Below are 101,102 nucleotides of genomic sequence, written 5' to 3'. Positions count from 1 at the left end.
CAAGGGAATAGCAGTAAACCCGACCAGCCAATAAAGACAAATCTGTCGCGCTTGAGCCAGTCATCGACGAGGTCGAAGACTCCTCTTTGTTGTTGGGCGCGTCCTACTGCAATAGTCATTGTTTCAAATCCTCTTGCTTAATAATTTGTTGCAAGAATACTAAGTTTTACGTGCTTTTGTCTCTTTAGGATAACCTACCTGCACTAAAAATGTTAAGAAAGGCTCCGCAGAGACAGAAAAAAGTTAATGATGATTGCACCCCTTAGAAACTCCCCATGTCGGGACATTTCTCTAAAGATTGAGAAGGGGTTAACTTAACTTTTTTTAACAATAGCACAAGTTTTCCTCATTTTTCGAGGGGGATTGTGCAATGATGCGAAGCGACTTACTCTATTTCTACTGTCTCATGGACATTCTAGAATGGAACATGGTCATTAGAGAACAATTATCTTTAAGTCCCTTTTCCCGTCAATCCTGGAAAAGGCAAACGTTAAGAACTGAAGGAGATATTAGATGAGTGCATCTGCAACCGCTCAAGATAGCCAAGTCCTGAGGCAAGACATTACTGGTGCTCGCCGTCCTAGCAACTATTTCTGGGCTGTCATTGCCATGATTGGCGGGGTCGGTTTTCTTTTGGCAGGTCTATCGAGCTATTTACAAGTTAATTTACTGATTGTTAGTGACCCCACTGATTTACAATTCATTCCCCAGGGAATTGCTTTAACCTTCTACGGTGTTGCCGGTTCACTCGTATCCCTTTACCTCTGGCTCGTCATTCTCTGGGATGTAGGGGGCGGTTACAACGAGTTTAATAAAAACACAAATCAAGTTAAGATTTTCCGTTGGGGTTATCCCGGTAAAAACCGCCGGATTGAATTAGAGCATAATCTTAATGAAATTGAGGCGGTCAAAGCAGAGATTAAAGAAGGCTTGAACCCCAAGCGCTCCCTCTATTTACGGATTAAAGGACGGAGAAATATTCCTCTCACGCGTGTGGGAGAACCCCTTTCCCTAAGTGAATTAGAGAATCGGGGTGCAGAGTTAGCTCGTTTTTTAGGTGTCCCTCTTGAAGGAATTTAAAGGCATATGTCAATGAATCAATCTTTCCAACGGTGGCTCGGTAGAGTTGTATCAGTGATGGTTGTCATCACTGTTTTTCTCAGCGGGTGCAGTGCAACCTCCAACCCCAGCCCAGATAACCAACAAAGTAATTCCCAAACCACCCCAGAGAGTGTAACGATGAGTAATTTACCGCAATTAAATGGCACAGCAACTGTTGAGTTAACCGTGAAAGGGTCTCCCATTACCCTGATCATTAAGGGGGATAAAGCTCCTGTAACGGCTGGTAATTTTGTGGATTTGGTCCAACGAAAATTTTATGATGGTTTAACCTTTCATCGGGTGGTCAAGGAACCGCAGCCCTTTGTTGTCCAGGGTGGTGATCCCAAAGGCAATGGCACCGGCGGCTTTGTGAATCCGGAAACCGGTCAACGACGCTCGATTCCTTTGGAAATTTTGCCGGAAGAGGCAGAGGAGCCGGTTTATGGTAAAACTTTACAGCAAGCTGGTTTTGAAAAAAACCCAGCTTTGAAACATGAGCGCGGCGTCTTATCGATGGCGCGATCGCAGATGCCCAATTCCGCTTCTTCCCAATTCTTTATTACCCTCGCAGAACTACCATTCTTAGATGGTGACTATGCTGTATTTGGCGAAGTTGACAGTGGGATGGATGTTGTCGATACGATTCAGCAAGGAGACCGTATCGAATCTGCAAAAGTTGTATCTGGACTGGATAATTTAATTAGAAATTAATCTGTTCATTGGTCAGTGGTCATTCGTTATTTAGTTACCTAGAGACCTTTCATTGAGTATCTGTCACTAATCACGAATGTAATCATGAGTATTGTCAAAGGACAAAGGACTAATGATAAAGGACAAAGAACAAACAATCGTTATTACTGGAATCGGTTGTTGGACAGGATTGGGCAATGTTAGTCAAAGTTGGCACCAATTACTCGCTCGCAATTCCAGCATTGTTTTACAGCAGCCGTTTCCAGAACTACCCCCTTATCCTTTGTCCTTGATTCAAGACCAACCGTTATCTCTGGCAGTTTTGACCCCATCAATCGTTAACGCTGCGCTAGCGGATGCAACTTTAAAACCTCCTTTACCCGATTGTGGGATCGTTGTGGGTTCCAGTCGGGGTTGCCAGGGAGACATCGAAAAAATTGCCAAACAAAAAGGAGAATTGGTTAACTGGCTGGAGATCTTGCCTCACCAAAGTGCGATCGCGACAGCGCAAATGGTGGGGAGTAACAGTATGGTTCTATCGCCAATGGCAGCGTGTAGCACAGGAATTTGCGCGATCGCGCAAGGCTATGAATTAATCCAAACTGGACAGTGTGAACAAGTGATGGCAGGTGCGGTTGAAACCCCCGTTACGCCTCTTACTTTGGCTGGTTTTGCCCAAATGGGGGCTTTAGCCAAAACCGGTTGTTATCCCTTCGATACAAAGCGCGAAGGGCTGGTTCTCGGAGAAGGGGGAGCCGTTTTTATGTTAGAATCTCTTGCCTCGGCGCAAAGCAGAAACGCTCATATCTATGGGGAAATCGCAGGCTTTGGGTTAACCTGCGATGCTTATCATGTCAGTGCGCCTGATCCCAATTATCGCTGCGCGAGTCTCGCGGTAAAAAAGAGTTTAGAAATGAGTGGGATTACTGCAAGTGAAATTAATTACATCCACGCCCATGGAACCAGTACGCAACTCAATGATGCCCGAGAAGCCCAGTTGATTCAATCTTTGTTTCCCCGTGACGTTGCAGTGAGTTCTACGAAAGGGGCAACAGGTCATACCTTAGGGGCTTCGGGCGCGATCGCGCTGGCTTTTACCTTAATGGCGTTGCAAACCCAGACTCTACCCCCCTGTGTAGGATTAAGAGAGTCTGAATTTGATTTAAACTTAGTTAAACACGCGATGCCAAGTGAGATTAACGCGGCTCTTATTTTAAGTTTCGGTTTTGGCGGACAAAACGGTGCAATTATCGTGAGGAGATAGACTAGTCATTAGTCATTAGTCATTAGTCATTAGTCATTAGTTTCTTGGTTATAAGCCCTCCTCCTCTCCCTTGTCTTCCTAATCCTCCTTGTCTTGCTTCTCTTGGTAACTAATCACTAATCACTGATTTACCAGCCCCACGTTCCGGGGGCACCTTTAAACGGACCCACAATATCACTGGTCACCCAACCGCCATAAAAATCTCCGGCTTGCGCTTGGACTTTCTCGCCATCGACATAACACGCTTCCATTTTTGCGGGATAAAAAGCGAAGTGGTCTACGATCTCAGGATAACGAGAACTGGGATTGGGATAATCCCAAACCGCATTTACTGCTTCTTGATCACCCACTTGCAACGTGTAATAACGGGCTTTCCCTTTCCATTCACAAAACGTTTGATGATTGGTTGGGGTGAGATACTCCGGTTTGACATCTGCAGCGGGAATATAATAAACCGGCGGATGACTCGTTTCTAACATTCGCAAGGGCTTTTTGGTATCTGCAACCACTTCACCGTTAAATACAACTTGGATGTGTTTTGTAGATTGTTCAAGACGGGGTGGACGGGGATAATCCCACACTGATTCTTGTCCGGGTTTCGGTTCGATGCGTTGACGGTTAAACATGATCCAGATTGCTATGATTGCTGTGTTCTCCTTGCTATTTTAAGAAAAGTTCCAATCGTAGTGGGTGCTGAGTTTGTCTGTAACCACAAGTCTCTTAATTTTTATCTTTTGCGCTGGCGCGATCGCGCTGCTAGGGACGCGCATGACCAAACTTTCTGATCGCCTCGCCGACAAAACCGGGATGGGAGAAGCGATGATTGGTGCGGTTTTTTTGGGGGGAAGCACATCTCTGTCGGGAATTGTTACCTCCGTGACCGCTGCAACCAACAATCATCCGAGTTTAGCGATTAGTAATGCGATTGGGGGGATTGCTGCGCAAACCGCCTTTCTCGCGATCGCGGATATCTTTTATCGCCGGGCTAATCTGGAACACGCTGCAGCATCCGTGGCTAACTTAATCCAAGGAACGTTACTAATTACCCTCCTTTCCCTCCCTTTACTCGCGATCGCAACACCAGAAATTAGCCTTTGGGGTTGGATTCATCCCGTATCTGGTGTGTTGATTCTCAGTTATCTTTTCGGACTGTTCCTCACTTCAGAAGTCCGCACCAGACCGATGTGGCGACCGCGCAAAACCGAACAAACCCGTTTCGATGAACCAGCGGAGATAACCGCCCATGACTCGCTATTCCGGCTGTGGGGTCAATTTATTATCTTAGCCGGATTGCTAGGAGAAGCGGGATATTTAATTGCTAAGAGTGGATTGGTGATTGCCGAGGAAACTGGGCTATCTGAGTCCGTCATGGGAGGCATTTTTACTGCTGTTGTCACCTCACTGCCAGAACTAGTAACAACGGTTGCTGCGGTGAGAGAGGGCGCATTAACTTTAGCAGTCGGAGGGGTGATGGGAGGCAATAGTTTTGATGTTTTGTTCTTAGCGATTTCTGATTTTGCCTATGATCAAGGATCGATTTATCAAGCCATTACCAGCAGTGAAATTTTCGCGATCGCGCTAACCCTCCTTATTACTAGTATTCTTCTGTTGGGACTGCTACGTCGAGAAAAATATGGCATTGCCAATATCGGATTTGAAAGTTTTTTAGTCCTCCTCTGCTATTTTGGCGGTTATTTATTCCTCTTCTTCAGAGGGTAAATCAGGATCGGGCGTCTCTGGTTTGTCTGCTGGAGGAGATGCTTTCCATTCGGATAAGGAACGTTCGACAGCATATTGAAAGTCGATGGGAAGAATAGAGATTGCTTGGGTTGCACTGTCTTCTGGATTGATTTGTGCATAAATCTGTTCTTCATCAAACGTCGGGTTGCCTAAAACCACTTGATGGTTTGTATTATCTTGCAACTCAATATTAATAGTTGCTAAGGGATTGTTTAAGCCGTAAGTTTCTAATTGATCTGCTTCTACTGTGAAGGTCTCACTACTGCTTTCTTTAACTAAGAGATCTAATAAAAAGACAATCGTTCCTTCTTCTGCCGGTGAATCTTCCGGTTGTTTCATTTGCCAAGAATTGGCGGTGTCTTCTAACCTTAGGAATTCTAAGGTTTCTCCACTGTTCTTTTCGATTTCCAACCGTTGTACGTCTGCTTCAGCAAAAGAAAATAAACTTTGCTGAGACGCTGTTTCTATTTCTTCTTGAGAGGGAAAGCGTATTTCAAAAAAATAAACATATCCCCCTAATCCTAGGGCAATGAGTATTAAAACAAGAGTTGTTTTCTGCATTGTTAACGCCGTCTCAACCAACTAATAATTGCTAGAATTAAACCAAACAGGGGAACAATCCCAATTGCGATTCGACTTAAAATTGCGGCTTGCTGCGGACTAAGATTAATCCGTCGGTTTGTTTCTTCTTTCGGACGCAAGGCTAAAGCGGCGGTATCCCGATTCGCTAGCCAGTCAACAGAATTTAAAAACATATCTCCATTCAGTTGCTGCATAAACAAACCATTCCTTGCAAAATCAGAATCGCCAAACACAACCACTCTTGAATCTGGACTCGGTTGCGGAGAAGCGATTTCTTCACTTGCTGTGTCTTCTGGGGTTTCCTCAATAGGATTGGTGGCTTCTCCTTCAGCATTAGCAGGCATTTCTTCCGTTTGTGGTTCAGCCTCAGGCATTTCCTGATCAGGCAGATCTGGAGATACTTCTGTTTCTTCCTCGGTTTGCATTTCGGAGGACGAGGCTTCCACGCGATCCAAAGCAAAACTGATCACTAAGGGTCCAGCGCGATCGCGTTCTGGGTTATATGCTAATTCTTCCTGGGTGGTATCACTTTCTGCCCAACTCTCTTCACTGGTATACGCTAAAGCCGTGGCAGCAATTCCTTCTTTTTCTACTGCATCAACCGGACGAGCTAGAGGATAAACGGAAATCCCATTGCCAAAGGGATTAGTAATCGGATGATCCCCGTAACGCGTGACAAGAGCAGTTGCCACATTAAACCCCAGCACTTGCCCTTGTCCAGAGGCATCGACAATGACCCGATCATCGAGTTGAATGCCCCAAGTATCTAAAATCGGGTCTAAGCCACTGTTACTATCGGGATCAAGCAGGAGTAAGAGGCTACCCCCTTCCGCTAAATAAAGGGCAATGGCATCCACTTCTGCGCCGAATAATTCTCGCTGTGGAGAGGCAATCAGCAATACACTATTAGCTAAGTTGGGCAGATTGGTTTCTTCGGCAAAATTAAACGGTTCGACTTTATACCCTTGTTGTTCCAAGCTTGCAACCGCTTGTGATAAGCCTCCTTGTACCGCATCTAATGGGGGTTCGCCATGTCCTTGCAAAACATAAACAAACGAAACGCGATCGCGCTGAATATTTTGAATGGCGCTGGTTAATTTAACTTCTGAAATGGGTTCAACTTCACTCACTTGTTGAACAAACTGCGTTTTGTCTTCATATTCAACATAAACTTCTCCATAAGATTCCACACCAAATTCTTCCACTTTCGCAATATTGGTCTGGGGATCAACAAATTCCACCTGAAAGTTCTCGCTTTGTTGTTGATAATTGTTTAATAACCGTTCGGTTTCCTGAGACGGCAGATTCTTAAAAACCCAAACCGTTAACGGTTGTTCTAAGTTTGACACTAATTGCTTGGATTGGGGGGCAATGGTATAAAGATTATTTTCCGTCAAATCAACGGTTTTTTCATAGCGGACGCTTAAAAAGTTCAACAAGCCAACAATTACAAACAGCGCGATCAGGGCAATTACAGCATTTAAATTCGCTTGCGTTGAACGTCGTTGCCAGAAGTGTCGGGTTAGGAAAACTAAACTAATAATTGCAATGACGCCACCGGCTACCATTAATCCCAACGGAATTGGTAACCACTCATTCGCCACATAACCCGCCGTCAGACCAACAATGACAATAATAATGCCAAATAAAAACAAATACTTAGCCATCAATTAGGATTCCATCCGTTTCATCACAGGGGTCATTATAGGAGAAAAGGTAACATTTCCGTTTTACTTTTCCCTTGTCCGAAGTTCCGCTTAACTGCTTACCATCCGTTACTGACCCGCTCCCTCGGATTCTGAGGCTTTGTCTGCCGCTTCGAGAACATCTTTGATCCAAGCTTCTTCAATCCAGATTTTGGCGATCAGCGCTAAAGGAATTGCCAGCAGGAGCCCGAGTGGCCCCAGAAAGAACGTGAAAAAGAGTTGAGCAATCAGCGTGGCTGCTGGCAACAGCGACACTTGCCGTTGGAGAATGAGTGGACTAAACAAATACGTCTCTATGTTCTGAATCACAACATAGAGAACAATCACGGCAAGGGATTGGAACCAGGAATTCAGCAACGCCACTGACAGCGGGAACACGGTACTTGCCAGTGGCCCGATATTGGGAATAAAGTTAAACAGACCGGCGATCACAGCATGGGTCAAGGCATAGTCAACTCCGATCACGAAAAGACCTAAAAAACTTAAGATGGCAACAAACAAGGACTTTAAGAAAACGGCACCCAGCCAGTCGAGCAAAGTCACTTCGCACTTTGAGAAAATCTCATCGGCTCGCTGCCGGTAAGCCGAGGGAAACAACCTCACCAGCAAGCGCCGATAGGCCAGCGGGTCGGCGAGCATCATTAGCATCAGGACAATCACCAGCAAGAGTTTGAGGAGAATTTCCAGGGAATCGGAAAAGAAATTGTAAAAGCCCTGAACGATCCGCTTTGCCTCCTCAATGAGATCGCCAAGATCAATCCGGTCGCCAAGGTTGGGCAGTTGGAAGTCCAGTTGCGGAACCCATTTCCGAAGCCAGGGGGGCGGATCGGCAATTAACTCATTGAGCCGGGGATACCAGTTTTCCAATTCCGCTGGCATTTGCTGAATCCGTTCAATAATTTGTTGGGATTGGCTAGCGACGAGGGGTCCCATCAGGAGGAGCAACACCGTGATGATAACCAACATTAAGCCCAAGGCAATCAAGACCGACCCCCCCCGGCCCACCCCAAAGGTTCTGATTAGTTTCCTCACCAAACCGTTCAGGGCAATGGCAAAGACGACGGCGGTAAACACCAGCAGGACAAAATCCCGAAACTGCCAGAGGATCGTCAGGGCAATCACCAGGCAGAGAAAATTAACCAGGTCGCTGAATTTCATCGCCGGTTACCGAATTGATGAATCTCGATTTGATTAGTTAGAAGGTTCGCTGACCAAGCCATTGCTTTGGAGCAGTTAAAAGAAAAAGGAATATTTGAAGTATGCCATCAAATTGAATGTCTTATTCAGGAACGACCTAATTTAGCAATATAGGCGAGAATCCTACGACCAAAATCTTTGATTTGGTCGCTAGATGAATCGCCATCAATCGAGGGGGTTCAATACCCCTGAGATTGATAACTTCCTGATTTGCTCTCTGATTACTTCATTTTGGCTTCTTTGCTTGTGTTTACAAAAAGAGAGAAGTTGTTGATGTTCTTCCTCAGTACATCTAATCGTTATCTTTTTCATTATTGCCGTCAAAATGACTTTTATAGATTATAATAAAGGGAGAATGGATTCACCAATTAAAGCAGTGCGAGTTTCCTATCAATATCGATTAAAACCTGACAAGGAACAAATAGCCAAGATAGAAAAATGGCTAGAAATGTTGCGCTGTCAATACAACTACTTGTTAGGTCAACGCTTTGATTGGTGGGAAACTCATAGAACGGCTGTCAATTCTTGTCCTTTAATCTGTCACCTCCCAGAGTTATCTGACCGTCCTACTTATTTCTCACAAAAGCAAAGTTTAACCCAACTCAAAAAAGACCGTCCTTGGTATAAGGAAGTCCAGTCACAAGTCTTACAAGATTGCGTTAAAAGAGTTGATTTGGCTTTTCAACGTTGGCTTAGAGGGGATAAGAATGGGAAGAAATCAGGCAAGCCAAGATTTAAGGGGAAAGGACGTTATCGAACAATTCTCTTTCCACAGGTCAAAGCTGATTGTGTCCAAGATTATCACATCAATTTACCTAAGTTCGGAAAAATTCGGTTGATTGAACATCGTCCAATTCCTGATGGTTTCCGAATTAAAACGGCTCAGATCACTAGAAAAGCTGATGGCTATTATTTGACGCTTTCTCTAGAAGATGCAAACGTACCAGAATCAACTATAGATATAACTCCCACCTCAGAAAATACGCTAGGTATTGATCTGGGATTGAAAGACTTTTTGGTAACTTCTGAAGGCGAAAAAGTAGAAATTCCACAGTTTTATCGAAAAGGACAAGAAAGACTTAAGAAGCTACAACAGAAGGTTTCTCGTCGTCAGAAAGGAAGTAACCGTTATTTGAAGGCAGTCAAACAACTTGGAAAACACCATCAGAAGGTGGCTAGACAGAGAAAAGATTTTCACTTTAATACCATTAAGTTAATCCTCAGCAAGGGAGATGTTATTGCCCGTGAAAAACTCAACATTAAGGGACTTGCTAAAACCAGACTCAGCAAATCGATCTATGATGCTGGTTGGGGAACATTTCTAAGTAGGTTAACCGTCAAAGCCGAAAATGCTGGGCAGTTAACAATAGAAGTCAACCCCAAAAATACATCACAGAATTGTTCAGGCTGTGGCAAGAAAGTCCCGAAGAAGCTATCAGAAAGAATCCATAATTGTCCTCATTGTGGGTTATCAATGGATCGGGATCAGAACGCGGCAGTAAATATAAAGAATTTGGCGGCAGGGATTTCCGTCATTAATAAAGCTCAGTCACGAACCGAAGCGCAAGCTGGTGCTGCTGAGAAGCCCCAACCACATCACGAAGTGATTGGTTGTGGGTAATTCACGTCTGGCTCACTGAAAATTTTGCCGTTCTCCCCTGAATTTTTGGGTTCTCCGTGATCGGTAACCTTGATTGGCTTCTCAGAAAGAGGAGCGACCTCGCACGGCGCTAGGGAACGCGCAACGATCTAACGCCTGGCTTTAAGAGCAAAAATTATCCTTTTAGCGTTAGTCCCCAACTTAAACCCGCACCCAAGAATAACCAACTCAGAAAACAGATTCGAGTTAAACTTAAGGCTTGCTTAATTTTTGCTTCTGTAATTGGCTGATCCGAATTGCCTAATAAGGGCTTTTCTTTAATGATGCCCTGATACGTATTCTTTCCTCCTAACTGTACCCCTAAGACAACTGCATAAGCACACTCACTCCAGCCAGCATTGGGACTCGGATCTTGTGTGGCATCTCGCAGACAAATTTGCCAGACTCTTAGGGGTTGACGACCGATTAATCCGATACTCACAACAGTTAGGCGACAGGGAAGCCAGGTTAGAAGATCTTCAAATTTGGCACTAAACCACCCAATATCGGTGAATGGTTCTCTTTGATAACCTACCATTGAATCCAGGGTACTGGCTGCTTTATACGCGATTGCTAAGGGAACACTGCCAACCCCAGGAATGAATAACCCAACAATTGCATAAAATAGGGGTGCAGTGACACCATCAGTTGTATTTTCGGCAACGGTTTCTAATACAGCGCGTGCAATTTCTGTTGAGGATAAATCTTCCGTATCTCGCCCCACATAATAACTGAGTTGAGTACGAGCAGTGGCAATGTCATTATTCTTTAAAGGCCTTAGTACCGCGATCGCTGCTTGACGTAAACTGCAACCCGCAAAACAACTAGCAAGCAAAACCACTTGTAAGCTGAAACTAAGCAGAAGAGAAACCTGTTTGCTAAGTGCAATTACTAGCCAAACCACCCCCCCACTCCCCAAAATTAAACCCATTCCAAGAACAACTCCAGCCAGACGACGGCAAGTCGAATTCTTAGTGAAATTGATAACAATTTTGGTCATGAAGGAAATGATACTGCCCATTATTTGAACAGGATGCGGAATCATTTGGGGATCACCGATTAGGTAATCGAGAAATGCAGCAATTAGTAATGGGGTTACACCGGAATCGATCATGTTTAAACTACAAAATTTGTTTCTTCTCCTTGTGCTGCTTGCCAACTCCGAGCATCATAATATAAGTCAGCGAGACTGATACTATATAACGCTTCTTTTAACTTTTGATAGAGTTGTCGCCAGAGACTATAAGTAACCCAATCTTCAGTCTGTTCAGCATCAGGAGTATGGCGAGGTAAAGGATCAATTGTCTCGCCAACCGCTTCTAAAATTTGTCCTAAAAAAATCTCTTGGGGCTCTCGGGCGAGTTGATAGCCTCCTTGTGCGCCGCGTACCGACTTGACTAAACCCGCTTGGCGTAAGGCAATCAATAATTTTTCTAAATAAGCTGGGGGTAATCCTTGGCGTTGCGCGATCTTTTTTACCGATGTCGGACTCAGACGCGATTGTAAACTTAAATCTAGTAATGCTTTAACGCTATAGTGTCCACGAGTCGTCAATTTCATTTTTGTCAAGTTAATAACAATGAGCGCGACTGAAGCCCTTAGCTTAAGCCGAAACAGTGTCTGATCTTAAGGTAAATACTATTACCATATCATTAATTGATGGCATTAGGAGAGGAAGCAATCTTGCTGTTCTTAAAGCTTGATCCCGACTTCCCCGATCTCCACTTCACTCATGAGCCCTCCTTTGTCGTCAGTCTTTTCCTGAACAAGAAACTGTTATCGATGTTACGGAGAAGATTTAGGGATCATTCAGCTCAAGATTTGAAAAATTTCCACACAGAAAATGCTGATGATTGATTTATTCAAACAAATGTAATATAGTCTTTAGAAGCTGCTGCACTAAGCGTTAATAATTTAATTGCGCTTGGATATAAAAAACAGCTAAAGTAGAAGTGTGAAAATTAATAAATTAAGAGTTCCAGTTGATGGCACAAAAACAAGGAAACCCCTTAACTGGTGAGGCTTTACTCCAAAAAGTTAAAGATTTGGGTAACCTCAGTAGGGAAGAAAAAGCCAAGGCTTGTGGTTACTACACCGAAACAAAAAACGGTGTCCAACGAGTCAATATGATGAAATTTCTTAATGCTCTAATGGATGCAGAGGGAATTCGGTTAGATAGTAATGGAAATGGGCGAGGACGCGGTGGGCGTTCAGCCAGTTATAAAATTAGTGTCCAATCCAATGGCAACTTATTAATTGGGGCTGCTTACACTAAAAAAATGGGCTTAAAACCTGGGGATGAATTTGAAATTACCTTGGGACGGAAACATATTCATCTTAAACAAGTGAGTGGGTTTAATGATGAAGACGACTCAGAAGATGAGGATAATTAATGATCATCTTTGCCGATTTCTCTCTTGTCAATTCCCCCCCATGACAAGCTATGATCGGACATAAAGTGGATTAAATTAATCCCTCAATCTCAAACTATTGCTGCAACGTTGGTGACTGCCAATATAGTTTTTTGATCTACAAGCAAGACCTATCAGGGAACCAACCCCTCTCGTGGCAGTAAACCGGGCTTGCACCCGGAAACTTAAAGCGAGACGTCGGTACCCACCTGTTTACAGGAGGTCATAAACTGAGGTAAAACGGCGTTGCGGTAACTCAGAAAAGCAACCCCTTAGTAAGAGGCTGAGGGGGCTTTTTGTTGGGCAAAAAAAGAAAACAAGGGGTAAATCCCCCTTGTTAAAATGAAGAATCATTGCCTTATCAACTGACGCCGAAACTTTAACTTTAACTTGCAGCAATATATTCTTGAATACCGGCTCGCCGCCTGCGCAGTTTAGCAAGTGCTTGATGTTCAAGTTGGCGTACTCGTTCCCGGCTCAAGTTTAATTTTTTCCCTACTTTGGCTAAGGATAGTTCATTGCCATCTTCTAAGCCAAAGCGTAAGGAAAGGACTTCTCGTTGCTGAGGTGTCAACTCCGAGAGCATGGAATCAATGTCTTGGCGCATTGACTCTTGTGTCAGATAAGTTTCAGGAGAGTTTTCGTCATCTTCGAGTAATTCTGACAGCTCAGTATCTTGATTGTCGCCAACTCGTACATCTAGAGAAATCGGCTGACGAGCAATACTCAGATACTCACGAATTTGCGAGGGTTCTAACCCTAACTCTTCTGCAATTTCAGTGGGAGTTGCATTCCGCCCCAGCTTTTGGGCGAGTTCCCGTTGGACTTTCTTGATTTTGTTGAGTTTTTCGGTAATATGAATCGGTAAGCGAATCGCACGGGCTTGTTGCGCGATCGCGCGGGTAATCGCTTGGCGAATCCACCAGTACGCATAGGTGGAGAACTTATAACCGCGGGTGGGGTCAAATTTTTCAACGCCCCGCTCTAGCCCTAAAGTTCCTTCTTGAATTAAATCCAAGAATTCCATGTTGCGCTTTTGGTATTTCTTTGCGATGGCGACGACCAAACGCAAGTTCGCCTCAATCATCTTCCGTTTGGCGCGATTGCCTTCTCGCATCGCTTTCTGTAGCTCGGCTTGGCTAATGCCAACTTTTTGCGTCCACTCTTCTTCGGTCGCTTCTCGCCCCAGCTCTTCTTCTAATTCTTCTTTTTGTTCGATCAGCTTCATCATCTTCTGCACTTGCTTGCCCAAGATGATCTCTTGTTCATGAGTGAGCAATGGGACACGACCAATCTCGTGGAGATAGGTTCGCACCATATCAGCAGAGAAGATTGGCTTATCGTTGTTTTGGTCTAATTTTGCAGTGGGCATCTGTAATTGTCAGTGACTCCGTTGATAAGCAGTTGTTTTCGGAAACTTGGATTGCTTTCACTGGGTTGGGAATTCATTCCTACCCTTAGCTTAGCTGCAACTAATCAAACATTGCATCCTGCTCTTGACAGATTATTGGCAATTTGTTTCGGGACTAATACTGAGCAGTCCTAAATTCAGATTGCCCGGTATAATTTTCCTTCCACTTGCTGCTTGATTATGAGAAGTAATTACCAGTTTACTTTAATAATGAACTATGTCCTCTGACGTTCTTCAAAGGAGGATAGTTTCCCTGACCTCATCATTCCCTAAATTCATCTTGAGTTGATCGTTAACTATTCACTTTTATCGCCGGAAGCACTAATTTACTCTAAACCTCTACTATAACACCTTAACTTTAAAAATCAAGTCTCTTGTACGAGTTTTAGAATAAAATTGAGAAACTAACCCAAGTCAGAAAAGTGGTCACAATCACCATAACAGGAACAATTAGCGCTGCTGAGGACTCCGAAAGATTAAGCAGTTGGGAACATCCGCCATAGAGCAAAAGAATCGTATGGGAAACCATAAAAATTGCAAGGATTAGGATAATTAGGGTTGGAATCAGGCTAAAAAAGGGACTGCAGAACGAAAAAGCAGCTAAAGGTAAAGTTGCACTACTTGCCAGAAATAAATTTCCTGTCCAATGGCGAGAAGACGGCTTGAAGGAATAAGTGATCCAGCTGATTAAAAACAAACTCAGCATAGGAATGAGCCCCAGGATTAAGGCTGGAAGCATCATCCCATCATTTTCTGGAAAGCGAGATAACAAGCCAACGACAAACCCCACTTCACTAAGGAGAATAAACCCACAAGAAACGAGGGCAACCCTTTTTGGTTCCAAGCTGCCGTAAGCTGATAAAACTCCGCCCACAGGATTTTTAAAAATTTGTAGTAAAGTAACTATGCTCGTTTGAATCGTCACTTGCATGAATCTGAGCGTATGACCCAAACTCTGTTGCAGTTGAACTGAAGATTGAGAAGAAGGCGGGTTCTTTTTTTGAGGGAACATCTGTGTGCCTAAACGCCACAAGTGCTCTAAAATTCGGTTACCCATTTTTATGGGAAACCAGTTGTACTGACTCAAGGCATTCATTCCGAGACGGTAGCCTTGTAGATTTCCTTGTTGTTTGCAAAGTTCTGCATATTCTCGCCAGTCAGCAATCGCTTGATTGCGATGGCGTAGTTCGTGGTTAGCAACACCGCGATAATAGTAAGAGGGAGCAAAGTTTTTATCTAATTGAATTGCGTGAGTATAGGCTTTGATTGCAGAATCAGCATAGCCAAGGCGTTGACGTGCCCTTCCTCGGTAGTAGTACGCGATCGCGTTGTCCGGTTGATATCTTAAAATCTGTTGGCAATCTTCTAAAGCTGCCCGTTCTTGTCCAATTGCAATATAAGCTTCACAGCGTTTCTGATAAGCTTCAACAAAGCGACCATTGAGCCGGATCGCCTCAGACAGGGCAACAATTGCGGCGCGATAATCCCTAACGAGAATCTTCTCCACTCCTCGCACATAATAGACTTGCGGGCTAGTTTGTTGCTGATTTCCAGATCCATTAGTACCACGACGACGATCATAACGACTCCGCCGCGCCGAATCACTCAATACTTCGTAGGCTTCTCGCAGCAAACGAAAACGTTCCGCTGCATTTTGATCATTGGGATGTAAATCGGGATGACAATCACGAGCCAGACGCCGGAAGGCACTTTTGATGTCTTCCAAAGTCGCATTTTCTGAGAGGTTGAGAATTCTATAGTAATCGTGATGTTCTTGCATCTATACTGGGAAACCAAGACTCGCTCTTGATTGTACCTCATTAAAATGTTTGAATAGCTCTCTATTCCTGTTTTGGCATTAAACTCATTTTTATCGTTGTGACGCAGCGATCGCTGCAACACCAATAACATTAATGCCTGCTTGCTGGAGGGTCATTTGAGCGATGTGCCCAGTAGTACCTGTTGTATAGATATCATCTAAGATGAGGACAGTTTGACCTGATTTCAGCCCTTTCCCAATGATGAAAGCTTGCGCTACGGTTTGTTCTCGTTCTTCTGGTGTCAGACCAAACAGAGCCTTTGTATTTTTAATCCGTTTTAAGCCTTGTGGTTTTAAGGGTAAACCAGTCACTGCACAAAAGGAACGCGCAATTAACTCAGCTTGGTTATACCCCCGTTGCTTTTGTTTTTCTGGATGCAGTGGAATTGGAACAACAATGGGCTTAAGAAAAGTAGAAGCAGGCGCAGAAACAGTTAACCAAGTTTTGCCAAGGTATGAGCCGAGAGGGCGAGCCAGTTGAGGATAGTTTTCGTACTTGAAAGCAGCGATCGCGCGTTTGAGTAATCCCCCATATTCTCCCCAAGCCACCACTGCAATCCCTCCCTTTCCTTCAAATTGCGGGGGAGATAATTGACACTGCTCGAGTTGACGCTGACAATTCTGGCAGAGTACCGTTTCTGCACTCCGGTTACACAAGGGACAATTAGGATGCAAGAACAAGGATAAAATATCCTGAGATATTTGATTCCAATTGGGCATTGTTCTAGGGATTAGAATTAAGCTTGGCGATTGCGTCGAACATCCAATAAACTGCGAGAAGCGCGATAACTACTGCGCACCCCATCGAGTAACAAATAAGGAATACGTAAATTTAGGGGAGCAAGAATAGGACGATAGAGCCAATAGTAAGCGGTTTTCAAATTATTCCACGCTGAACAAGATTCCAGTTTTAGAAAATCCGAGACATCGACAACATACCCTTTGCCATTCCACATCATGACATTTTTACCGTGAACATCATGGGGAAATAATCCTCGTTTTCGGGCGTAGTCTAGGGCAGCATCAATATCTTCGATCACTTGCTTCGGAATCTTTAATCCCCGATTGACGCTATCGTAAAGGGTCACGCCTTGCAGTCGTTTCAGGATTAAGCAATTATCTTCTGCGTAAAAGCATTGTGAATAAGCGGGATGCTTTCCTAAACGCTGATAAACTTCTCTTTCCTCCTCAAATCCTGGGCGATCCGGTGCGTAAATTTTTACGACGACCTCTGGATAAGCGGGATGAGAGAAAACGGCTGCGTAGTTTCCGGTTCCCACTTTTTCCCAAGGTTCGGGGAGATGATAAATCACAACTGGATTATGAGGATCAACGCTTTTGATCTGCAGTTGTGGGCGTAATTCCAGATTGGTTTTGTGGATTAATTCTTTTAGACACAGTTCGTCCATCATTCACCAACAATGATTGGGCAATTGTTCTTATATCTTAATACTTTGGGAGCATTATCTGAATCAACAAAGTCCTATTGTAAATCTCGTCTTTCTGCCATATAAAGTAAAAGCTAATCATAATCCTAATGAAAGCTTATCGTTTGGCTCTTGATTTTTAGTTAATTTTGCTGTGCACAAATTATGAAAATCCAAACCAGTCTCAGTTTACTCTGCATTTTTCTTGTGGTTGCTTGTGGAGAAGCAAACACCAATCAATCTCCTCATTTATCGACTCCCACTTCACTGAGTACCGCTAAAGGAGAAGCTTGGATGGTCAAACCAATTAACCAAGAATGGCAGACTGGAAATTGTGACAAGGAAGGTCAACCTTGCTTTGAAGTGATTGTTCATTATCCGCAATTCAAAGGTAATAATAATGCTATTACGACCCATATTAATCAAGTGATTAAACAACAGGTGATCAATTTACTCGGTGATTATCGATTTTCTGAAAATCCTAACCCTAAACTGCCAGATTTAGAGACGATTGTGCAAGAACTGTTTTTGGATTTTAACCAACAAATTGAACCTAATTCTGTCCTAGCGAATCATTGGATGATTGAAATTAACGGAAAACAAGCAAGCGCAACTCCAAGGACAATTACAATGAGCATATCCGAGTATTCTTATTTGGGTGGGGCTCATCCCAATTCCCGTCAGACTTATCTTAATTTCGATAAAAAGACTGGACAACTCATCCAAATCGAAGATTTTATTACCAATAAAGAATTACTTCTAAATCGTGCAGAACGACAATTTAGAGAAGCTTATAATTTGACCCCTACTCAAGATTTAAGTGCAGCAGGATTATTTGAAAATCAACTCGTATTACCGCAAAATTTTGCAATTACTCAAGAAGGATTATACTTATTTTATAATACTTATGAAATTGGCCCCTATGCCGCAGGGACTTATGAAGTCAACATTCCTTGGACAAGGTTAGAAGATATCTTAAAAGAAGACAGCCTTATTGATCCTGATTTCTCATGATAATTCAATGATATTTTTATTGTTCAATTTTCTGTGTTCTTCGACTGACTCAGGAACATTTTTGTACTTTTACGATTTGATTGATTGCTAAAACAGTGACTTAAACAGAGAAAAAAGTAAGGATAACTAAAAGTAGCGCGATCGCGTAAAAAACACCAACAACTTGGATTTCTGACCAACCACTGAGTTCAAAATGATGATGCAAAGGTGCCATTTTAAATAAACGTTTGCCTACCCCCTTTTCGTCTTTAGTCGCTTTATAATATCCGACTTGGGCGATGACAGAGAGCGATTCGGCAAAGAAAATTCCACTGATAATGAGTAAGGGAAATAATTGCTGCGTGCTGATGCCAACTGCAGCTAACCCTGCACCCAGGGCAAGAGAGCCCGTATCCCCCATAAACACTTTTGCCGGATTGCGGTTGTGAAAGACAAAACCGACACACGCCCCACTCATACAAGCACAAAATAGCGCCAGTGGCGGATCGGAAATGAGTAAAATGCTACCCAAGCCCAAAAACGCGATCGCGCAAGTGCCGCCCGCTAGACCATCCACACCATCGGTTAAGTTCGTCGCATTACTTTCCGCAGCGAAGACAAACACCGCTAAGGGCCAAAAGAGAAAACCCAGGGGCAGGAGAATACCAAAAGGCAAGGGAACCGTTGTCACTTCAGGGGGCGAAGTGATTCCTAACCAGAGACAAAACGCGATCGCAGCGAGAATTTGTAACCCTAATTTTGCGCGGGGGGAGATCCCTTTATTCGACTTTTTCACTAAAATTTGCCAATCATCCACTAAGCCAATTAGGGCATAACTCAGCGTCACCAATGAAACAGCGATCACCTCTGGCTGAAAACCTGACCAGAAAACCGCAATCAACAGCGCGATCGGAATAAAAAAGGCACCGCCCATGGTCGGGGTTCCTGCCTTTTTGAGATGGGTTTGGGGCCCATCCTCACGAATAAATTGTCCTGCTTTTAAGCGCTTTAAAATCGGGATGATTGCAGTGCCAACGCCAGCACTACCCAAAATAGAGACCAGCAAAGGCAGTGTGATGCCAGCCCCTAAGTTAATCCGATAATCTAAAGTTACACTAGCAGCAATGATTGTCATGATCAAAGCCACTAATAATCCTTTCCCAGAACCGGCGATTACGTCTCGCCATAACTTGGTTTGTACCACGTCTTCACACCCGCAACCGTTTTGTTTCAAGGATATCAGAGAATTGAGCGGTGATCATTGAACACTTATGGTTACTATCAAACAAGGCTTAAAAATAACCTGTTGTCTAGATCACAAAATATTTTCTAATTAATAAAGGCTTGCAAGCCCAACCAATAATCAATGATGAAGTGTCAATTTCAGTTATTTCAGCGTGATCCAAATCGAATGTTTCTAATTTTAGCGATTGGAGCCTTAATTACAATGACAGGGGGAGTGGTAACGCCGGTTTTGCCACAGGTGATTACCAATTTGGAATTTGATCGCGCTTTAGGCACTCATCTGGTGAGTGTTCATGCGTTAACAATCGCGTTATTTAGTCCGGTGTTGGGGTTTGTTGCAGATAAGGTTTCTCCGATTCGGGTGCTGGTTCCGGCTTTAGGGTTATACGGTATTTTTGGCATTATACCCGTTTTTGCCAGTAACTTTTGGTTATTACTTGCAAGTCGTGCTTTATTGGGCGCAACGACCGGTGGCATTGCTGCCGGTAGTCTTGGCCTGTTAGGAAAGTTATATGATCAAGAAACTCGGACCCAAGTGATTGCTTATGCGACAGCCGTTTTAACGGTGGGAGGAATTATTTTCCCTTTGGTTGGTGGGGGCTTAGGGTCTATTCATTGGCGCTATGCCTTTGGACTATACGCGATCGCGTTTCCGCTTGCTTTAATCGTTTATTGGGCCTTTCCAGAGACTCAATTGAGGGATCATCAGCCGGAAAAAAGGAGTGGTTTGTCCGCAGAATTAAAAAAGGTCTTACTAACTCCGGCAGTCATAGAATTACTTTTATTTGTCGCTTTAACCGCAGCCATCATGTATGCGGTGGTGATTTATGCCCCCTTATACCTCCAGGAAACTCTGGGGTTAGGGACAGTTTCTAATGGGATTTTACTGGCAACTCGGGCATTGGGAGCAACCTTTATTTCCGCATTTGGCTCGAAACAACTGGCACAGCGATGGTCATTTCGGAGCGCGATCGCGCTGGGCTTTGCTTTAATGGGAATTAGCCTTTTCAGTATTCCGCTCTTGAAACAGTTTCCCTTATTGTTGCTCTCAGCGATGATATTTGGGGTGGGGTTTGGGCTCGTGCTACCGAATCTTTACAGCGATTTATCGAATTTAGCGCCGAAAACTGTCCGCTCCAGTATTTTGGCGATCGCGATCGGCACCAGCTTCCTGGGACAATTTTTATCGCCGGTTCTCCTTAGCTCTATTTTGCAAATGACCGGATTAACTGGCGTGTTTAATACGGCTGCGGTTTTAGCTTGGGGATCAGGAATTTTTATCTTGCGACGTATGCCCCAGTAGGGGATGTTAGGATAACATTGAGATAGTAAGAAATTTCAGCATATCCCAAGGAATTTTAGAAAAATCTGGAGTTTAGACTCTCCAGAGGCTTCTTTAGATTTCAGGGTAGCATCTAGACAGCAAAGAGGATTGAAACGTGGTTGCAGTACCAGAAAAAACAGAACAAACGAGCCAAGCCAATATTAACAGCAGCGATCGCGTTGCCGTCTTATTAATGGGCTATGGTGAGGTGGAAAGTTATGACGACTTCGCCAATTACAATGAACAAGCCCTCAACTTACTCACAGCAAAGTTTGCTCCTGTTCCCACTTGGATGTATCCCCCCCTTGCGAAACTGCTGGCGATTTTTGATTTCCATGAATGGAGTCATCAACATGGCAATTTTATTTCCCCTCATAATAAAATTTTTGAAGCACAGCGGGAAGGCATTGAACAAGAGTTAAAGAAAACTTGGGGCGAACAAGTTTCTGTTTTTAAGGCGTTTAACTTCTGTAAGCCCTATCTCCCTAACCAAGTGTTAGCGCAAATTAAAGAACAGGGATATAACAAAATCTTGATCTATCCCTTACTCGTAGTTGACTCTATTTTTACCAGTGGCATTGCAGTAGAGCAAGTCAACGAAGCCCTGCGCGAACTCAATGCTGGAGAAGAACAATGGGTCACTGGAATGCGTTACATTCCCTCCTTCTATAACCAACCCGACTACATTGACTTGATGGCGCGGTTAGTGGAAGAAAAAATCCAAAGTGAACTTTCTGAGGCTTATCTTCCCTCTGAAATTGGCATTGTTTTAATGAATCATGGCTGTCCTCACAAAGCTAAAGGGTTTACCTCTGGCATTATGGAAAGTGAGGCTCTGTATGAAAGTGTACGGCAAAAATTAATCAATCAATACCCCTTGATCTCTGTGGGTTGGTTAAACCATGACACCCCCCTTATTGAATGGACACAGCCCAACGCTGATTTAGCTGCAAAAAACCTGATTGAACTGGGGGCAAAAGCGGTGGTCATGATGCCCATTGGCTTTGCCACGGAAAACCACGAAACCATCTTAGATGTGGACCACATTATTCACGATGTTAAGCGTCAATACAAAGATGTTCATTTCGTGCAAATGGCTTGTGTTAACGAGCATCCTGAGTTCTTAAAAATGGCAGCAAACTGGGCTGATGAGCAAATTGAAGCCTTACTGTCAGAAACGGCGGTGGTGGTTAATCCCCAACTAGCCAGTGAAAAAGCCACTCATTCTCACGATCATGATCATAATGGACATCATCACCATCACCATCATTAGACGCTAACTAAAATTCTCCCTGAGTGAAGGTGGAGAAGCCAGCAGCGTATACTTGTATCGCTGTCTGGAGCACGTCACAAAGAGAATATTTCGGAAAACTGTTACCCAATGTTTGACCCCCTAAATCCTTCTTGGGGGGAATTCTTTGGATTACTTTTAACGGAACTTCAGATAAGTTTCCCCCATGAAAAGGGCTGAAGCTCTTACTCGGTCAAGAGTTGTTTTTAGGGCAATCCAGTTGTTGGATTACGATCCCGGTAAAAACAAGAGTCCAATTCCTGAAAGTGCAATCAACACTCCTAAAATCGCGCGTACACTAATCGTTTCTTTGAGAAAAGCAGCAATAGGAAGGATAAAAAGGGGACTGGTTGAACTTAAGGTTTGAGCAATGCCAGTGGCGGCAAATTTGAGGGAAATTTGCTGTAGCCAAATTCCTAAGTAAGTGCTGGCAAAAGCGGTGATAAAAATAATCCCTACTAAACGCCATGACCATTGCAAAGAAGGGAGTTTGAGATGCTGGCGTCGGGAAAGCAGTAAAGGGATGAGCGCAAGGGTTCCTGCACTGAGGCGAATTAGTGTACTCCAGAGGGGATTGAGATCAAAATCAGTTAAGGCAGTCCGCGAGAGAACTGCCCCAATTGCTTGCGCGATCGCGCCCCCTAAGCCAAACCCAATGCCAATTTTGAAATTTGCTACGGAAAGGTCTTGGTTACTGGTGCGTTCACTAATGACTGTCGCCACGCCAAGTAAGGTTAAGACAATTCCAAGCCAAGCATAGAGAGAAAGGGTTTCTTGCAGAAAAATGAGGGCAATAATGGCAGCCAGAGGAGGGGCAAGGGTTTCAAAGAGTAAGGCCCGCCTGGCGCCAAGATACTTCAAACTGGAAAAAAAGACGGTATCGCCAAACCCAATGCCAATGATACCACTGGTGATTAAGAAAAGCACCGGAGTGAGGGGAAGGGTAGGAAAGATATTTTGGGTCGCGATCGCGGTGAAGGCAAGAAGCAACAGCGCGATCGCGCCCTTTAAAAAATTCAGCAATAAAGGAGAAATCTGCTGTCCAAGACGGCTATAAACCACCGACGCACTGGCCCATAAAAAAGCAGCCAATAACGCAGCGAATTCCCCTTTCAACTCCAACATAAACTAGCTAAAGCACCGTGTGGGTATGAGAGTGTTGTTTCACATTGTCCTCAGTGCGCACCATCCGTTCTGCATTGAGAACGCGCTTTCGTCTCGTGGAATGGTTGAGATCGCTTTTGAGGGTTCCTAACGGAAAAGAGGATTGGAGATGCTCATGATATTTATAGGTTCGTACGGCTGCAATCACCCGTTCTGTAAAATCGGTTCCAAAGTCAGCATCTTGGGGGAAGTCGTCAGGCTTAATCAGATGTTCTCCGTCAAACACCTCTTTCACGGGTTTGGCAGCCACCATCTGATACGATGTTTCCGCCCCACCTAAAACCGACTCTAAACTCGAAGAAGGAACCGGTTCAATCACATTCACTTGCTTGGTTTCTCCTTCTTCTCGAATAAAGCAAGTGGCAACCCCAAACACACAATAATCATCGGCGGAAATTTCTGGGGCATTACTAAAGAGAAGGGTGTCTGTGGTCATAATTTAAATTTTGGCAATCGAATTACAGTTTCTGCTTTTGGGATGATCTTGACAGACTTTCTCTCTGATATCCTGCTTAGGCAAATATTTGTTGCAATTGGGACGGTTGAGGTAACGTTTTATGAAAATTGGTTTACTAGGGACAGGGTTGATGGGACAAGCGATGGCGCCAACCCTTCTGGCGGCAGACTATTCGGTCATGGCGTACAATCGCACGCCGGAAAAGCTAGCACCCCTCAAAGAGAAAGGAATTGCCATTGCCGAGTCACCTGCAAGTTTAGTCGCTAACTGCCATTGTATTATTTTAATGTTGACGGATGCTACTGCAATTAAAGAAGTCGTACTGACCAGCGAGACAACCCAGCACCTATCCGGGAAGACCTTAATCCAAATGGGGACAATTGCACCGAAAGAAAGTCAACAACTGCACTCTGAGATTAGTCGTTATGGCGGAGATTATCTCGAAGCCCCGGTTCTAGGGAGTGTTCCTCAAGCTGAGTCAGGAACGTTACAGGTAATGGTGGGCGGAACGCAAGAACAGTTTGACCAGTGGCATTCGGTTTTATCGGCTTTAGGGAAACCCTTTTTAGTGGGCAGTGTCGGCAAAGCAGCGACACTCAAACTCGCTCTCAATCAGCTCATTGTCTCGTTAACGGGCGCGTTTTCCCTCAGCTTATCCTTTGTGCAGCAAGAAGGGTTAGCGGTGGAAACGTTTATGTCGGTTTTACGAGAAAGTGCGTTGTATGCTCCCACCTTTGATAAGAAACTGAAACGGATGGTCAGCCATAACTATAGTAATCCTAACTTTCCTACGAAACATCTCCTCAAGGATACCCGCTTGTTCTTAGAAGCCGCGAAAACAGAAGGGTTAACGGTTTCTTCATTACAAGGAATGGAAACAATTTTAGAAGCAGCATTAGAATTAGGGTTAGGAGATGAAGATTATTCTGCTTTGTATGAAGTCATTCAGTCGCAGAAGCACTAAAAGTGAGTAACGAATGAAAATAATGAGACTCAATGCGAGTTAACGTCAATGACTTTTATGATTTAGACAAGATTAGTCTCTCTCAGCGCCAGGCGGTGGGAGAGAAAGTAATCGCTTTGAGTCAGCTATCTCAAGCTGGATATCAGGTTCCATCTGGAGTTGTCGTTGGCAAGGAGACATTAAGTTCTCTGTTTAGTGCAGAAGATACTTTTGCTTCTTTAGTCGAACTCACCCTCGATCTCAATGATTATGAAACCTTACAACAAACGGCACAAACCCTTTGCCAAGTCATTAATGATGCTGAGTTAGATCCCGATTGGTGTGAAGAACTCTACCAAAAACTTGCTGCTTGGGAAGCGACCACACTGATTTTCCGTCCTTCTCTGGTGTTGCCATCGCTGCACCCTTCGGTTTCAGGTTTATTAACGTCTCACTGTGGTTTATGCGAGAGAAAGGAAATCGAGTTGGGATTAAAACGGGTGTGGCGCTCATTATTCTGCGCCCGTAATTTATTTTATTGGCAACAGCAAGGGATGGCTTGGGAAGAGTTAGGGTTAGCGGTTTTGATTCAACCGATTCAAAACGCGATCGCGTCAGGAATTTTAGAAGTAACCGATCAGCAATGGCACCTGCAAGCAGTCAGAGGTTTAGGACACAGTTTAATCCGCGGCGAAGTCTTACCTGAAACCTATGAAATTAATCCCACTACCGAACAAGTTACGCTCCATCAACTCGGTTATCAAACCCGTATTTATCAACTTAATCCTTTGCTGGAAGTTAGCATTGTGAAGAAAGAGGCTGAAAAAGCGATTTTAACTTCAGAACAGTTATCGCAGTTAATTAATCTTGCTCTCACCTTACAAGAAACCAATCAGCAAACCTTTCGTTGTGAATGGACTTTTTTGCCAGAATTTCACGCCAAAAACAGGCAAGACAATGGTTCTCAGTTATACTTAACTCAATTTTCGACTGAGGTTACTATGTCGGCACAAGCAGATTCTCCTGTCCTGGTTAAAGGAACAGGAGCAGCAACAGGGAAAGTAACGGGAAAAGTTTATGTGGTCGGAAAAGACGATGATCAAGACTTTCCTGCTCAGGGCATTTTAGTGATCAAAAGTGTTACCACGGAAAACTTACCTCTGATTAAGCGCGCTGGCGGATTGATTACAGAACAAGGCGGAATGACGTCTCATGGTTCGATTCTGGCTAGAGAGTTGAAGATTCCTGCTGTTGTCGGGGCTAAGGGAGCAATTGCAGCGATAGCAGGAGAAGAAACCGTAACGGTGGATGGAGATAAAGGAGAAGTATTACGCCCCTCTGAGCAGGAAGAAGAAGCAGTTGCGACAAGTGCTGTTGCAGAACCAACAAAGACGGAAAGAACGGTTTTAGCAACCCAGTTAATGGTCAATGTTTCTCAGCGCGATCGCGCGACGGAATTAGCTCAGTTACCGGTCGAGGGAGTGGGCTTAGTTCGGTCTGAATTAATGTTATTAGAGTTATTGGAAGAAAAGTCCCTCTCCACTTGGTTATCTTCCCCTTACCGTGAACAATTTATCGAGCAATTAGCAGGTTTGATTGGTCATTTGGCAGAAGCCTTCTTTCCTCGTCCGGTTTTCTATCGCTCGACCGATTGGCTGAGTTTGCAATCCGAACAGACCCCTCTTTTAGGAGAACGGGGAACTTATAGCTATTACAAAAATCCCGAATTTTTCTCAGCCCAAATGTTTGCCCTCCAACACTTACAGCGCCAAGGCTATCACAATATTAATTTAATTCTACCCTTTGTTCGCAGTGTTGAGGAAGTCCAATTTTGCAAAAATTTACTAACAGAAATAGGGATTGAAAACAGCTGTCAGCTATGGATGATGGCAGAAGTCCCTTCTGTGGTGTACTTGTTAAGCGACTATATCAAAGCCGGAATCGAAGGCATTGCCATTGGCACTAACGATCTAACCCAATTATTATTAGGCGTTGATCGAGAACAAGGGGAGTTTCGAGAGCACTATAATGAATGTCATCCCGCTTTACTGGCTGCTTTAAAGAGCTTAATTGAAACGGCAAGGGCAAATGGTATTTCCTGTTCGGTTTGTGGTCAAGGGGTGGTTTTATATCCCGAGTTAGTAGCCGATTTAGTCCGCTGGGGAATTACTGGCATTTCTGTGGAAGAATCAGCGATTGAGACCGTTTATCGCGCGATCGCGCGCTCAGAAAAACAACTCTTACTTGCAGCAGCCCGACAGCAATTAAAAAATGACTAATAACTATTGTCAGGACTAGCCAAGGGAACTTCCTCCACCTCAGCTAAACGCTCTAAAGCAAGGCGAGAGGAGGAGTTGCCTCCTGATAACCGTTTAAGCAATTTGGGGCGAGGATCATGCAGGATATAAAAAATCGCTTCTCCCGGTTGCCATTCTTGATCCGCTTTCACGACTTGTAAAGCATTACCGCGCTTAATCAATAGGGGTAATAATTCTCCTGCTCGGATTAAGGCTTGCAAATGGGCTTGTTGGAAAGAAAAGCCTTCTTCTCGCAACACCGTATGACCAAGCTTAATCTTACCTTCTTCCACATATTGATTCCAAATTTTGATCGGAATTTCGGACATAAAGGCTTGGTTGACTTTTGTTTTATTCGCAGGCGTCCGCGCTTGAGAATTTTTGGGAAATACTGCAAACACCCTAGGGGGTTGAAACTCCTCTAGAGCTCTTTGTGCTAAAACTAAATTAACTTCTCCATTATTCGTTGTTGCCAAGAAAGTTCCTAGAGACTCAATTCCTGCTTCTTCTAAGACCGTTTCATCTAAACCGCTACTTTGAATTACCGGCAAATTAGCCGCTTCTGCCAGTTCACACGCTTCAGAATCGGTATCAATCATCACCACTGATTCTCCCTCTTGTTGAAAGAGTTCTCCCACCAGACGACCTAAGGGGCTACAACCAATGATTAGGGCTCCTTTTGCTCCCTCAGACGTGAGATTTAGCCAGCGGGCAACCCAACGCGCACTGAGCCCTTGAATCACCACTGTCATCATAATGGTTAAAAAGACAATTGCTTTCAGGGAATCACCACCGGTAATTCCCCGTTGTGTCAGTAAAATCGCAAACAGAGAGGCGACTGAAGCAGAAACAATGCCTTTGGGACCCACCCAACTGACAAAGAGTTTTTGTTGCCAATTGAGGCTACTCCCTAGGGTACACACCCAAACACTGAGCGGGCGCACGATGAACATTAAACATAAAACCGTGAGCACGCTGCCCCAACCTAAGGCTAAAATACTGGCGAGGGAGAGGTCTGCTGCCAGGAGGATAAATAAGACGGAGACCCCCAGCATGGTTAACTGTCCTTTGAAGCGTCTCAGCATCCGTTCTTCGGGAACCGAGAGCGCGCGGACGACCATCCCGGCTAAAACCACTGCCATTAACCCAGACTCACTGCGAATCATTTGGGAAATTCCAAATAAGCCCCAAACACCGGCCAAAACAACCAGATTTTTCAAGTCTTCCGAGAGGAAATCGAGCCGTTTCTTTAAAAGCAACCCCATGGCAGCGCCGCCGGCTAAACCAATGGCAATACCAATGCCACCGCGCAAGAGCAGCCCATTTAAAACTTCCATGACCCCAGCGTCACTATTGAGAATGGTATCGAGGACAACGACCGCCAGAATTGCCCCAACCGGATCAATTAAAACCCCTTCTCCTTCTAAGAGGGTTGCGACTTGTCGATCCACTGCCACTTGTCTAAGTAGGGGGCCAATTACAGTGGGACCGGTTACGACAACTAAAGAAGCATAGAGAAATGCCAATTGCCAGGGAAATTCTCCTAGCCAGTGGGCTGCCATACTCCCGCCAAACAGGGTAATTCCAGTCCCAATGGTTACCAGGTTCCGCAAGCTACTAGATACCCGCCCCAAATCTCTTAATTCGAGGTTGAGTCCTCCCTCAAACAGAATAATCGCCACTAAGAGGGCAACAATCACTTCTAAACCCACCCCTAATTCACTAGGATAGAGGAGATTCAGTCCATCTGAACCTAAAGCAATGCCAAACAGTAAGAGAAAAACAATACCTGGAACTTTCAAGGTTTCTCCAAGGACTTGAGCAGTAATTCCTGCACAAACAGCGATTACAATTTGTAAGGTAATGGTAAATGATTCATCCATAAGATCTTTTGGGGAGAAGAAGGGTTAAATACTGATGACGCATCCTTATGATGAGGTTCCAAAATAGCAGCAGATGTCCCCGCTATTTTATCATCTACTGCCTAAACAGCTGAGTGTAAAGACTTACTGTGATTTGACTAAAAATTGATGCTTGGATCGATGCAGATAATTGTTCTAGGTTTTTATCACATAAATTTAGTTTTTTGAATAACTTAAATAAGTTGATTAATATCATTAAAATGGGAATTATAAGTGGTAACTGATGAAATAATTAAGCTCCATTAAATACTTTCCATAACATTTACATCATGAAACATTCATCACAATTGTGTTATCTCTAGAAATAATCGTGCTTTTATCAGTTTATGGATCGTCAGACTTTTGCAGGGGATGGCTCGGCTAATCGCATTCGTCATCAAAATGCTTGGACAGAACGCTTGCTTGTGATTGCGCTTTTGGTCGCAGGATTATTAGTGTTTACTCTCAATTTGGGGAGTTTACCCCTTCGCGATTGGGATGAAGGAACGGTTGCCCAAGTAGCGCGCGAGATTTTACAAGCACCAGAGAACAGTAATCGCTGGTTATTTCCAACACTGTGGCAAGAACCTTATCTCAACAAACCACCCTTGCTTCACGATTTGATTGCTCTTTGTTATCGCTGGGGTGGCGTTAATGAAACGACGGCTCGTCTTCCTTCTGCATTATTGATGGCGGTTTCAGTACCGTTCGCTTATGGCTTGGGAAAAGAACTGTTTTTGATGCGTCAACCAGCATTATTTTCAGCACTGATTTATTTAACTACCTTACCATTAGTCCGTCAGGGACGTCTAGCAATGCTCGATGGGGCAGTTGTTTGTTTTGCGATTTTGTTGATGTGGTCAGTGCTGCGATCGCGCCGTGATTTGCGCTGGTGTTTAGGCATTGGGATCAGTTTAAGCTTGATTGGACTGACCAAGGGCATCATGGCTTTGTTACTAGGGGGGATTGCGTTTGGATTTCTCGCTTGGGATACGCCTCGTTTATTCCGAAGTCCCTATTTTTGGGGTGGGGTGAGCATTGGTTGTTTACCTCTACTCAGTTGGTACGCGCTACAGTGGGTTCACTATCAAGGGGCATTTGTAGAAACAGCTATTTTTTCTCAGTCGTTTAGTCGTTTATGGCGTGCTGTCGATAATAACAGTGGTCCTCCTTGGTATTATCTTCCCCGATTGCTACATTTTCTCCCCTGGTTGATTTTTGCCCTCTCTGGACTCCATTTAGCCTGGAAAAATCAAATCTGGAGTTGGTCAAAACTAATCTTAGTCTGGAGTGGCATTTATTTTTTGGTCATCACCCTCATGAGTACCAAACTCCCCTGGTATATTTTGCCTTTGTATCCAGCATTGGCCTTAGCTGGAGGTAGAATGTTGACAGAAATTGCCCGCTATCCCCGTGAAGAGTCTTATCCGAAATCTTGGGGAATCTTACTGCTCTTTTTAGGAGGGATTGCTTTAGGAAGCAGCTTCTATTTTGGCATGGCTGATGAAGGTAGTAAAGAGTTAGTAATTATTACTTTAGCGGTAGCGTTAACCACAGCAGTAGGGGGTGGGTTAGTTTTACGAAGAGATCCTCAATTTATTAATATTCTGAGTTGGGGAATGTATGTTTCTCTACTATTATTGGTGAGTTCATCCTATTGGCTGTGGGAATTAAACGAAGCCTATCCGGTGAAGCCAGTGGCCATGCTAATTCGCGATCAAGTTCCTGAAGAAGCGCCAATTTATACCTCTTTTGCTTACGAACGTCCTTCTCTTAATTTTTACGCCCAAAAGCGGGTTCTTCCGGCAACACAAGAAGAACTCAAACAGCATTGGGAACAACAGCCCTCTGTTTATTTATTAGTCAATCCGCAAATGCTAGATGAATTAACCTTTGAACAGGGGTCTGATCAACATTATCAAGCCCCTCCCAATTGGCATTTAATTAGCAACTAACAGGAGGAAAACCGCGAAGGGAAACAAGCAACCTAACCTGTAGCAATCAGACCTGATTCATGAGAAATTTTTTATTCCCGTTCTCCGTTCCTTGTTTCATTAGACTAGGATTTCTGTCTCACAACCGATTTCTGATTGCTATAGCAATTAAATGAGGTGAGAACGAATAAAATCTTGTACTGTTGTTAATCCTTGTTGTTGTTTTAAGTTGGTAAAGACAAACGGTTTTTCGCCGCGCATCTTTTTTGCATCTCGTTCCATTACAGAGAGATCAGCACCGACATAGGGCGCTAAATCAATTTTATTAATTACTAACAGATCAGATTTGGTGATCCCCGGTCCCCCTTTGCGAGGAATTTTATCTCCTGCTGCCACATCAATGACGTAGATGGTAAGATCAACGAGTTCGGGACTAAAGGTTGCCGCTAGGTTATCCCCCCCACTCTCGACAAAGAGTAAGTCAAGTGGGTTAAATTGGTTTTCTAGCTGTTCAATGGCCGCGAGATTGAGACTGGCATCTTCTCGAATTGCGGTGTGCGGACAACCGCCGGTTTCGACACCTAAAACGCGATCGCGCGCTAATGCCTGAGAACGGACTAAAAATTGAGCATCTTCTTGGGTATAAATATCGTTAGTCACGACAGCCAGTTGATAAGTATCGCGCATGGTTTTGCATAATGCATCCAATAATGCTGTTTTTCCTGAACCTACAGGTCCGGCAATTCCAACTCGTAAGGTGTTCATCTTCTGAATTAAATGCTTCTGTCGCTACAATTACAATGATTATAGAAGTCTATGATCGGTGAAATAGTATAGAGACACGATAGGAGAACCCACTTAAAAATGTTAGAAACGTATCGGCAACACGCAACAGAACGGGCCAAGCAAGGAATTCCCCCCCTCCCCCTCAACGCCGAACAAACGTCCCAGTTATGTGAATTATTAAAACAGCCTCCCCAAGGAACAGAAGAAGAATTATTATATTTATTGCGCGATCGCGTTCCGCCTGGTGTTGATGAAGCCGCCTATGTTAAAGCAGGGTTTCTCACCGCAATTGGCAAAGGAGAAGTCAACTGTCCGCTGATCACCGTAGAAGAAGCCGTGGAACTTCTCGGAACCATGGTGGGTGGGTATAATGTGCAATCTCTGATTGAATTTCTCAAATCCTCTGACACGAATCTCGCCCAAAAAGCAGCAACCGCCCTCAGTCAAACCATCCTTGCTTTTGATGCGTTTAATGATGTGTTTGAACTCGCCCAAGATAATCAATACGCCAAACAAGTCATTGATGAATGGGCGGAAGGAACTTGGTTTACCAACAAGCCAGAAGTTCCGGAACAAATCCAAGTGGTGGTCTTTAAAGTGGCTGGAGAAACCAATACTGATGATCTGTCTCCGGCGCCTCATGCGACAACACGCCCTGATATTCCCCTCCACGCCCTCGCGATGTTAGAGTCTCGGATGCCGGAGGGACTAGAACAAATTGCTCAATTAAAAGAAAAAGGCTTACCCCTGGCATACGTGGGAGATGTTGTTGGCACCGGTTCATCCCGGAAATCGGCCATTAACTCTATGCTATGGCACATTGGACATGATATTCCCAACGTTCCCAACAAACGCGCTGGTGGTTATGTTCTCGGCGGAAAAATTGCCCCCATCTTTTTCAATACTGCCGAAGACTCTGGTGCATTTCCCATTGAGTGCGATGTCACCCAAATGAATACAGGGGATGTCGTTACGATTTACCCTTATAAAGGAAAGATTACCAACGAAGCCGGAGAAACCTTAACCACCTTTACTCCGAAACCGAATACAATCTTAGATGAAGTCCGCGCCGGTGGACGGATTCCACTGATGATTGGACGGGCTTTGACTGATAAAACCCGAGAAGCCTTAGGCTTAGAAGTCACCTCTCTGTTTACTCGTCCGGAAGTTCCCGCAGAGAATAATAAAGGCTTCACGCTGGCGCAAAAAATGGTGGGACGCGCTTGTGGTGTTGATGGGGTTCGTCCGGGAACCTCTTGCGAACCGATGATGACCACTGTGGGGTCACAAGATACCACCGGACCCATGACCCGCGATGAGTTAAAAGAACTGGCTTGTCTTGGCTTCAATGCGGACTTCGTTTTACAAAGTTTCTGTCACACCGCAGCGTATCCCAAACCAGTGGACGTGAAAACCCATCAACAACTCCCTGACTTCTTTGCAGACAGAGGTGGGGTTTCCTTAAAGCCAGGTGACGGTATCATTCACTCTTGGTTAAACCGGATGTTACTTCCCGATACGGTCGGAACCGGTGGTGATTCTCATACTCGCTTCCCCCTTGGTATTTCCTTCCCTGCCGGGTCGGGTTTAGTGGCGTTTGCGGCTGCATTAGGGGCAATGCCTCTGGATATGCCAGAATCGGTTTTAGTGCGCTTCACTGGCGAATTACAGCCGGGTGTCACACTGCGGGATATTGTTAATGCCATTCCCTATGTCGCCATGCAGCAAGGGAAGTTAACGGTCGGAACCGAAGTTAAAGAAAACGTCTTCTCCGGTCGCATCATGGAGATGGAAGGCTTACCCGACCTCAAAGTAGAACAAGCCTTTGAATTAACCGATGCCACTGCCGAACGCTCTTGTTCTGGCTGTACGATTAAGTTAGGGAAAGAGACCATCGCCGAATATCTCAATTCCAACATTGCCCTGATTAAAAACATGGTAGCGCGTGGCTATCAAGACTCCCGTACCCTCTTACGTCGCGCTGCCAAAATGCAGGAATGGTTGGATAAGCCTGAGTTACTGGAAGCGGATGCAGATGCTGAATATGTGGATACGGTTGAGGTTAACTTAAACGAAATCAAAGAACCGATTGTTGCTGCACCGAATGACCCGGATAATGTGAAGTTAATGTCAGAGTGTGCAGGGGATAAAATTGATGAAGTCTTCATCGGGTCTTGCATGACTAACATTGGTCACTATCGTGCTGCTGCGAAAATTTTAGAAGATGCAGGCGTGGCAAAAGTTCGCCTTTGGATTTGTCCTCCCACACGCATGGATGAGAAACAACTCCGTGAGGAAGGGGTTTATGGTGTGTTTGCTGCTGCTGGCGCACGGACAGAAATGCCCGGTTGTTCCTTGTGTATGGGGAACCAAGCGCGAGTGGAAGATGAAGCAACCGTCTTCTCCACTTCGACCCGTAACTTTAATAATCGCATGGGGAAAGGCGCACGAGTCTATCTCGGTTCAGCTGAGTTAGCTGCAGTTTGTGCCTTACTGGGTTACATTCCCACTGTGGATGAATATCTCTCCATTGTCCAAGAGAAAATTAATCCCTTTGCTGATGATTTGTATCGCTATCTCAACTTTGATCAAATTGAGAATTTTGAGGAAGAAGGTCGCGTCATTCCCTTAGAAGAAATGCCCAAAATTGAGGATATTTTAGGAATGCCAACGGGTGCGAGTAAATAGATAACATTGAGGTGGGTTTTGCCCACCTTTTTTAGTTGAATGGTTCAAATCAATGCTAAGAGAAATTGATCAAGATATTTGGGTTGCTGAACAGCCTTTGCAATACTTTGGACTCAGTGTTGGGACAAGAATGACAGTGATTCGACTTGAAAATCGGGAATTAGTCGTTATTTCTCCAATTCAAGTTGATAATACAATCATCCGTCAACTTCAAGAAATTGGAACGGTTAAACATATCATTGCACCCAATCTTCACCATTATTTATTTGCTGAAAATTTCAAAATGCTTTACCCAGATGCAATTTTTTGGGCAGTTTCGGGTCTTAAAAGCAAAAAGCCAAATTTGCCAATTGATAAAATCATTAAAGATGATCTAGAGCAATTATGGAATGGGATTGAATATCAGTTTATAGAAGGGTTTAGAACGATTACATTCAGGGGGTTTGATCCGCTACAAGAATGTGTCTTTTTTCATCCCTCAAGCCGAACCCTAATCTTAACTGATCTAGCCTTTTACTTTGACGAGACTTTCCCTTTTTTAACACGGTTGACTTCTCAAATACTTGGCGGATATAAACAACTTAGTCCATCGGTTTTAGAAAGAATTGCAACAACTGAAATAGAAAAATTTAAAAACTCGATCAAGAAAATTCTGAATTGGGATTTTGAACGAGTGATTATAGCTCATGGTAGCATTATTAATGAAAATGGAAAGGAAAAATTGAAGGAAGGATATCAGAATTTTTTAGAGATATAAAGTAATTTTTTTGGAGAACCGGTTATTTTAACCGGATTTTATTATTCTGCGCGCTCGAGCGAAGCTCGCTGAAAGCTGTCGTCAGGGTTAAGAATTGAGTAGCGCGATCGCGGAAAATTTCAGCAAGCCATATGTATTTTTAAATATCTCCCAGTCGCAGATTACGCCTTCTTAAACAGAAGGCGCCTGCTGCGACCGTTGGTCAATACCTAGCTGGCGAATTGCTGATCGTAGAGTTCCCAGCTTCAGATCGCGATTACTCCAATCTGGTAACACAGTAACTTTTTGTGTGTTTGGACTCTTATCATTACCTCTTCTAATCAAAGCTTTGATCGCGTCATCATCCTCACGATTCGCTAAGACATAAGTTAAATTCTGTGACTTCCTCCAGCCACTCATCCTTCAGATAGAGTGCTGCCTTCCAACTCTTGCAAGTTGGTATTCCTGTATCGGAACTGATCTAGGGATAAAACCCCTTGACTGACCACTCCTGATGAGGGGCTGACATCGAAATTCAGTTCCGATGCTTGAAAGCCCCGTCCCGACGCAAAATCAAAAGATTATTCTGCGGGGCTTCCCCGCGATCAACTAAATTATCCCAGCAACCGGAAGTTACTTGTCAGACTTTAGTACCCAGTGTAATTTTGTGAATCAAGTAACAAAATTGACATAAATCGCTTTTTTCCGTGTTATTTCGGTTTGTATTATTTAGTAATTTGAGTATCCTGGTAAAGGCTATAAACAGCGCTTTTTTGGTAATTTAAATCATATTGTAAATCTAATGAAAAGCCTAAGGTCCTAGCCAATCTATGCCAATTTACTTGATTATTGGATTAATTAACGAATGAGCAACAATTCATCTCTATCCTCCAAAAATAAATTTCAGCGTTTCCTTGCCATTTGCCTAGCAAGCACGACTCTCTCCCAAGCAATGATTTTGCCAGCTTTTGCAGAAGGAACTGCCGCCGGCACTGAGATCATTAACGAAGCAACTGCAACTTACGAAGATAATGACGGCAACCCACTTGACACCACCTCAAATCGGGTAACGGTAACGGTTGCCGAAGTCGCCGGTATTACTAACACCCCTCAAGGAATCAACGATGAGGATGGTGGTAGTGTTGAGGCAGGCGATGTCCTAACTTTTGACTTCTTAATTACGAATACCGGTAACGCTACCACTGATATTTTCGTCCCTAGTGCTGATCAAATCACGACAACTGGTTTGGAAGCTATTGCTGATACTAATGTAGAAGTTAGCACCGATGGTGGAACAACCTTCAACGATATTACGACCCTAACAGATAATCTTGTAGAAGATATTTCAGCAAATGGTAGCTTTATTGTTCGAGTGACGGGTACTGTTTTATCAACTAACAACTTGGGTGATCCTGTTGGAGTTACTTTAGGTAATACAGGAGCTAACGATAACTCTCTCGCGACGCAAAACCAGCCTGATGATGCTGATGGTATTAATGATGATGAGGTTCGTACCGTTAATATTGATACAACTGATGATCCAGTTAATGGTGAAAGAGAAGCCAGTGCAACTCAGGATGTCGCGTTTGCAACTGAAATTCAACCGTTAGCCCTTGCCACAATCACTAAAGTTGCCTCGAATGTTGACCCTGGTGGCAGTGATTCTGGTAGCGATGACATCATTACTTACGATTTAGGCTTGACGGTAGAAAATTCATCACCTGATGGTACATTTGAGCCTGCTCCTTTAGAAGGTACTCCTATTAATTTAGAAGGCAGTGGTTCAGGTAATGATATTGATGGTAATGGAACAAATGAAGAAGACCGAGTTCTTGTTTCCGATGTTATTCCAGAAGGAACAGTTCTCAATGGAGAACCAGATCCAAATAACCTGCCTACAGGCTGGACTGTTGTATATTCCTATGATGATCCAGAAACAACAGTGCCTGTAGCTTCTGGTGACGCTGGAGCGTTAGATGGCGCAAATTGGACGACTACTGCTCCAGATACTGATCCAAATACTGATACCACCACTGATTTAGAAGATGTCGAAAGAATCGGTTTTATTTACGATGCAACCACTGATGGTGATGAACTCCCCGCAAATGGCATACAACTGACTGGTTTCCAATTCTCCGTTATTACCAGTGGTTTACCGGGTGCTGGTGGAACAGTTTACAACATCGCTCAGGTCTTTGGTCAAACGTTTGACGATCCCAATGACAACATTGATGTCGATGATGAGATTGTTTACGATGAATCAGGTGACCAACGTCCTAACAACTTCAATGATGATGGTACGCCACCTGATGACACAGGAAGTCTTTTTGATCCAGGTGATGATACAGGGGTAGCAGATCCGGATCAAGATGGAATTGATGAAAACGGCAACAATACTGGAACCGGTCCTGATGGGGAAGATAACGAAGTCGTTGTTACCGGTACCGTTGAAGCGGATGATGACATCTTGAATGGACCCTTGGATACACCTGAGGCCGTGGGACCGAATAACGACAATGATGACTTTACCAATGTCTCCACTGATCCGAATGGTGATGCTGATGGTGATCCAAGTGCAGTAACAATTCAGAACACTGTTAGCGTCCCTGCAACCGGTGCAAGTGAAGCAGACAACGTAACGATTGAGCCAATTGTTCCAACTGGAGCAACCAGTGCAGAGTCAGCCAGTGATACAGGTGGTTCTGGTTTCTTTGGGGCTAATAATGAGATTCCTACTAACACAACAGTTATCATTCGCTTCGATGTTGACGGAGATGGTAATGCTGAAACAGCAACCTACAGCTACGATGGAAATGCTTTTACAACTGGTGATACTCCAATTAATGTGGGTACAGTCAATCCAGGGGATGAATTAACCTACGAAGTTGAAGTTGATTTCCCTGCGGGAACAGGTCAAGTTCAAGGATATAACATCCCGATCATTGCTTTCCCTGATGATGACCCAACGAGTAACGCTGGATATACGGGTGAAACTGTTAACAACATCACTATTGATCGCGTTTACACTGGATTCATAACTCTCGTGAAAGAAGCCCGGATTCTGGATGCTGATGGCAATGTTCGAGAAGCCTTTACGCAGACTCCTAACGTAGATGTGCAACCTGGTGATTTCATCGAGTACCGAATCCGATACGAAAATATTTCTGAAGCCCCCATTGGTACAGGTAACGTCACTCTCAATGCCAATAACTTCACCATTACTGAAGATGGAACCGTTGCTGATACTGATGCTAATCGACAAGCGGATCAGGATGGTAATAACTGGGCTTTAGATGGAGAAGAATCGGATATTGGTGGTGATGGTATCGTTGCAGCACCCGACGGTGAGGTTGATACACTCCACAGTCAAAATACTTCCGCTAGCACTGGTACAGTCACCTTCTCTAACCTGTCGGGAACGATTGGAACAACTGACCCTGCAGATGGAACAGATGTTACTCAATACGAAAACGAAGTGGGAACAGTTGAACCGGGTGATACTGGAACCTTCATCTTCCGTCGTGAAGTTCAATAATTCCTAATTAAGTGACCAGTTGCCATTTTCGGGTGTTTCCTTCCGAAACCTCATTCAGTTTTGATCACCTGAGGCTTGAGGGTCATCTCTCAGCTCTGGTGACTGGTCATTCCTTCAGACCTTAATTTGCAATAACTTAACAGGATATAGACTTATGAAACTCCAAACTCAACTCTTACGTTTTGGTTTTGCGGGACTGATTGCGACAACTTTGCCCTTTTTCATGACTCCCGCCACATTCGCCAGCTTCCTTGAAAAAGAAGAGCTTCAACTTGCTCAATTCCGACAAGAGCGCCCGCAAGTCAATCTCAATTTGGTTGTAGACAAACAAGAAGTCACAGTTGATGAAAACGGGGTTGAACAAGTGCGTTGGGAAAATGTCGGCGATCAAGTGACCGTCGTCCCTGGCGATACCTTGCGCTATGTCGTGATGGGCACGAATGAAGGGGGCGAAGCCGCAAACAACTTAACTGTTACCCAACCGATTCCTCAGCAAATGGTGTATGTGCTGGGATCGGCCAATAGTAGCAACAACGCGGTTATTACCTACAGCATTAACAACGGCGAAACCTTTGTTGCCAATCCCACGATTAAAGTGGAACAGCCTGATGGGACGGTGGTAGAGAAACCGGCTCCTGCTTCAGCTTATACCCATATCCGTTGGGACTTTCCAAGCGCGATCGCGCCGGAGGACAACTTAGAAGCCATGTATGTGGTGGAAGTGGAATAAACCATTGACAATGCCCCTTCTCGCAAGGGGCAACCGGTCAGATCACAGGTAGAGCCAGGTAGAGAAGGGGATGTTCATTAAACTGAATCAGTTGCTCTCTCAATTGGAGAGAGGGCAGTTTCGTCTGCAAGCGGGCGTTTGCTCGTTCATCATCATGACTGGGATCGGGAGTTTTGGCGTTGGGTCTACTGCTCAAGGGCAACCGATTCTTGAGTGTCAAGTGAGTGCCGCTCCAGGCGCTGGGCTGAGCAATATTGCCCGTTATGAATATAAAGACGAAACCCTTTCCTGGCAAGGGCAATCCAACCTGGTTACAACTGCAATCACCACTGCTCCCTTCACAGTGACGACCACAAGCAATGGCGTTCGGGATGCAGAAGGGAACCGCCAAGTGGGATTAGGAACCGCCGTGGATAGCCTGACCCCCCTTTTAGAAGAGCAAAATTTTTCACCGGAACAGATCAAAATCTTGAATACCGCCACGGTGGAAGCAATGGCAGTTTTAACCGAGAGGAACTCTCTGACGGGGGCGATTGGCCAAGTGAAACGGGCGATGGCAACCGCATTGGCAGACGACGCAGCAGTTGCAACCATTATTGAACTAGATGAGATCCCCATTGCCCTCGTGTTGCTAGGCTTTGGCCGCAGTACCTTAGAAGCGATGGGCTTAAGGGCTGCCACAGCCGAGACCGTGAGCCAAACGGCGCAAGATCTACTGCCCCCTCTGCTCAACCGCTCTTCCCTACAAGAAGCGCAACAAGAGCTGAGTGCAACGGTGAGCAATCTCCTAAGGGAGCCTGAACAGACGCTGTTTGCCCAAGGGCAAACCCTTTGGAACGATGCCCGCACCAGTGAGCCTTCCCGTTTCGTACCAGGAGAGACCCTCAACTATTCCTTTATCCTCAAAAACAACAGCAACACCACCGGCAAACTGATCCTGCCGCCTTTAGCCGTCTGGCAGCAAGCCCTCAGCGGACCCGCAACGCTCGAACAGCTTACCTATCGCCCCGTTGCCGAAGACCAAGCCAGCCCGAAGGGTGGGATTACCGAAACAGCAAGTGCCTTGACCCTTGCCCCCCAGCAAGCTGTGGTGATCACAGCGACAATCACGGTCGCTGAAGCCGATTTCAAACGCACCCAAACCATCCGCTTCGGCTTCGGCGCTCAGTGCGGGGAAACCCTAGCCCAACAAACCGTAACGATTCTACCGCCACTTTCCGAATTGCGCGATCCCTTCGGTCAGCTGACTGGCTGTAATGGCGAGATTCTGGCCGACTATCGCGGTTTTACCGTCGGACTCTATGAACCGGCTGGTGGAGGCGCGATCGGAACGGCTGTGCCTCTGACCCGAACCGAACTGCCAGATAATCCCAATAATTCAATTTCGGCAGGATTAGAACCGAATATTGAAAATAGCAACCCTTTCTTTCTCGCCAATGGCGATGAAGGGAAATATAACTTTCTTTTAGATGTTGATCGCGGACAGCTAGACAACGGAGCCACTTACATTTTACTGGTGAATCCGCCCGAGGACAGTCTCTATGATGAACGTCGCATCCGCATTGTCATCGGTCAACGCAGTGAAAATCGCATTCGGTTTACCGCTACCTCCCTTGACGGTCGCCCAATTAGCGTCACCGATCCCCTAAAACGCACGATTATTGAAGGAAGCTTTGTCGTCGTTGAAGATGCCGAACGCTTAGGACTTAACTTAGCTGTTATTGATTTCCAAGCCAGCACTTGCCAAGCCCAAGAAGTAGATCTGGATAAATTTGCCGATCGCGCTGCTGCTGAAATTGGGGATATTGTGATCTATCGCCTCACGATTCGCAACTTATCCCAAGATCCGGTTCGCGCGCTAACCGTAACCGATCAACTCCCCGCCGGACTCAACTTTATTGAAGCCTCAGTGCGCAGTGCGATTGAGGAAGTCCCCCTAAATTTAACCGTTACCCAACAGCAAAGACGCCTTAGCTTCGACTTTGTCTCACCCCCGCAACTTCCCAGCAACGAAACCTTAACGATTCTTTATGGCGCAGAAGTCACTCCCGATGCCATGCGCGGGTCCGGCATCAATACCGCCGCTGTTGTCGCTCAAATTCGCGATCGCGAAGCCCGAGACGGTCCCGTGACCCATGAACTCGACATTCGCCCTGGCATCCTCAATGACTGCGGGACCCTGATCGGACGCGTTTTTGTGGATAAAAACGCCGATGGCGAACAACAACCAGGGGAACCCGGGGTGCCCAACGCGGTAATTTACCTTGAAGATGGCTACCGGATCAGCACCGATGCCGATGGTCTATATTCTTTGAAAAATGTCTGTCCGGGATTCCACACCGGAATTCTCGATTTGACCAGCATTCCCGACTATGAACTAGCGCCCAATCCTCAGCGTCGAGACCAGCAAAGCCCTTCTCGCCTCTTCAAGATGTCCCCTGGCGGAATGGTGCGGCTCAACTTTGGGGTGACTCCGACCGCCGGGGAAGGAGCCAACCCATGAGCTGTCAGCGCCTCTATCTTCTGGTCAAACAAATCAGTTTGGGGATGAGCATCACAAGTATCGCTTGCTTCGGCACTGTCTTGCCAGTGCAAGGGAAGCCGCTAGTCATGAATGACTCTAGCCAATTCACCCTTACACCAACCCCTTGGCAATTTTCTGCTGATTTAGCAACGACGCCAGTGCCCCTGCCGAATCAAGGGAACTGGCAATGGGATAACACCTTGCAATTGGGCAGTTTTAGCGCTGAGCTGCTCCCCTCCTCGCCATCGGTTGAAACCGTAGCAGAGTCCCCCCTCAAATTAATTGCGCCCACCGAGGGGCAAGTGCTGGATATTCCCTCGACAACGGTTATTCTGCAATATCCCATCGGGGCAGAAGTAACCTTAATGGTGAACGAGCAAACGGTTGATGATTCTCTGATTGGTCGGGTGGCGAAGGACGACCGCACGAACCTCGTGCTGCAAACGTGGTACGGGGTCACTTTAAACACCGGTCAAAACCGAATTACTGCCCGAGGCACCCTCAAAGGTAAGCCCCTGCCGCCAGTTGCGGTTGAGGTGAGCGTCAGAGCCAAGCCCACCACCCTCACTCTCGAGACTGTCGCAGCAATTCCAGCGGATGGTCGCACCACAGCGACCGTTAAAGGGAGCTTACTCGATGAGAACAATCAACGGTCTAATTACAATGCTGTGATTACTCTTGACAGCAGTGCCGGTGAATTTGTGGGCGCAGATGCCAAACCGGATGCCCCCGGATTTCAAGTCGAAGCGAAACAAGGGCAGTTTACCGCCGAACTACAGGCAGGCGTAACCGCACAAACCGTGCGCATTCAAGCCCGAACCATTGACTTAGAAGGCTTTACTTCCCTGCGCTTTGAGCCAGTCCTGCGCGATCAGCCTCTGGCAACCGGTTATTTAGACTTTCGTCTGGGCAACAGCGGGGCTAATTTTTATGATTCTTTACGAGAGTTTGTGCCTCTTGATGAAGAGACTCACACTGAGCTGGATGTCACAGGTGCCGCTTTTATCACTGGGGCACTGGGAGAATGGCAATATACTGGCGCGTTCAATAGTGACGATCCCTTAAACCGCGACTGCTGCGGGGAAGCCCCATTAATGCGCACCTTTGATGAGACGAATGAGGTTTATCCGGTCTATGGGGATAATGCCACTGTTGATGTCATTACTCCCTCCACTGATTCCGTCTTTTTCCGAATTGAACGGGCTTCCCCCGTGGAAAATGCAGAAATTGACTATGCGATGTGGGGAGACTATAGCCTACAAGCATTTAGCGAAGAATCACAAGATTTTAGTGCTTTTTCCCGGACGTTACATGGGTTCAACGGGAGTTATAACTGGGGAAATGTCCAATTGAGCGGTTTCTATGCTACCAATGTCGAGGGGTTCCAACGAGATATCATCGCTCCTGACGGTACTCGGGGGGATTATTTTTTATCCCGCCGTGATTTAGTCGAGGGCAGTGAAGAAATTTATCTCGAAATTGAAGCATTAGAGCGTCCCGGCACCCCTCTTCAGCGAGAAAGACTCTCCCGAGGGCGCGATTATCAGATCGATTACGATCGCGGTGTCATTTTCTTTGATCGTCCGCAACAGCGGACCTTTGTCAATGATGAGGGTCGTGTCTTAGTGCGGAAAATTGTCGCCACTTATGAATTTGACGGAGACGGAGAAGCAGCCAACCTACTCGGGGGACGACTCAAATATTACTGGTCTCGAACCCCAAATCAAGAAAGTTGGCTGGGAACAACCTACATTGAACAAAACCGAGGGGAACAAGATTTTGCCCTGTTTGGGGTTGACGCCCTGATTTCTTGGGGGGAAAATAATGCAATTATCGCTGAATATGCCCATTCCCGGCATGAGAATACTGAATTTGGCGACATGAGCGGGTCAGCTTATCGCATCGAAGCCAACACCGAATTCTGGGATGGGGTCAACTCGCGGGCTTATCTTGAATCAACCGATACCGGTTTTAATAATAATGCTACCAGTAGCTTTGTTCCTGGTCAGACCCGCTATGGCTTAGAGGTCAATGGGCAAGTAACAGCAACGACGAACTTACGCTTTCGCTATGAACGTCAAGAAAATGAAGGAGTTGCTCCCCGTCCCCTCTTAGCGTTTGGCGATTTAATTACCCCGAGAACTGAACCGGTACCAGGGAGTCGCGTCGATAATCGCTTAACGACCCTGACAGCAGGGTTACAACAACGAATTGGCGATGCTAATTTAACCCTGGATTGGATTTATCGCGATCGCGAAGACAAGATTGCTCCCAATGCGCTCAGTAGCAACTCTCAACAGTTACGTTCTTTCTTGGATGTTCCCCTTGGCGAAAAGCTCTCACTACAAGCCATTAACACCACTACCCTTTCTGCAGAAACCGATGCGGTTTTTAGCGATCAAACCGGTTTGGGCTTCAGTTGGGAATTTCATCCTAGTCTGTTTCTCAATGTCAGTCAAACGTGGTACACGCGAGGCTCTCTTGCTGGCGAAAGCATTACCAATGTTGGGATTCAAGGAGAACATGAATTTGCTTCAAATACAAAAATTCGCGGAGGTTATGCCTTAAACGGTAGTACCGAGGAAATGACCGGGGTGGGGAACTTTGGCATCGAACAAGGGATTGTTCTTGCCCCCGGCTTAAAAGTCGATCTCGGCTTTGAGCACGTGTTTACCGATGAAGATCGCTTCCAGAGCAGTCGGGGGGTCCAGTTTTCTCAACCCTATGCCGTGGGGAGCGGCAGCTCTAGTTTAGGCAGCAGGGGCGGCACCAGTTACAGTGTTGGCATTAGTTATACCGATAGCCCAGATTTTAATGCTAGTCTGCGCTGGGAAAACTTTAGCGGGCGCGATCGCGATAATACCGTTATTTCTGCCTCTGCATCCGGTCAGATTAGCCCTGCCTTAACCGCAGTAGTGGACTATAACCGCACTAGTTCTGCTAATCAACGCCTTGACCTTGGCCCCAGAACCACCCTAAAACTGGGACTCGCCTATCGCGATCCCACAAGCGACACCTTTAACGCTCTCTTGCGCTATGAATATCGGAAAAATCCCTCCCAAATTCCAGAAACGCTGCTGATTGATCGCGGAACCGGTTCAGAAGAACATTTGTTTGGCATTGAAGGCATTTATGCTCCCAATTGGCAATGGGAATTCTATGGTAAGTTTGCCCTCCGCAATAGTGCCACTTATCTCGCAGAAGATTTTACCGGGACCAGCCATGTCACCCTAACGCAATTGCGAACCACCTATCGCTTTGGCGAAGAATTTGACCTGGTCGGAGAAATTCGCTGGATTAACCAACCGTCTGCTGCCTTTAGCGAAATAGGATTTGTTGCAGAAGTGGGTTATATGTTGAGTCCTAATTTACGTTTAGCTGGCGGCTACGTTTTCGGCGAAGTTGACGATCGCGATTTTAGCGGCGTTCGCTCGGCGGATGGGGCTTACCTGGGCGTAACCGTGAAATTACAAGGACTGATGGACTTATTTTAGGGGAGACAATTCATGAAATATGGGTTATTCGGCTATTTAACGGTACTTTTGTTCGCGACAGAAAGTCTCGCGCAACCGCCGCTTGCCATCACCGTCAACAGCAATCAAGACGCGATCGCGCCGGATACCAACCTCACCCTGAGAGAAGCGATCGCGCTCAGTAACGGTTCCTTAACTGTTGCTGAACTCACGACAGCAGAACGTCAGCAAATCAGCCCGCTGCCAGCGGAACAAAACTGGCGCATCCAGTTTCAACGCTCTCCTCAGGGGCAACAAATTGAACTCACCCGCAAACTGCCGCCTCTGACTCGAATTGGGTTGTCTCTTCAAGGTGCGCCCACTGGGGCTACTCCTGCCATCACACTTACCCCCGCCCCAGGCGCAATAATTGCTCAAGGCTTGACCATTGCCGGCGATAATATTACCGTTCGGGGCTTCAGTCTCTATGGCTTTCAGGGCAAAGCCGATCAGCAAGGATTTCCAGCGGCCGATATTTTAGTTGCTCCTCCAGATCCTAATGAGAATTCCCCGCCAAAGGGCGTGAGAATTGAGCGGAACTGGCTGGGGGTTTCCCCGGATACCCCTTCTCCCCAAAAGCGATCTTCCTTTGGGGTGGTTATCTTTGCCGGAGAGAAGGTCACCGTCCGCTATAACCAAATTCGTCAGCATCAAGGCAGTGGCATTTTAACGATGGTCAAGAGCACTGATTTCACCCTTGCTGATAACACAATTGCGCAAAATGGACAGCGAGGAATGGCTGATGGCATCCGCTTAGAAGGTAAGATCAACGGCACAAGAATTGACAATAACCGAATTGCCCACAATGGAGGCAGCGGGATTTATCTGTTTCAACCCGAAGGCGCAACGGTAATTAAAAACAATCAAATTGTGAATAATAGCCAACGTCGGGCGCAAGCTGCGATTTATTTAATGGGCAGCGATCACCAAGTCCTCAATAACACGATTGACCATCCTAAGGGGGCTGGCGTGGTTGTGGCAGCAGTCCCGAAAAGTCTGCGCAATATTATTTTAGGGAATCGATTTGAAAACTTAGACGGGTTAAGTATTGATTTAATCACGCGCCGGGAAAGCACTGTCCGCGCCTACGACAACGGCGATGGAAAAAATCCCCCGCGCAACTCTCTTAATCGCAATCGTGATACTGCCAATCGCGCGATCGCGACGCCAGAATTTTTAGCCCCAGAATTTTATCTGATTAATAACACGGTTTATCTCGATGGCACTGCCGATCCTAATTCAGAAGTTACCCTTTACCGCGTCGGTGAAAGCAAGAATAATGCACCACCCCCTCTGCTTGCACCCATTGCAACCACAAAAGCTGATGTGGATGGCAAATTTAGCTTTGAGTTAAACGATATCGAACAAGGAGCAAGATTGAGCGCGATCGCGACCCATCCCGACTATGGCACATCTGAACCGGCCGATGAAATTTTAATCCAAGAAATTGCCCAATCTTATCCCATTCCCCTTTCGCGGGGTTCGGGAGATCGGCATTCAATTAAATCGAACGAACTTGACTAAAAGTGATGAAATTTTTATCAAAGCTACTCATCCTCTTCTTAGCTGTGATTGCCTTTATGATTTATCCTGGCAACTTTTCTCAGATATCGGCGCAAGCAACGCCAACGCAGTGTGCTACTCCGGGAAAAGATGGCGAGGGGACAGTCAATGCCAATGTGAACACTTACTACAGTTCAGTGTCTGGAACCATTAATGCTGGCGCAACTACGATCACTGTGGGCTCAAAGTTTCCGTCCACTGCCCCCGATATTAGTGTGGGCGATTTGCTATTAATTATCCAGATGCAAGATGCCGATTTTAACAGTTCCAATACTGACGCTTATGGAGACAATACACCAGGGGATGTTCCTACTTTTCCCGACTCCCAACCTTCACAAGGGGCTAGCGGTTGGACGAACTTAAATAATGCCGGTCGTTATGAATTTGTCACCGTAACCAATGTTTCAGGCAATACCATTGAGATTAATGGCCCCAATGGGGGGCTGATCTACACCTATCGCAACGAATCGGCAACCGCTGCCCACGGTCGTCGCAGCTATCAAATCATCCGTGTTCCTCAATATACCAATGCCACGTTATCTGGGGGCGGGCCCGAACCCTGGAATGGAACCACCGGCGGCGTATTTGTGATTGATGTTTCTGGAGAGTTAACTCTTAATGGCGGTGTGGTTCTCGAAGCTAGCGGCACCGGCTTTCGCGGCGGAGCCGGACGGCAATTGTCAGGAGCAAGCGGTTTCAGCGATACGGACTATCGCACTCCCGCAACAGCAACAACCAACGGATCTAAAGGCGAAGGAATTGCCGGCACGCCCCGCTATGTTCTCAATTACTTTGATCCCTTTAATTTAGACAGCGCTTTCAACCCTGCAACCCCGCCAACCTTTACCGATAATAGTGTCGAAGGCTATCCCAACGGAAGTTATGCCCGAGGTGCCCCTGGTAACGCTGGAGGAGGCAGTACTGATGGCACTCCCAGTAACAACGCTGAAAACTCTGGCGGCGGGGGCGGCGGTAATGGCGGCGGCGGGGGCCGCGGCGGTCGCGCTTGGAATTCTCAAGATCCAACCGGCGGTTTTGGCGGGAAAGGGTTTAACCCTTCTATTATCAATGGCGGTCAACGATTGTTTATGGGAGGAGGTGGCGGCGCCGGCACAACCAACAACGGCAGCCAAGCGACCGATCGAAGAACAAACTCAGATGGAACGGCTATTACCGACCAAAACCAAAATGTTGGCAATGGCATTTACAGTAGTGGCGCTGCCGGGGGTGGCATTATCATTATTCGTGCTGCTACTGTTGCTGGGAACGGAACCATTCACGCGCAAGGGGCGCCAGGCTTAAGTGCCGGGCAAGATGGCGCTGGAGGAGGGGGAGCTGGCGGTACTGTTTATGTTGATCTTCAAGATCCGGCAAATTTATCTAACATCACAGTTGATGTGAGAGGAGGCGATGGCGGTTGGTCTAATTTTAATCCGGCTCATGGCCCTGGCGGCGGGGGCGGCGGCGGGGTTGTTGTCAGCACAAATTCTGCTGTGACCATTGCCTCTGGAGGGTTAGACGGCGGATTAGCCGGTTCGACCGGTCCCAACGGCAATGCCAATCCTCCCAACTTTGACGGTCAACAAGGTACTGGCTTAGCCATCAATATTGATGCCGACGCGGCTTCTGGGATTACCCGGGGAGCAGATTGTTTACCTCCTCAGTTACAACTGGTTAAGCGCATTACGGCAATCAACGGGCAAACCGCTACAAAGGGGGGGGATGATTTAAGTCAATTTAATGAAGATGGGGATAGTGACAGTGCTGATGACAGTTCTTTGTGGCCCGATAAAAATACCTATTTAACTGGAGGAATAGATGGTGGGGAAGTAGAACCCGGTGACGAAATTGAATATACAATCTACTATCTTTCTTCTGGAGGACAAGCGGCGAGAAATGTGACCATCTGCGATTTAATTTCTGAGCATCAAACTTATATCAGAGATTCCTTTGATAGCCCAGGGGGGGGAACAAATTTAGGAATTGCAGCATTAATTCGAGAAACCAATCCCTTACCCAATCCGCTTACTCCTAATCAGTACCTAACTAATCTCGATGGCGATGACGAAGGGTCTTTTTTCGATCCTGGCAGGACACCTCCAAGTGAGTGTAAAAAACCTGGCTCATTTGAATCTTTAGAGGCTGATGATAATACCAATGGTTTAGTGGTTGTTGATGTGGTAACGAATCCAACAACTTTACCTCCTGCTACTTCCTCAGGCGACCCACCCGAGTCTTATGGCTTTATTCGCTTTCGCACCAAAGTGGATTAATCTTCATTTTCCGAGGCTTGCTTACGAATCAATCGTTGCACACTCCCCAAAACGGGGTTAAACTCATACCCTTTTTGGTCTGGATTTTCTAAAAATGCAGCTTGTTCTTGTTCAATCATCGTTACATCTTGACGCACTAAGCCATCTAACAGCTTTTGCGCCGAACCAAAGAGGGCATTTTTCAAGCCACGGCGAAACCAAATTGGCAGTTTATGCAATCGCCAAAAGGCATTGAGGGAAGTAAAGTGAATGAGATAGGCACGAGTTGCCGTTTCATGAATGGGAGAAAAGAGACAGTAAATTTTGAAATCCTCCCCCAACGTCGAAACCCAATGGGGATAGATATAGCTTACCGTTAACGGTTCTGGATGCAATTGCCGTAAACTGGGGAAAAACAGTTGTGAAATCGACCAAATTTTATCAATTCTGTAATAACTCTGGGCGTTATAGTAGCCATGAACTTGAGTTTCATCTTCCTCAATATTTTCTAACTTCGCATCTGTCCAGGCTTGCCAATCTTCGTGTAAATGCCCATGATACATATCCATCAAGTTTTCAATGAGATAAGAATAATGGGCTTGCGTTTCAATCACCGAAACGGTTGCAATATAGTTGAGATGATCCCATTCCGGAACTTGGAAACGCGGAACGGTTGGGGTTTCATCCCCGAGGAAAATCCAAATAAAACCATCGCCTTCTTGAACGGGATACAGACGAAGCTGACAAGGGGGTAACTTTTGCTTCTCGCTTAGATAAGGAATAGAAACACATTTCCCCTCAGCATTAAATTGCCAACCGTGATAAGCACATTCTACGCGATCGCCTTGCACTTTCCCGTTGCTGAGTTTGACAAAACGATGGGGACAGCGGTCTTCTAAAGCGCAAACTTGTCCATCGCTTTGACGGTAGAGAACAATTGGTTGTTTCCACAGGGTAACCGGATATGGGTCTGTTGTAACTTCGCTACTACGGGCGACAACATACCAATGATTCGGGTTAATTCCAACTTCACGCACTGAGGGTTTCATTCTCCTTCTCATGGGGGTAGTGATTGGTGGTATGGCAATCCCCTTTCCATAATGGAAGTATAGATTTGCCTGAGTCTTTCTTCGACGGCTTCAGGCATCCTAGAATTGTAGCAATGTTGAAATTGGTTGGCTAACAATAACAGTTGGGTCATGGACTTAGCCCCAGGATTCTTGCTCAATCTAAAGTTGATCGTGCGGTACGCTGAGCGCAAGTTGACCCGTTAGTTTACGCTGCGCTGGTTCTCGCATCGGGTGATATCGGACGCCTTGGGCATCGCGGAAGAGTTTTTCTAAACCAAACGGTCGGTGAAAGGCGCGTCCGCCAGCAATTTCCATTGACAGGTCAATCACATTAAGAATTGCCCTGGTAACCAGGGTGCAGCCGCTGATAATTTGATTGGTTGTGTCGAAGTTGGGCTCACTAGAAGCAGCAGTGGAAATTATGTGCTCGATCGCGAGTCGAGCTGCCATTAACTCATTTTCCAAACCACCGACCTGGTAGCAAACCTGTTCTTGATGACGATTTTTTTGGGCGTGTTCCACGGCCAGATCCCTTGCTGCTTCTGCAATTCCAACATAAACCGAATAAATAATGGGAAGGGCAACCATCGCAATGAGATGAAAAGCAGGATGCCACTTGCCAGCTGGACGGCGTAAAGTAATTGCTGATTCGGGAATAAAAACATCAGAAAGGAGAATATCATGAGACCCGGTTCCTCGCATTCCCATCGCCTGCCACGTGGGTTGAATAGAGACACCAGTGGTATTCATGGGTACGGCAAAATGAAGGACGGTTGCGCCATCACTTGGATCATCATCTACAGCGCTGGTGAGCAGTAAATCACCCGCAGGAGCACCACTCGAAAAAACTTTACGCCCGTTGATGATGAAACCACCTTCAGTGGGAGTTGCAGTTCCCGATCCATCGAGCCAATCGGAACCGCCACTACTCAGTAAAATAATTTGCTCTTGGGCAATCCGCTTCAGTAATCCTTCTACAGGGGCATTTTGATGATGCCACTTCCAAGCTGCGACCATCACTTGATGCGTATGCATCGAAAAGGCAAGTGCAGTGGAACTACAGTAGTATCCTAAAATTTGCAAAATTTGGCAAACCTCAGCATAACTAGCACCACCCCCGCCCAATTCAGTGGGGATACCTGCTGCAGATAGTCCAGACTCTTTTAAGGCGACAAAATTATCAGCAACAAATTGATCACTTGCATCCGCTGTTTGCTCACTGTCAATAAATTGTTTTCCTAGGGATTGAGCTAGGGTAAGCCAGTCATTTTCATGAGTTCGTTTTGTGGTTGTGGCAATCGGTTCTAACATGAGAATAAGCTCCTTAAAGGTGAGCGCTTGTCATACTTCAATTCTCTTGTGCAAGAAAGCGTGATACAAGATCAAAATCTAAACCCAACCAATGAGGATCGAAATTTGCCATGGGCAAAGGATATGGTCAATATTGCCCCATCGCCAGAGCAGCAGAAGTGATCTGTGAGCGGTGGACGCCCCTCATTCTGCGAGAACTGATGTCTGGCAGTTGCCACTTTAATGAAATTAGTCGTGGGGTTCCTCTGATGTCGCGGGCGTTACTGATTAAACGCCTGAAAGAGTTGGAAACGGCGGGTGTTCTTAGTCGTCAAGAAAAGGAAAGAGGACAAGGGTCCGTCTATTTACTGACTCCTGCGGGGGAAGCGCTACGTCCACTGATTGAGCAAATGGGACTCTGGGCAGCGCACTGGGGCAGCGATCGCCTCTCTGCCGAATACTTAGATGACAAATTATTGATGTGGGGAATGCGGCGCACAATTAATCTTGAAGCAGTACCGGAAACACAAATTGTATTGCAATTTGACATCCGTGGTTTAGTCAAGGGTCGTCAGAAACAACGTAGTTATTGGATGGTGATGAATCATCAGCAGGTTGATGTCTGCCTAAAAGATCCTGGATTTGAGGTTGATGTTTTGATCATGGCAGATCTCAGTGCTTTGACTCATGTAGTGATGGGATACGACAGCCTTGAGCAAGCAGTCAAAGAAGAAAACATTGCCTTTGAGGGCAATCCTAACTATATCCAGCAACTGCCCACTTGGCTCTATCTTCGTGGCGAACGCCGTTATCAGGCAGGGCTAGCTCCCACCGTACCCGGTAAAATGACAGGGGGTCAAAAATGAAACGTGTTGCTATTGTTATAAATATAGCAATATGATCTCATTTGTAAAAACTAGCTCAACATTACGATCCCCCCTAACCCCCCTTAATAAGGGGGGAATTAAAGGGGGGATCAAATGCAGGAATTTACAACTGATTTGGGATTGCTATATGTGCACGATTTTCTATACCTGAATCATAGATTAACGGAGAAGCCTGCCAAAACTTTATCAATAGAATTGAGAGTTATTAATGAGTCCAATAAATAGTTAACGCCTATTCAAACGGCGTGTTCTTTATTTCGCAAGGAATTTAGGCAAAATAGCATGTTAACGATTTGGCGCACGTATTAATAGATGAACTGGCTTGTCTCTAAACGTAAAAATGAGCCTTCTTGTCGTTAGACCATGATGCCAGCAAAGTGTTGTAGTTCAAGTTTTATTTACCTAAATATTAAAGAGAATTTAGAGGTTTTGTATCCATGAATAAAATAATATCGTCCTTAGCCATCAGTACTATCTTAAGTCTGGGGCTGGCAGGTAGAGCAATTAGTGAAGATATAACAAATCTAGTCATTAATGAAACCCAACTAGACGAAGAAATCAACAAAGCTTGTTTGTCTATCTGTCAAGGGAACAGAAGAGAAGGTAAACTTAAACGTTTCCTGCTGGAAAGAACTGACTCTAATCGCTTTCTAGCTAAGGCAAAAGTCTTACTCCGCAATCGCCATTATGTTGATTCACCTGAAATATTAGGACGACAAATTGGAGATGGTTTTACAGCATATAACTACACAGTTGTCGCTATTGCACAAGGAATATTGGACGATAACTCATGTCTATTAGAAATCAAAGATATACAGGTCGAAAATGATCAATTAGGACTCTCTTCACTAGCAAGAGAGCAGGTGGGTAAAACCTATCATATTGATGGCTGCCGTAAATTTACAACCGGTTTGTAATCTCAAATGGACAATAAATATAATGAGCGAAAAACAAAACCCCCATCTAGTGATGGGGGCTAAAGGTTATGTGGCAACCTGATTAACAAATTTTGCCTAGAGAATTCCCAGAAAGTTAAGTACGCCTTGTCCAGTGAACAGTTCTACAAAGATTGCAGATAGAAAACCAATCATAGCAAGGCGACCATTCCAAAGTTCAGCACTCGGGTTGGACCCAAACTGGAACTTAGTAGCAAACTCATCATAAGGTTGTTTGAGTTGGTTTTGTTCAGTCATAATTGACCTCTGAAATCCTTCTCGTTACTTTCTATTAAGAAATGTAACAACTTGGAGGGCGTTTCCCTTCCCTCGATAGTATGAGTTCTGGAATTTTGCAAACAAACGTCAGATCAAAGATGCGATTGCTTACGTAATTCTCGATTAGCTGGATGAACTTCTTTGGGTCTCGCGTTAAGCTAGCAACGTAAGATCTAACAATAGAGCAAGTTTAAAATGACCAATATCGACATCCAATCGGCAACTGAAACGGACAACGGTTGGTCTTTTGACACTCCCACGGCTAAAGCGCGTGGGATTCTTGGTTCACCGAGTCGGCTTGCTCTGACAGAACGGATTCTACCAGCGTAGAGGCTAACTCTCCCCAAGCGTGAGTTCCGACGTGCCCCGCCGTACTTAATCCTTTCTTGAGAATGTTGATAGCTGCGTTTTCATCTCGGCAAAGGTTGGCTCCGCACTGACAAGTATGCGTTCGTGTGGACAAACCTTTTTTGACGATCCGCCCACAATTAGAACATTCTTGGGAGGTGTAGTGCGGGGGAACGGCAACGGTTACTTTGCCAAACTTGAAAGCGAAATACTCCAGCCAAACGCGAAATTGATACCAAGCAACATCACTAATCGACTTTGCCAAATTGTGGTTTTTCACTAGATTTCTCACCTGCAAGCGCGGAATGCGCCGTCGCTTTCCAGCCCGAATCGAATTCGGGCTGGGTCGACGGTCTTCGTAGGCAATCAAGTCGTTAGACTGACATACGCAACGCGCCACTCTCTTGGCGTGTTCAACACGCTGCCTACTTATGCTCAGGTGTTTTCTAGCCAAACGCTTTCTGGCTTTTTTGCGATTAGATGAACCTTTCTCCTTACGGGAAACTTGTCGCTGGAACCGCTTAAGCTCTTGTTCTCCTTTTTTGAGGAATCGGGGGTTTTCTACTTTCTCCCCGTTACTATCCGTAAAAAAGTGGGCTAACCCCAGATCAAGTCCTACTACACGCTTTGTTGGTTGCAAATCCTCTTTCACTTCAATGTCGATACAGAACTGGCAGTAGTATCCATCTGCTCTACGAACAATCCGGACGCGCTTAATCTGATCAGGTGAGTAGAAGCAAATGTCTCGACTGCCGACTAATTTCACACGACCGATTCCATTCTTATCAGTGAAAGTGATGTGTTTTTTGGTGTTGGGGTCTAACTTCCAACCTGTATTTTTGTATTCCACTGAGCGGTTGTTCTTTTGATATTTGGGATAGCCCTTTTTCCCTTGAATAGGATGGCGACAATTTTTGTAGAATCGATTAATTGCTGCCCACGTCCTCACCTTCGCTCCGGTTTCGGCTGCTGCTTGTCTTGCCTGTGAGTTGAGCTTATTCGCCCAACTGAACTGGTGAGAAAGCAAACGACACAGTTTGTTTAGATCGTACTTGCTAGTGCCAGGGTTGTCTTCCCAATAGCGAAGGCACTTGTTCCGCACAAATTGCATGGTGCGGATCGCCTCATCTATGGCAGACAACTGTTTCTGCTTGGCTCTAATTTTGTACTCTAAAACCAACATTTATGCTTTAGTGGGTGACTAAACTTAGATTAGCACAAGAAAAGTTTGTTTGACTCAACAAGAGTGAAGGTTTCGTCAAACTCACCTTATATCCAACGGCTGAAGCACGTTGGTTTTACGGCGACTTCTATAAAGTATAGTCATTCCAATTGATTTCCGTACAGCAGAGTTAAAGGCATGTTCTGTATTTGCCCCTCATTGATTGTATGGTTCTTACTTGGAATCACTATAAAACTCAATGAAGGCGGCTCGCAGCAGCAGTATAGTGTCACTTTGAGCCGATCTGACTATGACCGATGGTCAAACACTCAAGTGCAGCCAGAACAAGTGATTAGAGCAGCATTTGACTTGTTGCTTGAGCGAGAACCAGCTTCGGCTATTCTCTCCCAATTTGATTGTTCGGTCATCCGCCGCTATTTTCCCGAAGTGGATCGCGAACTGCCAAAAAAGTTGTAGTGGGCGATCAATTTTGTATTGAGGATAAAGTTAGGAGGGGGATCAGAAGAATTTCTTTCCAGTTCGCTAAGGCAATGAGAGTATTGATTTTTCAGTTGCATTTTATTTAGAGTACAATTGAAAATCACTATAATTCATAATTAATAATTCATTGATTTTCCCCCGTTTATTCCCTTTACTATTAATGTTCCGTGCTGCTTGCACTTGCTCAATTCGGTAGTTGGTATAAGCAGATTCAAAAAAACTATCGGCTGGATTTTCATTTTTCGGGTCAGAATTACTTAATAATAATTTTGCACCTATTTTATCGAGAAAACAAAAGAAATCTCTGAGTCTTAATTGTTCTATATCATTAAAACTCTGTTGCGAATAAGCATTGAAATTAGATGTTTGACTGATCGGTCGATAAGGTGGATCAAAATAGACGAAAGAGTTTTGATCGACCAATTCTTGACATTGAGTAAAATCTCCTTGCTGGATATCTGTTTTTTCTAAAACTTGTGCAATACGTCTGAGATTATCTGCATCGCAAATTCTCGGCTTTTGATATCGACCAGCAGGAACATTAAATTCCCCTTTTGAATTAACCCGATACAATCCGTTAAAACAAGTTCGATTGAGGAAAATAAGTTGGGATGTTCTTTCAACCCAATCTAAATTGTAATGATCGAAGTTAATCTGATGACGCTGTTGATTGTAATTAGTCCGCACTTGATAGAAGAAGTTTTTTCGCTCTTCTGCTGTTAAGATGAGATATTTTTCTTGGTAATTCCATAAATGGTTAATTAAAGTTTCTGATCCTTGCTGAATTGTTTTATAAGCAAGAATTAATTCAGGATTAATATCAGAAATAAAAAATTGCTGGACAGGATAAGTATTAGCAACTCTAAAAAATACAGCTCCCCCTCCTACAAAGGGTTCAATATATCTTTGAATTGAACCCTGTAATAATTCTTCGGGGAAAAACAATTCCATTTGTTCTAAGAGTTGTTTTTTGCCTCCCGCCCACTTTAAAAAAGGTTGCGCTTTTTTTTGAATCATTAGCTAATTGTAATTATCTTTAACGGTTAGTCACAACAATTAAGTTTTGTAACGCTTTAGCTCAGGAAATGTGGGAACAGAGGGGAAGATGAGACTCAGGAAACGATACAATAATCAAGATTACATACTTGCTTCGCTGATCATGACAGGGGAGCAACAACTAAATTTATTTTTAGATAATCATAAAATCAGTTGTTTTGGGAGGAAAATAGAAGATGCAAGATGCAGTCACAACTTTAATTAAAAATTATGATGTTACAGGTCGCTATTTAGACCGCGATGCAATGGATGAGCTTCAATCCTATTTTGCATCCGGTATGGCACGAGTGCAGGCAGCGACCCTTATTAATGGGAATGCGGCTGCGATTGTGAAGGAAGCAGGAAGACAACTCTTTGATGAGCAACCGGAGTTAATTCGTCCGGGAGGAAATGCTTATACAACCCGTCGTTATTCTGCTTGCTTACGGGATATGGATTATTATCTGCGCTACGCGACATATGCGCTAGTCGCGGGGGATACTTATGTATTAGATGAGCGCGTTTTACAAGGGTTACGAGAAACTTATAATTCGCTTGGTGTTCCCATTGCACCCACTGTCCGTGGCATTGAAATTATGAAAGAAATGGTGAAGCAGATGGCAGAAGATGCTGGCATGGTTGATACATCTTTTATTGATCAACCCTTTGATCACATGAATCGCGAATTAAGCGAAAAAGATATCTAATACTAATGGTTCAATTGGGCTACATATTGATTCCAGTAACAGAGTGACAAGCTTCAAGGAATCAGTTTTGGAATTGACATTTCTCCCGCTACCATTGGTCTAGCGGGAGATGAAATTAATCTATATCAACAAAGATGATTCCTGCTCCATCGCAAAGACGGCGAGGGAGTTTGAAATACCAATCCTTACGAGTATTCGAGATGGGCTTATGGGCTATCCTATCTTACAGTTTCCCTCCTGCTCATGAGCGAGGCACCGCCTTAGCTGGATTCCAGAGTAGACCAGACCTCTAGCTTTGTCTTGATCTTGCGAATCACTTCATCAGTAAACTCAGAAGTACTCATTTCTCCTCCTAGATCAGGGGTCGCCTTCCCTTCATGGATCGCTTCAAACACCGACTCGTAAATTGATCGGGAAGCGCGATCAGCGGTGGGGGTTCCCATGTAGGTTAATAGGGCGGCACTGGCTAAAATCATCGCCGTAGGGTTAGCAACATTTTTACCGTAGAGTGCAGGAGCAGTGCCATGGGGGGCTTCAGCCATGACCGTTTTCACCTGGAAGCTCTCTGGGTCAAAGCCCATCACTAAACTTTCTGAGCCGGCAATACTCCCATACATCTGTAGCACCATATCAGATAATAGGTCCCCATCACGATTCAATGCTGGAATGACGAGGGCTTCTCCGCTACTTTGTAGTAGCAGGGCAAAGGTCGCATCAATTAAAAGGGGTTGGTAAGCTACCTCAGGATAGCGCTGAGCAGCGGCATCAAGTTCTTCTTTGAACATGCCTTCATAGGTAGCGCTTACGGTGAATTTCGGCCCACCAAAAACTTTTGCCCCTGTATGTTTGGCATGGGAAAATGTGAACTCGGCAACCGTTCGACAAATTGATCGGCTAATCTTTGAGGTGCGCCAAGCAATTTCATCACCAGTTTCAGTTGTTTCTCGCCATTCCTTAGCCCCGTAGGCATCATCCACAGCCATGCGAACAATCGTAATGGGAGCATGGACTCCCCCTAGGGGACGAATCTGGGGAATACGTCGCCCCGTTCGTAAAATAACAGAAGCTCCCAGGGCTTCCCGCAGAATGGCGTTGGGACTGCCCACATCTCCAGCAAGTTCTGGCGTAATAGTTGCTGCCTTTAAAGCCAATCCTGTTTTACAAGTGGCTTCTGCAGCGTCCCAAACGACCTGGTTTTTACTCACCCGACGATTTTCTAGGCTCAGATCGTAATCAACAAATTGCAAGGGTTCACGAATGACAGCAGGTTGCAAAACTCGTAAAGCTTGCGCTAAAAGTTCTTCACCAGTTTGATCGCCATGCATGACGACGATTGTTGGTAGAGATGGCTGAGTTGGCATGACGAATGATGGATCACTGAGGTTGTTTGTTCAAAAATTGTGGACGGTAGACGATCATAGAAACTGTAAAAATAAGTACCAAATTGAAAAGCTCCCAGCAGAGAAATGATCAAGTCCTGGATCAATCATTTCTGACCTAGCTTAGCTCTAGAGGAGAAATTGCAGGGGTTAGCTTGGAAAAAATGAATTGAATGATCTAGGAAAGGGGTAAGTTTAGTAATTGAAGTCGAATACTTAAGTGTTGCAAATCACAAAATATGTGCTATAAATGTCGTTAGTAGTTCCCTAACTGTTGTCATCTAACGAAAGGTAAGCAAAAGCTATGCTAACAAGATCGCTTTAATAAACTAAGCCTTATTGTTTTCTTAATTAATGAATCTTTTAAATCTATTTCGTTATCAAGAATTTTGATCTTGAGGAGAAGCTTCTCAATGAATTTATATTCTATTTACCATAATCTCTTGTCTATCTAAGTCTTGGTAAAAACCCAGCTCTCAAACTACTATGTCGCTTTAGCAAAGGAAGTAAGCTATGCAATTTGCTGTTAAACACAAGGACCAATCCGATTCATTGAGCGTTACCAACCGGTCAACTATTAATTGGCGCTATCATCTTGTTTCAGGACTTCTATTCATCATCAAGGTTCAATATAAATTACTACTCCTCATCCCGATGATGGGGATCGCTTGTCTCTACTTCCCGTTATTGGCAGCAAAGCTTGTCAAAAATGGGTTGCGAAGCGAATATTCTCATTTCGAGAGTTAGCAGGTACTCGGCGATCAAATTTCAATTGAGGGATTCGTGTCACCCCTCACCCCCTCTCCTTTATCCAACTTCGACTATCCTATCATTTCAAAACTAACCAACTACTAGCCTGCGATACCCTAGTAAAGGGGATAAGTAACAACATGATGGCAACTTGTTGGGAAGACAGCGCGAATCGCATCTCAATAATAAGCTAATTCCGTTGTTCGTTCTTCTAAAATTGTATTGATTGGAGAATAAGTAAAGCTGGATGTTTAAAAGAGAAGCCGAGTGGTGGCGAGACAGTGTAATTTATCAAATTTACCCCTTAACCTTTTCTGATTGCAATGGGGATGGCATTGGAGATTTACAAGGGATTATTCAGCGACTAGACTATCTCAATAATGGCAAGGCTGATCAAGAAAATGGGTTAGGAATTGATGCCATTTGGTTATCTCCGATTAATGAATCTCCCTTGTTTGATAATGGTTATGACGTGAGCGATTATTATGATATTTGTCATACATTTGGCACGCTAGAAGACTTTCAACTTCTCTTAAAAGAAGCCCATCAACGCGGGATTAAAATCATTTTAGATTTAGTGATTAATCATACCTCGAACGAGCATCCCTGGTTTTTAGAATCGCGATCAAGCCGTTACAATCCAAAAAGTGATTGGTATTTGTGGCATGATCCCACACCAGAAGGAAACGTTCCGAATAATTGGCTTTCTTATTTTGGTGGAACGGGTTGGACCTTTGATGAAAAAAGACAGCAATATTATTATCATGCGTTTAATGCCAATCAACCGGATTTGAATTGGCATAATCCGGAAGTAAGAGCAGCGATTTACAATGTTATTCGCTACTGGTTAGAGTTAGGAGTGGATGGTTTTCGTCTCGATGCTTCGAGTGCATATAGTCAAGATAAATATTTTCGGGATAATCCGGTTAAGTTTCAAACCAGTGGGAAAAAGTATGATGAGCAATATCATATTTACGATAAGAATTTACCGGAAAATCATGAGATTATTCGTGAGATTAGAAGCGTCATTGATGAATATGATAATCGACTACTGATTGGCGAAACTTTTATTGATAACCGTCTCTATGATTCTGTCATTTTCTACGGTGTCAATAATGATGAACTCCATCTCCCCTTAACTTTTGAATTTCCATTAAGTCCCTGGTATGCTGGTTATTTGCAACGCGAAATTGAAAAGAAAGAACGCTTAACACCAAAAGAGAATTGGCCCGTTTATTTCCTCAATAATCATGATTTGCCCAGACATCTGTCTCGCTGGTCGGAGTGTAGTTTATGTTTTGATACGATCGCGATCGCGAAAGCCTCAGCAACAATTTTATTAACCCTTCGGGGAACGCCAATTCTTTATTATGGAGAAGAATTAGGCATGGTTAATCATGAAAATATTCCCATTGAACAAATTCGCGATCAAGCTGCCATTACTTGTTTAGATGAAGAGTGTTTACCCTCGCGAGATGGCACACGCACCCCAATGCAATGGGATCGTTCAGCGCAAGCTGGATTTAGTTTTGGCAAGGATATTACCCCTTGGTTGCCGGTTCATGAGAACTATAAATGGGTGAATGTAGAAACAGAATTATCGGAAAAAGATTCAATTTTAAATTTTTACCGAGCACTCCTTAAAGTGCGTAAAAATAGTCCGGCTTTAAAAAAAGGAAGTTGGCGAACTCTGATTGATTATCCTTATGAACATCTCGCTTATTTACGAGAAACAGAAGGGGAAACTGTATTAGTGGCGATTAACTTTTCCTACGAAAAGAATTTTGATATTGATCATAGTATTCCGAAAAAAAATTGGGAAGTTTTACTTTCCACAACATTAACGGCGGGTGAGGTTACGGCGTTACCTAAATTATTACAGCCGTTTGAAATTTCTATTTTTCGTTTGGTTTCGGAATCTGCTTAGAAACTTTGGAAAACAAGTCCTAAAATGGCACCCCCTAAAACAAGCCACAACGGACTCAATTGAAAGCGAAATAGCGCGATCGCGCCCACCAGAAAAATTAAGATTGCGATATAGTCTGAGGGCTGTAGAAATAGGCTATAAGCGATTTGTAATGTTACCACTGCCATTAATCCCACCGCACTCACATTCACTGCATCTAAAAAGGCACTCGTCCATTTTGAACTGCGTAGTTTTGGAATGATGGGATTGAGGATCAAAACAAAGATAAACGAGGGAAAAAAGATACCCAAAGTAGCAACAATTGCCCCTGGAATACCGGCAATGACATAACCAATAAACGTAGACGTGGATAAAACCGGACCGGGTGTAAATTGTCCGATCGCGATCGCGTCGAGTAATTGTTGTTGGGTTAACCAAGCATTTTGATTGACTAATTCCCCTTCGATAAAGGCAATTAAAACATAACCGCTGCCAAATAAAATCGAACCCACTTTTAAGAAAAATAAGCCCAGTTTCCATAGAGGAGGAACCGTTTTTGCTGTGGTGGCAGCAACGGCTTTCAAAATTGTGCCAAAACTTAAGATAGCAATTAGTCCTTCTGCGGTTTCTTTCGGCAACACTTTCCGAAGTAACAGCATCCCGATAAAACCACCAATTAATAAAGCAATCACTTCATTAATTCCGAATAATAATAAAACCGCAACTCCTAAGCCAATCAGTAATAATTGATAACTTTTAATCGCTTTATTACCTAACTTCCATAACGCTCCTAAAATTACCGCTAAAACAGCGGGTTTAATCCCATAAAAAAGCGGAGCAATTTGTGGTAAATCCCCAAACGCGACATAAACCCAAGCAAAGATTCCGGTAATGACAACGGCGGGAATAAGAAAGCAAACCCCAGCTAGAATTAAGCCGAAAACGCCACCATAAATATAGCCCAAATGAATTGCTATTTCCGTGGAATTGGGACCCGGAATGAGATTCGTGGCACCGATTAAATCGAGAAAGCGCGATCGCGAAATCCATTCTCGGCGCGCCACTACTTCTTCTTCCATCATGGCAATGTGGGCAGCCGGTCCCCCAAAACCAATGACACCCAATTTAAAGAAAACTTGGGCAATTTCTAATAATCGTTGTGAAAAAACTCCACTCATCAGACTTAACCTAAACTTAACCTAAAAGGAGCAATAAATTCAGTCTGATTCTACCGTTTAATTAAGATAAATACGGCAACAGCAATTAAGAAATAGCCAAAGCCTTTTTGTAGTTTTTCTCCTTCAATATAATGGCTGCTGTAACTTCCTAGCATTACTCCAATAATGGCAAAAGCAGTAAAACCCACTAAGAGAGACCAATCCAGTTTCACTTGTCCTATATAGCCCGCAAATCCTGCAACCGAATTTAGCGAAATCATTAATAACGAACTGCCCACCGCTTCTTTCATTGCAAGATGACTAACTAAAACTAAAGCGGGAATAATTAGAAAGCCGCCACCAATGCCGATAAAGCCGGTTAACACTCCTACGCCAAAGCCTTCGAGGGGAATTAACCAGAGGCGATTGCTTGCCGAAGAAGCAACTGGAGTTGGGGATCGCCGTTTGCGAATCATGAAAAAACTGGCGCTTAGCATCATCACGGCAAAAGTTACCAGTTGAACCGTAGCGGTGATAAAAGGAAGCCGAACCAGTTGTGCGCCCAAAAATGCCCCAATCATCGCTGTTGGGGTAAATAACGCGACCGTTGGGAAACTTATTTTTTGCTGTCGCCAATAGGGAATCATGCCAATTAGACTGACGCAACCGACAATAATTAAACTCATCGCGATCGCGCTTTTGGGTTCAATTCCCATCACGTAAATTAAGGTGGGAACCGCCAAGATTGATCCGCCACTGCCAATTAATCCTAAACTCATCCCAATTAGGACTGCTAAAGCAAAGCCAAAAATGAACATCAGCCCTGTCCACACTTCTGGTTTGCCGGTACCGCTTCCATCATCTTTTTGGGATCAGGCAGGTTGAGGTTGTTCATAAACTCAATAAACTGATCGCGCGTCCGTCCGACAAAACGCGGATTATATTGTTTTTCTTCGCCAATGGTAGAAACAGTAAAGCCTTTGTAATCATGACCGGGATAAACCAAAGTATTATCGGGTAAGGTAAATAACCGTTCAGTGACAGCATCATAAAGTGTCCCCGCATCACCACTTTGAAAATCGGTGCGACCACAACCGCGAATAAAGAGGGCATCTCCCGTTAACACCCGATCTTGATTGACGAGATAAGCATAATGGCTATCGGTGTGACCTGGCGTGGCAATGGTTTGGATTCTGATTGATCCGAGTGTGAGGACTTCCTTATCTTCGAGAAATCGATCCGCACAGTTCGCTTGGGCATTCTTGGGAACTAATCCCTGACATCCCGTTACTTCCCGTAGCTTTCCGGTTCCGGTAATGTGATCGGCATGGATATGGGTTTCTAAACAGTAGCTTAAAGTTAACCCCAATTCTTGAATTAGTTGGATATCTCTCTCCACTTGTTCCAAAACGGGATCGACTAACACCGCCTCTTTCGTACTGATATCAGCGATCAGATATGTATAAGTGCTACTTTCGTGATCAAAGAGTTGACGAAATAACATTTTGGTTTTATTTGTTTTTTGACTATCTAGTTAAATATTGTAAACGAAATGATTGTTGTGACGCCAAATGCTGGAACCCATAAACCAATAATGCAATTCAGTGGCGCGATCGCGCTCTTTTTAGCCTATGGACAACATTAATTGAGGGAAATCTTGGTTATTCAACCTTGGCGTCGGCATTTGCGCGATGGGTTACGCTATTCCCAGAACCGTCATTGCAGTTGGGTTTTTAATCCCTGTAACACGCCTTGATCAAGCCATTGATAACTAGATGCGGGCAAACTTTTGATGCTTGCCCAGGATTAAAGAATATTGTGAATGCTTTCTACAACTTGTTCGATAAAATCGACAGCTTCGCTAACTTCAACTTGGTCAATTTCCCAGCGGTTTCCTAATCCTAGTGTTGGATCTATATCTGCTTCGTGAGCAATTTTGTTCCTACGATCCACCATCAGACTTAACTCTTGTTTAACATCTTTAGCAGATTTTCCCATTTAAATTGCAACTTCATCCCAGAGTTTTTTATCAGAGATTAGTCTCATTGCCTCTGCTATTTTTTCAGGTTGTTGGAAACTTTTATAAGAATGTTGGCTTCTGATTTCATCTTCTAACCAAGATGTACTATTCAGTTTATTAAAAATACTGTTCGATAATACAGGAAGTAAACTAGAAATACGATGAGATTGATTTAGAAATTCATTTCCGTAGGCTTGCTGAATCTCTAACTCTAACCAAGAATTAATATCAGTAGCTATAACCCTATCCTGACGAGCATTTCCTAAAGAAACTCTAAAGCGTGAAAAGGCTGATTGAATTGCATTAGCTCCAATGCTAGGCTCTGGTCTTATCCCTCGATGGATTTCTAACATTCCTAATCTAACAACTTCGTGAATATAAAAGTCTAATGCACTTACTGCTAGAACTAAGGCTGCTCTGAGTAAGTCTGATAAATCTACAGCATTAGTCACTTTTGTTTTGATAGCATCGTCAAGAGAGATTAGGTCACGAACACGACTTATGCTAATTCTGAATTGGTCAAGTGCTGACTGCATAGAGTGAATTTTCAGTTAATCCAATAACCTTATCAGCTAACTCAGAAAAAACTTGTCTGAATTCTTCTTGCTTCGCTTGGTTTTGATCGAGAACGTTACCTCTTTGATTAAGCTGTTCAGGGGTTAATGCATATATAGCGATTAAACTATTAAAGTTAGAAATTTTAGTTAAAGTAAAACTTTTACTAATTCCTAAATCAGTATAACTTGATTGAGGGAGTAACATATTATTTTTTTCCAAAGCTGGGACTAGCTCTTGAGCAACAGCATCTTCAATTTTTTGAATCCATGTTTGAAAAGCTGTAGTTTCTTTTCCTCGAATAATTCGATAATTTTGAACAATTGTTCCCAAGAAATGTAAATTGATATCTGGGAAAGGATAAGCAGCTTCTTTTAAAATTTGCATCGAACTCGCTGTTTTTGCCCATTGATGCCATCTTGGCAAGACCTTAGCTAGAGAATCAATTGCCATCACTGAAAAAAAATCAGCAGTTGTTGGAACGAGAAAAAACTCACTAGTCATCAACAAATTCTGATTAATTGCTCCAAGACTAGGACTCATATCAATTAAAATATAATCTGCATTAAATTTTGTAGCTGTTTTTTCAAATAAATCTGAAAATGCTCCAGGTAAATTTTGTAACGTCTGAATAGAACCGCTGAGTTCTTGAGCAATTCCAAGCGTTACTTCATATTCAGCTAAACCGACATGACCTGGCAGTAAGTATAAGCCTTCTTGGTTACTAATAGGAACACAATCTACTGCTTCAATTGCCTTTGGTCTAGACTCAAATGCAGGTGCTACTCCTGTTTTAATATTTGAGTGGGTATTATAAATTTCTGCAATTCTTTCTTCGTCATCCTCTGTATATTCTCCTAAAGTTATTCCCGTCAAATTACATTGGGGATCAGCATCAACCAAGATAACTTTTTTTCCTTTTTCAGCAAGCATCCAACCTAAATTAAAAGTGGTTGTTGTTTTGCTGACTCCTCCTTTGTGATTAAATAGAGCGATTTTTTGAACCATCACTTCATCCTCAGCTTGTCTTTACTATACATGCTAAACCATCCAAGATCATATACTAGTGTAAAGAGTGAATTCCTCATAATAACTTGAGTAATGCTCACCGCTTGAGCTGAACGGCTCTTGGGAAGAAATTGAGCAGTTTGAGAAAAATTTGGCTAATTAATGATGCTATTTTTTGGGTAAAAATTGTTTCAGAATTTCCTTTGGTGCGCGATCCCAGTTATCTCGATGATCATAGATTAATCCGTCTGCATTTAATTTGTAGGTAGAATCGCCGTTAAAAAAGATATTGGCTTGCCAAGGTACGCGCAATTTCCCCCGCACGGTCCACCACACCTTAATTACATCACTAGCGGTTTGTTGAATATCATGGACATCAAAATAAATTTCGCTGAAAAACAAGCGGGCGTGAAAGCGTAATGTCCAGAAAATAATGCGATAGTTAAATTTACTCTGAAACATATTCACAGGGTCTTTGAAAAAGATATCTGAGCTATAAATTTGATAAGAAATATCTTTTTGAAATAGGGTGGGAAGGTCTTGAGAAAGTTGCGCGATCGCGCTTTCTACTTTGGCTTGATAATCAGATTGCGTTAAAGACATAAGATTAGTGTTTAGGGCATTTTACTGGATTAAAACGTTCATGGAGTCATTACCAACGCGAGGATAGAAGAGTACTTAACAGGCTAAATTTTTGGCATTTCTGGTCTTATCCTAAGTCGTAGATTTTCTATCAAATGACACTCACTCTCTTGCTAGAAACGCTTACCTCAGGGCAGGTTGCTGCCTCTATTTTAGAATTTCCCCATTGGCGGGTGGAAGCCGAAACCCGAGAAGCTGCCATTTCTCAGCTGCAAGCCACTTTTTTAAAACGATTAAAGTATATCGAAACTGTGGCTTGGGATGTGCCGTTACCCACTTTGGAACCAAGCTGGATGCCATTTGCTGGTACATTCAGTAATGATCCTGATTTCGCAGCAATTATGGATGCGATTCTTCATGAGCGCGATATTGTAGATATAGATCAGTAGCACATTTGAAAAGAGAAACCATAGCCTGGAGCAATTATCTATGACCATTAAGCTCACCAAAAATGAACTGATGGAACAGTTACAGGCTCTTAAACCTGATTTGGCTGAGCGGTTTGCGGTTAGCCAGATTGGTATTTTTGGCTCAGTTGCCCGAAACGAAGTCCGTCCCAATAGTGATATTGATATCGTTGTCCATATGCAGCCGGACCTGCTGAAACGAGCTAGGCTTAAAGCTGAACTCGAGCAAATATTGGGTATAGAGGTAGACGTTATTCGTTATCGAACTTCTATGAACCCCTACCTCAAAGCTCAAATTGATCGAAATGTCATCTATGTCTGATCGGTCTCTCCTTCTAGAACTAGTCCTGGAAGTAGAAGAGGCGATCCGTCGAATCGAACGACGCTTTAGCGGTATTCAAAAAGCAGATGATTTTATTGTTGATGATGAAGGGTTAGATCGACTCGATGGCATTGCCATGATGCTGATTGCTATCAGTGAAAATATTAGACGAATTGATCGGCTAAGGAACAATAATTTGGATAATCAGTATCCAGAAATTCCCTGGTCAGATGTTAAAGGGATTAGAAACATCCTGGCCCATGACTATATTTGATATTGACCCGGATGAGGTCTATAAAATTTGCGCGAGTGACATTGTTATTTTGAAGCAAGCGATTAAAAAGATTCGCCATGACCTAGCCTGACATTATAATTATTATGAGGCGCGCACTCGCAACACTTTGAGATAAGCCAGGGGAGAGAAACCAAAGACTTCTCGTTTAATTAAAAAATTGCTATATCAATACTTGCTAACTCAGAATGACACTCTAAAGCTGTTGCTATGATAATGCGATCAATAAAAATCTTGAGCGCTATACAATCAATCATTCATTCGTGCTGACTTGATCGGTGGTTCTTCATTGAAGCTATTTTAATTTTCCATTTTCATAAATTGCTTCATAACTTTTAAGCCTAGTCTTTCAGTCTCCCTTGCTAAACTGGCAATGAACCGTCATTTTAATCTCGGAAACTTTGCCTGTGTTCTCTGTGATTTCCCAAACTCGCCAACAAGTTCGTCAAGCGCTGTTCAATCCTTGGACAGTGGGTGTGTTACTGGTTGCACTCTTAATTGCTACCCCGATTCTCTTCATTGTTGCCAGTGTCTTCGCAGAAACCGGAGAGATTTGGCAACATTTAGCAACGACAGTGCTGCCAGAATATCTCCAAAACTCTTTTACACTGATGGTTGGTGTCGGTTTAGGGGTTTCTCTCATTGGGGTGGGAACCGCTTGGTTAGTGACCATGTGTCGCTTTCCGGGAAGTCGGATTCTAGAATGGGCGTTATTACTCCCCCTCGCTGCGCCAGCGTATCTCTTGGCTTATACCTATACGCATCTCCTGGACTTTTTTGGTCCCGTTCAAACTGCACTGCGATCTGTTTTTGGCTGGGTGAGTGTGAATGATTACTGGTTCCCCGAGATTCGCAACATTTGGGGCGCGATCGCGATGCTGATTTTGGTTTTATACCCCTATGTTTATCTGCTGGTGCGGGTAGCGTTTCTCGAACAAGCCACCGGAATGTTAGAAGCCAGTCGGTGTCTGGGGTGTAATCCCTGGCGCAGTTTCTTTACCGTTGCCCTACCCTTAGCCCGTCCCGCGATCGCGTCGGGAGTCGCCTTAGTTTTAATGGAAACCTTGGGGGATTTTGGCACCGTGCAATATTTTGGGGTGACTACCTTTACGACCGGAATTTATCGCACGTGGTTTGGCATGGGCGAACGCCTAGCAGCAGCGCAACTGGCAGCGGTATTAATGCTATTTATTGCCGTTTTAATTCTCCTGGAACGTTTATCTCGTAGCCAAGCCCGCTATTATCAAGCCGGCGGGAGTTTTCAAGCCCCACCGAAACACCAACTGTCTGGAAGCCGCGCTTTTTTGGCAATTTTAGCTTGCCTGTTTCCCATTGCTTTCGGATTTATGGTTCCTGGGATTTATCTGGTCTATTTAACGTTTGCTAATGCGGAACATACTCTGAATCAAAGTTTTTGGGATATTGCTCAAAATAGCCTGATTTTAGCGGTGATTAGTGCCCTATTAGCCAGCGCGATCGCGCTCTTTTTAGCTTACGGACAACGTCAAGGTAAATCCTGGTTACTCAATGTTGGTGTTCGTATCTCCGCTATGGGTTACGCCATTCCCGGAACTGTCATTGCTGTCGGGGTGTTAATCCCGGTGACGCGCCTCGATAAAGCCATTGATAACTGGATGCGAGCGACATTTGATGTCTCGCCAGGATTAATCCTCAGTGGAACGATTGTCGCCTTGATTTTTGCCTATCTTGTGCGCTTTCTTGCGGTTTCTTTTAATGCGGTAGAATCCAGTTTACAGAAAATTAAACCTAGTTTGGATGAGGCGTCGAGAAGTTTAGGACATAATGTAAGCAGTACCTTGTTGCACGTTCATACGCCGTTAATGTGGGGAGGAATTTTAACGGCCGTCATGTTAGTCTTTGTCGATGTGATGAAGGAACTCCCAGCCACCTTACTGATTCGTCCTTTCAATTTTGATACCCTCGCTGTTCAAGTGTATCAATATGCCTCTGATGAACGGTTAATTGAAGCCGCCGCACCCGCATTAACCATTATTCTGGTTGGCATTATTCCGGTGATTTTCTTGAGTTTCAAAATTGCCCAATCTCGGAATCTAACCCCAGAAGAAAAACGGTAAATCAGGTTCAGATTGAAAGCCAACTTTCTGGCTTCTACTGACACAACTGACGCGCTTGCTCGTCTAAATTGGGATTGGTTTGGAGGTAGTTAGACAAGCGATGACAACTTCGCTCTAACAGATCATCTAAATCCAAATTCCAGAGCATGAGCCCATTTGTTTCATCCCCACTCACTAAAGCTTGACTGTCAGGACTAAAACTAACACTCTCAACCGGGACGTTATGTCCCAGCAAAGTCTTCAGTAAAACACCCTGGCTGACACTCCAAAGTTTAACCGTGGCGTCTGCACTACTAGATGCTAAAAATCTTCCATCGGGACTAAACTCTATACTCGTAACTCCGCCTTGATGACCAGAGAGGGTTTGTAATTGCTTAACTTGAACGGTATTACCTTGTTCTTTAACTTGCCAAAGCTGGATTGTATTATCCCAACTTGCAGAAGCCAGTTTTTTTCCATCGGGACTAAATTTAACCGTAGTAATGGCCAGTCCGTGTTGGTTGAGGGTTTTCAGTAGTGTGCCGTTGGGTTGCCACAGTTTGATGCTCTTGTCGTAACTCCCGGAGGCTAATAAGCGACCATCGGGACGAAAAGCAAGACTGGTAATTCCATCCTCATGTCCACTGAGCGTTCGCAATAGTTGAGCCTGGTCGTTACTAACTTGCCAGAGTTTGATCGTTTTATCTTCACTGCCAGAGGCAAGAATCTGACCTTGAGGGTTGTCTGTTGAAGTGAAGGCGACGCTGGTAACGCCATCCTTATGCCCATTGAGGGTGGTTAGTAAAATCCCATTGTCCACTTGCCAAAGCTTGATACTTTGATCCCAACTCGCTGAAGCCAGCATTTCCCCATTGGAAGTAAAGGCAAGATCCGAAATGGTAGACTGGTGACCCGGAAGCGTTTTGAATAACGTGCCAGCCTCTTGATTGGGCTGCCAAAGCTTGATTGTCTCATCCCAACCGGCTGCTGCCAATACGCTCGCAGAGCGATCAACGGGTCTGAAACGAACACTGTATACTCCATCATCCCAGTGTGGGATTGCGTTTTCGGTATCCCAGAGTTTAATCGTTTTGTCAGCACTAGCAGAGGCAAGAAGGGTGCCCTCGGGACTCAAATCAAGATCTAAAATTTCAGTATGATGTCCAGTCCAGGTTTTAAGTAAAAGACCCTCGCGGTTCCAGACATTGATGCGACCATTGGCATTCGCTGAAACCACTGTCTGACCATCAGAACTAAACTCAACACTGTTAATTTGACGACTCGGGTTATTATCCGCAAAAACTTGAGCGGTTCCGGTTCCTAAATTCCAAACTCTCACTGTACCATCGCCACTAGCTGAGACCAGACTTTCACCATCTGGACTAAAGGCAATCTGGGTCACGCGATCGCGATGTCCGCTTAAGGTTTTAGATAAACTGACTTTCCCGGTTGTGCGATTCAACTGCCAAATTCTAATTTGGTTATCTTCTCCGGCTGAGGCTAAAGTTTCTCCGTCAGGGCTGAAACGAACCGCATTCACCCAACCGTCATGTCCTGATAAAGTTGCAACTAAAGTTCCGTCTAAATTCCAAAGTTTCACCGTTTGATCGCGACTCGCAGAGGCAAATAATTGACCCTTCGGACTGAAGCTAATATCGGTTACCCAATCGTCATGTCCACTCCAGGTTTTTCCAGCCAAGACCTGGGTCTGATTAGGACCATCAAGCTGCCACAACTGAATGGTTTGATTGGAGTTAGCAGATGCTAAAAATTGACCGTTTTGACTAAAGGCAACACTAGTCACGCGACTATCAACCGAACTAGGGCGAGGCTGATCAGGCTTGAGAGTCTCGAGTAAGGTACCATCCCGCCGCCAAAGCCCGATCGTATTGTCATCACTAGCTGAAGCAAGTAACTGACCATCGGGACTAAAGCGAACCGCATTAACGGTTTGGTTATGGTGTTCTAAGCGATTAATTTCTTGCGTCCCATAAACGGCTTGCTGGAGGGTACTGGTTGTTCTCATCTGAGTTTGCATCCAGCGATCGCGACCCAGCAGTGTTTGTGCCAGTGGATTCATTTGTTTGAGCTGTTGTCCAGCTTTGACTCCGGCAATCAAGGATTCCAGTTGCTGGTTAGAAAACAACAGCGCTTCCGAGGAGGCACTAAAGGCGTCAATTTTCTCAATTTGGGCAATCAATTGTTGACGATAGGCTAACCCCCCTAAGCTGAGGGCAGTTAACCCCAAAAAGCTGATGAGCATTGCGGCAGCTTGAGCACGGCGCAAACGGTTCTGGGCTTGCTGTTGTTCATTGTGTCGAGCTTCGAGACCTGCTTCTACAAATTGCTGTACAGATTCCGACAGTTCATCGGTGTACTTAATATATAACTCCTCTGCCTCGGCTAAGCGAACACCGCGCAGGAGGAAATCAGCTTGCTGTCCGCTTTGCTGCCAAAGTCGCGCTGATTGCTCTAGCTGTCGTTGTAATCGTAAGCGAGCCCGATTTTCGTCTAACCACCAGCGTAGGGTTGACCAGTGACGAATGAGGATTTCATGGACTACTTCGACGGTCACTTCTGGCGCAAGCGAATCTGGCCATTGATCGTCTGATTCAGGAACAGCGCTGCGGCTTTGCCCAACCGAAACTTCCTCTTCCCAATTCATGATGATGAGTTTAGCAGCAGTCAGGCTTTGCAATGTTCTCTCCACTAAGGGCGCTGGATACTTAGTAACGGCTAGTTCTGACTTAGGAACCCGGCGACGTGTATCTTCTGTCCCTTCTCCTAAATGTGTCAAAGCAAGAAAGATCCAGCGGGCACAACTTTGAGCCTCTGAGTCTAAACTTTCGTAAACTGCTTGTGCCTGTCGCTCTAAAGCGCCTTTGAGACCGCCCAGCTGCTGATAAGCCTGCAAGGTTAGCCTTCCGGATTGGCGACGTTCCCACAATTGCTCAAGGATAAATTGCAGCAAGGGTAAATCCCCAGCAGAATGATTCAACTCTTGTAGCAAAACTTCCACTAAGCCAGTTTCTACTTGTAAACCGACTTGCTCGGCTGGTTTGGTAATCGCCTGCTCGTAATCTTCTTTAGTTAAATAGGGGGAAACTAAAACACTTGCCTGCTGCAGAATTGTAGCGAGTTCAGAGACCTCTAAACAGGGAGCAACAAAATCGGCTCTTAAACACAAGACGAGTTTAAACCGATCCCCTGCATGTGCCACTGCACCAAGTAGCAATTCTAAGAATTGCTGGCGGTCTGGGAAATCACTTAAGGTAAATAACTCTTCAAATTGGTCAACAACCAAAACCACCATCGGCTCTGGGCGGGCGCGTAACCAGCGGACAAAGCCTTCTACGCCTTGATAGAGCAAGCCTTCAATTTGGAGTTGCTGATAAGCTTTTTCTTTTTCTGTCCCCGGATCAACTAAGCGGTGACTTAACGACGCGATCGGTTTACTACCGGGACGAAAACAACCAATCCACCACTGTTCGCTACCAGGTAGTTGCTTACCTTGCCGTAACTGAGGAATCAAGCCTGCTTGCACCACTGAAGATTTACCACTACCAGAGGCACCAACAACCGCTAAAGCAGAATGGCGAAATTCCTCAATTAGCCTTTGTGTTAGGGCTTCACGCCCATGAAAATATTGAGCATCCTCTTCAGCAAACGCTTTCAGTCCCATATAAGGACAAATTCCCAGATCCACTGTCTCTGAACTTGTGTTGCCCTTGTTGGTGCTGGCAGGCACAACATCGATCACCCCTTGGATTCCTGAAAGCCAGATTTGGGGTGAGATTTGAGTTTCTGCTAGTTCTACTTGCAGTTGGGCAATCCAGGAAGCAACAGGAAGACCCACTTGCGGATCTGCCTCCTGTAAAGACTTTAATAGTGCCCGAGCAAACTGTTCTGGGTCATTTGCGGTTGCAGCCGCAGCGATTAGACACTGGCCTCTTTCTGAGTTAAGCTGGAGGTCATCTACCCAATCATCAAGAGCAGGGGCTTCTGGGCAATCGAGGACAACAATCTGCTGCGACATACTTGAGCGTCGCAGAGCTTGTCTAAGCCAAGAGCGACTGAGGCGGACTCCATCTCCAAGAATTAACCAGGCTTCTCCGGCTTCCGTTTCTTCAATCCGCCCCCGTAGATAGAGTAAAACTGTTGTTTTCTCAGTCGGGCTACCCGATAAGGATTGTTTAGGAGAAGAGTGTTGATTCACTCCTAAACAACTTTCAATTGCTACTCGGACATCTGATAGCTTTCGCCCAGGAGAAGGCCAATACTCTAAGGCAAAGCTTCCTGACCCTTGTAATACTTTACTTAAAGTTAAACTCGTTTGATGATTCGGCAATCCTTCGACCACAAGTGCCCGTCGCGGAGACTGAGGAGTATCAGTTTGTGACCCAAGACCTAAAATTACCTTACCAATACCTTCTACAATTCGTTTTGGCGTTTGTAAAGGATACTCAGATTGGAGTTGGTTTTCTCCACGACTACTTCTTTGCTGATTAATTAAACGAATTTGCTGATTGGTTTTATCAATATAACGCAGTGTTTGATAATAAACATACTGATACAGTCCATCTGCTTCAATTACCCCTTCAGCATCTGCAGCTTCCCCTCGTAATCCTCGCATTAAATAGTAGGTAAACACGCCATGTCCTAACTCCGGAAATTCCCAAGACTGCTGGGTTTGATCGCAGGACAGCAGAGCATAAAAGCCGTGACTTTGCGCCGCTCTTTGTCGCAAGACTTCAACCAGTTGTGAAGTTGGATTGATTAGGGATTCTGTATCCCATTGTCCTCTCGCTCCTCTAAGGGTCATACCTCCGCTATGGCAAGCGTCTAGCCAAACGAGTTGTTGACGAGCCGGGCAATTTCCTAAATACTCTAGTAGTTTTTGTAGGGGCAGTCCTGTATCTAATAGAGCTTCTTTATCAGTATCGGTTAAGCATAAAACAGCTTGTTGGCGATCAGGCTCTAATACACCATGTCCAGAAAAGTAGAATAGTACAGTATCCTGAGGGTGAGCGGCTGCTGTAACCTGCTCTAAGCTACTGCGAATTGACTTTAAATTCGGGAGCTGAGCCGCAAAATCATGATGAATCAGAACTTCCTTCTGGGGAAAAAGCTGAGCTGCCTCAATCAGTGCTTCAGCTAAGCCCTGGCAATCTAAAGCTGGATACTGCAATGAAGGCAGGCTAGAATCTTGATAATAATTAACTCCAACTAAGAACAGCCATAATTTAGCCTGACCTGCCCCTAGAGGGGTATTGCGCAAAGGGTTTAAAGCAACTGGACACATTGTTTTAAATAATTAATTAAAAATCAAGATTTGGAGAATCTACTTCCCGGAATGGCTGTAGCCAAATTTTTATTTTGTCTGCTCTAGCGAGGCTGGTCTAAGTGTAATCGTACCGCATCCGATACGTGCGCCTGCATTCCCGGTTGGCTGGCCAAAATCGTCTGGATCTGCATGTAGAATAACTGCACGTCCAACAACAGGATAGTTACCGCTACTCAAGCTGAGCCCAGGAAAAGTTTCCTTCCAGCTAGCTGTGCCATTCGAGGCAACAACATTACCTAAATCTCCAGCATGAGCTCCTTCAAAGCCGTCAGTAAGCAAATTGCCATGTTTAACCCCATCAGGATTATAGTGACCCCCAGCGGCTTGACCATCGTCTGCACAGCTCCCAAACTCATGAATATGGAAGCCGTGAGCTCCAGGAGGAACATTCTTTAACATACCAATCAACCGTAGTCCGGCACTCGTTTCGTGTAGTAATATTTTTCCTGACAGTTCAGGATGATTGGATGTCCCTTGAATCGAAGCATAACCAATTTGAGTTGAATTTGAAGAGTGGAGTGAAGGGAAAAAATTACCTAAAATTGATGGAGAAAACGGGGAAGCAACGGCAGAAGTTGCGATAACTACGACTGTACTCAATACAGTTAATCCGATCAATTGCTTAATTTTTTTGGAAAATTGCATTAGAAAAAATACCTCGCACTTAACTTTAAGTCAGAAATCAATTAAAAAAGCCAATCTCTTTTATGTAAGTTACATTGACTTTCAGTTATGCATTTTTCAAAGGCTAAAAGCCTTTAAAGCCCTAGTTGTCGTCGCAATCCTTCATCATAGATAGCCTCGTGCCAATTTTTTGCTACTTTTACTTGTTCTGGAGTCAAATTTCTCGCTCCAAAAAATTTAGTTTGGTTTAAGTTGGCATCACGTAAACAAGCCTTGCTAAAATCAACATCACCGAGATACGCTTTACTCAAATTGGCACCAACTAGATGTGCATGGGTGAGATTGGCTCCAATCATTTCCGTACCAATTAAGTCAGCATCAATCAGTTGGGCATGACTCAAGTTCACATCAATCAAACGAGCATCGTCTAACTCAGCATTGTTAAGGTTGGCACCAACGAGATCAGCATGACTAAGATTTGTGTGACTGAGGTTCGCATGACTGAGGTCAGTTCCTGATAACTGAGCATGACTTAGTTCTGCTGCTTTGAGATTAATTCCCTTTAAATCTGCGCCAGACGCATCTAACCTCGTTAGACTCACTTGATCTTCATTGAGATCTTGCAGAGCTTGCAAACGGGCATAACTGGTTTCGACGCCATGAGCAGCATCAATGACTTTCCAGGCTTCATAATGGGCTTGCTTGGCTCGCTCAGGCGCTTCCAAAAAAAAGAGAATTAAAGCCACGAGAATACTAAAGCCTTCGACAACATTCAACAGAACAGAGTGTCTAATCCGACAAAGTAACCAAGACTCTGGTGGCGGGCAGCTCTTTTCACCACCAAAAGCTGCTTCAATCAAGAGAATAAGTCCAATCAACACAATTGTTCCGAGGATGGCAATAAAAAGACGGATAATGGTGCGCTGGACTGTTTTTCTCATGTTCGAGGGAGGGTTACTTATGCTCTAACTCAGATGCTAGAACAATTTTATAGGCGGAATAGTTAAAATAGGACCAGGGGACCCTTGAGAAGGCTTCGTTTGAGGTTGAGTGTTTGAGGATTGACGAACCGAACCCTGAGGCGATGGTGAAATCGATTGACGTGTTGGGGCTTGACGAACCGAACCCTGAGGCGATGGTGAAATCGATTGACGTGTTGGGGCTTGACGAACCGAGCCTTGAGGAGAAGGAATGGGTTGAGATGGTACAACACCAGGGGTAGGGGTCGGTACACTACAAGGAGCGGGAGAAACACATACATTTAAATTGTTGCCATTGACATTTTCTTTAAAAACATCAATATTGCGATTCGGTAGTGGTTTTGGACTCTCCCCATTGACAGCATTAAGAGGAAGTTTAATCAAGTCGAGTGGGGTTAGTGCAGCCGCTTGATTCGTGGAAATACCAATGGTAAATGCGCCAAGTAAGGTGCCAATAATAATTCGGGAAGTCGTTTTAGTCCACAACATAGTTCATACCTTGCACTTTTGCTTAGGGTTAGCTGGTTTCATTAACTTAGTACGTTGATTGTTGTCAGTTTATGCACGTTCATGTCAGTGGGTTAAATGTAAAAAACAGCAAGAAGTAGACTGGGGAGGCATTTAGCTGGCAAAATAACAGGACAGAGTTGATTTGACTCTCTATTCATGACACAATAATCGCAAACTTCCAGAAAAAATAATAAAATTTGGCAATTTTATTACCAGAAAAAGCCCTATGTATATACAAACTTGTCTGCTATTTTCGGACGGGAAAAACTGCATTGACTCATGTATCTTGTTTCTTGAGAGAGGGATAAAAGTAAGAGCTTATGTTTAGACGTTTCTCATGACTGATAGTTTTGCTCAAGCTACTCTGATTAGCTCTCAGCCCTTCTTAGAACTTAGCAATCGGGGGAAAACACTGCGATTTGATCTTGACAAAGATGTTTATCGGTTAGGGCGGGATCATCATTGGTCAGATTTAGAGATTCCCGAGACTGGCTGGAATGTCCTTTCTCGACGGCAGGCAGTCTTAAAAAAAGAAGGAGAAAATTATCGCATTTATGATGGCGATCGCGCTCATCCCAGTCGCAATGGCCTCTTTATTGAGCACACCCGTATTAATCTCTCCCAAGGGTATTTGCTCACGCATGGGGCTCAGTTAGAAATTGGCCAAGACCCCCGTAACCAAGTCCTCTTAACCTACTTCAATCCCATTGACAGTCACCTCGTCATTCCCCAAAAGCGCCATTTAATTTTACGAGGGCTAAAGGATTGGCCAGTAGAAATCGGTCGCTTTCCCAGTCCCGATCGTTATGCCTCGATGCAGTTGGATTCACCGACCGTTTCCCGACTCCACGCCACAATTTATCCCAACCATCAAGGCGGACACATCTTAAAAGATCTCAGTACCAACGGGACATTTGTTGATGGTAAACGTTTAGACAAACCAATCTCCCTTAGCAGTGGAAATATCATCCAAATTGGTCCGTTTACGCTTCTCTATCGACGGGAAACCCTTGAGCTTCTCAATACTGGACATCATATTCGTCTCGATGCCCACCATCTCTGCCGAGAAGTTCCGGATCAAAAAGCCGGAAAAAAGACAATCCTCAATGATATTTCTCTGGCCATTGAACCCGGGCAGCTCGTTGCGTTAGTGGGAGGGAGCGGAGCGGGGAAATCAACTCTCATGAAAGCTTTACTGGGCATCGAACCCACCAACTCTGGCAATGTCCTGCTCAATGGGGATAATTTGCGACAACATTGGGGGATCTATCGCTCGCAAATTGGCTATGTTCCTCAAGATGATATCGTTCATCTTGACCTTACAGTTGAGGAAGTCTTGACCTATGCTTGTCAGCTACGATTGCCCCCAGATACCAATATTGAGCAAGTTGTCAATGATACACTTGAACAAGTCAAGCTGAATCACGTAAGAACCAATTTTGTGCGTTACCTCAGTGGCGGGCAACGCAAACGGGTTAGTATTGCTGTGGAATTACTGGTTGATCCCAAGCTTTTCTTTCTCGATGAACCCACCTCTGGTCTTGATCCAGGACTGGACAAAGAGATGATGAAATTGCTTAGAGACTTAGCGGATCAAGAGCGGACAATCATCTTAATTACCCATGCCACAGCCAACATTGCAGTGTGTGATCGCATTGCTTTTCTCGGACGAGGGGGGAAACTTTGCTACTTTGGACCGCCTCAAGAAGCCCTCGAATTTTTTGAAATGCCTTCATTAGACTTCAAGTACTTTGCAGATATTTATCTCAAGCTGGAACAAGGGAGCACCGAAGTAGAAAACCAAGCGATTGTTGATGAGTGGGCAAAGCAATATTACGTTTCTGACAAATATAAAAGTTATATCAAAGCTTCCCTGAGTCCTGGCAAAGAGCAACAGTTGATCAGTGATTCGTCATCTCATACTTCATCTCCCCTCAAGCAACTGCTGCTACTAAGCCAACGCTATTATCAGTTGGTGAGGCGCGATCTCGCTAGTGTCAGTTTTACGTTACTCTCGGGTCCGATTACCATTGCTTTAACTGCGTTATGTCTTGAGGGAGAGGCCCCTCTCAAGTACGTCGATTCGCCAACAGCTACACAGGCACCCCTAGCACTCCGGTTACTATTTGTTTTTAGCTGTATCGCGATTTGGCTCGGATTGTCTAACTCCATTGGAGAAATCGTCAAAGAATCAGCCATCTACTGCCGAGAACGACTGCTGAATTTGGGGTTATTGCCTTATTTAGGATCTAAGTTTCTAATTCGGACTGGCATTGCCTTGCTGCAAAGCTTTCTGATTGTCTTAGCCATTCTCATTGGTTTTGGTGCGCCCCAATCTGAGCTGATTCCTTGGTGGATGGGGGTCGGAATTACCACTTTTCTTACTTTAGTCGCTAGCACCAGCTTAAGCCTGATGCTCTCAGCTTTAGTTAAGAGCGAAAACCAGGGGAATGGAATTCTTCCTCTGGTCATGATTCCCCAAATCATCTTTTCTGGAGTACTATTTGATTTAGAGGGAGTTGCCCGTCCTCTGTCATGGCTGATGCTAAGTCGCTGGTCAGTAGCAGCCTACGGCGTGCTAGCCGATCTCAATCAAATGGTTCCCTCAAGTGCCGGTAATTCCTTGCCGATGCTTTTTGAACCCTCTTCTACCTACGACGCAACGTGGGAGAATCTGATGTTAAATTGGGGGATTCTTTGCCTATTTACAGTAATCTACTTATTAGTTACCCTGTGTTTGCAAAAACGTAAGGATATTTTTTAGCGGATTAACCCTATGGTGTCACGCCCCTTACTCCTCATCCATTTTTTCTTATTAATCAGCTTTGTACTGGTCGGATGCCGCTCCAAGGAAACCGTTAATCCGAATAAGCTGACAATCGGCGTCGTGAGTTATGAGAGAGGAACAGTATCTGTTGAGCGGTACAGACCCTTACAAGAGTATTTAGCCGAACAAACCAATAGCGTCGTTGAATTAGAACCCGCTTACAATGAATTGCAAGCTTTGGAACAAATTCAGCGGAATAATTGGTCAATTGTATTTGCCCCTCCCGGTTTAGCGGCCATTGCAATGGGTCAGGAACTTTATATTCCTATTTTTTCCTTAGAAAGAATTAGTAGCCTCGAACGCTCTGTTATTGTTGTCCCCCAAGCGAGTTCTGCTCAAAGTCTTGTTGATCTTTCTAACAAAATTGTTGCCTTAGGAAACCCCGGTTCAGCTGCGGGCTATTATCTCCCCCTCTATGATCTATATGGTTTAACCCTAGCAGAGGTCCGCTTGGCTCCGACCCCAAAAACAATTTTGGAATGGCTTAGCCAAGAGCAAGTAGACGCTGGAGCTTTATCTGAAGGAGACTTTGAGCAATATAGTCAGGAATTTCAGTCAACAGATTTTCGCATTTTGCATCAAAGCCGTTGGATTCCCTCTGGCGTCGTCCTCCTTGGACCCACACTAGAGCGCAATCGGCAAGAACATATCATTGAAGTGATGAAGAATGCGCCTTCAAGTCTGATTGGAGACGCTGGCTATGTTCCCACGACTGAAGTTCCCGACTACGAACACTTTATTGAGTTAGTGGAGAAAGTGCGACCTCTGGAAACGCAGGTTCAAGAAACACCAGCCATATTAATCACTAAAGACTCTGAGTAACAGATTGTCACATAGGGGCTTGACATAGCTTGACAAAGTTTGAAAAGTTTTGACACAATTTTAGGTATACTCAACCAAAGTATTTAGTAAAGTCGCTAAAATTTTGGGTGTATTCACGAAGCCTTGCTAGGGCTGGATCCAAAATATACACTCATTGTTTGAAGGTGCTATGTCATCGTTTAACTTAGCTACAACTTAATCAATTAGTCAAGAACCATTTTTCTATAGCAAAGCAGTCAACCCAAAATACGAATTAAAGTCAAGTGAGAGCTTTAGTTGCAATCCTTTACAGCAAGGAATGTTCAGAGCCAAGAATCGGTTAAAGACTCAAACTGTCTGACAGCAAAGAGATCCGGCATCTAACTCTGACCAGCAATCAACTCTCAAAAAGTGAAATTGAAACTGAACTTTTGTTGAGTCTTTATTGTTTATTTGGAGTCGCAATTGTGATTCTTCCTTTTCATTCCCTTAGTTTAAAAGAAAATTTAGCTAAAATTATTCTAGAAGCAATTGCTGATTTGACCCCTGCCTTTGCTTGTTGTGATCATCAACCTAAACAAAGGTTTGGTGCTCAAATTCAAAAAATTACTAACTCCTTAGATGATTATTATTCAAGAAAATTATTAGGAGAATTTGCTCATTATTAAGCGGGGAGCCTTGATGAGATGTCATCATCAAAAGTAAGAAGTGACGAAATTCCCTTTGGGACTCTAATCAATGATCGCTACTTGATCCAAAAGGTTCTAGGGCAGGGTGGTCTCGGTCGAACTTACTTAACACTTGATACTCATCGTTTTAATGAACCTTGCGTTCTCAAAGAATTTGCCCCGAGTGGCACAGGAGAATATGAGCTGCAAAAATCTCGTGACTTGTTTAGAAGAGAAGCAAAAATTCTGCATCAAATTAAGCATCCTCAAATTCCCAAATTTTTAGCTTGCTTTGAAGGACGAGATCAGTTATTTATTGTACAGGAGTATGTTAACGGGAAAACCTATTCCGAGCTCCTACAAGAACGTCAGAAACAGGGTCAATCCTTTTCGGAAGCTGAGATCGTTCAGTGGCTAAAAAGTCTACTATCAGTTTTGAAATATATTCACGAATGTGGCATTATTCACCGCGACATTTCTCCAGATAATGTCATGCTTCCTAACGATCATGAATTACCACTATTAATTGATTTTGGTGTGGGAAAACAAGTGATTAATCCGGAGCAAATTGATTTAAAAGAGGATGATCACAGAGATTCTGGTTCATTTGTCGGGAAAATATCTTTTGTTGGCAAAATTGGTTACGCCCCCCGTGAGCAAATTAGTATGGGTCACTGTTCACCCAGTAGCGATCTTTATGCTTTGGGTGTTACTGCAGTTGTTCTTTTGACTGGAAAAAATCCCACTTTACTCCTCGATCAATATTCCTTAGAATGGCAATGGCGTTCCTACTGCGAAATTAGCGATGCTTTTGCTCAAATTCTGGATCAGTTGTTAGCGGACCAGCCTCAATATCGCTATCGGGTCGCTCAAGATGTTCTAGCCGATTTACAGCAATTAGAACAAACCGAAGCAGGAGGAATCAGTACTGCCATTAGCCAACCCAACCTTGACTCTCCCCAGTCTTCGGTAGAAGTCCCTCCGCCTCCTCCATCAGAAACAACCATCATCAGTTCTTCGCCAGCTATCGAAGCACAAGGAGTGGAGTTTGAAGCTGAACCACTGCCGCCGAATCCACTTGATCCTGAATTTGTAGAACTTTGTCAGAGAGAGTTAGCCTATTTTATTGGACCAATGGCAGAATTGGTTATAGAAGAGGCAATGGAACAATCTTTGCCAAGGTCTCCGCAAGAATTAGTTGAAATCTTAGCTGCAGAAATCCCCGATTTTCGGGAGGCTCGTGAATTTAAAGAGCGCATTTTTTCTTGAATCGAAATGGTGTCGAACCTGAGTCAAATTTTGACGTTTATTCCTGCTTGCCTCTACTCGGATGGGAACGGTTGAGTCGCTTCATTGCCATCTCTAAACTTATTTTCATCCGCTGAAATGCTTTACTTAAATTACCGATCTCATCATTATTAGTTGATCGTTCAAACTCAATTGCCATATTCCCTTTACTCACTTGATCAGCCATCTGCGCAATGTGCTTCAAAGGTTGTGTAATTGTTTGATGGAGGAAAATATTCAGTAGAAAGATAATGGCAACAAAGATAGCGGAGACGATTCCTAAAATTAAAAATAAGGATTGGCGAGCTTGAGTAATTACTGTATCTGCCGGAACGGACATCATCTGAGCGGCAATGATTTCATTGAGTTTCCATCCATAGCCGTTGACACTGCCATAACGTTCAACCATGCTTTTTGGTGCATCGCTAACCGTACCATGACACTCCAGACAGCTTGGCCGAGAAACGGTGAGTGGACGAGCGATGTAAAAAAGATCGCCACTAGGAGTCGAACGAAATCCTCGTAGCTCTTTTGTTTCTTCATTATTCCTAAACGTTTCGACAAGCTCAGTCTCAAAACTATCCGCTTTATCTCTAAGATTTGTGGGATTAAGCGTTGCCTCTTTGTAAAAGAAATCCCGATAGTCTGAATTTTGTCGTAATCCTTCAAAAACTTCTCGTGCGGAATAAGCAGGAATTGTTTCGGGCAAAAATTTCTCTTCTAGTCTGTGGACTAATTCTGGCTGAATTTGATTGCTTGTATAGTTCCGAACTGAGTTCATGGTTTCCATTAAAATCAGACCCTTGGCAGCAATTTCTTGCTCTGCATTTCGCTCCAGAACAATATTGAGAGCGATACCAACAACAGATAAGCCACCAATAAAAATCAGAAATAGTAAAAGCGTCAGTTTTTGTCTCAGTCTAAGATTTTTAAACATAGCCAAAATTGTTTAAGATTGATTTAGCCTTGCTTTTTAATTTCACACACCTAAGTATCTTTGTCCTTTGGGAAATTATCGCACAGTCTACTATTGTTTTAAGTGAAGATTAATTATAAAGTTTTGCTTGACCCCTATTATTTAGAAACAAACACTACTGTTTCCTGATGATATGACTATTGATCACATATGAAAAAGATTTTTGTCACTCAAATAACTATGAAATATTAAGGTTTTTAGCTGATGATCACTTGATGTACAATTAAAGGTTGTGTGACAGGAGAAGATGATCTTAGACATTTCCCAAAGCGTGAAAAAGAAAAACAATTTTCTTTTTTACTTTCTTGAACTGACAATCAGTAATCAGTTCTAAATTTCTAGATTAGCCTGTCATCGCGCCCCTTTTTTCTAATTCTAAATCGCTATGATTGAGATAGCACAATCCAATATTGATCAGAACTTGAGGTTGTATTCTGTCGGCCGTAATGCAAAAAGGGGAATCAAGAATACTTTACAAAGTTTAATAGCTTGGAATTTGCCAATTTATGCTTCCTCGCCAAGACATCATTGAAAAATTTTCAACTTTTATTCAGTTCGATCTTGATCGTTTTAGCGGTTGGGTGACTGATTCGCGCCTACGTCAGAGTATGAGGTGCTGTCTTTCTCAAAGTTCCATGGGAAACAGTGCAAATTCTGATCATTTTTGGGCGCTTTATTGGTATAAATTTTGGCAACGCGATCGCGCTAGTTTGGCAAGAGGACATCTATCTGCCTATCTGCAAGAAGTTTGCTATTGGGCAGCTCACAGAACCGTCACTGACTTTAGCAGTACTCAGTATTCTCTTTCGGATCGTTTTCAAGCCGCGATCGCGAGCATGGATAAAATTTTGAAAGGGTTTGATCCCAATCAAGGCTTTAAGTTGAAAAGTTATGCTAGCTCAGCCTTTCATAATCAAATTCGCGTGTTTCTCCGACAGCGTCAAGAAATCGATATCTGCTCCGACTGGGGATTACTGCGTAAAATTAGTCAGAAGCGCCTTACCGAAGCGCTCCAAAATGCGGGACTAACCTTTGAGATGCACCGCTATCTTCTCGCTTGGAATTGTTTTAAGACGGTCTATGTTCCCACTCAAGCGAGTTCAACTCGTAAGCTAGCCAAACCTACCCCAGAAACCTGGGAGACGATTGCTGAGCTCTACAATAGCCAGCGTTACCAATCTCTTCCGTCTCCGGGAGCAGATGCGAGTTCTGAACAAATGGAACAGTGGCTCCTCGCCTGTGCTAAAGCAGCTCGCGCCTATTTTTATCCCACTGTAACTTCAATTAATACTCCGAAACCAGGCCAAGAGAGAGAGCTTGTTGACACTTTAGCCGGAGAAGGGGAAGATTCGTTACTGACTGAACTCATTGTTGAGGAAGAAACCGAGAAACGCATCAGTCAACAGACTCAAGTTCAGCAAGTCTTAACAGCAGCCATAACTGAGCTAACTTCAGAAAGTCAACAACTGTTAGTCCTGTATTATGCCGAACAACTTTCTCAAAAAAATATTGCTCAGCAATTGGGCATTAAGCAATACACCGTTTCGCGACGTTTAACTAAGGTCAGGGAATTTCTGCTGCAAACGCTGGCTCAGTGGAGCCAAGAAACTTTACATATTTCTTTGACATCAGACGTACTTAAATCAACAAGTGCTCTCTTAGAAGAATGGCTGGTCAGTTATTATCGTGAGCCGCTAACTGAAACAAGCGAGTCCTAATCACTTGGACAGTTCTTACATTCAAATATCCAAAATATTGGATTGACATTAAACCAATAATTTAACTTATTTTCTCTAGACTCATAAAGGAAAATCTATGATGACTTTTGACTCAATCTTATCTAATCCCACTGAGCTCACTTTAGCCATATCTCCAGATATTCAAACCTCTGCTTGGCAGGAAAGCCAGTCCGCAGCAACTGCTACTAGTCGCTGGAATTCTTATCTTAACCAGCTTTGTCTTCAAACCTTTTTGCCCTGGCTAAAACAAGAGCAAGATCCTAAAGCAGAACCTTGGCCCCATTCTTCAGCTCTCTCTAGTTTCTGGGAAGTTGTCAATGGTGTAGCGATTAGCTTTAAGCATTCCCGGATTGTCCTAATTCCGAGTGAAGCAGTTGACTTGAGCGAATTAGAAGTTCCTCAAGAGTGGGTAGATATTCCAGGCTGGGTTGCTGATTATTATCTTGCAGTTCAGATTAACCCGGACGAACAGTTAATTAGAGTTTGGGGATATACCACTCATCAACGGCTTAAAACAGTCGCAGCGTATGATGCTGGCAGTCGATCCTATCTCCTCAGTGAAGAAGAATTGATTTCAGATCTCAATGTGCTTTGGATCGCTCGCAAACTTTGTCCTGAAGAACAAACAAAAGCTGCAATTACACCCTTACCCGCCATTTCTTCCACCCAAGCGGAACAACTATTACAGCGGCTAGGGACTCCTTCAATTGTGCCACCTCGTTTAGCCGTTCCGTTTACCCTCTGGGGCGCATTACTTGAACATGGAGGGTGGAGACAGCGACTCGCTGAGAAACGTCGAGGAATCCCTGAACAATACTCTATCCTCCAGTGGTTAGAAACGGGGGTTTCTAGACTAGCGCAGCAGCTGGGATGGCAACGAGTCAATTTTCAACCCAGCTTAGCGTCTGCTCGAGGAGAAACGTCAGAGACAGTTACCTCTGCCTTTGTCCGGGAGCTAACCGTTGCCAACCAGCCTTACCAACTACAGCTTTTTCCCCTTAATAACCGTGTCTCTTCAGCATGGTGTATCGAACTCCGCAGTTTAGCTCCTGGTGGACGCATTCCATCTGGATTTAAACTCAGATTGCTCACAGAAGAACTTGAGCCTTTTCCAGGCAATGAAGTAACGGCTGAGACAGCCGTTGATCAACTAACCCTAGAAGTGGCGCTAGAACCTGGCGAGGGATTGGTTTGGGAAATAGAACCCACTCCTGATTATTACGACCGAGAAATTCTACGTTTCTAATTGATTGAGGCCAGTGATTGAATTCAAATTCATTCGATTAAAATGATTTAAGTTACTAAAAAATGATAAATTCTGCCAAGATAGAGCAAAATGATCCTCTATGAAGAAGATGGCAGCTTTCAAATATCTTTTTCCTCACGCCCTAGTCAATGGACTCTTATTAACAAGTTTCTGGCTTTCTCCTGCGGTAGCACAATCGGTGTTAACGCGCGCTGAAATTTATAAAAAACAAAATCAAGTTGAATTAGAACGGCAAAATCAAGGCGTTTGGACTTCAGCAACAGTTGGAGATATTTTGGCTCCTAGAGATGCGGTGCGAACGGCTGCTCGCTCACAAGCCCAACTCCTGTTTAATGAAGGCACCTTAGTCCGCACAGGAGAAAGAACAACGTTTCGGTTCCCACCGGGAAAACGCCGTTTTGAGTTAGTGAGGGGAGCCGCTTTAGTGATGATTCGCCCTGGAATGGGAACGAGTACAATGACCACTCCCCAAGCGACGATTGTTTCTGAGGGGACAGCACTTTTTATTCAACATGATACGACTCGCAATGCTTCCCTAGTTGGGGTGCTCACGAATAGTCCTACAGGTCCCGTGAAAGTGATGGATCAGGAAGGTAATGTGGTTGTTGAACTGAGAGCCGGTCAATTTGTTTCGATTATCAATGGTGTTGTTGGAGTAGTGGAATACTTTATTCTGCCCATGTTCTATGACAGCATTGAACTAGCAGCAGGGCTGGGAATGGGGCAAGAAAATTTAGTCGCTCAAGAAGCACCCGAGGTACAAGTTACTCTTAATGCCGTTCGAGAAGAAGCACTGGCTCCTTTAAGCAACCAAACGGCTTGGTTAAAAAACTTATGTGGTTTGAATGTCAATGCAATTCAAGCATCCCCCTTGCTGCAGTGGCTGTGGCCAACGACTGTACCAGCAGAGGAAATTACTCTCAACTTGCCAGAAAGTGACATTTTTGTTACGCCTGTTCGCTCTTTAACAGGTTTAGCATGGCTGGAAAACTATTGCACAAGCCAATCGGATGAAACTGTCATCCCCAAAGCGGTCAATTAAAGTTTGGTTTTTCTACTCGAAAACCTAAGGAGTGTCAAGCGAAACGGTTAAGCAAAATCTAATTGGAAGATGAGGTCGTTAAAGTCTTGGTCGCCGCCCCCCTCCAAGTCTTCAATGCCAAGGGTGTTGTCACTTAAAAGACGGAAGTGGTCTGCACCATCGGTGTTAGCAGCGAGATAAGGGAAGTACGCTTGAATGCCTTCCGGGAGTTCTGTTGGAATTTCATCAAGGTCTCCCCCTCGTGCGAGTAAGAAGGGCACCACAATCTCTCCTGAGGTCAACTCAATGGATCCAGTTTGTCCTCGTTTGAGAATAGCATCCTCGGCATTGGCCAAGGCGGCTTCTGTATATCCGTCCTCCCCCGGTGTCAGGTCGGCGATCCCATCATCATCTGTATCAATGCCACCAGCTTTATCAGCCACGGTATAGAAGCCCACCAAGTTATTAAATACTCCACGAGAAATTACCTCAGAGGCTAAATGGGCAGTAACGACCTCTCCGGCTGGTCCAAATACCTCCTCGTTTGTGAGGTCAAATATTCCCGGTTCTTTTAGGACTGGCGAATCAGGGCGGTGGAATTCATTATTTTGCACAGACAAATTGATGATACGCTCATCTTTAGTAGGAGGTGTTTCAGCTTGATTAAAGGCAACATTGCCACCGATTGGGAAGTTTTCAACTAAGAACTCAGCGAGAGCATCGTGTTCACTACCGGGATCTGCGAATGTCGCTTGCCCCTGATCAGTTAGAACCTCACTTAAATTGACAACATCTTCAGCAAAAGCCGGGAATGGATAGCCCTCTCCGCCAATAAAGTCGCTGTCGGAGAAGGTCCCGCTAAGAAAGTCTAAGGTGACTAGGCGAATCTCACGGCTTGGATCGCCGATTAAGTTACCCTCTTCAACAATGACATCATGGACACTGCCATCTGCATTGAGAATCGAAAGACTCTGAATACGTTCTCCTTCAGTTAGGATATTCGCTTGCTCATCAAACGCGATCGCTGGCTGGCTGGGATCAAAGCTAAAGCTCAAACCACTCACTTGGGGAAACTGGCTGGGAGTCGCGCCCTCTTTGGTCGCTGCTACACTATGTTCTAAGAGGAGTTCCAGCTCTTGGGCAGTTACGGTGAGCAGAGTGAGATCATTATTAAAACGAAGACTGTTGACAATATTAAATTGAGAAATTTGTCCCTCTTCTTTGCCAGTCTCTAGATTCCTCGGAGGCGGTAAGAGTTGCCCATGATCGTCAACTTCACCAATGGCAGTACGAATTCCACCACTGTTGATAAGAGAGACCCTAACGCTTTCATCTACAGATTGGGCAGCTGCAAGGTTGGCATCAGCGGTTAAGTTACCGAGATTCGTTTCTTCAGTCCGAACTTGTTCACGACGTCCCTCTAGGAAAACCTCTGTTTGACCAAAAACATTGTCATCTTCACTATTAATAACGTTCTCAACTGAGTTTTTTACCAAAGTTTGAATTTTGGCATCTTTAGTTGCATCAGTAAGCTTGCTGGCGATTTCTTCGGAGAAGACATTCGGGAGAAGTTCTTGAATCTCTTCCTGAATAATAAAATTATTATCTCCGGTAATAAAAGCATCTTGGAAACTAGTTTGCGTTGCAATTTCCAATATTTCTTCACTAATAATCTCATTGATTAATGTATCGATAGGGAAGTCAGATAAGACGTCAATTTGTCCCTCCCCATTATTGGAGATTATGGGCTCATCGCTAAAGTTAAGATTGAGCGCAATTGATTGCGTTGTATCTTGACTGATTAAATTATCATCAACAACAGTCGTGCCATCACCAAGAAATATTTCCGGAATCGATACCTGTGTAAAGTTAGTGTTATTGATAATCTCTTCTTCATCTAAAAAGACAAACGCTGTAATTGTCTGATTGATACTCTGCTCGATAAAATTATCGTCGCCTTCAATGATGATATCCTGAAAGGCAAATTGTAATGAACTGAGCAATAAATCCTGAGCGACACTCTCAAAAAAATCTCCTAAGTCGCTCCTTTCTTCTTCAAAGAAAAATAGATCGGCGACTAGCTGTTGACTTTCTTGTTGAATCGTATTATCGTCCCCTAGCAAATCAACGGTTTGAAAACTGAGCTGAATTGGTGAGGTGCTTTGCTCGTCAGTGCCGGTGTTGGTAACAGTTGCGCGATCATCATTGTTATTGTCTTTCTTCTCGCCAGATTGCTCAGACTGCGGTGAGGTTTGTTCAATGGTTAGAAGATTATTATCATTTTTAGTTTCGGTAATTGCCTGAAGAGAAGCTTGTAATGCTTCGTCTTGCTCAAAAGAATCAGGAATAGTAATTGGAACAAAGGTAAGCAATTGATTTAAGTCTTGAAAAATAACATTCCCAGTTCCTTCAAAGACAAATGATTCTTGTAACGATAGTTGGGGCGTAAGAAAATTAGTATCCATGGGTAATCTGGTAATAGTTAAATAATCCTCTTCTGTCACTACAGGCGGAGAACAACTGAGACTGCAAATTTCGTAACATGAAGCTTGATTTGATTTCCAAGGATTAGATTGAAGCGACTCAGCATTTATTTTCTACTCAAAATGACAAAAGAGGATAAGTTGACACAAGACTATAGCATCTCACCAAAGCGCTCTTCTCACTAATCTTCATTCTCCAAAATTGATAACATTGGGATCGTGAGCCGGGCTATAAGCATCGACCTGTGTGCTGACAGGAACTCTGATGGTGGGTCCACTGAGCCCATGGCTATTTTCGATGCCACCACCAACATAATGACTGCTGTTACGGCTTTGTTGCACTTCTCCGGGAGTAATAGAAGATTGAGTGCCATTAGAGACTGTCACATTTCCGAAGCAATCTTCTGCACTTTGCATTTCAACATTGTTGCTTTGGGATGCCGGTTTTTGGGAGCCGTGAATCGCTACTTGAGTATTTGTATCAACCATAACACAAGCTGCATTCGCCTGAGAAGTGATAGCAGGGGTTAGAGGTAACAGAGTGGAAAGGGAGAATAAGCCTAGCGAAAGTATCTTCAATTTCATTTTGAGCTCCTATTTTTAAGTTTCTACTTGGCGTTAGTTTATTGACAGGTTTGGATGGATACAGAACTTTGAGTGTGCGATACTCCTGCAGAGGAATTGCTAGTTTGAGTATCTTGATGAGTGTAACTTCTTTCTCGACACCAGGGAGACTTCCTTGGCTTAGGAAGATTGAGAATCCAACGACGAGAGAGCGAAGGCGATGACTCTGGAGGAATGATCATTTCTTGAGGACCTGATTCAATTGTGATACCGTTATCGTCATCGATTGTCACTGTTTGATCGTCAGTTTGCACATGAATGTTGTCTGCTTTAGCAATTCCAACCGGTAAAGTAAGCAAAGTCGGAATGACTAGTAATAAAATTGACTGTTTAGTAAGCATGAGTTTACTCCTTCTCTTCGAGAAAAGAGGCTAATAGTTTGACTTTAAGATGATGCCGAGAGGAATAAATAATCTTGAAGGAATGGTTGGTTCTTATTCATCGAACATCAAACTGACTTTGACTATTATTTTGTTCTAGATTAGTAATTGCGGTGCTCCAATCACCAGCAGCAGCCGTATTCGCATTGACCTGCTGCCCAGAACTCTGTGACTGTGGTCTAGAGTGTATTCCCCGCTGTCTTTGGCGACTAAATTGGCGAATATTATTAATTGCAGTGGCATTATTACCCAAAGCTGCTGACGTCGCATCAACCCGTTGTACAGAAATCTGTGACTGATGATTTGAGCGCATTCCCCGCTGTCTTTGATGACTAGATTGGTGGATGTTATTAATTGCAGTGCTGCCTTCTCCAGTCGCTGTAGCGCTAGTATTAATTTGTTGTGAACTGAACTGTGAAGGCTGAGCGAAGACAATAGATGGAGAAAAAATAATAGCAGCAGCGGTAACAAGACTTAAAGAACAAGTTTTCTTTAGCATTTTTGTGGTTCCAAATGGGGTTAACCCGATTTTTTAAGGGTCTTAATTGAGGAAATCGGTAAAACCTCAAAAAAATTTAGTAGCCAAGGGGATAGGGGTAGTAGCCCTCGGAGTCAACTTGTACTTGCTGATTATTGAGCTCGGTGTTTGAGAAGGCGCTAGACCCGTTGACCGCCGCATTGCTGGTGTTGGACTCTTGGATCGAAAGTTGGCCTTGAGGATCTTGATTGAAAAAGCGATCGCGCTGGCTTTGGATTTGCTGATTATTCAATTCCGTGTTAGAAAAGGCACTCGACCCGTTCACCGCAGCGTTGTTAGTGTTGGCACGTTGAACCGAGGTTTGGGATTGTTGAGCAGCAGCAGGAGTGGCGAAAGCAATAGCAGCGATTAAACCGAAAGCAAGTTTTTTACTAATCATTTTTGAATTCCTTTGGTGTGAGTTGTTGACAAATAGTTGAATAATGAGGTTACTGTTTGATACGTTGGGGAACAATCACTTATGCACTTGCTCCCCGAGAAAAGTTAATCTCTTAGTAGCCAAGGGGATAGGGGTAGTAGCCCTCGGAGTCAACTTGTACTTGCTGATTATTGAGCTCGGTGTTTGAGAAGGCGCTAGACCCGTTGACCGCCGCATTGCTGGTGTTGGACTCTTGGATGGAAACTTGGCTTTGAGGATCTTGATGGTAGAAACCCTCGCGTTCCAACTGAATTTGCTGATTATTAAGCTCAGTGTTAGAAAAGGCACTCGACCCGTTGACCGCCGCATTGTTAGTATTCGCGCTTTGGACAGAGGTTTGAGATTGTTGAGCAGCAGCGGGAGTCGCGAAAGCAACGGCAGCGATGAAACTGAAAGCAAGTTTTTTACTGATCATTTTTGAATTCCTTTGAAGTTAGTGCATTTGGTGTGTTGTTATTGAATATGTTGAGGAGAAGTTAGTTATGCACCTTTTCATCAGGAAATTTAGTAATCAAGCTGATATAGCGCTATGTGCTAGGGAATAGGCAGGGGTCAACTTAGGGATTGATTGAAAGTAAGAATCTCCCGTTAAAGCATCAACTTAGCGGGAGAGGTTCAATAAACAGAAAGATTAATCAGATTCACTGAGCGTCACAACCCAGTCAGCTATCCATTAATGATATAGCGCTATACGAAGCAGGAATAGAATAGCTGATATGAAGTTGTTTGGGATCCGAGTCTATCGGTTTTCTCTCAGTGACGTACTCCAGACAGCGATACAAGTATACGCTGCTGGCTTCTCCACCTTCAGTAAAGGCTTCGCGTTTTAGAGCTCCGACCCAAGCGCGATTGGATCGCGCATTGAAGTCTGACCCGAGCGGAACCAAGTTCCGCATCGGAAAGCAGACTTTGGAAAGCGGAGCTTGAGTGAGGAAGACGCCCACCCCCACTTTAAAGTTCTGTTAACTTGTATGTTACTCTTGTTTTTCGCCTTTCCAGAAATCGTATTCCGTCTTTGGGTGTCTACTCTGTGCGTTGCCCGAGACAAGAGGCGTAGATATCCAAGATTCGTCCTTAACGGATCAATCCAATTAGATTGCTTGGACTTGATCCAAACTATACCACTTCTCGATTGCCGACTACAAGATATTCCGTCGGCGGGCTATCCTTCCCGACGCTCCCCTTTGGGAGAGCGCGGGGCTGTCGCCCATAGCTCAATCTCGATTCCCTGTCACTTCGTAGATACTTTTTACTTCAACCTGATTAAAATCCCATTGCTTCAGCAACTGCTTCTAACTTGGAAGGAACACCAGCTTTCACTTGTGCTTGGGCATGATCAATTGCACTTTGCGGATCTTTTAAACCATTGCCAGTTAAGACACAGACTACGTTTGTATTGCTGGGAATCCGATCTTTAACTTTCAACAAACCTGCCACTGAAGCCGCACTTGCCGGTTCACAGAAAACCCCTTCTTCTCGGGCTAAAATCCGATATGCTTCTAGAATTTCTTCGTCACTAACGGCATTAAACTCCCCTTGACTCGCTTCTTGCACTGCTAAGGCTCGTTTCCAGTTGGCGGGATTGCCAATCCGAATCGCAGTAGCAATGGTGTTGGGAGACTTCACCGGATGACCTTGCACCATCGGGGCGGCGCCTGCGGCTTGGAAGCCCATCATGCGCGGGAGTTTTTCTGATTTATTATGCTGATGATACTGACAAAAGCCCATCCAATAAGCAGAGATATTTCCGGCATTGCCAACGGGAATACACAACCAGTCAGGGGCTTCTCCTAATTGATCGACAATTTCAAAAGCGGCAGTTTTTTGTCCTTCGAGGCGATAGGGATTAACGGAATTAACTAAAGTAACGGGATATTCTTCGGCAATGCCTTTCACTAGCTGAAAACAATCATCAAAGTTACCATCAATGGCAATCACTTCTGCCCCGTAGAGAAGAGCTTGGGCTAGTTTGCCCAGGGCAACATAGCCATCAGGAATGAGAACAAAGGGCTTTAATCCAGCACGAATCGCATAAGCTGAAGCAGCCGCAGAGGTATTTCCTGTACTGGCACAAATGACAGCTTGGGCACCGGCTTCTTTCGCCTTAGAAATTGCCATGGTCATGCCTCGGTCTTTAAAGCTACCCGTGGGATTTAAGCCATCATATTTAACATAGACTTTCACCCCTCTGCCAATGCGTTCTGAAATGCTAAGCGCTGGAATAAGAGGCGTATTTCCTTCAAGGAGGGTAACAACTGGCGTCGTCGAATTAACGGGCAAAAAAGGACGATAGGTTTCGATGAGACCAGACCAACTTGTCTGATCTTTGAAGCGATTTTGGCTCGGATTCGGACTAACAGGCGAAACTCTAGTTGTGGTCACGGGTTCCTTTTTCAGTATGTTCAAAAATCACTAGCGAAGAACCAGGGAATTAAACAGCAGTAGTAGGGGAATCGAACTGGCAATAAGGTTGGTCGTTTTGTCACATTTGACCTTAACTTTGGCATTCGCCGATGGGGGACAATCAACCAACCTGTTGAGAGATGCACCCTACATTGTTATGTGAGTTGGTGAATACTCCGCTCTGATGTAGGTTAATCCCTAGAAAATGGCTCTCGCCAACAATTTACCACAAAAACTGAGCTGATGTGGTACGAACCATGAAATTAAGAACGCTCAGCAGAGGTAGAACGAATTGAAGGCTTGGAACTCCGTTTGTTCCGAGGTTTGGGCTTTGGCCGATCACTAGGAGGATCTTGCCAGTTTTCATCTAACCACTGGGGACGACTTTGATCGTAAATCATTTGTAAAGCTGCCGCCGCGATCGCGTGGGCATCATATTCATCACCCAGTTCTCGTACTAAGGGTAAGAAAGAAGCCATGCGTTCGCCACCAAGGCTATTTTGTAAGTCTTCCCGCAGTTTCTCCAAGCGTTGGGCTTCAATTTCAGCACGGCTGGGAATTGACAGGATATTCAACCGTTGACGTAACCGGCGTTCAATCTGACGGAGAGTATTCCGATCGCGATATTGACTTAAACTGATGGCAATACCCGTTTTACCGGCGCGTCCCGTGCGTCCAATGCGGTGGATATAGGTTTCAATATTATCCGGAAGGTCAAAGTTAATGACGTGGGAGAGATTTTCCACATCTAAACCGCGAGCGGCAATATCGGTAGCAACGACAAAGCGCACTTGATTTTTACGAAACCGTTGCACCAGTCGTTCGCGTTGACCTTGACTGAGGTCGCCATGATATTCATCGACACTGTAACCAGCGGTTTGTAGTTCTTGGGTGATTTCGCTGGCAGTCCGTTTCGTGCGCACAAAGATCAGTGCTGACTCTGGGTTTTCCACTGCTAAGATTGGCTGCAGGGTTTTGACTTTTGTCCAGCCGCGAGGGATTTTATAAACCCGTTGCTCGATTTTGTTGGGCGTTCCTTTCGGTTGTTCGACTTTCAAGCTCACCGGATGATCCATGAACTGATTAATCAAGTCTTGAATCAGCCGGGGCATTGTGGCAGAAAAACAAGCAGTTTGTCGTTGTTCGGGAGCTTGTCTTAAGATTTCCCGCACATCGTCAATAAAGCCCATGCTTAACATTTCGTCGGCTTCATCGAGAACGACAAAGCGCAGGGTATCCAGACGGAGGGCTTTACGATTGAGTAAATCAATAATCCGTCCCGGAGTGCCCACAACCACTTGCACGCCGCGCTTCAGGGTTTGAATTTGCCGGTCAATCGATTGACCGCCGTAGACGGTTAAAATCTTCAGAGCGCGATCATGAGAAAAGTTTTTCATCGCGGACGCCACTTGCTGGGCAAGCTCTCGCGTCGGCGTCAAAATCAAAGCCTGAACGACCGTATCTTTAACATCGATCTGTTCTAGAATCGGCAGCGAAAAGGCTGCTGTTTTTCCGGTTCCCGTTTGGGACTGACCAACGACATCCTTTCCCTTTAACAGTTCGGGAATTGCTTGTGCTTGGACGTTAGTCGGTTGCTCGAAGCCTAGTTTCTCCAGTTGTTGTACTCTTTCTTCAGAGATGCCTAGACTTTGAAAAGAAATCGTCATAAGTATGCTGTTTCGCAATATTTTGTTACTTTTATAATAGCTTATCGTTAATCCTCAAAATTGAATATTTTTTTAGGCTTCTTTTCTTCGCTCTCTCTACTGCATATTTTGTGTTGTTTTTATAAGTTAATCAAAACAAAAAAATTATATTAATTTATTTTGTTTATATTTAGATTTGTAAATAACCACGAATTGACAGCATTTGAGGCAACTGGATGTAAAGATCAACATTTTTTTGCTAATTTATATATAAGAGGATTGGGGTTTTTATTGAAAAAAGTTAAATTAAGCCAGCAAACTCCTAAAAATTCGTGACTCAGCATGGAAACGATTCGCCAACATAATTCAGACTTCATATGAATTTTTTGTTAAGCATCTGAGCACTCGTTAGCAATACCATTGACAATTGACGATAAACATGCTGCATACTCAATTCTTCCCAAAAAGCAGCGCCTCCTCTTACCAAAGGTGAGAGGAGGCTGAAGCAAGAGTCTTAGGGGGAAATTTCAAAGGACAGGGCTTCTAAGCACTGACGATGTTTTTCTAATAACTCGTGTTGAGAGTTTGCTCCCAGAAGTAAATCTGCCACTTCATAACTGTAACTATCCTGATTCGCCAGTTCTGAAAGTCTCATTCCCGGTCTGACGAAAATATCGACTAAGGTATCGGGGATCTTTTGTTGTAAGGCTTCAATCTCTGATTGGCTCGGTACTTTAAGCACTTGCCCATCTTGAAACCGACGTTCTTGGAATTTAGCCGCATACTTATACTTTCCTTTTCGATGAGGAAATTCAGGTTGATTGCCCAGTGCTAAATCAATCATGATTTCGTGGTGAGGAGTCCCATCTACTTTTTCAAATAAGTCACCGTGAGATTGAGAAATACGAGGATTAATTTCTAAAAACCATGCTTTTTTATGTTTTTCGTCATAAAAAAACTCAACATTAAAGGGGGCATTATCATAGCCAATCTGTTTGACTAAGCGCTCTGTAATTGCTGCCATTTCTTCTTGCGCATATTGGGGAAGCTTGGAGGGATATTGGTAGCGAGAAAAGGTTGAACTGTTGGGATAGCGAATGGAATCGACCACACCGTAAACATGAACATCCCCCCGGAAAACATAGCCCTCAAGGGTGCATTGCCGACCAGTGATAATTTCTTCGGCTAGACAATAACGTCCGGGGATATTGGCAATGGCTTGGGGAAGATTGAGATATTCGAGTAAGCCGTTAAATGGCTCAGAAATCTTCTCAATTTGGTCGCGGATAATCGCAACACTTTCATAAAATTGTTGCTCATTACTGATCTTAAACCCCAGAAAAGACCGAAAGGATTTAATCGGTTTAATCCAAAAAGGGTAATTCAGTGAGATATTTTGCCGTGCGTTGTCATCAAACGGATCGAAGAGATCGAAACCTGGAATATGTTCTGGGATTGCTTGCTTTTGTTCGAGCCGACTCCAATATTTATGCTCACACTTGACCACACTTTCAAGAGAAGCAGAGGTTAAGCCCCGTTCACGACAGAGCATCGGTACCATGTCACTAATCGGAAAATCGAAATAGCCCACAATTGCATCAACCGTTCCGTTAAACGCTTGTAGTTTAGCTTCTGCTTTGTCTAAGAGTTCTTGAAACGAGTAACTCTTGACACCCCGAATCTCTTCATAGCGCAGCAAAGCATGAAAGTTATATTCTGCTGCACAGGGTAGGGATTTGAGCTTTACTAGATTAAACTCGTCGAGACCAACAACAAAAATATTTTTAGACACAATACTGAACCTCAATCCGTGTTTTTCCAAATCGCACTTGAGCAGGGAAAGATTGACCGCGGCTGGGCGGTCAGCGCAGGCAAGGGGCTGTGTGCGGAAATGAATTCCGCACCCTGAAAGCCCCGCACCGGACTTTGAGTCCGGTGTACCGCTGACTTCCCACGACAATGCCGTGAAAGTCATTATGTTGAAGCCTGAGTGCTAAATGGTAGAGTTAGCTCACTCGGAACCTCTCGACAATACTCCCTGTATCTAGTTATACGGCAAATGAGTACCGAATCCATTAAAGGAACCTACATTTCTATCTTGCCCCGATTCAAGGCATATCATGTAATAATTCTTTAAGTTTTACAAAGAAGAAGCTAGATCTTTTAGTAATAACCGCGCGGGGTAATCATCCAACCTTGAGCGTTTCGGGTACTACGATTGCCAATAATGACAACAGTGAGCATGTCAATGGGATGCTCTAACATTTCTTGTAGGGTCGTCAAAGTGATTTGTTCATCTACTCGGGAAACGGAACGGACGAGTGCAACTGGGGTATCGGGTGTCCGATGTTCGCTGAAAATACTTTGAGCAATTTTAATCTGTTCGGTGCGCGATCGCGATCGCGGATTATATAAAGCAGTAATAAAGTCTCCTTGTGCCGCTGCGGTTAAGCGTTTTTCAATGACTTGCCAAGGGGTTAACAAATCACTGAGACTAATCGCACAAAAATCGTGCATCAGGGGGGCGCCGACTTTCGCAGCTGCTGCTTGCATGGCGGTAATCCCGGGACAAACGATGACTTGAGGAGTTTGACCATCCCAACCTTGATGGGCAAGTTCTTCAAACACTAATCCGCCCATCCCGTAAATGCCAATATCCCCTGAAGAGACGACGGCAACCTTTAACCCCCAATTTGCCAGGTGAATCGCTCGTTCTGCCCGTTCTTTCTCTTGGGTAATCGCATAGCGTTCAATGATTTGTCCGGGACGTTGTAAGGGCTGAATCAGATCTAAATAAAGGGAGTAGCCAATGACCACATCTGCTTTGGTAAGGGCGGTGCGGGCAAACGGAGTAATTTGATTTAAGTCACCAGGACCTGCGCCAATCAGGTAGAGTTCTCCGGTCGATCCAATCAATTCAGTTTTTGAGCGCGCGATCGCGATTGTTGCTGCCCCTTGCTTAGATTTGAAAATTTGTTTGGTCACTAACAGTTCACTGTTGTCAGCGGCTTTCAGGGCGGAGGCTTCTGCAACACTAGCTGTTCCTACTTCTTGCGCTACTACTGCAGAGGGAGTGGGAACACTCACTTGATTTAATTCTGCGGCTGAATAAATTTTCAGGGGGTAGTTTTGCTCAGCAGCTAGGTCTAAAATTCCTGCTTCATCGGCTTTTAACTCAATGGTCGCTAACCCCGCGATCGCGCCTGAGGCTAAACCATACTGCTGCAACGTTGCTTGTAACGCTTGTTTAATTACCGCTTTCGCTGTTCCTCGTTCGCAGCCTATGCCCACCCACAACACACGCGGATGCCACAACACTTGCGGAATTTGAGGATCGAAGGCTTCTTCGCGATCCGTAATTAAAACCGCTGCTTTCGTCTCTGTTGCCTTTTCCTCAAACTGGAAACAATGATCGGTAGGGAGATGCCTTTGCCAGAGGGTAGAACCGACTTTTTGTATAATTTGTACCGGCTGCTGATGCGCGATCGCGCGACTCACACCTGTCCAATCTCCCTTTCCGCGACGCCAACCAAAGGGATTCCCCAGCACATCGATCCCAGGAAACTCTAAACTGGCAGATGCCCCAGTTAAAACTGGATTTCCGCCTAAAGCTTGCGCTAACAAACGAGTTAACGCCTCGCCCCCTCCTTGATGACCCCCACAAAGGCTGATCATATTTTCTCCGGCTTCATCCATCACCACAATTGCCGGATCCTGCTGTTTATCCCTTAAAAGGGGGGCAATTAAGCGCACAACCGCCCCGGTTGCCATGACAAAAATAATCCCCCGATACTGCGACCAAATGTTTGTCAAGTGAACCCTGAGTTTCTCGTGGTAGGGAACAACATCGGCAGCATCAGTCTTTAAATCACTCGGCACAAATAAGGTAATCCGTTCTCTTTGGCACAGAGGCTGTAGGGTTCGGATTGCCTTGGGGGTTGGCGCGATCGCGCATAAAGGAGAAAACGACTCTAACAAAAATTTACTCATCCCATAAACAAATATCCCCGCCACCAAGCGGGGGAGTTTCTCAAAACGATTAACTTAAGAGCGAAAACGTTTCTTGCGTCGGGCAACCTCTTTGCGTTTCTTTTTCTCGATTGGGGTTTCGTGGAAACGAGTGCGTTTAATATCGGCAAAGATTCCGGCTTTGGAAACTTGGCGTTTAAAGCGACGTAATGCCGATTCAATATTTTCATTTTGACCAACAGTCACCTGGGTCATAAGATACTAACCTCCTTGATTTATAACAGTATGAGTCATAATAAAATTCTTCATCAACTAAGCCCAATAGAGTCGTTTGTGCTTACAATTATTCGTCGATGAAGACAGCTAAAGTATTCTACAAAATTCTACACTGATCTCTAAGCAAAACTCCAGCTTCTACTTCGAGCCTAGCATAGGAGTTCTGTTGGGGATATTTCTTGAACTGAGAAGGATTTCAATTTGAATTTAGAATCGATCCTCGCGATTGCCTCTACCTCCTCCTCGATTTCGATTGTTATTTTCTTTACGAGGGCGAGCTTTGTTCACTCGCAACTCTCGTCCCATCCATTCCGCACCATCTAGGGCTTCAATTGCTGGGGATTCATCCGACTCAGTTTCCATTTCTACAAAACCGAATCCACGCACTTTTCCGGTTTCCCGATCAACAGGAATCGTTACACGCTTGACTGTACCGTATTCAGAAAAGACTTCATTAACTTCTTGTTCTGTAACTTCGTAAGGCAAGTTACCAACATAAATCGACATGAAACAAACAGGCTCCGAGAGCGAGAATAACTTTTAGTGGTGATGGTTTACAAAGACCTCGTATCAAGTTTGATTCAGAACCTCTGTATCCCAAGTTATACCAATCATCATAACATAACTCTTTCTCAGAAAGCGCTTTCAGGGAGTTGCCATTGGGTTAAGATTCCGACACGACTGTCTTTACCTTGGCGGGCATTTTGTTTCTCAATTTCAACTCCCAAACGA

Annotated in this window: 79 protein-coding genes, 1 other RNA gene and 2 pseudogenes; 37 read left to right on the top strand and 45 right to left on the bottom strand. The window is 44.4% G+C overall.

Translation table 11 applies throughout. From position 1 onward, the window contains the following. Positions 1 to 119, bottom strand: a 119-nt coding sequence (locus tag GVY04_16490; GenBank protein NBD17668.1) for a photosystem II D2 protein (photosystem q(a) protein), incomplete at its 3' end; no start/stop codon positions are given. A gap of 394 nt (positions 120 to 513) precedes the next feature. Here GVY04_16490 and GVY04_16485 point away from each other — a divergent pair. From GVY04_16485 to GVY04_16475, 3 genes are all read left to right on the top strand, one after another. Next, the gene (locus GVY04_16485) at positions 514 to 1,080 is read left to right on the top strand and encodes a photosystem I assembly protein Ycf4 (protein NBD17667.1); all 567 of its coding nucleotides are present in this window, start codon (positions 514 to 516) and stop codon (positions 1,078 to 1,080) included. Between the two features lie 12 nt (positions 1,081 to 1,092). Further along, entirely contained in the window at positions 1,093 to 1,812 is a 720-nt protein-coding gene (locus tag GVY04_16480; GenBank protein ID NBD17666.1) for a peptidylprolyl isomerase, read from the top strand. A 112-nt stretch (positions 1,813 to 1,924) separates the two neighbouring features. Further along, positions 1,925 to 3,055, top strand: a complete 1,131-nt coding sequence (locus tag GVY04_16475; GenBank protein NBD17665.1) for a beta-ketoacyl-ACP synthase — start codon at positions 1,925 to 1,927, stop codon at positions 3,053 to 3,055. A gap of 128 nt (positions 3,056 to 3,183) precedes the next feature. On the opposite strand, the gene GVY04_16470 is transcribed toward GVY04_16475, so the two are convergent. Next, positions 3,184 to 3,681, bottom strand: a complete 498-nt coding sequence (locus tag GVY04_16470) for a DUF427 domain-containing protein (GenBank protein ID NBD17664.1) — start codon at positions 3,679 to 3,681, stop codon at positions 3,184 to 3,186. Between the two features lie 67 nt (positions 3,682 to 3,748). On the opposite strand from GVY04_16470, the gene GVY04_16465 reads away from it, so the two are divergent. Then, positions 3,749 to 4,774: a sodium:calcium antiporter gene (locus tag GVY04_16465; protein NBD17663.1), complete on the top strand. Its 1,026-nt coding sequence runs from the start codon at positions 3,749 to 3,751 to the stop codon at positions 4,772 to 4,774. Here the strand turns inward: GVY04_16465 and GVY04_16460 are convergent. The 3 genes from GVY04_16460 to GVY04_16450 all read right to left on the bottom strand — a co-directional run bounded on the left by GVY04_16460 (position 4,751) and on the right by GVY04_16450 (position 8,241). Next, on the bottom strand, positions 4,751 to 5,356 hold the full coding sequence (locus GVY04_16460) for a DUF4340 domain-containing protein (protein ID NBD17662.1): 606 nt from the start codon (positions 5,354 to 5,356) through the stop codon (positions 4,751 to 4,753). The genes GVY04_16465 and GVY04_16460 overlap by 24 nt on opposite strands. A 2-nt stretch (positions 5,357 to 5,358) precedes the next feature. Next, entirely contained in the window at positions 5,359 to 7,044 is a 1,686-nt protein-coding gene (locus GVY04_16455) for an ABC transporter (protein ID NBD17661.1), read from the bottom strand. 108 nt (positions 7,045 to 7,152) lie between these two features. Further along, complete coding sequence (locus GVY04_16450; GenBank protein NBD17660.1) at positions 7,153 to 8,241, bottom strand: AI-2E family transporter; 1,089 nt, start codon at positions 8,239 to 8,241, stop codon at positions 7,153 to 7,155. A gap of 364 nt (positions 8,242 to 8,605) precedes the next feature. On the opposite strand from GVY04_16450, the gene GVY04_16445 reads away from it, so the two are divergent. Next, the gene (locus GVY04_16445; protein NBD17659.1) at positions 8,606 to 9,901 is read left to right on the top strand and encodes a transposase; all 1,296 of its coding nucleotides are present in this window, start codon (positions 8,606 to 8,608) and stop codon (positions 9,899 to 9,901) included. A 154-nt stretch (positions 9,902 to 10,055) separates the two neighbouring features. Here GVY04_16445 and GVY04_16440 read toward each other — a convergent pair whose 3' ends face one another. Both GVY04_16440 and GVY04_16435 read right to left on the bottom strand, forming a co-directional pair. Beyond that, the gene (locus GVY04_16440; protein NBD17658.1) at positions 10,056 to 11,033 is read right to left on the bottom strand and encodes a cobalamin biosynthesis protein; all 978 of its coding nucleotides are present in this window, start codon (positions 11,031 to 11,033) and stop codon (positions 10,056 to 10,058) included. 2 nt (positions 11,034 to 11,035) lie between these two features. After that, on the bottom strand, positions 11,036 to 11,479 hold the full coding sequence (locus GVY04_16435; protein NBD17657.1) for an Rrf2 family transcriptional regulator: 444 nt from the start codon (positions 11,477 to 11,479) through the stop codon (positions 11,036 to 11,038). A gap of 425 nt (positions 11,480 to 11,904) precedes the next feature. Between GVY04_16435 and GVY04_16430 the strand changes: the two genes are divergently transcribed. Next, the gene (locus GVY04_16430) at positions 11,905 to 12,312 is read left to right on the top strand and encodes an AbrB family transcriptional regulator (protein ID NBD17656.1); all 408 of its coding nucleotides are present in this window, start codon (positions 11,905 to 11,907) and stop codon (positions 12,310 to 12,312) included. Positions 12,313 to 12,406: 94 nt separating this feature from the next. After that, a non-coding RNA gene (gene ssrS / locus GVY04_16425) (6S RNA) lies at positions 12,407 to 12,589 on the top strand. 126 nt (positions 12,590 to 12,715) lie between these two features. Here ssrS and GVY04_16420 read toward each other — a convergent pair. The 4 genes from GVY04_16420 to GVY04_16405 all read right to left on the bottom strand — a co-directional run bounded on the left by GVY04_16420 (position 12,716) and on the right by GVY04_16405 (position 16,969). Further along, positions 12,716 to 13,702, bottom strand: a complete 987-nt coding sequence (locus GVY04_16420) for an RNA polymerase sigma factor, RpoD/SigA family (GenBank protein NBD17655.1) — start codon at positions 13,700 to 13,702, stop codon at positions 12,716 to 12,718. 424 nt (positions 13,703 to 14,126) lie between these two features. Further along, positions 14,127 to 15,521 carry a DnaJ domain-containing protein gene (locus GVY04_16415; GenBank protein ID NBD17654.1) on the bottom strand — a complete coding sequence of 465 codons (1,395 nt, stop codon included), beginning with the start codon at positions 15,519 to 15,521 and terminating at the stop codon, positions 14,127 to 14,129. A 90-nt stretch (positions 15,522 to 15,611) separates the two neighbouring features. Continuing rightward, positions 15,612 to 16,280, bottom strand: coding sequence for a ComF family protein (locus GVY04_16410; GenBank protein NBD17653.1), 669 nt, complete (start codon positions 16,278 to 16,280; stop codon positions 15,612 to 15,614). A 17-nt stretch (positions 16,281 to 16,297) separates the two neighbouring features. Further along, positions 16,298 to 16,969, bottom strand: a complete 672-nt coding sequence (locus GVY04_16405) for a serine/threonine protein kinase (GenBank protein ID NBD17652.1) — start codon at positions 16,967 to 16,969, stop codon at positions 16,298 to 16,300. A gap of 183 nt (positions 16,970 to 17,152) precedes the next feature. Between GVY04_16405 and GVY04_16400 the strand changes: the two genes are divergently transcribed. Beyond that, positions 17,153 to 18,001 (top strand): DUF4163 domain-containing protein, encoded by an 849-nt coding sequence (locus tag GVY04_16400; GenBank protein ID NBD17651.1) that lies wholly within the window; start codon positions 17,153 to 17,155, stop codon positions 17,999 to 18,001. A gap of 100 nt (positions 18,002 to 18,101) precedes the next feature. Here GVY04_16400 and GVY04_16395 read toward each other — a convergent pair whose 3' ends face one another. Beyond that, positions 18,102 to 19,184 carry a phospho-N-acetylmuramoyl-pentapeptide-transferase gene (locus tag GVY04_16395; GenBank protein NBD17650.1) on the bottom strand — a complete coding sequence of 361 codons (1,083 nt, stop codon included), beginning with the start codon at positions 19,182 to 19,184 and terminating at the stop codon, positions 18,102 to 18,104. A gap of 165 nt (positions 19,185 to 19,349) precedes the next feature. On the opposite strand from GVY04_16395, the gene GVY04_16390 reads away from it, so the two are divergent. Continuing rightward, positions 19,350 to 20,528, top strand: a complete 1,179-nt coding sequence (locus tag GVY04_16390; GenBank protein NBD17649.1) for an MFS transporter — start codon at positions 19,350 to 19,352, stop codon at positions 20,526 to 20,528. A 136-nt stretch (positions 20,529 to 20,664) separates the two neighbouring features. Then, entirely contained in the window at positions 20,665 to 21,822 is a 1,158-nt protein-coding gene (locus tag GVY04_16385) for a ferrochelatase (protein ID NBD17648.1), read from the top strand. A 246-nt stretch (positions 21,823 to 22,068) separates the two neighbouring features. Here GVY04_16385 and GVY04_16380 read toward each other — a convergent pair whose 3' ends face one another. Next, positions 22,069 to 22,965 carry an EamA family transporter gene (locus GVY04_16380; protein NBD17647.1) on the bottom strand — a complete coding sequence of 299 codons (897 nt, stop codon included), beginning with the start codon at positions 22,963 to 22,965 and terminating at the stop codon, positions 22,069 to 22,071. 7 nt (positions 22,966 to 22,972) lie between these two features. After that, entirely contained in the window at positions 22,973 to 23,440 is a 468-nt protein-coding gene (locus tag GVY04_16375; protein NBD17646.1) for a hypothetical protein, read from the bottom strand. 121 nt (positions 23,441 to 23,561) lie between these two features. Here GVY04_16375 and GVY04_16370 point away from each other — a divergent pair, with 121 nt between their 5' ends. Then, positions 23,562 to 24,425, top strand: a complete 864-nt coding sequence (locus tag GVY04_16370; GenBank protein ID NBD17645.1) for an NAD-binding protein — start codon at positions 23,562 to 23,564, stop codon at positions 24,423 to 24,425. A gap of 32 nt (positions 24,426 to 24,457) precedes the next feature. After that, complete coding sequence (locus tag GVY04_16365; GenBank protein ID NBD17644.1) at positions 24,458 to 26,683, top strand: pyruvate kinase; 2,226 nt, start codon at positions 24,458 to 24,460, stop codon at positions 26,681 to 26,683. On the opposite strand, the gene GVY04_16360 is transcribed toward GVY04_16365, so the two are convergent. After that, positions 26,680 to 28,584, bottom strand: a complete 1,905-nt coding sequence (locus GVY04_16360; protein ID NBD17643.1) for a sodium:proton antiporter — start codon at positions 28,582 to 28,584, stop codon at positions 26,680 to 26,682. The two genes, GVY04_16365 and GVY04_16360, sit on opposite strands and share 4 nt — an antisense overlap. A 365-nt stretch (positions 28,585 to 28,949) precedes the next feature. Here GVY04_16360 and GVY04_16355 point away from each other — a divergent pair, with 365 nt between their 5' ends. Next, the gene (locus GVY04_16355) at positions 28,950 to 30,557 is read left to right on the top strand and encodes a phospholipid carrier-dependent glycosyltransferase (protein ID NBD17642.1); all 1,608 of its coding nucleotides are present in this window, start codon (positions 28,950 to 28,952) and stop codon (positions 30,555 to 30,557) included. Between the two features lie 147 nt (positions 30,558 to 30,704). Here GVY04_16355 and ureG read toward each other — a convergent pair whose 3' ends face one another. Next, complete coding sequence (gene ureG, locus GVY04_16350; GenBank protein ID NBD17641.1) at positions 30,705 to 31,301, bottom strand: urease accessory protein UreG; 597 nt, start codon at positions 31,299 to 31,301, stop codon at positions 30,705 to 30,707. A 99-nt stretch (positions 31,302 to 31,400) separates the two neighbouring features. Between ureG and acnB the strand changes: the two genes are divergently transcribed. The 8 genes from acnB to GVY04_16310 all read left to right on the top strand — a co-directional run bounded on the left by acnB (position 31,401) and on the right by GVY04_16310 (position 48,883). Then, positions 31,401 to 34,010 carry a bifunctional aconitate hydratase 2/2-methylisocitrate dehydratase gene (gene acnB, locus GVY04_16345; GenBank protein ID NBD17640.1) on the top strand — a complete coding sequence of 870 codons (2,610 nt, stop codon included), beginning with the start codon at positions 31,401 to 31,403 and terminating at the stop codon, positions 34,008 to 34,010. Between the two features lie 52 nt (positions 34,011 to 34,062). Continuing rightward, positions 34,063 to 34,767 carry a DUF4336 domain-containing protein gene (locus GVY04_16340; GenBank protein ID NBD17639.1) on the top strand — a complete coding sequence of 235 codons (705 nt, stop codon included), beginning with the start codon at positions 34,063 to 34,065 and terminating at the stop codon, positions 34,765 to 34,767. Between the two features lie 844 nt (positions 34,768 to 35,611). Continuing rightward, positions 35,612 to 38,281, top strand: a complete 2,670-nt coding sequence (locus GVY04_16335; protein ID NBD17638.1) for a hypothetical protein — start codon at positions 35,612 to 35,614, stop codon at positions 38,279 to 38,281. A gap of 154 nt (positions 38,282 to 38,435) precedes the next feature. Then, positions 38,436 to 39,011 (top strand): DUF11 domain-containing protein, encoded by a 576-nt coding sequence (locus GVY04_16330; protein ID NBD17637.1) that lies wholly within the window; start codon positions 38,436 to 38,438, stop codon positions 39,009 to 39,011. Positions 39,012 to 39,165: 154 nt separating this feature from the next. Next, positions 39,166 to 41,514, top strand: coding sequence for a DUF11 domain-containing protein (locus GVY04_16325; GenBank protein ID NBD17636.1), 2,349 nt, complete (start codon positions 39,166 to 39,168; stop codon positions 41,512 to 41,514). After that, a complete protein-coding gene (locus tag GVY04_16320; GenBank protein ID NBD17635.1) occupies positions 41,511 to 45,029 on the top strand; it encodes a TonB-dependent receptor in 3,519 nt (1,172 codons plus the stop codon). Before GVY04_16325 ends, GVY04_16320 begins: the two co-directional genes overlap by 4 nt. Before the next feature lie 12 nt (positions 45,030 to 45,041). Then, the gene (locus GVY04_16315; GenBank protein ID NBD17634.1) at positions 45,042 to 46,571 is read left to right on the top strand and encodes a right-handed parallel beta-helix repeat-containing protein; all 1,530 of its coding nucleotides are present in this window, start codon (positions 45,042 to 45,044) and stop codon (positions 46,569 to 46,571) included. A 5-nt stretch (positions 46,572 to 46,576) separates the two neighbouring features. Beyond that, a complete protein-coding gene (locus GVY04_16310; GenBank protein ID NBD17633.1) occupies positions 46,577 to 48,883 on the top strand; it encodes a hypothetical protein in 2,307 nt (768 codons plus the stop codon). Here GVY04_16310 and GVY04_16305 read toward each other — a convergent pair. Together GVY04_16305 and GVY04_16300 are read right to left on the bottom strand one after the other, a co-directional pair. Then, a complete protein-coding gene (locus GVY04_16305; protein NBD17632.1) occupies positions 48,880 to 49,911 on the bottom strand; it encodes a Rieske 2Fe-2S domain-containing protein in 1,032 nt (343 codons plus the stop codon). The genes GVY04_16310 and GVY04_16305 overlap by 4 nt on opposite strands. 180 nt (positions 49,912 to 50,091) lie before the next feature. Next, positions 50,092 to 51,243, bottom strand: a complete 1,152-nt coding sequence (locus GVY04_16300; GenBank protein NBD17631.1) for an acyl-CoA dehydrogenase — start codon at positions 51,241 to 51,243, stop codon at positions 50,092 to 50,094. 110 nt (positions 51,244 to 51,353) lie between these two features. On the opposite strand from GVY04_16300, the gene GVY04_16295 reads away from it, so the two are divergent. Next, a complete protein-coding gene (locus GVY04_16295) occupies positions 51,354 to 52,088 on the top strand; it encodes a transcriptional regulator (protein ID NBD17630.1) in 735 nt (244 codons plus the stop codon). Between the two features lie 458 nt (positions 52,089 to 52,546). Next, the gene (locus GVY04_16290; GenBank protein ID NBD17629.1) at positions 52,547 to 53,026 is read left to right on the top strand and encodes a hypothetical protein; all 480 of its coding nucleotides are present in this window, start codon (positions 52,547 to 52,549) and stop codon (positions 53,024 to 53,026) included. 96 nt (positions 53,027 to 53,122) lie between these two features. Here GVY04_16290 and GVY04_16285 read toward each other — a convergent pair whose 3' ends face one another. Both GVY04_16285 and GVY04_16280 read right to left on the bottom strand, forming a co-directional pair. Beyond that, entirely contained in the window at positions 53,123 to 53,302 is a 180-nt protein-coding gene (locus GVY04_16285) for a chlorophyll A-B binding protein (protein ID NBD17628.1), read from the bottom strand. A 283-nt stretch (positions 53,303 to 53,585) separates the two neighbouring features. Beyond that, the gene (locus GVY04_16280; protein ID NBD17627.1) at positions 53,586 to 54,854 is read right to left on the bottom strand and encodes a transposase; all 1,269 of its coding nucleotides are present in this window, start codon (positions 54,852 to 54,854) and stop codon (positions 53,586 to 53,588) included. A gap of 273 nt (positions 54,855 to 55,127) precedes the next feature. Between GVY04_16280 and GVY04_16275 the strand changes: the two genes are divergently transcribed. Further along, a complete protein-coding gene (locus GVY04_16275; protein NBD17626.1) occupies positions 55,128 to 55,310 on the top strand; it encodes a hypothetical protein in 183 nt (60 codons plus the stop codon). A 102-nt stretch (positions 55,311 to 55,412) separates the two neighbouring features. Here the strand turns inward: GVY04_16275 and GVY04_16270 are convergent, their stop codons facing one another. Continuing rightward, positions 55,413 to 56,351, bottom strand: a complete 939-nt coding sequence (locus tag GVY04_16270) for a Dam family site-specific DNA-(adenine-N6)-methyltransferase (GenBank protein ID NBD17625.1) — start codon at positions 56,349 to 56,351, stop codon at positions 55,413 to 55,415. 215 nt (positions 56,352 to 56,566) lie between these two features. On the opposite strand from GVY04_16270, the gene apcB reads away from it, so the two are divergent. Beyond that, the gene (apcB, locus tag GVY04_16265; protein ID NBD17624.1) at positions 56,567 to 57,076 is read left to right on the top strand and encodes an allophycocyanin subunit beta; all 510 of its coding nucleotides are present in this window, start codon (positions 56,567 to 56,569) and stop codon (positions 57,074 to 57,076) included. Between the two features lie 260 nt (positions 57,077 to 57,336). Here apcB and GVY04_16260 read toward each other — a convergent pair whose 3' ends face one another. Beyond that, positions 57,337 to 58,437: an isocitrate dehydrogenase gene (locus tag GVY04_16260; GenBank protein NBD17623.1), complete on the bottom strand. Its 1,101-nt coding sequence runs from the start codon at positions 58,435 to 58,437 to the stop codon at positions 57,337 to 57,339. 1,015 nt (positions 58,438 to 59,452) lie between these two features. On the opposite strand from GVY04_16260, the gene GVY04_16255 reads away from it, so the two are divergent. After that, a complete protein-coding gene (locus tag GVY04_16255; GenBank protein ID NBD17622.1) occupies positions 59,453 to 61,132 on the top strand; it encodes a DUF3459 domain-containing protein in 1,680 nt (559 codons plus the stop codon). On the opposite strand, the gene chrA is transcribed toward GVY04_16255, so the two are convergent. From chrA to GVY04_16225, 6 genes and pseudogenes are all read right to left on the bottom strand, one after another. After that, positions 61,129 to 62,289, bottom strand: a complete 1,161-nt coding sequence (gene chrA / locus GVY04_16250) for a chromate efflux transporter (protein NBD17621.1) — start codon at positions 62,287 to 62,289, stop codon at positions 61,129 to 61,131. The two genes, GVY04_16255 and chrA, sit on opposite strands and share 4 nt — an antisense overlap. Positions 62,290 to 62,339: 50 nt before the next feature. Continuing rightward, the gene (locus tag GVY04_16245; GenBank protein ID NBD17620.1) at positions 62,340 to 63,086 is read right to left on the bottom strand and encodes a TSUP family transporter; all 747 of its coding nucleotides are present in this window, start codon (positions 63,084 to 63,086) and stop codon (positions 62,340 to 62,342) included. Next, positions 63,086 to 63,772 carry an MBL fold metallo-hydrolase gene (locus tag GVY04_16240; GenBank protein ID NBD17619.1) on the bottom strand — a complete coding sequence of 229 codons (687 nt, stop codon included), beginning with the start codon at positions 63,770 to 63,772 and terminating at the stop codon, positions 63,086 to 63,088. Before GVY04_16240 ends, GVY04_16245 begins: the two co-directional genes overlap by 1 nt. A gap of 302 nt (positions 63,773 to 64,074) precedes the next feature. Further along, positions 64,075 to 64,824 (bottom strand): annotated as a pseudogene (locus GVY04_16235) (hypothetical protein). Further along, entirely contained in the window at positions 64,808 to 65,851 is a 1,044-nt protein-coding gene (locus GVY04_16230; GenBank protein ID NBD17618.1) for an AAA family ATPase, read from the bottom strand. The pseudogene GVY04_16235 and the gene GVY04_16230 overlap by 17 nt, the downstream one beginning before the upstream one ends. A 168-nt stretch (positions 65,852 to 66,019) precedes the next feature. Then, positions 66,020 to 66,454: a DUF2358 domain-containing protein gene (locus GVY04_16225; GenBank protein NBD17617.1), complete on the bottom strand. Its 435-nt coding sequence runs from the start codon at positions 66,452 to 66,454 to the stop codon at positions 66,020 to 66,022. 134 nt (positions 66,455 to 66,588) lie between these two features. On the opposite strand from GVY04_16225, the gene GVY04_16220 reads away from it, so the two are divergent. From GVY04_16220 to GVY04_16205, 4 genes and pseudogenes are all read left to right on the top strand, one after another. Further along, positions 66,589 to 66,882 carry a hypothetical protein gene (locus tag GVY04_16220; GenBank protein NBD17616.1) on the top strand — a complete coding sequence of 98 codons (294 nt, stop codon included), beginning with the start codon at positions 66,589 to 66,591 and terminating at the stop codon, positions 66,880 to 66,882. Positions 66,883 to 66,922: 40 nt separating this feature from the next. Beyond that, positions 66,923 to 67,222 (top strand): nucleotidyltransferase, encoded by a 300-nt coding sequence (locus tag GVY04_16215; protein NBD17615.1) that lies wholly within the window; start codon positions 66,923 to 66,925, stop codon positions 67,220 to 67,222. Then, positions 67,215 to 67,587: pseudogene (locus GVY04_16210) on the top strand (DUF86 domain-containing protein). Before GVY04_16215 ends, GVY04_16210 begins: the two are co-directional and overlap by 8 nt. Positions 67,588 to 67,921: 334 nt before the next feature. Continuing rightward, entirely contained in the window at positions 67,922 to 69,610 is a 1,689-nt protein-coding gene (locus GVY04_16205) for an ABC transporter permease subunit (GenBank protein ID NBD17614.1), read from the top strand. A 34-nt stretch (positions 69,611 to 69,644) separates the two neighbouring features. Here the strand turns inward: GVY04_16205 and GVY04_16200 are convergent, their stop codons facing one another. The 4 genes from GVY04_16200 to GVY04_16185 form a co-directional block, all read right to left on the bottom strand. Beyond that, positions 69,645 to 74,891 carry a hypothetical protein gene (locus GVY04_16200; GenBank protein NBD17613.1) on the bottom strand — a complete coding sequence of 1,749 codons (5,247 nt, stop codon included), beginning with the start codon at positions 74,889 to 74,891 and terminating at the stop codon, positions 69,645 to 69,647. Between the two features lie 69 nt (positions 74,892 to 74,960). Further along, complete coding sequence (locus GVY04_16195) at positions 74,961 to 75,578, bottom strand: superoxide dismutase family protein (GenBank protein NBD17612.1); 618 nt, start codon at positions 75,576 to 75,578, stop codon at positions 74,961 to 74,963. A 113-nt stretch (positions 75,579 to 75,691) separates the two neighbouring features. Beyond that, the gene (locus GVY04_16190) at positions 75,692 to 76,498 is read right to left on the bottom strand and encodes a pentapeptide repeat-containing protein (protein NBD17611.1); all 807 of its coding nucleotides are present in this window, start codon (positions 76,496 to 76,498) and stop codon (positions 75,692 to 75,694) included. Between the two features lie 36 nt (positions 76,499 to 76,534). Beyond that, positions 76,535 to 77,026: a hypothetical protein gene (locus tag GVY04_16185; protein ID NBD17610.1), complete on the bottom strand. Its 492-nt coding sequence runs from the start codon at positions 77,024 to 77,026 to the stop codon at positions 76,535 to 76,537. 358 nt (positions 77,027 to 77,384) lie between these two features. On the opposite strand from GVY04_16185, the gene GVY04_16180 reads away from it, so the two are divergent. From GVY04_16180 to GVY04_16165, 4 genes are all read left to right on the top strand, one after another. Next, a complete protein-coding gene (locus GVY04_16180) occupies positions 77,385 to 79,811 on the top strand; it encodes an ATP-binding cassette domain-containing protein (protein ID NBD17609.1) in 2,427 nt (808 codons plus the stop codon). A gap of 12 nt (positions 79,812 to 79,823) precedes the next feature. Next, complete coding sequence (locus tag GVY04_16175) at positions 79,824 to 80,696, top strand: PhnD/SsuA/transferrin family substrate-binding protein (GenBank protein ID NBD17608.1); 873 nt, start codon at positions 79,824 to 79,826, stop codon at positions 80,694 to 80,696. A 446-nt stretch (positions 80,697 to 81,142) separates the two neighbouring features. Beyond that, on the top strand, positions 81,143 to 81,343 hold the full coding sequence (locus GVY04_16170) for a hypothetical protein (protein ID NBD17607.1): 201 nt from the start codon (positions 81,143 to 81,145) through the stop codon (positions 81,341 to 81,343). 18 nt (positions 81,344 to 81,361) lie between these two features. After that, positions 81,362 to 82,612 carry a protein kinase gene (locus tag GVY04_16165; GenBank protein ID NBD17606.1) on the top strand — a complete coding sequence of 417 codons (1,251 nt, stop codon included), beginning with the start codon at positions 81,362 to 81,364 and terminating at the stop codon, positions 82,610 to 82,612. A gap of 37 nt (positions 82,613 to 82,649) precedes the next feature. On the opposite strand, the gene GVY04_16160 is transcribed toward GVY04_16165, so the two are convergent. After that, entirely contained in the window at positions 82,650 to 83,567 is a 918-nt protein-coding gene (locus GVY04_16160) for a DUF3365 domain-containing protein (GenBank protein NBD17605.1), read from the bottom strand. Positions 83,568 to 84,112: 545 nt separating this feature from the next. Between GVY04_16160 and GVY04_16155 the strand changes: the two genes are divergently transcribed. The 3 genes from GVY04_16155 to GVY04_16145 all read left to right on the top strand — a co-directional run bounded on the left by GVY04_16155 (position 84,113) and on the right by GVY04_16145 (position 87,654). Beyond that, complete coding sequence (locus tag GVY04_16155) at positions 84,113 to 85,324, top strand: sigma-70 family RNA polymerase sigma factor (GenBank protein ID NBD17604.1); 1,212 nt, start codon at positions 84,113 to 84,115, stop codon at positions 85,322 to 85,324. A 100-nt stretch (positions 85,325 to 85,424) separates the two neighbouring features. Continuing rightward, entirely contained in the window at positions 85,425 to 86,591 is a 1,167-nt protein-coding gene (locus GVY04_16150) for a DUF1822 family protein (GenBank protein ID NBD17603.1), read from the top strand. Between the two features lie 100 nt (positions 86,592 to 86,691). After that, positions 86,692 to 87,654 (top strand): iron dicitrate transport regulator FecR, encoded by a 963-nt coding sequence (locus tag GVY04_16145; protein NBD17602.1) that lies wholly within the window; start codon positions 86,692 to 86,694, stop codon positions 87,652 to 87,654. A gap of 47 nt (positions 87,655 to 87,701) precedes the next feature. Here the strand turns inward: GVY04_16145 and GVY04_16140 are convergent, their stop codons facing one another. The 12 genes from GVY04_16140 to GVY04_16085 all read right to left on the bottom strand — a co-directional run bounded on the left by GVY04_16140 (position 87,702) and on the right by GVY04_16085 (position 100,877). Next, entirely contained in the window at positions 87,702 to 90,098 is a 2,397-nt protein-coding gene (locus tag GVY04_16140; GenBank protein NBD17601.1) for a DUF4114 domain-containing protein, read from the bottom strand. 207 nt (positions 90,099 to 90,305) lie between these two features. Beyond that, on the bottom strand, positions 90,306 to 90,701 hold the full coding sequence (locus GVY04_16135; GenBank protein NBD17600.1) for a hypothetical protein: 396 nt from the start codon (positions 90,699 to 90,701) through the stop codon (positions 90,306 to 90,308). A gap of 38 nt (positions 90,702 to 90,739) precedes the next feature. Then, positions 90,740 to 91,081: a hypothetical protein gene (locus GVY04_16130; GenBank protein NBD17599.1), complete on the bottom strand. Its 342-nt coding sequence runs from the start codon at positions 91,079 to 91,081 to the stop codon at positions 90,740 to 90,742. A 97-nt stretch (positions 91,082 to 91,178) separates the two neighbouring features. Beyond that, positions 91,179 to 91,619, bottom strand: a complete 441-nt coding sequence (locus GVY04_16125; protein NBD17598.1) for a hypothetical protein — start codon at positions 91,617 to 91,619, stop codon at positions 91,179 to 91,181. Between the two features lie 76 nt (positions 91,620 to 91,695). Continuing rightward, on the bottom strand, positions 91,696 to 92,037 hold the full coding sequence (locus tag GVY04_16120; protein ID NBD17597.1) for a hypothetical protein: 342 nt from the start codon (positions 92,035 to 92,037) through the stop codon (positions 91,696 to 91,698). A gap of 112 nt (positions 92,038 to 92,149) precedes the next feature. Continuing rightward, the gene (locus GVY04_16115; GenBank protein NBD17596.1) at positions 92,150 to 92,491 is read right to left on the bottom strand and encodes a hypothetical protein; all 342 of its coding nucleotides are present in this window, start codon (positions 92,489 to 92,491) and stop codon (positions 92,150 to 92,152) included. 848 nt (positions 92,492 to 93,339) lie between these two features. Next, positions 93,340 to 94,458, bottom strand: a complete 1,119-nt coding sequence (locus GVY04_16110; protein NBD17595.1) for a threonine synthase — start codon at positions 94,456 to 94,458, stop codon at positions 93,340 to 93,342. A gap of 284 nt (positions 94,459 to 94,742) precedes the next feature. Then, positions 94,743 to 96,146: a DEAD/DEAH box helicase gene (locus GVY04_16105; protein NBD17594.1), complete on the bottom strand. Its 1,404-nt coding sequence runs from the start codon at positions 96,144 to 96,146 to the stop codon at positions 94,743 to 94,745. A gap of 493 nt (positions 96,147 to 96,639) precedes the next feature. After that, positions 96,640 to 97,920, bottom strand: coding sequence for an ATP-grasp domain-containing protein (locus tag GVY04_16100; GenBank protein NBD17593.1), 1,281 nt, complete (start codon positions 97,918 to 97,920; stop codon positions 96,640 to 96,642). A gap of 368 nt (positions 97,921 to 98,288) precedes the next feature. Then, the gene (cobJ, locus tag GVY04_16095; protein NBD17592.1) at positions 98,289 to 100,115 is read right to left on the bottom strand and encodes a precorrin-3B C(17)-methyltransferase; all 1,827 of its coding nucleotides are present in this window, start codon (positions 100,113 to 100,115) and stop codon (positions 98,289 to 98,291) included. A gap of 54 nt (positions 100,116 to 100,169) precedes the next feature. Beyond that, a complete protein-coding gene (locus GVY04_16090) occupies positions 100,170 to 100,349 on the bottom strand; it encodes a 30S ribosomal protein S21 (protein NBD17591.1) in 180 nt (59 codons plus the stop codon). Between the two features lie 228 nt (positions 100,350 to 100,577). After that, entirely contained in the window at positions 100,578 to 100,877 is a 300-nt protein-coding gene (locus GVY04_16085; protein ID NBD17590.1) for an RNA-binding protein, read from the bottom strand. Positions 100,878 to 101,102: the final 225 nt, after the last annotated feature.

This window comes from Cyanobacteria bacterium GSL.Bin1 (assembly GCA_009909085.1).
GTDB lineage: Bacteria > Cyanobacteriota > Cyanobacteriia > Cyanobacteriales > Rubidibacteraceae > Halothece.
The sequence above is the reverse complement of the archived record's forward strand: the minus strand, read 5'-3'. Positions and strand labels throughout refer to the sequence as shown.

Excerpts from the sequence above, each read along its gene's own strand:
- GVY04_16485 (NBD17667.1), top strand. The coding sequence starts at position 514 with ATGAGTGCATCTGCAACCGCTCAAGATAGCCAAGTCCTGAGGCAAGAC.
- GVY04_16480 (NBD17666.1), top strand. The coding sequence starts at position 1,093 with ATGAATCAATCTTTCCAACGGTGGCTCGGTAGAGTTGTATCAGTGATG.
- GVY04_16475 (NBD17665.1), top strand. The coding sequence starts at position 1,925 with ATGATAAAGGACAAAGAACAAACAATCGTTATTACTGGAATCGGTTGT.
- GVY04_16470 (NBD17664.1), bottom strand. The coding sequence starts at position 3,681 with ATGTTTAACCGTCAACGCATCGAACCGAAACCCGGACAAGAATCAGTG.
- GVY04_16460 (NBD17662.1), bottom strand. The coding sequence starts at position 5,356 with ATGCAGAAAACAACTCTTGTTTTAATACTCATTGCCCTAGGATTAGGG.
- GVY04_16455 (NBD17661.1), bottom strand. The coding sequence starts at position 7,044 with ATGGCTAAGTATTTGTTTTTATTTGGCATTATTATTGTCATTGTTGGT.
- GVY04_16450 (NBD17660.1), bottom strand. The coding sequence starts at position 8,241 with ATGAAATTCAGCGACCTGGTTAATTTTCTCTGCCTGGTGATTGCCCTG.
- GVY04_16445 (NBD17659.1), top strand. The coding sequence starts at position 8,606 with ATGACTTTTATAGATTATAATAAAGGGAGAATGGATTCACCAATTAAA.
- GVY04_16440 (NBD17658.1), bottom strand. The coding sequence starts at position 11,033 with ATGATCGATTCCGGTGTAACCCCATTACTAATTGCTGCATTTCTCGAT.
- GVY04_16435 (NBD17657.1), bottom strand. The coding sequence starts at position 11,479 with ATGAAATTGACGACTCGTGGACACTATAGCGTTAAAGCATTACTAGAT.
- GVY04_16430 (NBD17656.1), top strand. The coding sequence starts at position 11,905 with ATGGCACAAAAACAAGGAAACCCCTTAACTGGTGAGGCTTTACTCCAA.
- GVY04_16420 (NBD17655.1), bottom strand. The coding sequence starts at position 13,702 with ATGCCCACTGCAAAATTAGACCAAAACAACGATAAGCCAATCTTCTCT.
- GVY04_16415 (NBD17654.1), bottom strand. The coding sequence starts at position 15,521 with ATGCAAGAACATCACGATTACTATAGAATTCTCAACCTCTCAGAAAAT.
- GVY04_16410 (NBD17653.1), bottom strand. The coding sequence starts at position 16,280 with ATGCCCAATTGGAATCAAATATCTCAGGATATTTTATCCTTGTTCTTG.
- GVY04_16405 (NBD17652.1), bottom strand. The coding sequence starts at position 16,969 with ATGGACGAACTGTGTCTAAAAGAATTAATCCACAAAACCAATCTGGAA.
- GVY04_16400 (NBD17651.1), top strand. The coding sequence starts at position 17,153 with ATGAAAATCCAAACCAGTCTCAGTTTACTCTGCATTTTTCTTGTGGTT.
- GVY04_16390 (NBD17649.1), top strand. The coding sequence starts at position 19,350 with ATGAAGTGTCAATTTCAGTTATTTCAGCGTGATCCAAATCGAATGTTT.
- GVY04_16380 (NBD17647.1), bottom strand. The coding sequence starts at position 22,965 with ATGTTGGAGTTGAAAGGGGAATTCGCTGCGTTATTGGCTGCTTTTTTA.
- GVY04_16375 (NBD17646.1), bottom strand. The coding sequence starts at position 23,440 with ATGACCACAGACACCCTTCTCTTTAGTAATGCCCCAGAAATTTCCGCC.
- GVY04_16370 (NBD17645.1), top strand. The coding sequence starts at position 23,562 with ATGAAAATTGGTTTACTAGGGACAGGGTTGATGGGACAAGCGATGGCG.
- GVY04_16365 (NBD17644.1), top strand. The coding sequence starts at position 24,458 with ATGCGAGTTAACGTCAATGACTTTTATGATTTAGACAAGATTAGTCTC.
- GVY04_16360 (NBD17643.1), bottom strand. The coding sequence starts at position 28,584 with ATGGATGAATCATTTACCATTACCTTACAAATTGTAATCGCTGTTTGT.
- GVY04_16355 (NBD17642.1), top strand. The coding sequence starts at position 28,950 with ATGGATCGTCAGACTTTTGCAGGGGATGGCTCGGCTAATCGCATTCGT.
- ureG (NBD17641.1), bottom strand. The coding sequence starts at position 31,301 with ATGAACACCTTACGAGTTGGAATTGCCGGACCTGTAGGTTCAGGAAAA.
- acnB (NBD17640.1), top strand. The coding sequence starts at position 31,401 with ATGTTAGAAACGTATCGGCAACACGCAACAGAACGGGCCAAGCAAGGA.
- GVY04_16340 (NBD17639.1), top strand. The coding sequence starts at position 34,063 with ATGCTAAGAGAAATTGATCAAGATATTTGGGTTGCTGAACAGCCTTTG.
- GVY04_16335 (NBD17638.1), top strand. The coding sequence starts at position 35,612 with ATGAGCAACAATTCATCTCTATCCTCCAAAAATAAATTTCAGCGTTTC.
- GVY04_16330 (NBD17637.1), top strand. The coding sequence starts at position 38,436 with ATGAAACTCCAAACTCAACTCTTACGTTTTGGTTTTGCGGGACTGATT.
- GVY04_16325 (NBD17636.1), top strand. The coding sequence starts at position 39,166 with ATGACTGGGATCGGGAGTTTTGGCGTTGGGTCTACTGCTCAAGGGCAA.
- GVY04_16320 (NBD17635.1), top strand. The coding sequence starts at position 41,511 with ATGAGCTGTCAGCGCCTCTATCTTCTGGTCAAACAAATCAGTTTGGGG.
- GVY04_16315 (NBD17634.1), top strand. The coding sequence starts at position 45,042 with ATGAAATATGGGTTATTCGGCTATTTAACGGTACTTTTGTTCGCGACA.
- GVY04_16310 (NBD17633.1), top strand. The coding sequence starts at position 46,577 with ATGAAATTTTTATCAAAGCTACTCATCCTCTTCTTAGCTGTGATTGCC.
- GVY04_16305 (NBD17632.1), bottom strand. The coding sequence starts at position 49,911 with ATGAAACCCTCAGTGCGTGAAGTTGGAATTAACCCGAATCATTGGTAT.
- GVY04_16300 (NBD17631.1), bottom strand. The coding sequence starts at position 51,243 with ATGTTAGAACCGATTGCCACAACCACAAAACGAACTCATGAAAATGAC.
- GVY04_16295 (NBD17630.1), top strand. The coding sequence starts at position 51,354 with ATGGGCAAAGGATATGGTCAATATTGCCCCATCGCCAGAGCAGCAGAA.
- GVY04_16290 (NBD17629.1), top strand. The coding sequence starts at position 52,547 with ATGAATAAAATAATATCGTCCTTAGCCATCAGTACTATCTTAAGTCTG.
- GVY04_16285 (NBD17628.1), bottom strand. The coding sequence starts at position 53,302 with ATGACTGAACAAAACCAACTCAAACAACCTTATGATGAGTTTGCTACT.
- GVY04_16280 (NBD17627.1), bottom strand. The coding sequence starts at position 54,854 with ATGTTGGTTTTAGAGTACAAAATTAGAGCCAAGCAGAAACAGTTGTCT.
- GVY04_16270 (NBD17625.1), bottom strand. The coding sequence starts at position 56,351 with ATGATTCAAAAAAAAGCGCAACCTTTTTTAAAGTGGGCGGGAGGCAAA.
- apcB (NBD17624.1), top strand. The coding sequence starts at position 56,567 with ATGCAAGATGCAGTCACAACTTTAATTAAAAATTATGATGTTACAGGT.
- GVY04_16260 (NBD17623.1), bottom strand. The coding sequence starts at position 58,437 with ATGCCAACTCAGCCATCTCTACCAACAATCGTCGTCATGCATGGCGAT.
- GVY04_16255 (NBD17622.1), top strand. The coding sequence starts at position 59,453 with ATGTTTAAAAGAGAAGCCGAGTGGTGGCGAGACAGTGTAATTTATCAA.
- chrA (NBD17621.1), bottom strand. The coding sequence starts at position 62,289 with ATGAGTGGAGTTTTTTCACAACGATTATTAGAAATTGCCCAAGTTTTC.
- GVY04_16245 (NBD17620.1), bottom strand. The coding sequence starts at position 63,086 with ATGTTCATTTTTGGCTTTGCTTTAGCAGTCCTAATTGGGATGAGTTTA.
- GVY04_16240 (NBD17619.1), bottom strand. The coding sequence starts at position 63,772 with ATGTTATTTCGTCAACTCTTTGATCACGAAAGTAGCACTTATACATAT.
- GVY04_16230 (NBD17618.1), bottom strand. The coding sequence starts at position 65,851 with ATGGTTCAAAAAATCGCTCTATTTAATCACAAAGGAGGAGTCAGCAAA.
- GVY04_16225 (NBD17617.1), bottom strand. The coding sequence starts at position 66,454 with ATGTCTTTAACGCAATCTGATTATCAAGCCAAAGTAGAAAGCGCGATC.
- GVY04_16220 (NBD17616.1), top strand. The coding sequence starts at position 66,589 with ATGACACTCACTCTCTTGCTAGAAACGCTTACCTCAGGGCAGGTTGCT.
- GVY04_16215 (NBD17615.1), top strand. The coding sequence starts at position 66,923 with ATGACCATTAAGCTCACCAAAAATGAACTGATGGAACAGTTACAGGCT.
- GVY04_16200 (NBD17613.1), bottom strand. The coding sequence starts at position 74,891 with ATGTGTCCAGTTGCTTTAAACCCTTTGCGCAATACCCCTCTAGGGGCA.
- GVY04_16195 (NBD17612.1), bottom strand. The coding sequence starts at position 75,578 with ATGCAATTTTCCAAAAAAATTAAGCAATTGATCGGATTAACTGTATTG.
- GVY04_16190 (NBD17611.1), bottom strand. The coding sequence starts at position 76,498 with ATGAGAAAAACAGTCCAGCGCACCATTATCCGTCTTTTTATTGCCATC.
- GVY04_16185 (NBD17610.1), bottom strand. The coding sequence starts at position 77,026 with ATGTTGTGGACTAAAACGACTTCCCGAATTATTATTGGCACCTTACTT.
- GVY04_16180 (NBD17609.1), top strand. The coding sequence starts at position 77,385 with ATGACTGATAGTTTTGCTCAAGCTACTCTGATTAGCTCTCAGCCCTTC.
- GVY04_16175 (NBD17608.1), top strand. The coding sequence starts at position 79,824 with ATGGTGTCACGCCCCTTACTCCTCATCCATTTTTTCTTATTAATCAGC.
- GVY04_16165 (NBD17606.1), top strand. The coding sequence starts at position 81,362 with ATGTCATCATCAAAAGTAAGAAGTGACGAAATTCCCTTTGGGACTCTA.
- GVY04_16160 (NBD17605.1), bottom strand. The coding sequence starts at position 83,567 with ATGTTTAAAAATCTTAGACTGAGACAAAAACTGACGCTTTTACTATTT.
- GVY04_16155 (NBD17604.1), top strand. The coding sequence starts at position 84,113 with ATGCTTCCTCGCCAAGACATCATTGAAAAATTTTCAACTTTTATTCAG.
- GVY04_16150 (NBD17603.1), top strand. The coding sequence starts at position 85,425 with ATGACTTTTGACTCAATCTTATCTAATCCCACTGAGCTCACTTTAGCC.
- GVY04_16145 (NBD17602.1), top strand. The coding sequence starts at position 86,692 with ATGAAGAAGATGGCAGCTTTCAAATATCTTTTTCCTCACGCCCTAGTC.
- GVY04_16140 (NBD17601.1), bottom strand. The coding sequence starts at position 90,098 with ATGGATACTAATTTTCTTACGCCCCAACTATCGTTACAAGAATCATTT.
- GVY04_16135 (NBD17600.1), bottom strand. The coding sequence starts at position 90,701 with ATGAAATTGAAGATACTTTCGCTAGGCTTATTCTCCCTTTCCACTCTG.
- GVY04_16130 (NBD17599.1), bottom strand. The coding sequence starts at position 91,081 with ATGCTTACTAAACAGTCAATTTTATTACTAGTCATTCCGACTTTGCTT.
- GVY04_16125 (NBD17598.1), bottom strand. The coding sequence starts at position 91,619 with ATGCTAAAGAAAACTTGTTCTTTAAGTCTTGTTACCGCTGCTGCTATT.
- GVY04_16120 (NBD17597.1), bottom strand. The coding sequence starts at position 92,037 with ATGATTAGTAAAAAACTTGCTTTCGGTTTAATCGCTGCTATTGCTTTC.
- GVY04_16115 (NBD17596.1), bottom strand. The coding sequence starts at position 92,491 with ATGATCAGTAAAAAACTTGCTTTCAGTTTCATCGCTGCCGTTGCTTTC.
- GVY04_16105 (NBD17594.1), bottom strand. The coding sequence starts at position 96,146 with ATGACGATTTCTTTTCAAAGTCTAGGCATCTCTGAAGAAAGAGTACAA.
- cobJ (NBD17592.1), bottom strand. The coding sequence starts at position 100,115 with ATGAGTAAATTTTTGTTAGAGTCGTTTTCTCCTTTATGCGCGATCGCG.
- GVY04_16090 (NBD17591.1), bottom strand. The coding sequence starts at position 100,349 with ATGACCCAGGTGACTGTTGGTCAAAATGAAAATATTGAATCGGCATTA.
- GVY04_16085 (NBD17590.1), bottom strand. The coding sequence starts at position 100,877 with ATGTCGATTTATGTTGGTAACTTGCCTTACGAAGTTACAGAACAAGAA.